Consider the following 113205-nt stretch of genomic DNA (forward strand, 5'->3'; position numbering starts at 1 on the left):
GCCAGACCGCAAGGTGTTTTAACAAATCAAAAGGGGTTTTAATAACTGGCTCAAAGCTGAAAGCTTTCCGGAACCCCCAGCCTAGCTGGGGGTTTTCTGTGCACAAAAAAAGCGCGTCGATCAGGACGCGCTTTTTAGTATTTACTTCATATTACTTCAGGTATTCACCCGTACGCAGAGCTTCAATACGTTTATCCAGCGGCGGGTGAGTCATGAACAACTCACTGAGCGATTTCGACTTACCGTTAATACAGAAAGCCATCATGCTGGTTGCTTCTTGCGGTTCATAGCTGGTTTTCAGGCGCTGCAATGCAGCAATCATTTTCTCGCGACCAACCAGTTTTGCTGAACCCGCATCGGCGTGGAATTCACGATGACGCGAGAACCACATGGTGATAATGCTCGCCAGAATACCAAACACCAGTTCCAGAACCGTTGCAACCGCAAAGTAGATCAGCGGGTTGCCGTTGCTCTCTTCACCTTCATCACTATTTCCGCCCATAAAACCCGCGGCAAGCTGCGCCAGAATACGGGAAATAAAGATAACGAAGGTGTTCACCACGCCCTGAATCAGCGTCATGGTGACCATATCACCATTGGCGATGTGGCTGATTTCGTGAGCAATTACCGCCTCGGCTTCATCCGGGCTCATGTTCTGCAGCAAACCGGTGCTGACAGCAACCAGAGAGGCATCACGGCGCGCACCGGTTGCAAAAGCGTTGATGTCCGGCGCATGGTAGATAGCCACTTGCGGCATAGCGATCCCCGCCTGACGAGCCTGGGTTGCTACAGTATTGACCAGCCAACGTTCCCTTTCGTTACGCGGTTGCTCGATCACTTCCCCGCCAACAGATCGTAATGCCATCCATTTGGACATCAGAAGCGAAACGAAGGAACCACCAAAACCGAACAGCAAGGCCATGATCATCAGCCCCTGAACGCTGCTCGACTGTATCCCTGTCAGGCTCAGTACCAGCCCGAAAACGACCATTACGGCCAGGTTCGTTAGCAGGAAGAGCGCGATTCGCATCATAATTTTCTTTTTACCTCAGTTTAACAAAACGCAATATGCGATACCCACATCGTATGGGTTACGCGACTATTTTCAAGTCTGGATAGTGCGTAAGTCACCAGAAAGACACAACTTTACATTTTGTAGCATCTGATTTACGGCATCTTGCCGCTGTTAAAAAATCAGGCACAATTTCTTGTGCCTGATTGATATTACTTGACGGGAGCGGGTTGTTCCGCGGGTCTGGCTTTTTCAAGCTTCGCCAGATCGAGTGCGATATTCACCGTCTCATCCAGATAAGGATCCGGCTCCTGGTAATCTTTCGGTAGATCATCCAGTTTCTTCAACTCCGGTTTACCTTCGCGTTTAAAGCGTTCGTTCAAACGCGCCAGACGCGTCGCATCATCTTCATTATTCTCTTTCTCACGCACAGCGTAATTCAGAGAAACGATATTGCGCTTGTCCTTCATGGCGTTGAAGCGCGCGATATCCTTCATGATGTTCTGGAACTCAGGATCTTTCGCGATACGCGCATTATGTTCCTTCAGCAGCTCCGGTCCAAAGGCCGTTAAATCGCCTGATTTCACATAGGTCGCGGCATCGATGCTATCCCACGGCAGCGCGTTATCTTCGAATTTCTCACCGGTTTCCGTTTCTTCATTACCCGTCGGCATGATGATGTCTGGCGTTACGCCTTTACGTTGCGTACTGCCGCCGTTAACGCGATAGAATTTCTGGATCGTGTACTGCACAGAACCCAGCGCTGGCCATTCAGGACGTAACATCTGATCGTAAATACGGTTCAATGAACGGTATTGCTGAACGGTGCCTTTACCAAACGTCGGTTCACCCACAACCAGCGCACGACCGTAATCCTGCATTGCCGCGGCAAAGATTTCTGAAGCCGAAGCACTGAAACGGTCAACCAGTACCACCAGCGGGCCTTTATAGAAGACCTGTCCGTCGGTATCGCTGTCTTCACGAACTTTACCGTTGTTATCACGGACCTGAACAATCGGGCCGGATGGAATAAACAGACCGGAGAGCGATACCGCTTCGGTCAGCGCCCCACCACCATTGCTACGCAGGTCGATGATGACGCTGCTGACATTCTGTTTTTCCAGTTTCTGCAGTTGCACTTTGACATCGTCTGTCAAACCCACATAGAAGCCCGGAATATCCAGCACGCCGACTTTCTCTTTACCGACGGTCTTCACCGACATTTTAACCGCGCGGTCTTCGAGGCGAATACGTTCACGGGTCAACGTTACAGTACGGGTCTTGGTCCCTTTACCAGCAGGTAAAATTTCCAGACGAACTTTACTGCCCTTCGGCCCTTTAATTAAGGCAACCACATCATCAAGACGCCAGCCAATCACGTCAACCATCGGCTTGCCTGTTTGACCAACACCGACAATTTTGTCACCAACGCTGATAGCTTTACTCTTCGCTGCCGGGCCTCCTGCCACCATCGAATTGATAACGGTGTAGTCATCATCCATTTGCAGCACTGCGCCAATACCTTCCAGCGACAAACTCATTTCAGTGTTGAACTGTTCGGTATTACGCGGGGAAAGATAGTTGGTATGCGGGTCGATTTCACGCGCAAACGCCGTCATTGCCAGCGAGAAAACATCTTCGCTGTTGGTTTGCGCCAGACGACGAATGGCAAATTTGTAGCGGCGAGTCAGGGTTTCACGAATTTCTTTATCCGTTTTTCCTGCCAGCTTCAGGCTTAACTCGTCGAATTTGACTTTACTGTCCCACAGCGCGTTCAACTCAGCCTCGTTTTTCGGCCAGGGCGCTTTGCTGCGGTCAAGGTTATAAGTGTCGTTGCCGGTGAAATCCATCGGCTTTTCCAGTACCGACAAAGCGTACTGGTAACGTTCAAAACGACGCTTTTGCGCCAGATTGTAGAGATCGTAGAAAACGTCGAGTTTGCCTGAACGCAGTTCATCGCCTAACTCGGTTTTCTTTTTCGCGAACTGTTCAACATCGCTTGCCAACAGCACGTTGTGGCTGTAATCGAGCAGATTCAGGTAGCGGTCAAAGATTTTGGCCGAAAATGTCTGATCGAGGTCGAACTGGCGATAATGAGAACGGGTGAAGCGCGACGTTACGCGCTCACTTACCGTCGCATGCTGCGTCTCTTCCTTTAATACCGGAATTTGATCAGCACGCGTGATATCTTCTACAGCGAAGGTCTGGCCTGCTATTGCAAGCAGGCCAGCTAACGCGGTAAGCCTAAAAAACATGTTCATGCCTGGCCCGGCCTCCGTTTCAGAACACCAGGTGTTCTGCGCGCACAATCAAAGACATACCCGAATTCAGCTGGACGCGGACGCCGTCTTTGGTGATTTCTAATACGGTGGCATCCATCGCGTTTTGACCCGCTTTCACCTTCAGGGCTTGTCCGACAGTCAGAGCTGAAATGTCAGAAACCGGGGTGTGCTGTTCTTCGCGAGGTGCTTTTACTGTTTTTGGCGCTTTCTCTACCGGCTTTTGCGCACGAGGTTTACGTTCAGCGCCTTCTTTGCGGCGTGGCGTGGTCGGACGTGGCTTGCGTTCGCGGCGCGGTGCGTCTTCTTTCTCACCAGCAGCTGCGGCAGCTTCGCGTTTTTTCGCTTGCTGTTCAGCACGCTGTGCCTGAACACGCGCTTTCGCTTCTTCAAGCTGCTTGCGAGCATGCTCTACATGTTGCTCGTCCAGCTCACCGCATGGGTTGCCGTCAAGATCGACACGCGTTGCGCCGGGTTTAACACCGTAAAGATAACGCCAGCTCGAAGTGTAGAGACGTAAAGCGGATCGCAATTGCGTTTTGCTCAGGTTCATTTCCCCGGCAACACGATCGACCAAATCCTGAAAAATACCGATTTTCAGCGGACGCGCTTCACCTTCCGCACTGAAACAGTGGGGAAAACGTTCGGCCAGAAACGCGATTACTTCTTTACTGCTATTCAACTTAGGTTGATTTTCCATGAAATTTCCTGATTACAACGGACGTAGCCAACAAGCGCAGGCATGAACAGGCGTCATTATAATGACGCTATCAGTAAATGCTACGTTATCCGTTGATTATCCTGCGACGCTCGCAAAGAATTTTTTGTAATCCGTCGTTGCAAGCACTTTTTCAAGCTGTGCCACAAGCTGACGTAAGCCTTGCTCGTCCTCGTCTGTAAAGCGACCGAAGACGGTACTATCGATGTCGAGAACACCAATAATCTGATTTTTCACCACCAGCGGCAGAACAATTTCAGAATTACTCGCCGCATCACAGGCAATATGCCCGTCAAACACATGAACATCCTCGATACGCTGCACTTGATTGCGGGCAACCGCAGTGCCGCACACGCCGCGCCCGACGGGTATCCGGACACAGGCAATTTTGCCCTGAAATGGTCCGAGTACCAGTGTATCGTCCTCAAGCAAATAAAAACCTGCCCAGTTTACGTCAGTGAGACGCTCATATAACAACGCACTGGTGTTCGCAAGCGTTGCCAGAAAACTGGTTTCTCCTGCCATCAGCGCGTTAAAGTCGCGATTTAAATCCGCGTAAAATTCTATTTTGTTCATTATGTAATCACTTGGTTGTCTTACCAGGAACTGCCAGCCTATTAAAATAAGCATTAAATGCGTTAATGCTCAAGATCATTCCAATCATGGGTTAAGATTAATGTTAATTCTTATTACATTTGGCACGTCATGGCTCTTAACACACCACAAATTACGCCGACAAAAAAGATAACAGTGAGGGCTATCGGTGAGGAACTGCCGCGTGGTGATTACCAACGTTGCCCGCAATGTGACATGCTGTTTAGCCTGCCCGAGATAAATTCTCATCAAAGTGCCTATTGTCCGCGCTGTCAGGCAAAAATTCGTGACGGGCGCGACTGGTCGCTAACGCGCCTGGCGGCAATGGCCTTCACCATGCTGTTGCTGATGCCGTTTGCCTGGGGCGAACCGCTGTTGCATATCTGGCTGTTAGGCATTCGTATTGACGCCAACGTCATGCAAGGCATCTGGCAAATGACCAAACAGGGCGATGCGATAACGGGATCAATGGTCTTTTTTTGCGTTATTGGTGCCCCCCTCATTCTGGTGACCTCCATAGCTTATTTATGGTTTGGTAACCGACTGGGAATGAATCTACGCCCGGTACTGCTGATGCTTGAGCGACTTAAAGAGTGGGTAATGCTGGATATCTACCTGGTCGGCATTGGCGTTGCTTCTATAAAGGTACAAGATTATGCCCATATCCAGGCGGGTGTCGGCTTGTTCTCTTTTGTGGCGTTGGTGATTTTAACGACGGTGACGTTGTCACATCTCAATGTCGAAGAACTGTGGGAGCGATTTTATCCACAGCGCCCCACTACGCGTAGAGACGAGAAACTCCGTGTCTGTCTTGGGTGCCATTTTACCGGCTATCCTGATCAGCGTGGTCGCTGCCCGCGTTGCCATATCCCGCTACGCCTGCGTCGCCGTCATAGTCTGCAAAAATGCTGGGCGGCGCTGTTAGCGTCAATCGTTTTGTTGTTACCTGCCAACCTGTTGCCTATTTCTATCATTTATCTGAATGGTGGCCGGCAGGAAGATACGATTCTTTCCGGGATTATGTCGCTGGCAAGTAGCAACATTGCCGTTGCGGGAATCGTGTTTATCGCCAGTATTCTGGTACCGTTTACTAAAGTGATCGTCATGTTCACTTTACTGTTGAGTATTCATTTTAAATGCCAGCAAGGTTTACGCACACGCATTCTGTTACTGCGGATGGTGACCTGGATTGGTCGCTGGTCGATGCTCGACCTGTTTGTCATATCTTTAACCATGTCGCTGATTAATCGCGATCAGATCCTCGCTTTTACTATGGGACCGGCTGCGTTTTATTTCGGCGCAGCGGTAATTTTGACTATTCTTGCTGTGGAATGGCTGGACAGCCGCTTACTTTGGGATGCACATGAGTCAGGAAACGCCCGCTTCGACGACTGAAGCGCAGATTAAAAATAAACGCCGTATCTCACCTTTCTGGCTGCTGCCGTTCATCGCGCTAATGATTGCCGGTTGGCTGATTTGGGATAGTTATCAGGACCGGGGTAATACCGTCACCATCGACTTTATGTCGGCGGATGGTATTGTCCCGGGCCGCACCCCTGTTCGTTATCAGGGCGTTGAAGTCGGAACTGTGCAGGATATCAGCCTGAGCGACGATCTTCGTAAGATTGAAGTCAAGGTCAGCATCAAGTCTGATATGAAAGATGCGCTGCGCGAAGAGACACAGTTCTGGCTGGTGACGCCAAAGGCCTCACTGGCAGGTGTCTCCGGGCTGGATGCCCTCGTCGGTGGTAACTATATCGGCATGATGCCAGGTAAAGGTAAAGAGCAGGATCACTTTGTCGCACTCGATACCCAACCGAAGTATCGGCTGGATAATGGCGATCTGATGATCCACCTGCAAGCCCCCGATCTCGGTTCACTGAACAGCGGTTCATTGGTCTATTTCCGTAAGATCCCGGTGGGTAAAGTCTACGACTATGCCATCAATCCCAATAAGCAAGGCGTGGTGATTGATGTCCTGATCGAGCGGCGTTTTACCGACCTGGTGAAAAAAGGTAGCCGTTTCTGGAACGTTTCCGGCGTTGATGCCAACGTCAGTATCAGTGGCGCGAAGGTGAAACTGGAAAGTCTGGCGGCACTGGTTAACGGTGCGATTGCCTTCGATTCACCTGAAGAGTCGAAACCTGCCGAGGCGGAAGATACCTTTGGTCTGTATGAAGATCTCGCCCACAGCCAGCGTGGCGTAATAATAAAACTGGAACTGCCGAGTGGGGCCGGATTAACCGCCGACTCGACGCCGTTAATGTATCAGGGGCTGGAAGTCGGACAGCTGACTAAACTGGATTTAAATCCTGGTGGTAAAGTCACCGGAGAAATGACCGTTGATCCCAGCGTCGTTACGCTGTTACGGGAAAATACCCGCATCGAATTACGTAATCCGAAATTATCCCTTAGCGATGCCAATCTCAGCGCCCTGCTGACCGGAAAAACCTTTGAGTTGGTGCCCGGCGATGGTGAGCCACGCAAAGAGTTCGTTGTTGTGCCAGGCGAAAAAGCCCTGCTACAAGAGCCGGATGTTCTGACACTGACCCTGACAGCACCAGAAAGTTACGGTATTGATGCTGGTCAGCCGCTCATTCTCCACGGTGTGCAAGTAGGCCAGGTTATTGATCGTAAACTCACCAGCAAAGGCGTTACCTTTACCGTCGCCATCGAGCCTCAGCATCGCGAACTGGTAAAAGGCGATAGCAAATTTGTCGTCAACAGCCGTGTCGACGTGAAGGTGGGGCTGGATGGCGTTGAGTTTCTCGGTGCCAGCGCCTCAGAATGGATTAACGGCGGGATACGTATTCTGCCGGGCGATAAAGGCGAGATGAAAGCCAGCTATCCACTGTATGCCAATCTGGAAAAAGCGCTGGAGAACAGCCTTAGCGATTTACCCACCACAACCGTAAGTTTGAGTGCAGAGACGCTGCCGGATGTGCAGGCAGGATCGGTAGTGCTGTACCGTAAATTTGAAGTTGGTGAAGTTATTACTGTGCGTCCGCGAGCTAACGCGTTTGATATCGATCTGCATATTAAGCCGGAGTATCGCAACCTTCTGACCAGCAACAGCGTGTTCTGGGCAGAAGGTGGGGCGAAAGTTCAGCTAAATGGTAGTGGTCTGACCGTACAGGCATCCCCGCTCTCCAGAGCATTAAAGGGGGCTATTAGCTTCGATAACCTCAGCGGTGCCAGCGCCAGTCAGCGTAAAGGCGACAAGCGTATTCTGTATGCTTCCGAAACAGCGGCCCGTGCGGTTGGCGGGCAAATTACGCTTCACGCTTTCGATGCCGGAAAACTGGCGGTCGGGATGCCAATTCGCTATCTCGGTATTGATATCGGGCAAATCCAGACGCTGGATCTGATTACCGCGCGCAATGAAGTACAGGCAAAGGCGGTACTTTACCCGGAATATGTCCAGACCTTTGCACGCGGTGGTACACGCTTCTCAGTGGTCACACCGCAAATTTCGGCAGCTGGCGTTGAGCATCTTGATACTATCCTCCAGCCGTATATCAACGTCGAACCAGGCCGGGGCAATCCTCGGCGCGACTTTGAATTACAAGAGGCTACCATAACTGATTCGCGTTACCTGGATGGCTTAAGCATTATTGTTGAAGCGCCGGAAGCCGGTTCGTTAGGCATCGGTACGCCTGTGCTGTTCCGTGGTCTGGAAGTCGGTACGGTTACCGGAATGACGCTGGGGACATTGTCAGATCGCGTGATGATTGCGATGCGCATCAGTAAACGCTATCAACACCTGGTGCGTAACAATTCCGTCTTCTGGTTGGCATCGGGTTACAGTCTGGACTTTGGTCTGACGGGCGGCGTAGTGAAAACCGGCACCTTTAACCAGTTTATCCGTGGCGGCATCGCCTTCGCCACGCCTCCAGGTACGCCACTGGCACCGAAAGCCCAGGAAGGCAAGCACTTCCTGTTGCAGGAAAGTGAACCGAAAGAGTGGCGTGAATGGGGTACTGCGCTTCCCAAATAATGCCCACTGCTCCGGCGTGCCTGCGCCGGAGCGTTTATGCTAAACTGCGCGCCTGTTTTTTTGCCAGTGGTATATGCTCGTGGCCCAACACACCGTTTATTTCCCGGACGCCTTTCTGACGCAAATGCGCGAAGCGATGCCTTCGACGCTCTCTTTTGATGATTTTCTTGCCGCCTGTCAGCGCCCGTTGCGCCGCAGCATTCGCGTTAATACGCTGAAAATCTCCGTTGCTGATTTCCTGCAATTAACCGCTCCTTATGGCTGGACGCTTACGCCAATTCCGTGGTGTGAAGAAGGTTTCTGGATTGAACGCGACAATGAAGATGCATTGCCATTGGGTAGTACCGCCGAGCATTTAAGTGGCCTGTTTTATATTCAGGAAGCCAGTTCAATGTTGCCTGTTGCCGCCTTGTTTGCTGACGGTAATGCACCACAGCGGGTGATGGATGTCGCTGCCGCGCCTGGCTCCAAAACGACGCAAATTGCCGCGCGGATGAATAACGAAGGGGCAATCCTTGCCAATGAGTTTTCCGCCAGTCGGGTAAAAGTGTTACATGCCAATATCAGCCGCTGTGGCATCAGTAATGTTGCGCTCACACATTTTGATGGCCGCGTGTTTGGTGCGGCAGTGCCAGAAATGTTTGATGCCATTTTGCTGGACGCTCCCTGCTCCGGCGAAGGCGTGGTGCGTAAAGATCCCGATGCGCTAAAAAACTGGTCACCAGAAAGCAATCAGGAAATCGCAGCTACCCAACGGGAACTGATCGACAGCGCCTTTCATGCATTACGCCCTGGCGGTACGCTGGTTTACTCGACCTGTACCTTAAACCAGGAAGAAAACGAAGCCGTTTGCCGGTGGCTGAAAGAGACTTACCCCGACGCAGTAGAGTTTTTACCGCTTGGCGATCTCTTCCCTGGTGCAAACAAGGCGCTGACCGAGGAAGGCTTTTTGCATGTTTTCCCACAAATTTACGACTGCGAAGGCTTCTTCGTTGCTCGTCTGCGTAAAACTCAGGCGATTCCCGCCTTACCCGCCCCAAAATACAAAGTGGGCAATTTTCCGTTTAGCCCGGTGAAAGATCGCGAAGCCGGACAAATTCGTCAGGCGGCTGCAGGTGTTGGCTTAAACTGGGATGAAAACCTGCGACTCTGGCAGCGCGACAAAGAAGTGTGGTTGTTTCCGGTAGACATTGAAGCCCTGATCGGTAAAGTCCGATTTTCTCGCCTGGGGATTAAACTTGCCGAAACGCACAACAAAGGTTATCGCTGGCAGCATGAAGCGGTTATTGCCCTTGCCTCCCCCGACAATGTGAACGCTTTTGAACTGACACCGCAGGAAGCGGAAGAGTGGTATCGCGGGCGCGATGTTTACCCGCAAGCCGCGCCAGTAGCGGATGATGTATTGGTTACTTTCCAGCATCAGCCGATTGGTTTAGCCAAACGAATTGGTTCGCGACTGAAAAACAGCTACCCGCGTGAACTGGTGCGAGACGGGAAACTTTTTACCGGTAACGCCTGACAGCGCACAAAAAAAGCGCACTTTTTGACTGGCACATTCGGCTGCCTCAACTAGGCTGAAAAATGGTGCGATCGGACTGGTCGTACCACAATCGGCAGCTAAATGGAGAGCACGAAGATGAAAACCAGTGTGCGCATAGGCGCTTTTGAAATCGACGACGGCGAATTACACGGCGAATCGCCGGGTGATCGAACGTTAACCATTCCTTGTAAATCAGACCCCGATTTATGTATGCAACTGGATGCCTGGGATGCTGAAACCAGTATCCCTGCCCTGCTAAATGGCGAACACTCTGTCCTTTACCGTACCCGTTACGATCAACAATCTGATGCCTGGATTATGCGTCTTGCCTGATCCAAAAAGAACCCGTCGGCATGGCGGGTTATTTGTCCTGGTTATTCCCCCGTTGTAAAATCTCTCCTAAACTTAACGGTACGGCACCACACTTCGGGGATGAAATGTTCGCGCTGGTACTTTTTGTTTGCTACCTGGATGGCGGTTGTGAAGATATTGTTGTGGATATCTACAACACGGAACAGCAGTGTCTCTATTCTATGAGCGATCAACGGATCCGTCATGGCGGTTGTTTTCCGATTGAGGATTTTATAGATGGTTTCTGGCGACCTGCACAGGAGTACGGTGATTTTTAATTATTGCAATTGCACAAGAGTCAGTTCTCCCCCAAAGACAGCACCGGTATCAATATAATGCAGGTTGCCAATATCCACGCGATGGCGCAAAGGTGTATGACCAAACCAGAAATGATCAGCACCTGCAATTCCCTGCCCTTTTTGGTGTTCACCTAATCGCGAGCGGCTCCACAAGATCTGATGCAAATCGACGTCCTTTTGCCATTCATAAACATCATCTGGATAATCGGCATGAGCAATAACATGTTTGCCGGTGCGACTGTGTACTTCAAGAATAAAGGGCAAATGCTGACATTTTTCCAGCGCCGTTTTCGCTTGTTTCTGGTGATTATCTGCCAGCGCAATAAACCAGTCGCCGCCATTCATCAACCATAAAGACATCTGCCGGGATGCCAGCGCATCCATCGCCATCTGTTCATGATTGCCTCTTACCGCACGAACCCAATGTTGTTCCAGTAACTGCAGGCAACGTAAACTTTGCGGCCCACGATCGATAACGTCTCCCACTGAGATAAGTAAATCTCGCCACGGATCAAAACGACAATGCCATAATTTGCGGCGCAACTGCTCAAGACAACCGTGTATATCGCCTGAAAGCCAGATATGTCGCCATTGATGACCCGCAATTCTCTGATAAACGGGCGCAGGCTGTTTCATCAATATTTTCCTCCCGCGCTAAAGATCACATAATCTTAACAAGAATGTTAAAAAACGCTGGACTCAGACAGTAGAGTGTGTGTTATGGTTGACTATAAAGTCAGCGAAGGGAATGCTTCTGGCTTTTAACAGATAAAAAGAGACCGAACACGATTCCTGTATTCGGTCCAGGGAAATGGCTCTTGGGAGAGAGCCGTGCGCTAAAAGTTGGCATTAATGCAGGCTTAGTTGCCTTGCTCTTTAAGAATAGATGACGACGCCAGGTTTTCCAGTTTGCGTGCAAAATGGTCAATAAAAAGCGTGGTGGTCATCAGCTTAAATGTTAAAAACCGCCCGTTCTGGTGAAAGAACTGAGGCGGTTTTTTATTGGAAATCAAAAGGCTATTTTAGGTAATTAACAGAGTTTTTCAGCTCGCTCTATAAACGGTGCCAGACTCATTTTTTCGCCGGGATTGTTAGGATCATCAATCTGAATCACCGAAATGGGTTGGGCTTTAGTCTTCCCACTGGCAACTTCCTTTTGTGCGATATCGTTTAAAGGATACTGCACGAGGGTACTTGGGTTGATGACATACAAAGCATTACCCGGTCGGCAAGTCAGCATCACCTCTTCGCGATTAAACGCCCATTTGTCTTTACCCACTTCAAAACGGCTGACGGTAATCACCTGCGGTGCCGCCAGCGCCGCTGCAGAACTGGTGAGTAACAGAAACGCCAGAATACTTTTTTTCATCATTTTCGTAATCCATCAAAAAGGTTCGAGAGTCGCAAGCAGGCTGATGATCACCAGCACTACCGCACCTATCGCCCATTCGAGTTTAGTCATCCACACAAACCAGGGAGCCGCACGATCTTCATCCTGCCTCATGCGCGGTACAAGAACATAACGATTAGCCAGCGCGATGACCACCATAATCATCACCAGGATGGCTTTGAGCATTAAGAGTTGGCCCCAGTAAGTCGTAAGCGTGGGGGGAAATCCGGTAATCAACAATGCATTAAGCACGCCGCTTGCCAGTACGCCGATCACCGCAAAATGCCCGCACCAGGAAAAACGCATCAGCGCCTGAATAGCCTGGTGTCGCCAACGGCCTTTGATGAGTTGCATACACCAGAGCACCGGCAGTAATCCCCCAAACCACGCCGCCGCACAGATCAGGTGAATTGCGTGATTAGTCTGATGGATTTTCGCCGTTACCCCTTCATTCAGCGTCGCATGCCCGACTCCCGCCAGCAGAATAAATTGCGCGGTAGTGAGCATAAATAGCAAACGTGGCATATTCTGCGGTTGCATAAGGGCAACGATCAACGTTACGAGGGCGAGAACAATTTGCCATAACCAGATGCCACCAAACTGCGTTTGCAAAACAGCCAGCCAAATGTTTGGCGAAAATACATCTGACCATCCCGTTCCCATCAACCCGCCCTGAACGGCGAGCATTGCAGTGGCACTGATCAAACTCCAGACGGCAGCGTGCTGTTGTAAACGCAGAAAACGCTTCGTCAGCAAGCGACGAATCGTTAAGGGGGCCAGCCAGGCACCGTACATTGCGAAGCCAAAAACCAGCATCAACGAGGTGAAATGGATAAATCGCAGCGCGATCCAGGTAAACGCCAGCATGATTTATTTCACGCTAAAGGTGTAGTGTCCTTTCGTTTTATGCCCGTCCACCGAAACAACATGCCAGTCAACGGTGTAGGTTCCGGGTTTCAGCGAATCGGCCAGTGGAACAATCAGTTGCTTTTGGTCCTGCTCATTTCGCTTCGCCGGTAATGTTTTAATATTTTCGTTTTTTGGCCCCGTGATTTTTGCACCACTGAATCCTGTTTCAACGCCTTCCGAGAAGTTTAAAGTGATTGCCTGCGGGGCAGCTGTCACTTGCGCATTTGCTGCAGGATACTGATGCGTTAAATGCGCATGTGCCCAGACGGAAGGTGTCACCAACGAAGTGGTCAGGATTGCCAGCGCGTAGCGAAGGGAGCGTGCAGTTGAAGCCATATTATCTATTCCTTTTTGTAATAACTTTTTTACAGAGCATAACCTTGTCTAATGTCTGAGTCGAGGATCATCAATTCCGGCTTGCCATCCAGGCTCACTCTTAGTAACTTTTGCCCGCGAATGATGAGGAGATTAAGAATGCTGAAGAATCTGGCTAAACTGGATCAAACAGAAATGGATAAAGTGAATGTCGATTTGGCGGCGGCCGGGGTGGCATTTAAAGAACGCTACAATATGCCGGTGATCGCTGAAGCGGTTGAACGTGAACAGCCTGAACATTTGCGCAACTGGTTTCGCGAGCGGCTTATCGCCCACCGTTTGGCTTCGGTCAATCTGTCACGTTTACCTTACGAGCCCAAACTTAAATAAAACTTATACAGAGTTACACTTTCTTACATAACGCCTGCTAAATTATGAGTATTTTCTAAACCGCACCCATAATTTGCAGTCATTTTGAAAAGGAAGTCATTATGTCGTTCTGGAAAGTTGCAGCAGCGCAATATGAGCCTCGTAAAACCTCACTGACCGAACAGGTAGCTCATCATCTGGAGTTTGTGAGTGCCGCCGCCAGGCAACAATGTCAGCTATTAGTTTTTCCATCGCTTTCTTTACTGGGGTGTGATTATTCGCGACGTGCCCTTCCTGCCCCACCCGATCTCTCGCTGTTAGACCCGCTTTGTTATGCTGCAACGACCTGGCGAATGACCATCATTGCCGGCCTTCCCGTTGAATATAACGATCGCTTTATTCGTGGAATTGCGGTGTTCGCACCGTGGCGAAAAACACCAGGGATCTACCATCAGAGTCATGGTGCATGTCTGGGCCGTCGTTCCAGAACCATCACGGTGGTCGATGAACAACCGGAAGGTATGGATATGGACCCGACCTGTTCACTGTTTACGACAGGGCAATGTCTGGGGGAACCCGACCTACTGGCATCTACCCGCCGCTTACAATTTTTTTCACATCAGTACTCAATTGCCGTGCTGATGGCAAATGCCCGTGGTAACAGTGCACTATGGGATGAACATGGTCGTCTCATCGTTCGCGCCGATCGTGGTTCATTATTGTTAGTCGGTCAGCGTTCATCACAGGGTTGGCAAGGCGATATCATTCCATTACGCTAGGCTTTTTCGGCCTGGAGCATGCCATGTTGCGCATTATCGATACAGAAACCTGCGGTTTGCAGGGAGGGATCGTTGAGATTGCCTCTGTTGATGTCATTGACGGAAAAATCGTCAACCCCATGAGCCACCTGGTGCGCCCCGATCGTCCTATTAGTCCACAAGCGATGGCGATTCATCGCATCACCGAAGCCATGGTCGCCGATAAACCGTGGATTGAAGATGTGATCCCACACTATTACGGTAGTGAATGGTATGTCGCGCACAACGCCAGCTTTGACCGCCGCGTACTGCCTGAGATGCCCGGTGAGTGGATTTGCACTATGAAACTGGCCCGTCGTTTGTGGCCAGGGATCAAGTACAGCAATATGGCGTTATATAAAACACGGAAGCTCAATGTACAGACGCCGCCGGGCCTGCATCATCACCGCGCGTTGTATGACTGTTATATCACCGCTGCGTTGCTTATCGATATTATGAACACCTCCGGCTGGACGGCAGAACAGATGGCCGATATCACCGGACGTCCGTCGTTGATGACGACCTTCACCTTTGGCAAATACCGTGGCAAAGCGGTTTCCGACGTTGCCGAACGCGATCCGGGCTATCTGCGCTGGTTGTTTAATAACCTGGACAGCATGAGCCCGGAGCTGCGTTTAACACTGAAACATTATCTGGAAAATACTTAATCCTCAGGCGTAGCGGGTAATGTTCCCTGCGCCAGCGCGACCAGAAAAGCATATTCCATCGCTACGCCTTCGTACGATTTAAAGCGACCAGATTTACCGCCATGACCTGAGTCCATGTCGGTACAGAGCAATAAAAGATGGTCATCGGTTTTCAGCTCGCGCAATTTAGCGACCCATTTTGCCGGTTCCCAATATTGCACCTGAGAATCGTGCAAACCGGTCGTTACCAGTAAATGCGGATAAGCCTGTGCGGTGACGTTGTCATATGGGCTGTAGCTTTTCATGTACTCGTAATATTGCGGATCCTGCGGATTCCCCCACTCTTCAAACTCACCAGTGGTAAGAGGAATTGATTCATCAAGCATTGTTGTTACAACATCAACAAACGGTACCTGGGCGATAACGCCGTGGAATAATTCCGGGCGTTGATTAATTGCAACGCCCATCAACATGCCCCCCGCACTTCCGCCCATCGCATAACAGAGCGAAGGAGAGCCATAGCCCAGTTTTAACAATGCATCGCAGGCATCAAGATAATCATTAAACGTATTTTTCTTCTTCAGAAATTTACCGTCTTCGTACCATTGTTGCCCCAGCTCACCACCGCCGCGAACATGGACAATGGCGTAGACAAAGCCACGATCTAACAAACTCAAGCGGCTAAAACTGAAATCGGCATCAATACTTGCGCCGTAAGAACCGTAGCCATACACCAGTAGCGGGTTGTGTCCTTTGCGAAAATGTTTGCGATGATAGACCAGCGAAACCGGAACTTCGACGCCATCACGGGCGACTATCCACAGGTGTTCACTGCGGTAATTCGCCGCATCAAAACCAGGAACTTCCGTTTGTTTTAATACACGACGCTCACCGGTATCCATATCCAGTTCAAACAAAGTATCTGGTGTGGTCATGGAAGAATAACCATAACGCAATCGCGCGGTTTCAGGTTCTGGATTGTAGGCAATCCAGGTCACATAGGCCGGATCATCAAAGGCAATGCCAATGACTTCCCGGGTCTTGCGGTTGATTTGGCGCAAACTGGTTAACCCGCGCTGACGCTCTTCAACCACCAGCCAGTCGGTAAACAGCGTAAACCCTTCCAGCATAATGTTATCACGTGGCGGAATTAACTCTTCCCACTGTTGCTCATCACGCATACGGGTACGGTATAAGCCAAAGTTTTTACCGTGGCGGTTGGAACGCAGATAAAACCGATGCTGGTAGTGATCAAGGCTGTATTCGTGATCTTTGCGGCGAGGCAGAAAAACAAACGGCTCGGCATCGGCCATTTCCGCGTCCAGCAGGCGAACTTCACTGGTGGTGGCGCTGGCCAGATGAATGACCACATAATGCTTCGAGGTCGTTTTATGCAGGCTGACGTAATAGGTATCGTCTTTTTCTTCGTAAATCAGTTTATCTTGCGATGCTGGCGTACCGATGGCGTGACGCCAGACCTGATAAGGCAGCAGCGTCACTGGATGCTTGCGAACATAGTAGAAAGTCCAGGAGTCATTTGCCCAGACAAAGCTGGGTTCAACGTTATCCAGCAGTTCCGGGTACCAGTTACCTGTTTCCAGATTACGAAAACGAATGCCATACTGCCGTCGGGAAAGAAAATCTTCTGCCAGTGCCATAATGGTGTTATCTGGCGTAATCGCCATTCCGCCCATCGAATAAAACTCACTATGAGCCGCGCGCTTGTTGGCATCGAGCAATGTTTCCCACTCGTCCCACTCTTCACTGAACGCCGATTGACGCTGGTAGATAGCATATTCACAGCCTGGTTCATAAATATGCCGATAGCGGTAGCCATTTTTGATGTAGGGCGCAGAAACTTCTCGTTGCGGAATGCGGTCGATGATTTCCTTTAAGATGCGATCCTGCAAGGCTTGTTGCGAGGCCATCACCCGATGACCGTAACTATTTTCTTGTTGCAGATAGTCCAGGACTTTCGGCTGAGAACGCGTATCGTCCCGCAGCCAGTAGTAATTATCGATGCGCGTATCGCCATGAAGCGTCATGGCGTGGGGAATGCGGGCGGCTTTTGGTAGCATGTTATTGTTCTTTCTGGTTGAAACATCTTATAAGGGTGGCAAAACTCACCGGGGATGCAAGCGAAACAGGGTAGTCATTGCTTAGATGATGACAGGTAATGGCGCGGATATCGAATGTTATGCAGACAGAGAAAATCAGCCTGCTCAAATGGCTGTGCGGTTCTGGATAACCCGAAATAATCAGCTTCAGGCTATCCAGAGAGCGGAATTACTCCGCCAAAGTACGTTTTTGCTGTTCGAGATCGCGTTCAATGCCTTCACGAACATCCTGGGGGATTTTCAGCGCATCACCCAGTGCATTCAGGTAACTGCGTTCCATAAAATGGTCAATATCAATAGCCGCGCAGCTCAGGAAATAGATTTCCAGCGCCTCTTCTTCATTGCGGACCCCGGTAGCCAGGCGTTGTGGATCCAGCGGTTGTTCGATTGCCTGCTCAATGAGTACACGCCCCTTCTCTTCCACACCGGCTTCTCGCAATTGCTGGTCGATTGCCGCACGTTCTTTGGCATCAATATGGCCATCACTTTTAGCGGCAAAGACCAGCGCAAGGATCAAACGTTCCGTACGCTCATCCAGCGGCGTACTTTGCGCGCCAAACTGCGGTTCGTCCTGATGCGCCGCGCGAATTTTATCTTTGTATTTATTCCACAGCACCGTACCCGCGACCGCTCCGCCGCCAACCAGTAACGCGTTGGTGCCATATTTCGTAAGAAGTTTCCGTGCTGATTTATTTGCGACCAGCAGCCCAGCCAGTCCGCCTAATGCGCCAGGCACTAAAAGTTTGCCCAATCCCTGATCCGCAGACGAGGAGGTAGAAGAACGGCTTTGCCCAAGCAGGGATTGCAGTTGATTTAACCAGTTAGCCATATTTGCTCCTCAATAACCATTTTTAGTGCCTGTAGCATAGCGGATGAGGATGTCAGAAAATGTATATTGAGACAAAAGATGCGCAAATAAGCGGGGCGGTAGACCGTTATTCAAAGAAATTCGCGCCAGGTAAGGTGTTTACTGTATATCAGGTGATAAGGGTATTTTAGGTGAAAGTAGTTTGACGTTTTGAGTGGCACTGTTTGACGCTGATTGCCCGATGCGACGCTGTTGCGTCTTCTCAGGCCTACGATTGTGGTGCGTTGTGGGGCGGACAAGGCATTCGCGCCGCATCCGCCGACGGTCAATCGAATTATCAGAGGCCATTAACGCCGCTGATATTCCGCCATTCCCGCTTTGCAGTCCACGCTGACCTGGTAATGAATATCGGCACTTTTACCACGTACGGTTAGCGGTACTGACCATTTATCATCTTTACCCTGAATGTCCTGCAAACTGACCCATGCCACAGGATCGGCCTGACCGACAATTTTTTGATCATCTGCCCAGCGCGCCACGCGATTTTGTTGATAATCACGTTTTACGCTCGCGGCAATTCCGGCAGCATCCAGACCTTCACACTTTGGGAAAGTGACCGACTTGCTGGTTTCATTATTGGCAGCGAAAACTGATGCGCAGGCAGAAACCAACAACAGCCCTAAAAACGCCCCTCTTTTTTTCATGTTTTTCTCCATAGCACAATGATTCAGGAGAAAGCATGGTACAAATTGTCAGGAGCGCAAGTTGCTTCAGGCCGCGTGTGAGGCATCTTCCTCTTCGGATTCAGCACCGACGACCTGTGGGGACGGTAATTTGCCGGTTTTCAGAATGGTGCTCAGCACATCTTTTTGTTCTGCCAGCCATAGCGAAAGGGCTTCACGTTGCTCGTCTTCCATTTGCACTGGAGAATTTGTCAGCCAGGTGTCAAGCAGATCCGCCGTATCAAGCATTTTGTCATAAGCATCGGCTTCCTTTTTGCTGGTAAACGACATTTTCTCTTCGCCCTCACGAATGACTACGTATTTAACTTCAACCGCCATTTGCAGCCTCTCATAATAACTGTGATTTTATACAGTATATTTCTTCTCGATTGGGAAATCAACATCAACAATAAAGACACGCGCAAACGTTTTCGTTTATACTGCGCGCGGAATAAATCAGGGGATATTCGTTATGACGTTATTAGGCACTGCGCTGCGTCCGGCAGCAACTCGCGTGATGTTATTAGGCTCCGGTGAACTGGGTAAAGAAGTGGCAATCGAGTGTCAGCGTCTCGGCGTAGAGGTGATTGCCGTCGATCGCTATGCCGACGCACCAGCCATGCATGTCGCGCATCGCTCCCATGTCATTAATATGCTTGATGGTGATGCATTACGCCGTGTGGTTGAACTGGAAAAACCACATTATATCGTGCCGGAGATCGAAGCTATTGCCACCGATATGCTGATCCAACTTGAAGAGGAAGGACTGAATGTTGTCCCCTGCGCTCGCGCAACGAAATTAACGATGAATCGCGAGGGTATCCGTCGCCTGGCAGCAGAAGAGCTGCAGCTGCCCACTTCCACTTATCGTTTTGCCGATAACGAAAACCTTTTCCGCGAGGCGGTTGCTGAAATCGGCTATCCCTGCATTGTTAAACCGGTGATGAGTTCCTCCGGCAAGGGGCAGACGTTTATTCGTTCTGCAGAGCAACTTGCTCATGCATGGGAGTACGCTCAGCAAGGCGGTCGCGCCGGAGCGGGCCGCGTAATTGTTGAAGGCGTCGTTAAGTTTGACTTCGAAATTACCCTGCTAACCGTCAGCGCGGTGGATGGCGTCCATTTCTGTGCACCGGTAGGTCATCGCCAGGAAGATGGCGACTATCGTGAATCCTGGCAACCACAGCAAATGAGCCAGCTGGCTTTGGAACGTGCGCAAGAGATTGCCCGTAAAGTGGTGCTGGCACTGGGCGGTTATGGGCTGTTTGGTGTCGAGCTGTTTGTCTGTGGTGATGAGGTGATTTTCAGTGAGGTCTCCCCTCGCCCACATGATACCGGGATGGTGACGTTAATTTCTCAGGATCTCTCGGAGTTTGCCCTGCATGTGCGAGCCTTTCTCGGACTTCCGGTTGGCGGGATCCGTCAGTATGGTCCTGCAGCTTCTGCCGTTATCCTGCCACAACTGACCAGTCAGAATGTCACGTTTGATAATGTGCAGAATGCCGTAGGCGCAGGCATACAGATTCGTTTATTTGGTAAGCCGGAAATTGATGGCAGCCGTCGTCTGGGTGTTGCGCTGGCGACCGCTGAGAGTGTTGATGAAGCGATTGAGCGCGCAAAGCACGCCGCCGGACAGGTAAAAGTACAGGGTTAAACCCGGCAAAAAAACGCTACAAAAATGCCCGATCCTCGATCGGGCATTTTGACTTTTACAGCTTAGCGCCTTCTACAGCTTCACGCGCCAGCTTAGTAATGCGGTCGTAATCGCCCGCTTCCAGCGCATCTGCCGGAACCAGCCAGGAACCACCGATGCACAGCACGCTTTTCAGCGCCAGGTAGTCACGGTAGTTAGCCGGAGAAATACCACCTGTCGGGCAGAAACGGACCTGGGAGAACGGACCCGCGATCGCCTGCAGGGCTTTCACACCGCCGTTAGCTTCAGCCGGGAAGAATTTGAACTCTTTCAAACCGTAGTCCATACCCAGCATCAGTTCGGAAACAGTGCTGATCCCCGGAATCAGAGGAATAGTCCCTTCGGTAGCAGCTTTCAGCAGCGGCTCGGTCAGACCCGGGCTAATTGCAAACTGTGCACCCGCTTCAGTGACTTCTGCCAGCTGCTGTGGATTCAGCACCGTACCGGCACCCACAATCGCTTCAGGCACTTCTTTGGCGATAGCACGGATAGCGTCAACTGCGCACTCGGTACGCAGAGTCACTTCCAGAACGCGCACCCCACCAGCAACCAACGCTTTTGCCATCGGCACCGCGTGTTCCAGTTTTTTTACCACGATAACCGGTACAACCGGGCCGGTGGTCAGGATTGATTCTGCACTTGTTTTCCAGTTTTTCATCAGAGTTTTCTCTCGCCTGATTACAAATTTGTCGTCTTAAAAAGTGATACAGGTTGCGCCCTGTTCGGCACCGGACAGTTTTTCACGCAAGGCGCTGAATAATTCACGTCCTGTTCCCACGCGTGACGCGCTCAGGTCAGGAATGTGTGGTTCGCGAGCAGCCAGTTCCGCTTCGTCTACCAGCAGCGTCAGTTCGCCTGTCTGTCCATTCACTCGAATGATGTCCCCGTCGCGCACTTTTGCCAGCAGCCCGCCATCGTAGGCCTCTGGTGTTACGTGGATAGCTGACGGCACTTTACCTGAAGCGCCGGAGAGTCGTCCATCGGTAACTAACGCAATTTTGAAACACCGGTCCAATAATACACCAAGTGGCGGCATGAGTTTATGTAATTCTGGCATTCCGTTCGCTTTTGGCCCCTGATGACGGACAACAACGACACAATCGCGGTCCAGTAAACCCGCTTCAAAGGCCGGCATAACGTCATGCTGGCTTTCAAAAACAACCGCTGGCGCTTCAATCACCTGGTTCTCTACCGGCACGGCAGAGGTTTTCATAACCGCTCGGCCCAGGTTACCGCTTAACACTTTTGTCCCACCATGATGAGAGAAAGGTTGTTCGAAGGACGCGATCACATTGTTGTCGAGTGATTTTTCCGCCCCTTCCCGCCAGTCCAGTTCGCCATTATTCAGCCATGGTTCAAGGGTATAACGAGACAGACCAAAGCCTGCCACCGTATTGACATCTTCATGCAGCAGGCCTGCTTTGAGCAGTTCACGCACCAGAACCGGTACGCCACCTGCCGCCTGGAAGTGGTTAATATCGGCCGGACCGTTCGGGTAGAGACGTGCCATCAGCGGTACAACATCAGAAAGGTCAGAGAAGTCATCCCAGTTAATCTGAATACCGGCTGCGCGCGCCATCGCCACCAGGTGCATGGTGTGGTTAGTGGAACCACCGGTCGCCAGCAGTGCAACGATACCGTTCACCACCACTTTCTCATCGATCATCTTACCGATCGGCATCCATTCATTACCATTACCGGTCATGCGCGTAACCTGGCGCGCAGCTGCAGCGGTCAAAGCATCGCGCAGCGGAGAATCCGGATGAACAAAAGAAGAGCCTGGCAACTGCATCCCCATAAACTCCACCACCATCTGGTTGGTATTGGCAGTACCGTAGAAAGTACATGTTCCCGGCGCATGATAAGACGCGGCTTCTGACTCCAGTAGTGCCATGCGGTCCACTTTACCTTCGGCATAAAGCTGGCGAATACGCACTTTTTCTTTATTTGGTAAACCGCTTGCCATCGGTCCAGACGGCACAAACACCGCAGGCAAATGACCAAACGACAGGGCTGCCATGGTCAGACCCGGGACAATCTTGTCGCACACACCGAGGAACAGCGCACCATCAAACATGTTATGGGACAGCCCCACCGCCGCAGACATCGCAATCACTTCGCGGCTTAACAGCGACAATTCCATTCCATCCTGCCCCTGGGTGACACCATCACACATCGCCGGAACACCGCCCGCAACCTGACCAACCGCATTCGCTTCATGCAGGGCTTTACGAATGATTTCTGGATAGTGTTCATAAGGCTGGTGAGCGGAGAGCATGTCGTTATAGGAGGTGATGATGGCGATATTGTTACGCAACATGCTTTTCAAAGAGGCTTTGTCTTCTGGCTGGCAGGCAGCGAAACCGTGTGCCAGGTTACCGCATGCCAACTGCGAACGATGAACGGTCGAAGTTTTCGCTTGTTCTATCCGGGCGAGATAAGCAGAGCGAGTCTCGCGCGAACGTTCAATGATTCGATTTGTTACGCGTAACAATTGTGGATTCATAAAGGCTCCTGAAATTGAGTTGTCAGAGCAGGATGATTCACAACACGTTTCATTCAGAGGATTCATGACTGAAACGCCTGTAACCGTAGCTCATAGGGCAAAAACGTTTCAGTCAGTGTAATAAAAAAAGCCTCGTGGGTGAATCCGCACGAGGCCTGAAAGTGTAAAAATTGTTCTACAATCTGTGCAAGATCATGTTACCGGTAAAATAACCATAAAGGATGAGCGCAGATATTACTCAAACTCATTCCAGGAACGACCATCACGGGTAATCATCGCCACTGAGGCAACGGGTCCCCAGGTTCCGGCCTGATACGGTTTCGGCGCATCATTGTCCATCGCCCACGCCTCAGTAATGGAGTCTACCCATTTCCAGGCTTCTTCCACTTCATCGCGACGTACGAACAGTGCCTGAATACCACGCATGGTTTCCAGCAGCAGACGTTCATAGGCGTCTGCCAGATGCGTTTGATTAAAGGTTTCTGAATAGCTCAGATCCAGCTTGGTGATTTGCAGGTTATGTTTATGGTCAAGGCCAGGAACTTTATTTAGTACCTGGATATCCACGCCTTCATCAGGTTGCAGACGGATAGTCAGTTTATTCTGCGGCAGATCCTGCCACGACTCTTTAAACAGATTCAGTTCAGGTGTTTTGAAATAGACCACGACTTCAGAACATTTGGTCGGCAGACGTTTACCAGTACGCAGGTAGAATGGCACACCGGCCCAGCGCCAGTTATCAATGTCGACGCGGATCGCCACGAAGGTTTCTGTATTGCTGCTCTTGTTCGCGCCCTCTTCTTCCAGATATCCCGGCACTTTTTTGCCCTGGGCGAAGCCCGCAGTATATTGCCCGCGTACGGTTTTTTCGCGCACGTTGGAGCGGTCAATGCGGCGCAGAGACTTCAGTACTTTCACTTTTTCATCGCGGATGCTGTCTGCACTCAGGTCAGACGGCGGAGACATCGCAATCATGCAAAGAATTTGCAGCAGGTGGTTCTGGATCATGTCGCGCATCTGACCGGCTTTATCAAAATAGCCCCAGCGCCCTTCGATCCCCACTTCTTCTGCCACGGTAATCTCAACATGATCAATGGTGCGATTGTCCCAGTTATTCACAAACAGGGAGTTAGCAAAACGCAGCGCCAACAGGTTCAGCACCGTTTCTTTACCAAGATAGTGGTCGATACGGTAAACCTGGCACTCCTCGAAGTATTCGCCAACCTGATCGTTGATTTCCTGCGAGGTCGCCAGCGACGTCCCCAGCGGTTTCTCCATGACTACGCGTGCCGGTTTAGCATTCAGTTTTGCCTCACCAAGCCCTTTGCAAATTGCGCCAAAAGTGCTGGGCGGCATGGCAAAGTAGTTAATGGTGATACGATTTTTTTGATCCAGCATCGCGCCGAGACGGCTGAATGCAGCAGTGTCATTGACATCGAGATTACAAAAATCCAGACGTGCACTCAGGGTGTCCCATAAACCTTCATCAATGGTTTCTTTCATGAAAGTTTCGAGCGCCTCGCGGACAACTTTGGTATAAGCCGCTTTATCCCAGTCAGCACGCCCTACGCCGATAATCCGGGTGTCCGGGTTGAGCTGACCGGCTTTTTCCAGTTGATACAGGGAAGGCAGCAATTTACGACGCGCAAGGTCGCCTTTCGCGCCGAAAATGACCAGGTCACAGGCCTGGGCTGTTTGCGTTACCGCCATGTCATTCTCCTTAAGTTAACTATCCCGGTACTTAAGCCAGGGTATACTTGTAATTTTCTTACGGTGCACTGTACTGCTTTTACGAGCTTGCGAAAACTGTAAACGCTTATCCACCCGTGCGATTACGGTAAAAGCGCGCAAAGTGCGGCAAAACTGATAAAAAAATCATCGTTTTCCATTGGGTAAAAATCTGACACTGATCATGTTATGAAAAAAAATAACAACTTTTTTATCTGCTTTTGTCATTAACACAGCACACAGGCGTAATATCTGACAAAACTGCATTTCGATTTCTTTCAGAGCGGAAATCGTCATTACCCGTGAGTCTCTTTACATCATGAATATGCTGGAAAAAATCCAGTCTCAGCTGGAACATTTGAGCAAATCTGAGCGCAAAGTTGCCGAGGTCATTCTGGCTTCGCCCGATAACGCGATCCATTCGAGTATTGCTGCTCTGGCGCTGGAAGCCAATGTTAGCGAACCGACGGTGAATCGTTTCTGTCGCAGCATGGACACTCGCGGTTTTCCTGATTTTAAACTTCATCTGGCACAAAGTCTGGCGAATGGCACTCCCTATGTTAATCGCAACGTCAATGAAGATGACAGCGTTGAATCATACACGGGGAAAATATTTGAGTCCGCAATGGCAACGCTCGATCATGTCCGTCATTCACTGGATAAATCTGCCATCAACCGCGCCGTCGATTTGCTCACTCAGGCAAAAAAAATCGCCTTTTTCGGATTAGGCTCTTCAGCCGCCGTTGCCCACGATGCGATGAATAAGTTCTTTCGTTTTAATGTTCCGGTGGTGTACTCCGATGATATCGTGCTGCAACGCATGAGTTGTATGAATTGTAGCGACGGAGACGTGGTGGTGCTGATTTCTCACACGGGAAGAACAAAAAATCTGGTCGAGCTGGCGCAGCTGGCACGCGAAAACGACGCCATGGTGATTGCCCTCACCTCTGCGGGTACCCCGCTCGCCCGGGAAGCAACGCTGGCAATTACCCTCGACGTACCGGAAGATACTGACATTTATATGCCCATGGTTTCTCGACTTGCGCAGCTGACCGTGATAGATGTGCTGGCGACAGGATTTACTTTGCGACGCGGTGCAAAATTCAGAGATAACTTGAAGCGGGTCAAGGAAGCGCTGAAGGAATCGCGTTTTGATAAGCCGTTACTTAATTTAAGTGACGATCGCTAAAAACGACTGTCACTGTCCTAATCTTATACGACATCCGAATGAGATTAATTTATCGCCATCGCGGCGTTATTTCATTCGGATTTCATGTTCAAGCAACACCTGGTTGTTTCAGTCAACGGAGTATTACATGTCCAGAAGGCTTCGCAGAACAAAAATCGTTACCACGTTAGGCCCAGCAACAGATCGCGATAATAATCTTGAAAAAGTTATCGCAGCGGGTGCCAACGTTGTACGTATGAACTTTTCTCACGGCTCGCCTGAAGATCACAAAATGCGCGCGGATAAAGTTCGTGAAATTGCCGCAAAACTGGGGCGTCATGTGGCTATTCTGGGTGACCTCCAGGGGCCCAAAATTCGTGTATCCACCTTTAAAGAAGGCAAAGTTTTCCTCAATATTGGGGATAAATTCCTGCTCGACGCCAACCTGGGTAAAGGTGAAGGCGACAAAGAAAAAGTCGGTATCGACTACAAAGGCCTGCCTGCTGACGTCGTGCCTGGTGACATCCTGCTGCTGGACGATGGTCGCGTTCAGTTAAAAGTACTGGAAGTTCAGGGCATGAAAGTGTTCACCGAAGTGACCGTCGGTGGTCCCCTCTCCAACAATAAAGGTATCAACAAACTTGGCGGCGGTTTGTCGGCTGAAGCGCTGACCGAAAAAGACAAAGCAGACATTAAGACTGCAGCGTTAATTGGCGTAGATTACCTGGCTGTCTCCTTCCCACGCTGCGGCGAAGATCTGAACTATGCCCGTCGGCTGGCACGCGATGCAGGATGTGATGCGAAAATTGTTGCCAAGGTTGAACGTGCGGAAGCCGTTTGCAGCCAGGATGCAATGGATGACATCATCCTCGCCTCTGACGTGGTAATGGTTGCTCGCGGCGACCTCGGTGTGGAAATTGGCGATCCGGAACTGGTCGGCATTCAGAAAGCGTTGATCCGTCGTGCGCGTCAGCTTAACCGCGCAGTAATCACGGCGACCCAGATGATGGAGTCAATGATTACTAACCCGATGCCGACGCGTGCAGAAGTCATGGACGTAGCAAACGCCGTTCTGGATGGTACTGACGCTGTGATGCTTTCTGCAGAAACTGCTGCTGGTCAGTATCCGTCAGAAACCGTTGCAGCCATGGCACGCGTTTGCCTGGGGGCGGAAAAAATCCCGAGCATCAACGTTTCTAAACACCGTCTGGACGTTCAGTTCGACAATGTGGAAGAAGCCATTGCCATGTCAGCAATGTACGCGGCTAACCACCTGAAAGGCGTTACGGCGATCATCACCATGACCGAATCGGGTCGTACCGCGCTGATGACCTCCCGTATCAGCTCTGGTCTGCCAATTTTCGCCATGTCACGCCATGAACGTACGCTGAACCTGACTGCTCTCTATCGCGGCGTTACGCCGGTGCACTTTGATAGCGCTAATGACGGCGTAGCGGCTGCCAGCGAAGCGGTTAATCTGCTGCGCGATAAAGGTTACTTGATGTCTGGTGACCTGGTGATTGTCACCCAGGGCGACGTGATGAGTACCGTGGGTTCTACTAATACCACGCGTATTTTAACGGTAGAGTAAGTACGTTGCCGGATGCGGCGAAAACGCCTCATCCGGCCTACAGTTCAATGATAATTCAACAGATTTCGAATCTTCTGAAGCAAACTTGAACTTATCATCAGTCGAAGGCCTCTCCTCGCGAGAGGCATTTTTTATTTGATGGGATAAAGATCTTTGCGCTTATACGGTTGGATTTCGCCCGGTTTGCGAGTTTTCAGCAATTTTAATATCCAGGTGTATTGTTCTGGTCGCGGACCAACAAAAATCTCGACTTCTTCATTCATCCGCCGCGCAATCGTATGATCATCCGCCTCTAACAGATCATCCATCGGTGGGCGCACCTGAATCGTCAGACGATGCGTCTTGCCATCATAAATCGGAAATAGCGGTACAACGCGCGCACGGCACACTTTCATCAAACGACCAATCGCGGGCAACGTCGCTTTATAGGTGGCAAAGAAATCAACAAATTCGCTGTGTTCTGGGCCATGATCCTGATCGGGTAAATAATATCCCCAGTAACCCTGACGTACCGACTGGATGAATGGTTTAATACCATCATTTCTCGCATGCAGACGACCACCAAAGCGACGGCGCACCGTGTTCCAGACATAATCAAAAACCGGGTTGCCCTGATTATGGAACATCGCTGCCATTTTCTGCCCTTGCGAGGCCATCAGCATGGCAGGAATATCGACGGCCCAACCGTGCGGCACCAGAAAAATCACTTTCTCGTTATTACGCCGCATCTCTTCGATGATCTCCAGCCCTTGCCAGTCAACGCGCGGCTGAATTTTCTCCGGCCCGCGTATTGCCAACTCAGCCATCATTGCCATCGCTTGCGGCGCAGTGGCAAACATCTCATCAACAATCGCTTCGCGTTCAGCTTCACTACGTTCTGGAAAGCAGAGCGACAGATTGATTAACGCACGACGGCGTGAGCTTTTTCCCAGTCGTCCGGCAAAACGTCCCAGCCGTGCCAGAATGGGATCACGGAACTTTGGCGGCGTTAAAGCGATACCCGCCATCGCTGCTACGCCCAGCCATGCTCCCCAGTAGCGCGGGTGGCGAAAGGATTTATCAAACTCAGGAATGTATTCGCTATTATTTTTTTTCGTTTCCATGCTTTTCCAGTTTCGGATAAGGCAAAAATCAATCTGGTGATAGTGTAGCGGCGCAACTTGCCCCGCACCAAATAAAAAAGCCGGTACTGACTGCGTACCGGCTGCGAATGGATGTTAATTAATCAAACCGTAGCTGCGGCACAATCTCTTTGGCCTGCGCCAGGAATTCGCGACGATCGGAGCCGGTCAGCCCTTCGGTACGCGGCAGTTTTGCCGTCAGCGGGTTTACGGCCTGCTGGTTTATCCATACTTCATAGTGCAGATGCGGCCCGGTTGAACGACCGGTATTACCGGAAAGCGCGATACGGTCGCCACGTTTCACCTTCTGTCCCGGTTTCACCAGAATCTTGCGCAAGTGCATATAACGCGTGGTGTAGCTGCGACCATGACGAATAGCCACATAATAACCTGCTGCGCCACTGCGTTTGGCAACCACCACTTCACCGTCACCCACTGAAAGCACTGGCGTACCCTGCGGCATGGCGAAATCAACACCTCTGTGTGGCGCAACGCGGCCGGTCACCGGATTAGTACGACGCGGGTTAAAGTTAGACGAGATACGGAACTGTTTCGCCGTCGGGAATCGCAAGAATCCTTTCGCCAGACCAGTACCGTTACGATCGTAGAATTTGCCATCCTCAGCGCGGATTGCGTAATAATCTTTACCTTCTGAACGCAAACGTACGCCCAGCAGCTGGCTTTGCTCACGTTTACCATCAAGCATTTCTCGAGACATTAACACCGCAAATTCATCGCCTTTTTTCAGTTTGCGGAAATCCATTTGCCACTGCATGGCTTTAATCACTGCGCTCACTTCGGCGCTGGTTAAACCGGCGTTTCTGGCGCTGGCAACAAAGCTCCCCCCGACGGTACCTTTCAGCAGATTGTTGACCCACTCTCCTTGCTGCATTTCGCTGGTCATTTTAAAACCGTTAGCGGCAGTACGGTCATAGGTTCGGGTTTCACGACGAGACACTTCCCAGGTGAGGCGCTGCAGTTCGCCGTCCGCGGTTAATGTCCAGGAGAGTTGTTGACCGATTTTCAGGTTACGCAATTCTTTGTCGGCCGCAGCCAGTTGGGTGATATCACCCATATCAATACCATACTGATTGAGAATGCTGCTTAGCGTATCGCCAGTGGAAACAACATATTCATGCACGCCCGCTTCACCGGCGATTTTGTCATCCAGTTCGTCCTGGGGAATGGCTTCATCTTCTTGTGCAGCTTGATCAATCGGCTCACTGGCTTCAGGTAAGAGCGAACGAATTTCGTTCTGTTCCAGCTCAATGGTTTTGACAATTGGCGTGGCATCGCGGTGATAAACATAGGGCCGCCAGACAGCGACGGCCAGAGTAAGAACGGTGAGCGACCCCAACATAACGCGGTGTGGTCGCGGTAAATTATTAAACGCCAGGGCGACAGAGCGGGCTATCTGTTGCACGTAATCACTTCCTCATTAATCTCCTTTCAGGCAGCTCGCATACTGGTTGGCTAATTGACTCAGGAATTCTGAATAGCTTGTTTTACCCAGTTTGATATTCGTCCCCAGGGGATCCAACGTTCCCATACGAACGGATGTCCCTCGTGCGACGCTCTCAACGACCGCTGGCCTGAACTGTGGCTCAGCAAAAACGCAGGTTGCTTTTTGCTCAACCAACTGTGTTCTTATTTCATGTAAACGCTGCGCGCCAGGTTGAATCTCAGGGTTAACGGTAAAATGACCAAGCGGTGTCAGTCCGAACTGTTTTTCGAAATAGCCGTAAGCATCGTGAAAAACGAAATAACCTTTCCCCTTGAGCGGCGCGAGCTCGTTACCAACCTGCGTTTCGGTTGAGGCTAATTGTGCCTCAAAATCCTTCAGGTTGGCGTCAAGTTTGGCTCGACTTTGCGGCATAAGTTCCACTAATTTTCCATGGATTGCAACCGCTGTAGCCCGCGCTATCTCTGGGGAAAGCCAAAGATGCATGTTGAAATCGCCGTGATGGTGATCTTCGTCACTTTTTTCCGCGTGATCGTGATCATCATCATCGTCGTGAATACTTTTCATCAGCAGCGGTTTCACATTCTCTAGCTGCGCAATCGTTACCTGTTTCGCTTCTGGTAATTTACTTACCGGTTTTTGCATAAACGCTTCCATCTCCGGGCCAACCCAAACGACTAAGTCCGCGTTCTGTAAGCGTTTTACATCCGATGGACGCAGTGAATAATCATGTTCTGAAGCGCCGTCAGGCAGTAAAACCTGCGTTTCTGTTACCCCATCAGCAATGGCAGAAGCGATGAACCCAACGGGTTTAAGCGAAGCGACAACGGCGGCATCTGCGGCCTGTGTTGCACCGCCCCAGAGAGCGGCGGATAATGCTGCGAAAAGAAGCGTTTTTTTATGTAACATAATGCGACCAATCATCGTAATGAATATGAGAAGTGTGATATTATAACATTTCATGACTACTGCAAGACTAAAATTAACATGACAAGTCTGGTTTCCCTGGAAAATGTCTCGGTTTCTTTTGGCCAACGCCGCGTCCTCTCTGATGTGTCGCTGGAACTTAAACCTGGAAAAATTTTGACTTTACTTGGGCCAAACGGCGCAGGTAAGTCGACACTGGTACGGGTAGTGCTCGGACTGGTAACACCCGATGAAGGGGTTATCAAGCGCAACGGAAAACTGCGCATCGGCTATGTACCGCAGAAGCTGTATCTCGACACCACGTTGCCACTGACCGTAAACCGTTTTTTACGCTTACGCCCTGGCACACATAAAGAAGATATTTTGCCTGCACTGAAACGTGTCCAGGCCGGGCATCTGATTAACGCACCGATGCAAAAGCTCTCGGGTGGCGAAACGCAGCGTGTACTGTTAGCGCGAGCATTGTTAAATCGACCGCAATTATTAGTGCTGGATGAACCCACTCAGGGCGTGGATGTGAATGGTCAGGTGGCGTTATATGACCTTATTGACCAACTGCGTCGTGAACTGGATTGTGGCGTTTTAATGGTATCTCACGATCTGCATCTGGTAATGGCAAAAACCGATGAAGTGCTTTGCCTGAATCACCACATTTGTTGTTCCGGCACACCGGAAGTTGTTTCCCTGCATCCGGAGTTTATTTCTATGTTTGGTCCTCGTGGTGCTGAACAACTGGGTATCTATCGCCATCATCATAATCATCGTCACGATTTACAGGGACGAATTGTTTTGCGTCGGGGAAATGATCGCTCATGATTGAATTATTATTTCCCGGTTGGTTAGCCGGGATCATGCTCGCCTGTGCCGCGGGTCCGCTGGGTTCGTTTGTAGTCTGGCGTCGTATGTCTTATTTCGGTGATACGCTGGCTCATGCCTCATTACTTGGCGTCGCGTTTGGTTTGTTGCTGGACGTGAATCCATTCTATGCGGTGATTGCAGTTACGCTGCTGCTGGCGGGCGGTCTGGTATGGCTGGAGAAGCGTCCACAGCTGGCGATCGACACGTTATTAGGGATTATGGCGCACAGTGCCCTGTCGCTGGGCCTGGTGGTCGTTAGTCTGATGTCTAATATTCGTGTTGATTTGATGGCTTACCTGTTCGGTGATTTACTGGCAGTGACGCCAGAAGATCTCATCTCTATTGCGATTGGCGTGGTCATCGTGGTGGCTATTTTGTTCTGGCAATGGCGCAATTTGCTGTCGATGACGATTAGCCCGGATCTGGCGTTTGTTGATGGTGTGAAATTACAGCGCGTGAAATTGTTGTTGATGCTGGTGACGGCATTGACGATTGGTGTAGCGATGAAATTCGTCGGCGCGTTGATTATTACTTCACTGCTGATTATTCCTGCTGCTACTGCACGTCGCTTTGCCCGCACGCCGGAACAGATGGCTGGTGTCGCTGTTTTGGTGGGGATGCTGGCAGTGACTGGCGGTTTAACCTTTTCCGCATTTTACGATACACCTGCAGGCCCGTCGGTGGTGCTATGCGCGGCACTGTTATTTATTCTCAGTATGATGAAAAAACAGGCCAGCTAATCTTTCGCTGAACATATTTGTCGGATGCGGCGCGAGCGCCTTATCCGACCTACGGTTCGCTATCTCTGGTAGGCCTGATAAGACGAACAGCGTCGCATCAGGCACACTGCCAGTGTCGGATGCGGCGCGAGCGACCAATCCGACTTACGGCATTTCTGGCGGCGTTATGCCAAAGTGATTCCACGCCCGCGTCGTCGCCATACGCCCACGCGGTGTACGCTGCAAAAAGCCTTGCTGAATCAAATAAGGTTCCAGTACATCCTCAATGGTTTCACGTTCTTCGCCAATGGCTGCCGCCAGGTTATCCAGACCTACCGGCCCACCAAAGAACTTATCGATTACCGCCAGCAACAATTTGCGGTCCATATAATCGAAACCTTCAGCATCGACATTCAACATATCCAGCGCCTGAGCAGCGATATCTGCCGAGATGGTGCCATCGTGCTTCACTTCAGCGAAATCACGCACTCGACGCAGCAGACGGTTGGCAATACGTGGCGTACCGCGCGCACGACGAGCAACTTCCAGCGCGCCGTCATCACTCATCTCAAGCCCCATAAAGCGTGCGCTGCGACTGACGATATATTGCAGATCCGGCACCTGATAAAACTCCAGACGTTGCACAATACCAAAACGATCGCGCAACGGTGATGTCAGCGAACCTGCGCGCGTGGTTGCACCAATCAGGGTAAACGGCGGCAAATCAATTTTAATGGAGCGTGCCGCCGGACCTTCACCAATCATGATATCCAGTTGGTAATCTTCCATTGCCGGATACAACACCTCTTCCACCACTGGTGAAAGACGGTGGATCTCATCAATAAACAGTACATCGTGTGGTTCAAGGTTAGTGAGCATTGCTGCCAGATCGCCCGCCTTTTCCAGCACCGGACCAGAAGTCGTGCGTAAATTAACGCCCATTTCATTGGCGACAATATTGGCAAGCGTAGTTTTACCCAACCCCGGAGGACCAAAAATCAATAGATGATCGAGGGCATCGCCGCGCAGTTTCGCTGCTTTGATGAAAATCTCCATCTGCGAACGAACCTGCGGCTGACCAACATACTCTTCCAGTAATTTAGGGCGAATGGCGCGATCTGCCACATCTTCCGGCAAAGTGGTACCGGCAGAAATCAGACGGTCTGCTTCAATCATCCTTTACCTCATAACGCGGCGCGTAGGGCTTCGCGAATTAATGTTTCACTGCTGGCGTCAGGGCGAGCGATTTTGCTCACCATACGGCTTGCTTCTTGTGGTTTATAGCCCAGCGCCACCAGCGCAGCAACCGCTTCCTGTTCAGCATCGTCGGTCGCCGGGCTGGCAGGTGACGTGAGTACCAGGTCGGCGGCTGGCGTAAAGAGATCGCCATGCAAACCTTTAAATCGGTCTTTCATTTCGACAATCAAGCGTTCGGCGGTTTTTTTGCCAATACCCGGCAGTTTCACCAGTGCCCCCACTTCTTCACGCTCAACGGCATTAACGAACTGCTGCGCTGACATTCCGGAGAGGATCGCCAGCGCCAACTTCGGGCCGACGCCGTTGGTTTTGATCAACTCTTTGAACAACGTGCGCTCTTGTTTATTGTTAAAACCGTACAGCAGTTGCGCGTCTTCACGCACCACAAAGTGGGTGAAAACGATCGCTTCCTGACCCGCTTCAGGGAGTTCATAAAAACAGGTCATCGGCATATGCACTTCATAGCCTACGCCGCCCACTTCAATTAACACCAGCGGGGGTTGTTTTTCAATGATGATGCCTCTGAGTCTGCCTATCACATGACGCTCCTGCGTAATGAATCAAAGATAATGCTGTATGATAAAAAAATGCTGGATAGATATCCAGCGAAGGATGAAGAAAACTTGCGAGGTGTCCCGATGATCTGAAAAATGGCGCAGTATAATTTATTCTACAGATTATATTGGAAGCAAATATTTAAATATTACATATTCAGCGAAGAAATGTGTAATAAAAATACACATCGCGACCCCTGAAAAAATAAATTTTTTATGCTATTACGTATATTCATATCTATTTCAATGGAATGACAACGTGAATATTAATTATCCTGCTGAATATGAAATTGGTGATATCGTCTTTACATGTATAGGTGCTACCTTATTTGGTCAAATATCAGCTGCATCAAATTGCTGGAGTAATCACGTCGGGATCATTATCGGTCATAACGGTGAAGACTTCCTGGTTGCAGAAAGCCGGGTTCCCCTTTCAACCATCACCACGCTATCTCGTTTTATTAAACGTTCGTCTAATCAACGCTATGCTATAAAGCGATTAGACGCTGGGCTGACAGAACAACAAAAACAACGAATTGTTGAACAGGTTCCCTCCCGGCTACGCAAACTTTACCACACCGGTTTTAAATACGAATCTTCGCGCCAGTTCTGTTCAAAATTTGTTTTTGATATTTATAAAGAAGCGCTATGTATTCCGGTGGGTGAAATAGAGACGTTTGGAGAATTGTTAAATAGCAATCCGAATGCAAAACTCACTTTCTGGAAATTCTGGTTCTTAGGTTCTATTCCGTGGGAGCGTAAAACCGTCACGCCAGCCAGTTTGTGGCATCATCCGGGTTTGGTGTTGATTCATGCGGAGGGAGTGGAAACGCCTCAGCCGGAACTGACCGAGGCGGTATAACTTAACGCAGTCGCCCTCTCGCCAGGTTCAGCCGCGATTCGCTCATCTGCATCGCATTCTGACTGACGTGACAATGGGTAATCGCGATAGCTAATGCATCGGCAGCATCCGCCTGTGGATTAGCGGGCAGTTTCAGCAAGGTGCGGACCATATGCTGCACCTGGCTTTTTTCGGCACTACCAATACCTACCACCGTTTGCTTTACCTGACGTGCCGCATATTCAAATACCGGCAATTCCTGATTCACCGCTGCCACAATCGCCACGCCGCGCGCCTGACCCAGTTTCAGGGCTGAGTCAGCGTTCTTCGCCATAAAGACTTGTTCAATGGCGAAATAATCAGGCTGGAACTGGGTGATGATTTCCGTCACGCCCGCATAGATGAGCTTCAGACGAGACGGTAAATCATCCACTTTGGTGCGTATGCATCCGCTACCCAGGTAGGACAGTTGCCTGCCTACCTGGCGGATGACGCCATAGCCGGTCACGCGCGAACCCGGGTCAATGCCGAGAATAATAGCCATCACGCGTCTCCGTTTTGCTGTTTAGCAGGCCTCATCAGAGAGTCGCTGCAACCTCATCAGAGATTTCACCGTTATGGTAAACTTCCTGCACGTCGTCGCAATCTTCCAGCATATCGATCAGACGCATCAGTTTCGGTGCGGTTTCTGCATCCATATCAGCTTTGGTGGACGGGATCATGGAAACTTCCGCGCTGTCTGCTTTCAGACCTGCCGCTTCCAGAGCGTCGCGTACTTTGCCCATTTCTTCCCATGCAGTGTAGACATCAATAGCGCCGTCATCATAGGTCACAACGTCTTCAGCACCGGCTTCCAAGGCTGCTTCCATGATGGTGTCTTCATCGCCTTTCTCGAAGGAGATCACGCCTTTTTTGCTGAACAGATAGGCTACTGAACCATCAGTACCGAGGTTACCGCCACATTTACTGAATGCATGACGCACTTCAGCAACGGTACGGTTGCGGTTGTCAGACAGACATTCAATCATGATTGCAGTGCCGCCAGGACCGTAACCTTCGTAGATGATGGTTTCCATGTTTGCATCATCATCACCGCCCACACCTCGTGCAATTGCGCGGTTCAGAGTGTCACGGGTCATGTTGTTAGACAGTGCTTTATCAATTGCTGCACGCAAACGCGGGTTAGCGTCCGGATCACCACCGCCCAGCTTAGCCGCGGTTACCAGCTCACGAATGATTTTAGTGAAGATTTTACCGCGCTTAGCATCCTGCGCAGCTTTACGATGTCTGGTGTTGGCCCATTTACTATGACCTGCCATAAAAATATCTCCAGATAGCCCTGCCTGTTCAGGCAGCGTTAATTACAAACTGTTCAATCGCCTGCCGGTTGCTCCAGGACTTAGTGAGCGCCGCCGCAGCAGGCGCATCAAGCCACTTGTAGGCCAGATGTTCAGTGAAGACGACCTGGCGTTCGTGCGGGAGCGCAAGACAGAACCATGATTCCGTATTACGCGTCACGCCCGGCGCATAGCGATGACGTAAATGTGAAAAAATTTCAAATTCTACCGTGCGCTGACAGTCAATTAAGGTCAGTTGTTCAGCGACAACATCGATGGTGACCTCTTCCTTTACTTCGCGCATGGCAGCTTGCGGCGCGGTTTCACCCTCTTCCACGCTGCCGGTTACCGACTGCCAGAAATCGGGATCGTCACGCCGCTGCAACATCAGCACCCGTTTCGTATCTTGTGCATAGATGACCACTAAGATCGAAACGGGACGCTTATACACTTTATCCTTCACGCTGCCTCTTCGTTGACTGCCTTCGCTCATCCCATTCACATAGTTATCTATGCTCATGGGAGTTCACTCAGTTGCCGCCTCGATGCAACGCGAATGATTTCGTGTATTTGAGTCATATCAGTTATTCTCTGCCTTCTTCACAACCTGAATGCTCAGCTCAGCCAGTGCAGTCGGGTTAGCAAAGCTCGGTGCTTCAGTCATCAGACATGCTGCCGCCGTGGTTTTCGGGAAGGCGATAACGTCACGGATATTGTCGGTGCCGGTCAGCAGCATGGTCAGACGGTCAAGACCGAATGCCAGACCTGCGTGCGGCGGAGTACCGTATTTCAGGGCGTCGAGCAGGAAGCCGAATTTCTCGCGCTGTTCCTCTTCGTTGATACCCAGAATACCAAACACCGTCTGCTGCATATCACCATTATGGATACGCACAGAACCACCGCCCACTTCGTAACCATTGATGACCATATCGTAAGCGTTCGCCACCGCATTTTCTGGTGCAGCTTTCAGTTCTGCAGCAGTCATGTCTTTCGGTGAGGTGAACGGATGGTGCATTGCCGTCAGGCCGCCTTCACCGTCGTCTTCAAACATCGGGAAGTCGATAACCCACAGCGGTGCCCATTTGCTTTCGTCGGTCAGACCAAGGTCTTTACCCACTTTCAGGCGCAGTGCGCCCATCGCGTCGGCAACAATTTTCTTGTTGTCGGCACCGAAGAAAATCATATCGCCATCTTGCGCGGCAGTACGATCCAGGATGGCTTCGATGATTTCTGCATTAAGGAACTTCGCTACCGGGCTGTTGATACCTTCCAGACCTTTCGCGCGTTCGTTAACTTTGATGTAAGCCAGACCTTTCGCGCCGTAGATTTTAACGAAGTTACCGTATTCGTCGATCTGCTTACGGGTCAACGATGCGCCGCCCGGAACACGCAGAGCGGCAACACGGCCTTTCGGATCGTTCGCCGGACCTGCAAATACTGCAAACTCAACAGATTTCAGCAGATCGGCAACGTCGGTCAGTTCCATCGGGTTACGCAGATCCGGTTTATCAGAACCATAACGGCGTTCTGCTTCTGCAAAGGTCATTACCGGGAAATCGCCCAGATCCACGCCCTTCACTTCCAGCCACAGATGACGCACCAGCGCTTCCATCACTTCACGCACTTGCGGCGCGGTCATGAAAGAAGTTTCCACATCGATCTGAGTAAATTCAGGCTGACGGTCAGCACGCAGGTCTTCGTCACGGAAGCATTTAACGATCTGATAGTAGCGGTCAAAGCCGGACATCATCAGTAGCTGTTTGAACAACTGCGGGGATTGCGGCAGCGCGTAGAATTTACCTTTGTGCACACGAGAAGGCACCAGGTAGTCACGCGCGCCTTCCGGCGTGGCTTTGGTCAGCATCGGAGTTTCGATGTCGAGGAAGCCGTGGTCATCCATAAAACGGCGCACCAGGCTGGTGATTTTAGCGCGGGTTTTCAGGCGCTGAGCCATTTCCGGGCGACGCAGGTCGAGGTAGCGGTATTTCAGACGCGCTTCTTCGGTGTTGACGTGGTTAGAGTCAAGCGGCAGAACATCTGCACGATTGATGATAGTCAGCGAGGACGCCAGTACTTCGATTTCGCCAGTCGCCATATCGCGGTTAATATTTTTTTCGTCACGCGCACGTACGGTGCCCGTGACCTGAATGCAGAACTCATTACGCAGTTCAGAGGCCAGCTTTAACGCGTCCGCACGATCCGGATCGAAAAATACCTGCACGATACCTTCGCGGTCGCGCATATCGATGAAGATCAGGCTACCAAGATCACGACGACGGTTGACCCAACCACACAGAGTCACCTGCTGCCCCACGTGGGACAAACGGAGCTGTCCACAATATTCTGTACGCATGAGATATCCCTTAACTTAGCTGCCGGCGGATGCCCCCTGCTGCGCAGGTGACCAAGTCGCAGCGTTAGCTGTATGTCACAACTGAATGAAAAAAGGCGGCTATTATACTGGAAATTCTGCCGCACCGTAAGAGCCTGGCCCGCGCTGGAACGCCTCGTTACCACTTTATATCGGGCCTGAAATCAGACTCTACGCCAGTTTGCTATAAAGGTGTTGCCCGAACTCATAAAAATTAACAAAATTTGTCGTTCCGCCATCGGCTAATCGCATTAAGGTGAGAGGCACGATTTTGTTTTGTCAGGAGTCATCATGCTTGAACTTAATGCTAAAACCACCGCGCTGGTGGTGATTGATTTACAAGAAGGCATCTTACCTTTTGCCGGAGGTCCACATACTGCCGATGAGGTGGTTAATCGCGCCGGGAAGCTGGCGGCGAAATTTCGCGCCAGCGGTCAGCCCGTGTTTCTGGTGCGCGTTGGCTGGTCTGCCGATTACGCCGAAGCATTAAAACAGCCGGTTGATGCCCCCTCCCCCGCAAAAGTGTTGCCCGAAAACTGGTGGCAACATCCTGCTGCATTAGGTGCAACCGACAGCGATATCGAAATCATCAAACGTCAATGGGGTGCGTTTTACGGTACGGATCTGGAGTTGCAATTACGCCGCCGGGGTATCGATACAATAGTGTTATGTGGGATCTCGACCAATATCGGTGTTGAATCCACCGCCCGCAATGCCTGGGAACTCGGTTTTAATCTGGTGATTGCCGAAGATGCCTGTAGCGCCGCCAGCGCCGAGCAGCACAATAACAGCATTAATCATATCTACCCGCGCATCGCCCGTGTGCGCAGTGTGGAAGAGATCCTCCACGCGTTATGATTTACATCGGTCTGCCGCAATGGTCGCATCCTAAATGGGTGCGGTTGGGGATCACCAACCTTGAAGAGTATGCCCGCCACTTTAACTGCGTGGAGGGTAACACCACGCTTTATGCCCTGCCGAAACCCGAGGTTGTCCTGCGCTGGCGTGAGCAGACCACAGATGACTTCCGCTTCTGTTTTAAGTTTCCGGCGACCATTTCGCATCAGGCAGCATTACGGCATTGCGATGATTTAGTGACTGAATTTTTGACCCGCATGTCACCGTTGGCTCCGCGCATTGGACAATACTGGCTGCAACTGCCTGCCACATTCGGCCCACGAGAGCTGCCTGCGCTTTGGCATTTTCTCGATTCTCTTCCCGGTGAATTTAATTATGGGGTGGAAGTCCGCCATCCACAGTTTTTCGCCAAAGGGGAAGAGGAACAAACGCTTAATCGCGGTTTACATCAGCGCGGCGTTAATCGGGTGATTTTAGACAGCCGCCCGGTTCATGCAGCACGTCCACACAGTGAAGCTATTCGCGACGCTCAACGAAAAAAACCTAAAGTTCCGGTACATGCTGTACTGACGGCGAAAAATCCACTGATCCGTTTTATCGGTAGTGATGATATGACGCAAAACCGGGAGTTATTTCAGGTCTGGTTACAAAAATTAGCACAGTGGCATCAGACCACTACGCCTTATCTTTTTTTACATACGCCAGATATTGCCCAGGCCCCGGAACTGGTACATACCCTGTGGGAAGACTTACGTAAAACGCTTCCAGAGATCGGAGCAGTTCCGGCTATTCCACAGCAATCTTCTCTTTTCTGAATTTGCCACCTATCATAGACAGGTGCCATCGGCCATTTTAAAGGGAGTTTGTATGGTAAGCGCGCTGTATGCCGTTTTAAGTGCGTTGTTATTAATGAAGTTCTCTTTTGATGTCGTTCGCCTGCGAATGCAGTACCGCGTTGCCTATGGCGACGGCGGTTTTAGCGAACTGCAAAGCGCTATTCGCATTCATGGTAACGCGGTGGAATATATTCCTATCGCGATTGTGTTGATGCTGTTTATGGAAATGAATGGCGCAGAAACCTGGATGGTGCATATTTGCGGCATCGTTTTGCTTGCTGGTCGTCTGATGCATTATTACGGTTTTCATCACCGTCTGTTCCGCTGGCGACGTTCTGGCATGAGCGCGACCTGGTGTGCGCTGTTGCTGATGGTGCTGGCGAATCTTTGGTATATGCCCTGGGAGTTGGTTTTCTCCCTGCGTTAGCGCACAATACGCCACTTTCTTTTTCCCGGATTTTTACGTTATGTCTCACCGCGACACGCTATTTTCTGCCCCTATCGCCAGACTGGGCGACTGGACCTTTGATGAACGGGTAGCTGAAGTCTTCCCGGATATGATCCAGCGTTCCGTTCCCGGCTATTCCAATATTATTTCCATGATTGGTATGTTAGCCGAGCGCTTCGTTCAACCTGGTACGCAGGTTTACGATCTGGGTTGTTCTCTGGGCGCGGCGACGCTCTCGGTGCGTCGCAACATTCATCATGATAATTGCAAAATTATTGCCATCGATAACTCCCCGGCGATGATTGAACGCTGCCGTCGTCATATTGACGCCTATAAAGCTCCTACGCCAGTAGACGTTATTGAAGGTGATATTCGCGATATCGCCATTGAAAACGCATCGATGGTGGTGCTGAATTTTACCCTGCAATTCCTGGAACCTTCCGAGCGCCAGGCGTTACTGGATAAAATTTATCAAGGGCTGAACCCGGGCGGCGCGCTGGTGCTTTCGGAAAAATTCAGTTTCGAAGATGCCAAAGTTGGTGAACTGTTGTTCAACATGCACCACGACTTTAAACGTGCCAACGGTTACAGCGAACTGGAGATCAGCCAGAAGCGCAGCATGCTGGAAAACGTGATGCTGACCGATTCCGTGGAAACCCATAAAGCACGCCTGCATAAAGCTGGTTTTGAACATAGTGAGCTGTGGTTCCAGTGCTTTAACTTTGGTTCACTGGTGGCATTAAAAGCAGAGGACGCTGCATGATCGACTTTGGTAACTTTTATTCTCTGATTGCCAAAAATCATCTTTCACACTGGCTGGAAACGCTGCCCGCGCAGATTGCTAACTGGCAGCGCGAGCAGCAGCACGGGCTGTTTAAGCAGTGGTCCAACGCGGTGGAATTTCTGCCTGAAATTAAACCGTATCGTCTGGATTTATTGCATAGCGTAACCGCCGAAAGCGAAGAGCCACTGAGCGCCGGGCAAATTAAACGCATTGAAACGCTGATGCGCAACCTGATGCCGTGGCGCAAAGGGCCGTTCTCACTGTATGGCGTCAACATCGATACCGAATGGCGTTCCGACTGGAAATGGGATCGCGTTCTGCCCCATCTTTCTGATTTAACCGGGCGCACCATTCTTGATGTCGGCTGTGGCAGCGGTTATCACATGTGGCGCATGATTGGCGCAGGCGCGCACCTCGCGGTGGGAATCGACCCTACGCAACTGTTTCTGTGCCAGTTTGAAGCGGTGCGTAAACTACTGGGTAACGATCAGCGCGCACATTTGTTACCGTTAGGTATTGAACAGCTTCCGGCATTGAAAGCCTTTGATACCGTCTTTTCGATGGGCGTGCTTTATCATCGTCGTTCACCGCTGGAGCATCTCTGGCAGTTAAAAGACCAACTGGTGAATGAAGGTGAACTGGTGCTGGAAACGCTGGTTATTGATGGTGATGAGAACACGGTGCTGGTGCCGGGCGATCGTTACGCGCAAATGCGTAATGTCTATTTCATCCCTTCCGCGCTGGCGCTGAAAAACTGGCTGAAGAAGTGTGGTTTTGTAGATATCCGCATTGCGGATGTGAGCGTTACCACCACAGAAGAGCAGCGACGCACCGAATGGATGGTCACCGAGTCTCTGGCCGATTTTCTCGACCCGCATGATCCGGGTAAAACGGTGGAAGGTTATCCTGCGCCTAAACGCGCGGTGCTGATTGCGCGCAAGCCGTAAAGGTCTGGTATTACTGCCGGATGCGGCGTGAACGCCTTATCCGGCCTACAAAACCTTGCTAATTCAATATATTGCAGGGACTATGTAGGCCTTATAAGCATAGCGCATCAGGCAGTTTTACGTTTGCATAACCTCAGCGCCCGTTTCCGGGCGCTTTTCACGTCTTATGCCTGAACAGCTGGCTGATCAAACGCCGTTAACTTCGGTGCATTGCCCGTATATTTTTCGATATACACCAGCGCAGAGTTACCGGCACAGGCATTTGCCAGCTGAGAGCTGGGGATATCCGCCGTTAACACGTTCGCACTGCCGTTTTTACACAAGCCATTTTCCAGATCTGGCCATGCACCTTCATGCACGCATACCACGCCTTTTTTGATCCCGTCAGTCACCACCGCGCCTGTCAGAATCTGACCACGTTTGTTCCAGACACGCACCAGATCGCCATTCGCAATACCAAAGCGAGCAGCATCTTCGGTGTGAATAGTGATCGGTTCACGATCGGCAACCGCATATTTTTTACGCAGTTCCGCATAGTTAAGCTGACTGTGTAAACGGTGTGCCGGATGTGCGGTCAGAAGCTGCAACTGCTTCTCGTCGGCGGAACCTTTCCACTCATCAGGCGCAAGCCAGGTTGGGTGTGCCGGGCAATCCTTATAGCCAAATTTTTCCAGCGTTTTGGAGTAAATCTCAATTTTGCCGCTTGGCGTACCCAGCGCATTTTTCACCGGATCGGCGCGGAAATCACCATAACGAACGTATTGTTCGTTCTTCTCACTGCGGCGCATTTCGATCAGTTTATTTTGCTGCCAGAAAGCATTAAACATCGGCATAGTCACGCGTTGCGCACGGGCACCTTTCTGAGCGGCATCATAGAAAAATTTCAGCCACGCCATTTCATCTTTACCTTCGGTATAGATCTCTTTTCCGCCAGGTTTGAGTAATTCAGCAAGATCGGCAAACACGTCAAAATCGTTGCGCGCTTCAAATTGCGGAGCGACAGCCTGCTTCATCGGCACAATATGCTGGTTGCTGTAATCACCGGTCATCGTCAGGTCATTGCGCTCAAACGATGTGGTGATCGGTAATACGATATCTGCATGTTTAGCAGCTGCGGTCCAGTAGCATTCAGAAACGACGATCATCTCCGGTTTCTGCCATGCTTTAATCAGACGATTAGTATCCTGGTGATGGGTAAAGTTACCGCCACCCGCCCACCAGATCATTTTGATATTCGGATACGTTTGTTCTTTACCGTTATGCTGATATTTGCCGCCAGGATTTTCCAGCGCATCGACGATACGGGCAACAGGAATCGCCGTCATTCCGCCATCATCAGCGGCCTCGCTGGCCTGTCCGGCAATCGCCGCAGACATTTCCGGCAGCACGCCGCCAACACGCGTCGGGTTGCCACCGTTGGAGTAATGATAAGAGAATCCAAAACCGCCGCCCGGTGTACCAATTTGCCCTAACATCGCCGCCAGCGTCACCAGCATCCAGTGTTTCTGTTCACCGTATTGCTGGCGTTGGATCCCCCAGCCTGCCATCAGCATCGTGCGATTCGCCGCCATCAGTTCTGCAAGTTTGACAATCTGCGCTTCCGGTACGCCAGTAATTTCCGCCGCCCAGGCCGCGCTCTTCGGCGTATTATCGCTCTTACCTGTCAGATACTCTTCAAACTGCGGATACCCGGTAGTGTATTTTTCAAGGAACACTTTATCGTGTTTGCCTTGTGTCATCAGGGTATGCGCAATCCCTAACATCAGTGCCACGTCGGTGCCCATATTCGGTGCGATCCAGGTGGCATTATCGCCAAAGAATTCGATGGTTTCGGAGCAGATAGGATCAATGGCAATCACTGGTTTGCCAGATTTTTTCAGCTGATGGAAGTATTCCAGCCCTTGCTCATCGGTACTGCTCCAGGCAATTTTGAGCGTGTTCAGCGGGTTCATCCCCCACAGCACCACAACCTGGCTGTTTTCCAGAATCAGCGGCCAGGAGGTCTGCTGTTCATACACCTCTACAGAACCGACCACATGCGGCATGATCACCTGTGCCGCTCCGGTTGAATAATCGCCGCTATGCCCGGAATAACCGCCCGCCAGGTTCATATAACGTTGCAGTAAGGTTTGCGCTTTATGCAACACGCCAGAAGAACGCCAGCCGTAAGATCCGGCAAAAATGGCCGATGGTCCGTTAGCTTTACGAATACGATCGTGTTGCTCATGAATCAGTTTTAATGCTTGTTCCCAGCTCACCTGTACATAGGTATCTTCGCCACGACCTTTCGCCGGTTGCAGTGGATTATCGAGATAGCTTTTTCTCACCATCGGATGCTGAATACGCGCCGTGGTGTGTACCTGATCCGCCGCCGTAGACTGTAAGGAGTTCGGTATGGTTTTCGCCAGCGCGCCTGTCGAAGAAACAATCTTGCCGTCCTTCACTTCTACGTTCATCGCTCCCCAACGGCCCGCGGTGAGAATTTTGCCGCCCTTCTCTTCTGCCCATGCAGGTAACGGTGCAGCCGATGTCACCACCAGCGCCCCTGCCGCAATACCGCTATGTTTAATAAATTCACGTCTTGTTAATGTCATAACTTCCTCCCTGATCAACGAGGATCACTGTTTCTCGGTAATATCTTTGGCGTTGTACTGGAAGTACCGCGTCAAAATGTCCAGTTCGTTTTCGCTCATGCTGGTTCGCGCACCCATTCCTTTGGCAATGGACGGCCATGCATTGACGGTGTAATGGTCGGAGGCAATAGGGGCATGGCAACCAGCGCAATAGGTATCGTCAAGTTTTTCAGCGTATTGCCATAGAGGTTTACGGTCCGCTAATGCGGGATCGGTAAGCACACCCTGTAAAGACGCCTGACGCCATTGATTGCCGTATTCGTCAGCCTGCCATTCCCCGTTTACCGTCAGCGCCTTGATACCTTCTTCACTTAATGTGGCTAGCGCCAGCCGTTGACCTGCCGCCAGGTAGAGCGTGTTTTCACTGCCCTGCATTTGATAACCCTGCAACAGAACGATCGGCTGTTTGCCACTGGCATCAACGACGGTGAGATCGGTACCAGGATTCACGGTAGCCAGTTCGCCTATGCGAGAAGTTTTGAAAGGATAAATATGTGCGCCATTAGTAACTGAAGTAGCGGCCTGACTTTCCAGCTCATGCGCCGCGTTGTCATCCATTTTTATTTCTGGCGGAAAATGGGCAATGCCTTTATGGCAATCGATACAGGTTTCGCCGTCCTTTTGCGCTTTATTATGCATTTTCTGCGCAGATTCACTTTGCGAGGCAATATCCATGGCATCAAAAGAATGGCAACTACGGCAGGTTGCAGAGTCAGTTGCTTTTAATTCTTTCCATACTGTTTCGGCCATTTCCTGGCGATGAGCTTCGAACTTATCATCACTGTCTATTTTGCCGCTAACAAATTCATGATAAATATCTTTAGATGCTTTTAATTTAGCAAATAAATAATCCATCCCTGACTTTGGAATATGGCAATCGGCACATTCCGCACGTATCCCTTTCTGGTTTGAAAAGTGGACAGTTCCCTGATATTCCTCAAAAGGTTTACTCATCGAGTGGCAGGAAAGGCAAAATGCGGTATCCGACGTTTTATGTAAGGCTTTTTGCGCCAGTAATAACCCGCCGCCACCAACCACAACCGCTATCAGCAAAAACAATAACCCAATGCGTTTTTTCCCTCGCATAGATTCCTCTAATTAAATTCCAGGACACCGATACCATTGTATAAATAAATACACAACGAATTGACTGCTTGCTTAATTCGGCACAACACTGCCTGAAACAATCGATAAAGAATATGATTTATTACAATGTAATCATTAATTGCTAAGGAATAACCCAGTTGTTATTTAGAATATATATTTGTCAGTTTTGGCAATTTAAATCACATAATGAATGTGAATATATAAAATATTTTTAGCACAACGCTATGCGCACTGTCACCCGCTCAACAGATCACGGCAATCGTTCGTTTTTTATACTGCTCAGGGATAAAAAAAGGCCCCTGTTGAAATTGCAGGGGCCTGGTACGAGCAAGCATCATATTGGGCGACATGATGCAACGGTAAAAATCATTTGGCCTGATGGCGTTCAATGATTCCTTTCATTTCAGCAACCGCCGCCCCGTCTACGACATAACGCGAATACTCGTCCGCGTGTGCATCTGATGACATGGACAATCCTTGATTACGATAACGCATCGGTGAGGCTTGCCACGCTCCCGCGGAGCTATGGACTTCCAGCACTCCGGCATCGAGGAAGTGGTGCAGGTTTTCCGCACGGACTCCTGCTCCGGCCATAATGATTGGAGCATCACGATGGGCAATAAGTTCCATAATTTTTGATAAACCTTGCAGTGCGTCTGATTTTTGCCCTGATGTCAGTACCCGGGCAATGCCCAATTCCGCAAGATTATTGAGTGTATTTAAAGGGTTAGCGCACATATCGAAGGCGCGATGAAAAGTCACTGCCAGCGGACCGGCAGCAGCCATTATTTTTTCCATTCGTGGCATATCGACATTCCCGTCAACATCGAGAACGCCCGTCACCAGTCCAGGAAAACCTAATTCGCGGACTGTGCGCACATCCTCAAGAATGGCGGCAAATTCACCGTCGCTGTAGCAAAAATCACCACCGCGTGGGCGAATAATAGGATGCACAGGGATCGTCACCCGCTGGCGTACGGATTTCAGTACCCCCAACGACGGCGTTAAGCCCCCCTCTTTTGGGGCTGCGCATAATTCAACTCTGTCTGCGCCGTTTTGCTGCGCCGTTAGCGCGCATTCCATGCTGTAACAGCAAATTTCCAGTAATGCCATTTTTGCTCCTTAATTACGCCGACTGCTCGCTGGCAACGATCTCTTCAATGGACCACGGATGAAATTTAATGGTCGTTTTGCCATCGGTGACCGCCAGCGTCGGATTCGGTAATCGCTCATGCTCACCTTTTGGCGAACTGGTTTTAACTGAGATCCCCGGCAGGCTGAGTCCTTCATCAGAAAGCAATGCCAGCGCACGGGCATTCAGCGTTTCTGGATCGCCCGGCAGAACGATTTCAATATGTTCCCAACCTTCGTGCGGGTAACGTTTTTCCCCGGGCCACGGTAGCTCCACAATGGAAAACTGCCAGTGAGCAACCTGTACCGGTTCATGCAATTTAAACAGACAAATCGGCCTGCCATTGATCATATTTTCTGACAAAAGCTCGCCGCACTGTTCAAACCCGCGACGCCAGCGCTCAGCAGTGGCGTTTTGATGGCAACGCAAAGAAATGTGATCGGCAGTCAGCGGAGTGATATCCAACCCCAGACGGCGGGAAAGTTCATCTAATGCGTGGGTAAATCGCGGTAAATCCGATGCAATATCCTGCAACTCGTTGATAGATTGCCAGTTCGCCATAATCACTCTTCGTCGTTCAATAAAAGCGTTAATTTACCCTGTTGCCCTGCGCCAACCAACCGCTGATTGCACGCCGCTTCTGATGCAATAGTGAAAACGGCAATACGCCACGCGCACGTTGCTGACGAAAACAGCCATTTGCAGTATACTCCCGCCCTAATTTCTTTAACTGGTGCGGGCAAATTTTGCTCGCTTCATCAATGTAAGGTATTCCGGTGAATATTCAGGCTCTTCTCTCAGAAAAAGTCCGTCAGGCCATGATTGCGGCAGGCGCGCCTGCGGATTGCGAACCGCAGGTTCGTCAGTCAGCAAAAGTTCAGTTCGGCGACTATCAGGCTAACGGCATGATGGCAGTTGCTAAAAAACTGGGTATGGCACCGCGACAATTAGCAGAGCAGGTGCTGACTCATCTGGATCTTAACGGTATCGCCAGCAAAGTTGAGATCGCGGGTCCTGGCTTTATCAACATTTTCCTTGATCCGGCATTCCTGGCTGAACATGTTCAGCAGGCGCTGGCGTCCGATCGTCTCGGTGTTGCTACGCCAGAAAAACAGACCATTGTGGTTGACTACTCTGCGCCAAACGTGGCGAAAGAGATGCACGTTGGTCACCTGCGCTCTACCATTATTGGTGACGCAGCAGTTCGTACTCTGGAGTTCCTCGGTCACAAAGTGATTCGCGCAAACCACGTCGGCGACTGGGGCACTCAGTTCGGTATGCTGATTGCATGGCTGGAAAAGCAGCAGCAGGAAAACGCTGGTGAAATGGAGCTGGCTGACCTTGAAGGTTTCTACCGCGATGCGAAAAAGCATTACGACGAAGATGAAGAGTTTGCCGAGCGTGCACGTAACTACGTGGTAAAACTGCAAAGCGGTGACGAATATTTCCGCGAGATGTGGCGCAAACTGGTCGACATCACCATGACGCAGAACCAGATCACCTACGATCGTCTCAACGTGACGCTGACCCGTGATGACGTGATGGGTGAAAGCCTCTACAACCCAATGCTGCCGGGTATCGTGGCGGACCTGAAAGCCAAAGGTCTGGCAGTAGAAAGCGAAGGCGCGACCGTCGTATTCCTTGATGAGTTCAAAAACAAGGAAGGCGAACCGATGGGCGTGATCATTCAGAAGAAAGATGGTGGCTATCTCTACACCACCACTGATATCGCCTGTGCGAAATATCGTTATGAAACACTGCATGCCGATCGCGTGCTGTATTACATCGACTCCCGTCAGCATCAACACCTGATGCAGGCGTGGGCTATCGTCCGCAAAGCAGGCTATGTACCGGAATCCGTACCGCTGGAACACCACATGTTCGGCATGATGCTGGGTAAAGACGGCAAACCGTTCAAAACCCGTGCTGGCGGTACGGTGAAACTGGCCGATCTGCTGGATGAAGCACTGGAACGCGCACGCCGTCTGGTGGCAGAGAAAAACCCGGACATGCCAGCTGACGAGCTGGAAAAACTGGCTAACGCGGTTGGTATTGGTGCGGTGAAATATGCGGATCTCTCCAAAAACCGCACTACCGACTACATCTTCGACTGGGACAACATGCTGGCGTTTGAGGGTAATACCGCGCCATACATGCAGTATGCTTACACGCGTGTATTGTCCGTGTTCCGTAAAGCAGAAATTGACGAAGAGCAACTGGCTGCAGCTCCGGTTATCATCCGTGAAGATCGTGAAGCGCAACTGGCTGCTCGCCTGCTGCAGTTTGAAGAAACCCTCACCGTGGTTGCCCGTGAAGGCACGCCGCATGTGATGTGTGCTTACCTGTACGATCTGGCCGGTCTGTTCTCTGGTTTCTACGAGCACTGCCCGATCCTCAGCGCAGAAAACGAAGAAGTGCGTAACAGCCGTCTGAAACTGGCACAACTGACGGCGAAGACGCTGAAACTGGGTCTGGATACGCTGGGTATTGAGACAGTAGAGCGTATGTAATCGCGTTATACGGCAAAAGCCGATGTCATGGCAGACATCGGCTTTTTTATCATTAACGATAATTCACAATCACTTCATTACGTTGTACTTTCAGCGGCGGAATTAACCGCCCACCGCCAGGCACTTCCCAGATAAATCGCAACGGTTCTGCTGCCGCTATACCGGAAAAGGCCACGGTGGTTCCACTCTGCCCTTCTAATTCGACACAACGAGATTGTGAACACAAGCGAACCCGCAGTCCTGCAGGTGTCGGGCCGATAAGCTGATAACGCCACGCCACCAGCGTCATCAATCCTGCAGCAGGTTGTCGAGTAGAAAGAGGCGCTGACGACATCGACTCACCACGGTGATTCAGCGTAACGCCCACACTGCTCGCCTGCCACATCCCCTCCCCGGCGGCTTGCACCAGCAGCGGAAACAATAATATTGCTAATAAAGTTCTCATCATTTACCACCAATTGTCGCCGTCATGCGGATATGTCGGTTATCAGATAGTTCCAGATTCGACAGCACCACTAACTGCGGCAGGCTGCGGCGCAGGAAGCGAGACAATAATGGTCGCAGCGCGTGGTTCACCAACAATACCGGCGGCGCACCCAACATCTCCTGACGGGATAGCGCTTCCTGAGTTTGCGCCAGTAAACGATCCGCCAGCCCTGGCTCCAGTCCCCCCCCGCCCTGCAACGCCTGTAGCAACAAACGTTCCAGCGGTGTATCGAGGCCAATAACATGGACTTCATCTTTGCCAGGAAACCACTGCTGAGTAATCGCCCGTCCCAACGCTACGCGCACGACGGCGGTTAATTCATGCGGATCGCTTTGGATGGGCGCATGTTCCGCCAGCGTTTCGAGAATGGTGCGCATATCGCGAATCGGCACTTTTTCATCGAGCAGATTTTGCAGCACTTTATGCAGTGTGGTAAGCGTGACGACGCCAGGAACGAGATCTTCCGTCAGCTTTGGCATCTCCTGGGCGACGCGATCCAGCAGCTGTTGTGCCTCCTGACGACCAAACAGCTCTGCGGCATGCTGGCTAATGAGGTGGTTAAGATGGGTTGCCACCACCGTGCTGGCCTCAACCACGGTGTACCCCTGAATCTGCGCCTGTTCTTTAAGCGCACTTTCAATCCAGATAGCATTCAGGCCAAATGCCGGATCGACGGTCGCCTCACCAGGTAACGTCCCGGCAGCGGTACCAGGGTTAATCGCCAACCAACGCCCCGGATAAGCATCACCACTGCCTATCTCCACGCCTTTCATCAAAATGCGATAGCGGGCAGGTTGCAGATCCATATTGTCGCGAATGTGCACCACCGGCGGCAGAAACCCCATCTCCTGGGCAAATTTCTTGCGAATACTGCGTATACGGCCCAGCAACTCACCATCCTGCTGGAAATCGACCATCGGGATCAGGCGATAACCCACTTCCATTCCCAGAGAATCTTCCAGTTGCACATCGTTCCACGTCGCTTCGACAACGGTATTATTCTCTGCCATTTTTACCGGTTTTGGTTCGGCAGGCGCTTTTTGTTCACGTCCGCGGATCCACCAGGCCAGTCCCAGCAATCCGGCAGTGAACAGCAAAAATACCAGGTTCGGCATTCCAGGCACCAGGCCGAGTAAACCGAGCACGGCGGCGCTTAACAACATAACGCTTGGGTTACTGAAAAGCTGATTCACCATCTGCTCGCCAACATCCTGATCGGTGCTGACACGCGTAACGATGACCCCCGCGGCGGTAGAAATCACCAACGCCGGAATTTGTGCCACCAGACCGTCGCCAATAGTCAATAGCGTATAACTTTCCGCCGCGTGTCCCATGCTCATACCATGTTGCAGCACGCCGACCAGCAACCCACCGACAACGTTTATGACCATGATGAGGATCCCGGCGATGGCATCGCCGCGAACAAACTTACTTGCCCCGTCCATCGAGCCGTAAAAATCGGCTTCCTGAGTCACTTCGGAGCGGCGTTTTTTCGCTTCATCTTCACCAATCAATCCGGCGTTAAGGTCGGCGTCAATCGCCATCTGCTTCCCCGGCATACCATCGAGAACAAAGCGCGCGCCTACTTCCGCAATACGCCCGGCACCTTTGGTAATGACCATAAAGTTGATGATCACGAGAATGACGAACACCACGATACCGATAGCGAAATTGCCACCAACGAGGAAGTGACCGAACGCTTCGACCACCTTTCCAGCCGCCGCCGCGCCGGTATGCCCTTCCATCAAAATGATACGGGTTGAAGCCACATTAAGTGCCAGACGCAACAACGTGGTAAACAACAGAATCGTCGGAAACGCAGCAAACTCAAGCGTGCGTTGGGTAAACATCGCCACCAGCAACACCATGATCGACAAGGCAATATTGAAGGTAAACAGCAGGTCGAGTATGAATGCGGGCAGTGGCAGTACCATCATCGACAAGATCAACAGGATCAAAATCGGTCCGGCAAGGATCTGCCAGTGTGTCGATTTCAGGTTTGCGGGCAGGCGCAGCATCGCGGCCAGATTACTCATGGGTCGGTTTCTCGTTAATAAAATCCAGGGCTTCCGGCACCGGAAGATGAGTAGGTTGTACAGGGCGCTGTCCACCAGCCAGACGCCAGCGTTTCAGTTGCCAGACCCAGGCCAGCACTTCCGCCACCGCGGCGTACAGTTGACCCGGGATTTGTTGACCGATCTCCGCATGTCGATACAGCGCACGCGCCAGCGGCGGCGCTTCAAGCGTCGGGACGTTATTTTCAGCGCCAATTTCACGAATGCGCAGCGCGACCAGCCCTGCACCTTTAGCGACCACTTTCGGTGCGCTCATTTTGTTTTCGTCATACTGCAAAGCCACTGAGTAGTGAGTTGGGTTATTGACGATAACGTCCGCTTTCGGCACATCGGCCATCATCCGCCGCCGCGCCGCAGCTCGCTGCATCTGACGGATTCGCCCTTTGACATGAGGGTCGCCTTCGCTTTGTTTGAACTCATCACGAATATCCTGCCGTGACATACGCAGCTTTTTCAGGTGGCTGAAGATTTGGAAAAAGACGTCAAATCCCACCATCGGAATGACACCAAGCACCACCAGCAATGCGCACAGCCCTACCAGATCCATCGCATTACCCATGGCGGTAATGGGGGACTCCGCCATTAAGCGCATCATTTGCGGCCAGTGGTGCCAGAGATAAAACCCCGTCACACTGCCGACCAGGATGGATTTCAAAATCGCTTTAAGCAACTCCGCACCGGTTTGTGCCGAAAACATCCGTTTAATGCCCGGTAGCGGGTTGAGTTTGGAAAACTTCGGCTGCAAGGATTTGCCGCTAAATACCAGCCCTCCCAGCATGACCGGAGAAATGAGCGCCACCAGCACCACGCCGCTAATCAGCGGCAGCAGCGCCAGCATGGCTTCTCTGATCAGCAGAATAATTTGCCCGAGGAGCAGATTCGGGTCATTGATAATACTGTGATCAAAATGCAGCCCAGCGGAGAGCATGCCCGACAATCGACGGGTCAGCGACACACCGCCAAACCAGATAACACTAACGCCTACCAGCAAAATCAGCAGTGAAGTCAGTTCACGGGAACGCGGGATTTGCCCCTCTTCCCGCGCTTTTTCTAGTCGGTGAGGTGTGGGGGCTTCTGTTTTGTCGTCGCTCTCGTCAGACACATCGCCAATCCTGGAAAGAGTATTAAGCGTAAATGATGCCAGAGCGCAAAGCGTTCAATGGTTTGAGTAAGGGGCAAAACAGGCGGGATTTAGGGCTTTTACTGCCACACATCAAGCATAGTATGCGTTTGTCGGATGCGGCGTCATCGCGTTATACGACCGCCTGATATGACGTAGTCACGCCACATCAGGCAATACAAATCAAAATCCAAGACTATCCAACAAATCGTCCACCTGATCCTGACTGGCTACCACACCGGCTTTGCTGGTATCGACCTGAGGTCCATTAAGCAAACTCTGGTTTTCACGTTTTGGACGCGACTCCTGTTCGGGGATGTTTTCCAACAGCACCATCAGCAACTGACGTTCGATCTCCTGAATGACATCCATCATCCGCTTAATGACCTGTCCGGTGAGATCCTGAAAATCCTGCGCCATCATGATTTCCAGCAGCTGCGCGTTAGTAAAGCTGGTATGCGCGGGGACATCTGCCAGAAATTGCCGCGTATCTGTTACCAGTTCTCGGGCGTCGGCAAGGTCAATCGGATCGGCAAACCAGTCATCCCAACGTTGGGTTAACGCTTTTGCTGATTTCTCCATTTGATCCTGATGCGGTTGTGACGCCTCAACACTGTTCAGCGCCCGCTCCGCAGCCTGGGCGGTCATCTGCACAACATAGTACAAACGATCGCGCGCATCGGGGATGGCTTCCGCCGCTTCGGCAATGGCCTGATCCAGCCCCAGCTCCCGCAAACTGTCGCGCAGCATACGCGTCAGGCTGCCGATACGCGCAATGATATCGCCAGCTGAATGCTCGTCAGCAGGTTTGATTGATGGTTGCATCATAGTCGCATCCTCACATGCCCAGTTTCTCAAAGATTTTGTTGAGTTTTTCCTCCAGCGTCGCGGCGGTAAATGGCTTCACCACATAGCCACTGGCCCCCGCTTGCGCCGCAGCAATGATGTTCTCTTTCTTCGCTTCTGCAGTCACCATTAACACTGGCATTGCCGACATCGCGCCATCTGCACGAATCGTTTTCAGCAACTCCAGGCCATCCATATTGGGCATGTTCCAGTCGGAGATAACAAATCCATAACCGCCTGCCTGCAACTTATTGAGAGCGTCGACGCCATCTTCCGCTTCCTCAACATTATTGAATCCCAGTTCTTTCAGCAGGTTACGCACTATGCGTCGCATGGTGGAAAAGTCATCCACAACCAAAAATTTAAGTTCTTTATCCGCCATTTCACACTCCTGATTTAAATACGTATCGCCTGTCCGGCACTAATTTTTGCCAACATTTGCTGGCTTACCTGGCTAAGATCGACCACTTCGCAGACACCACCCATATTGATGGCCTCGCGCGGCATGCCGAACACCACGCAACTTGCTTCGTTTTGCGCAAGGGTCCATGCCCCCGCCTGACGCATCGCCAACATTCCCGCCGCACCGTCGTTGCCCATACCGGTCAGGATCACCCCAACCGCATTACGCCCCGCCTGTTTGGCGACAGAATGGAACAACACATCTACCGAAGGCCGATGACGGTTAACCGCCGGGCCATCGTGAATTTTGATTTGGTAATTTGCGCCACTACGCGCCAGCTCCATATGCCGATCGCCCGGCGCAATATAGGCATGCCCCGGTAAGACACGTTCTCCGTCTTCGGCTTCTTTAACCCCGATCTGGCAAAGCTTATTAAGTCTGTCGGCAAAAGAGCGGGTGAAACCGGGCGGCATATGCTGGGTAATTAACAGTGCCGGGCTGGAAAGCGGCAACGGTTGCAGTACGTGACGAATTGCCTCAGTTCCACCCGTTGAAGCACCAATCGCAATCAGTTTTTCAGAACTCAACAACGGCCCCGCTTTCAGCGTTGTCGGTGCCGACAATGGTTTATGTGCCGTAAGGCTCGCCTTTGCTGCTGTACGCACCTTTTCAGCAATCATTTCGCTATACGCCAGCATTCCTTCGCGAATACCCAACTGCGGTTTGGTGACAAAATCTATCGCCCCCAGCTCCAGCGCGCGCAGCGTGACTTCTGACCCTTTGCCGGTCAGGGAAGAAACCATCACTACGGGCATTGGACGCAAACGCATTAATTTTTCGAGGAAATCCAGTCCGTCCATCCGCGGCATTTCAACATCCAGCGTCAATACATCGGGATTGAATTTCTTAATCAAATCACGCGCAACCAGCGGATCAGGGGCGGTCGCCACCATTTCCATGTCGCTATGGCTGTTGATGATTTCTGTCATGATTTGGCGCATCAGTGCCGAATCATCGACAGATAACACCCTGATTTTGCTCATCGTTAATCCTTACTTAGCGCATACACCGTCTGACCACGCAGCGTGAAGCGGCGCTCAAGGTGGCTAAAGTTTTCAGAGTGACCCGCAAACAGCAATCCGTCGGGTTTAAGGAGCGGAACAAAGCGGCGCAAAATCTCCTGCTGGGTAGTTTGATCGAAGTAGATCATGACGTTACGACAGAAGATCGCATCAAACGGCCCCGGCACGGTGTACTGTTTCGCCAGTAAATTCAGCGGGGCAAAATCAACATAGTTCGCCAGCTCCTGACGCACGCGTACCAGCCCTTCATGCGGTCCCGTCCCTCGCATGAAGTACCGCTGCAGTTGCTGCGGCGTCAGGTTTTTCAACTCTTCATGGCGATAAATACCGCTTCTGGCTTTTTCCAGCACTTCGGTGTCGATATCACTGGCAAACACTTTCCAGCGTCCGGGCACGGTGCCCAATGTGTCAGCCAGCGTCATCGCAATGCTGTACGGCTCTTCGCCGGTCGAAGCCGCCGCGCTCCATACGCGATACTCGCCAGAACGACGCCGGGCGTGATCCGCGAGCAGAGGAAAATGATGCGCCTCACGGAAAAAAGCCGTCAGATTCGTGGTCAGCGAATTGATAAACGCCTGCCACTCACCGCTGTGCTGATTAGATTCCAGCAAGTTCAGGTAATGGCCGAAATCCGTCAGTCCCAGCGAACGCAAACGACGAACCAGTCGGTTGTAAACCATGTCGCGTTTATGGTCAGCCAGAACGATCCCGGCTCGTTGATAGATCAATTGACTTATCCGCCGAAAATGCGCGTCGGAAAGCGCCAGGCGCTCGGTCATCTGTAACAATAAAGACGTTTGCCCACAGGGCAGAGATGAAGTCATAGCGCCTTCTCAATCACTTCAGGATACCACTGGCGCAATATGTAACTGCGCCGACTCATGTCGTGCTACTTCATGTTCTTCAAGGGTAAATACCGCCACACGCGACGAAAGATGGTCAGCCTGGTTCGCCAGTTGTTCCGTTGCCGCCGCCGCTTCTTCTACCAGCGAGGCGTTCTGCTGAGTCACCTGATCCATCTGGCTGACAGCCTGTGCAACCTGCTCAATCCCCCGCCATTGTTCTTCCGACGCCGAAGCAATTTCTCCCATAATGTCGTTCACGCGGGTCACCGAACTGACAATATCGGTCATGGTCGCGGCGGCGTTATTCACCAGTTTCGAACCCTGCTGGACACGATTGACTGACTCTTCGATCAGCCCTTTGATCTCTTTTGCTGCCTGGGCGCTACGGCTGGCAAGATTGCGCACTTCACCTGCCACTACCGCAAAACCACGCCCCTGCTCTCCGGCGCGAGCCGCTTCCACTGCCGCATTCAGGGCCAGAATATTGGTCTGGAAAGCAATGCCGTCGATAACGCTGATAATGTCGCCAATTTTTTGCGAGCTGGTGGCGATCTCCTGCATGGTGTGAGTCATGGTACTGACCTGAACACCGCCCGCCTGCGCCGTTGTCGCGGCATTTTTTGCCAGTTCCGACGCCTGTCGTGCGTTATCGGCGTTTTGCCCTACCGTGGCGGTTAATTGCTCCATACTGGCGGCCGTTTGTGCCAGCGATGCCGCCTGCTGTTCGGTACGACTTGAGAGATCGTTATTGCCTGCGACAATCTCCGCGATACCAATGTGCATCTCCTGGCTTCCCTTACGCACATCACTTACCGTCCCACGCAAAGCCTGCTGCATGGTCTTCAGACTGGCAAAAATGGCGGTGATCTCATTGCGACCATACACTGCAATCGGACGCGCCAGATTACCCGCAGCAATGCTGTCAAAATGGCTACCGATGATGGCCAGTGGTTGAACAATCATCTTGCGCGTCCACCACAGCGCACTGCTGATGTAGAGCGCTGCAACAATAATCATGCTGATAAACACCAGCGCCGAAATGTGATAGTTACGCTGGCTTTGCGCACTGGCAGCTTCCAGCACATGGTTGATCTCCAGCTGCCAGGCCTCAAAGTTAACGTCAAACGCATTCTGTGATTCCTGCACCGGCGCAGTGAGGAAATCCGAAAGTTGATTACTTTCAAGCCAGGTCGCCTGATGTTCGAGATCGTTGTGCCAGCGGGCAAAACTTTTCTCCGTCTCTTTTTGCAACGCCCTGACGTGCTCGTTGCCCGCAGTCATCGCCATAAAACTTTTAAACAGCGTGGTGGATTGCGTCAGACTGGCGCGCGCCGTCGTCATCAACGTTTTAATGTCATCCGCCGGATAGCTAAGCGCCGTCAGAGTGCCCGCTTTGTTCAGCGCGGTACTGGCCTGTAACATTACCGCCCGAGTTTGCGCTAATGCCGCACGTTGCTGATTGCTCTGCTCGACCTGATTCAGTCGTTGCAAATCGTCGCGAAATGCCCAAAAAGACATGCCGTTACTGCCAATCTGCAAGATCCCGCAGAGAATCAAAATTAAAAACAGCGTGGTCGAAATTCGAATACGATTAAACATCAACGCTCCCCATCAGGCGGCAATGACCGCGTTAGTAAAAACTCGTCAAAATGTTTCCCAGTTTGGATCTTGTTCAGTAATTCGCAGTCGTGGCTGTGCCGGTGGTTGCTCACTGGCAGGACGGGATGGTGTTTGCGGTTTATTGGTGAGTGGGCTGGCTGCCAGACGGAACGCGGAAACCGCTTGCGTTAAACGACTCGCCTGTTCTTCCAGCGCAGCTGCGGCGGCAGCTGATTCCTGCACCAGCGATGCGTTCTGTTGCGTGACGCGATCCATTTCCGAAACCGCCAATGCGACTTGATCGATGCCACGGCTCTGTTCATCCGATGCCGATGCAATCTCGCCCATAATGTCAGTCACGCGGGTGACAGCATTGACGATATTGTTCATTGTTTCCCCGGCGCTTTCGACCAGCACCGAACCGGTATCAACGCGCGAGACGGAGTCTTCAATGAGGGCTTTGATCTCTTTTGCCGCCTGGGCGCTGCGACTGGCAAGATTACGCACTTCGCCCGCCACCACGGCAAAACCACGGCCCTGTTCACCCGCTCGCGCGGCTTCAACAGCGGCATTCAGCGCGAGTATATTAGTCTGGAAGGCAATACCATCGATAACGCTGATAATGTCGGCAATTTTCTTCGAACTATCGGCGATCTCATGCATCGTTTTCACTACGCCATCCACCACTTTGCCGCCGTGCTGGGCGGTGTCGGAGGCACTTTGCGCCAGTTGCGAGGCCTGGCGGGCGTTATCGGCGTTTTGCTTCACTGTCGCGGTGAGCTGCTCCATGCTGGCGGCAGTTTCTTCCAGCGCGGATGCCTGCTGTTCCGTACGGGAGGAAAGATCGGTGTTGCCCGCCGCAATTTCACGGGTACCGGCATAGATGGCATCTGAACCTTCACGCACATGAGTGACGGTGTCAGTCAAAGAGCGTTGCATATGTGAAACGCTCTGCGCCAGGTCGCCCATTTCACTGCGCCCGTCAATGGTCAGGGTATTCGCCAGGTTACCACCGGCGATTTCGCGAATGTGAGCAATAATTTTTGCCAGCGGTGTAAGCAACATACGGCGAATGCCGTACCACGCCACCAGCAGAATCAATACCACCACCAGCGCGATAACCGCCAGTTGCCACTGGGCAAATCGGTAATCATCTGCGTTGTCAGTGACGATATCGCGATACAGTTTTTCACTGCTGAGGGCGTACTGAGCAAACGCTTCGCCCATTGCATTTTGCATTCCCTGGGTTGGCTGAGCGAAATAAGCTCCAGTATTGCCATAATCAAGATAATCAATCAGTTCAGTTAACGCTGTGTGATAGTTTTTATATTTTTCATCAATATTACGACTGGTAGCGACCATTTCAGGTAACGGTGCCATGCTTTTGAATTTTTTATAATGAGTCGCTGCCTGGGCCAATGTTTTCCTGGCGCTATCGAGCAATTCAACTTTGGCATTACTTTGCTGATTGGATGAATCCATCATCATCCGCACCGCTGAACGACTCAGGTTAATGCGCGTTTGCAGCATTAAATCCCATGTTGACGTCAGCTCGCCCTGCTGTTCCCGTAATTGATTGGAAACCACAAAGCTCTTCTGGCTATGGTGAAGGGAAGAAAAAAACAGACTGCCGGAAATAAGCTGTAACAGTGCGAATACCCCCAGCACCATTACCAACAGCGTGACTACGCGGATACGGTTAATCATAAGGCACCTTCCTGAAAACAAGTTGATCTCGTTATCGGCAAGGAAGGGGGAAACTTTATTGCTGATGCCACCCGCCGCGAAACTGAAATAAAAAACCCGATGCGCAGATCATCGGGTTCATTGCAATTGAGGAAATCGGGAGAATTACGCCACTTCTGACGCCGCGCTATCTAATAGCGCCATCTCTTCGCTGTTCAGCAGTTTTTCGATGTTCACCAGAATCAACATACGGTCGCCCAGTGCACCCAGTCCAGTGAGATATTCTGTTGAAAGCGTCACGGCAAATTCCGGTGCCGGACGAATTTGCTCCGCCGTCAATGAAAGCACGTCTGAGACGCCGTCAACCACGATGCCGACCACCCGCTGTCCGAGATTCAGGACGATAACTACCGTGTTGTCGTTATAGTCCACATCCACCTGGCTGAACTTAATTCGTAAGTCCACAATCGGCACAATAACACCGCGCAGATTCGTGACGCCTTTGATAAACGCTGGCGTGTTCGCAATCCGTGTTACCTGATCGTAGCCACGGATCTCCTGCACTTTCAGAATATCAATACCGTACTCTTCATCACCAAGGGTAAATACCAGAAATTCCTGGCCTGACGGCTCGCTGGCCAGCTTTGTTACATTCGTCATACCGGTCATATTGTTACCTTTTTACTCATTCAGGCGGCGGTGTTCGCCATACGTTGTTCGCGGTTTATCGCCTGCAAGGCGGAGACATCAACAATCAGTGCCACGCTGCCGTCGCCAAGAATGGTCGCAGCAGAAATGCCGGGGACTTTGCGATAGTTACTTTCAAGGTTTTTAACCACAACCTGGTGTTGACCAATTAATTGATCCACCAGCAAGGCGTAGCGGCGACCGCCACTTTGTAAGATCACCACAATTCCCTGGGTAGCTTCGGTTTTCGCGCCCGCGACGTTGAACACTTTCCACAGTTCGACGATGGGCAGATATTCACCCCGCACTTCCAGCACCCGCTCGCCGCCAGCCAGTGGATGCAGATCGGCTTCACGGGGTTGCAGTGATTCCATGACAGCATTCAGCGGCAGAATGAAAACTTCATCCGCAACGCGTACGGACATGCCGTCGAGGATGGCCAGCGTCAGCGGCAGTAAAATGCGGATCGTCGTGCCAGTACCCTGCTTCGACTGGATTTCGACATGACCGCCCATCTCCTGGATATTACGTTTAACGACGTCCATGCCGACGCCGCGCCCGGAGACGTCGGTGACCTGCTCCGCCGTGGAGAAGCCAGGGGCAAATATCAGCATCGCGACTTCGTCGTCGCTCATGTTTTCGCTGACGGTCAGACCTTGCGAGGCCGCTTTTGCCAGAATTCGCTCACGGTTTAGCCCCGCACCATCGTCGGTCACTTCAATGCAAATGTTGCCGCCCTGATGTTCGGCAGACAGAATTAAATTTCCGACGCTGTTTTTACCTGCGGCGAGCCGTTTTTCTGGCAGTTCAATACCGTGATCGAGGCTATTGCGTACCAGGTGGGTCAGCGGGTCGATAATGCGTTCTATCAGGCTCTTGTCGAGTTCAGTGGAACTGCCCACCAGCGTCAGTTCTACCTGCTTGCCGAGTTTTCCCGCAAGATCACGCACCAGCCGGGGATAGCGACTAAAGACATACTCCATCGGCATCATGCGAATCGACATCACTGATTCCTGCAAATCACGGGCGTTACGTTGTAACTGCCCCATGCTGGTAATCAAATCACCATGATTAACCGGGTCCAGTTCACTAGAACGCTGGGCAAGCATTGACTGGGTGATGACCAGCTCGCCGACGAGGTTAATTAATTGATCAACCTTTTCTACCGCTACACGGATGCTGGTGGATTCACTGCTGCGCGTCGTTTTTTCCCGCTCCACGCGGCCGGTTGGCGCTTGTTCGGCTGCCAGTTTAAGCACTGGTGGGGGGGATATTTTGGGCGAGACTTCTACTGTTTCAAAGGTAATCTGATCGGCTTCAATCACAAAACAGAGTACCGCTGTGATGTCATCTTCGGCGATGTCGCCCGGTAATATTGCCGAGAGAGAATCCGCCCCTTTCACCACATCAGTTAACGTTGTCAGATGCCCCAGCTCTTCTTCCAGCAGGTCGACTTCCCCGGCCTTCAGGCGCGAAAGGATAATTCGTCGCGGCGACTGATCGCGGCTCTGCTCATCTTGCGGTTCACTTTTGGCAACCACACTTAATCGGGTCACTGCAGATGGCGTTTCGCCTTTCGCTTCTAATGCCAGTTGACGCAAGGCCTGGCAGATATAATCGAAGCTGGCGGCATCCGGCTCTTGCGACTGTTTATAAGCGTCGAGCTGTTCTTGCATGATGTCCTTCGTTTCCAAAAACAGATTGATAATGTCGGTGTTGAGTTGCATCTCACCTCGTCTGGCTTCGTCGAGCAGGTTTTCCATCAGATGCGTGGTTTCCTGCAAAACGCTGAAGCCAAAGGTTCCTGCCCCTCCTTTGATCGAGTGGGCAGCCCGAAAGATGGCATTCAATTGTTCGGCATCTGGCGCTTCCGGCTGCAAAACCAGCAGATGCTGCTCCATGTCAGCCAACAGTTCGTCCGCTTCATCAAAAAATGTCTGATAAAAATCGCTTATATCCATGCTCACGCTGTCACCTCGGTTCGGCTGATGGCATTGTGGGAACACTGACCTGTGGTGCAACCTCAGGTTCTTCCAGGGCGCTTACTGGCTCATTCTGGCTTTCGGCGTTTTCATGCAAAATGGCCTGTTCGGCTTGTTTGTTCAGTACCAGCAGGCTGATGCGACGGTTGACGGCATCATCAGGTCCGCGATCGCTTAAGCGCATCGTTGCCGCCATGCCGACGACACGTAACACTTTGCCGCCATTCAACCCGCCAACCATCAGTTCGCGGCGGGATGCATTGGCACGATCGGCAGAAAGCTCCCAGTTGCTGTAACCTTTCTCACCGCTGGCGTAGGGAAAATCATCGGTATGACCCGAGAGGCTAATTCGGTTGGGGATACCGTTCAGTACGGGCGCGATGGCGCGCAGAATGTCGCGCATATAGGGTTCGACGTCGGCACTGCCAGTTCTAAACATCGGGCGATTCTGGCTATCGATGATCTGAATACGTAGACCTTCCTGGACCAGATCGATTTTGAGATGTGGACGTAACGCCCGCAGTTTCGGATCGGATTCAATCAACTGGTCGAGATCGCCACGCAATTTCCGCAATCGACTTTGCTCCATGCGTTTTTTCAGCTCTTCGATGTTCGGCTGCTTATTCACTTCCCCCTGACTTTGGGTGTAATCATCACCCCCACCGGGAATTGGGCTTTCACTATTAGAAATGCGATCGCCGCCCGTAACCGCTGTCGCCAGCGGAGTCCGGAAGTACTCCGCAATCTGAATCAGCTCTTTTGGACTGGAGATAGAGATCAGCCACATCACCAGAAAAAAGGCCATCATTGCGGTCATAAAGTCGGCATAAGCAATCTTCCACGATCCATGTGCTGCTCCGTGGCTTTTGGCTTTGCGTCGTTTGACGACAATAATCGGATGCGCTTGATTCTTCATGCTTCCTCGGTTGTCGTCTGTTGTTGCGGATTTTTCACCGCACGCACATGCTCTTCCAGTTCAATAAACGACGGACGTTCGCTGGAATAGAGCGTTTTGCGACCAAACTCAACGGCGATAGGCGGTGCGTAACCGTTCAGATTAGATAGCAGTGTGACTTTGACGCACTGCATCATTTTGCTGGTTTCGGCGCTTTTCTGACGTAAAACACTCGCTAATGGGGAAATAAATCCGTAAGCCAATAAAATACCGAGGAAAGTCCCCACCATCGCATGTGCGATAAGCGCCCCCAGCTCGGCGGCAGGACGATCGGCTGAACCTAACGCGTGAACGACCCCCATTACAGCCGCAACAATACCAAACGCCGGAAGTGAGTCACCGACCAGCGCCAGACTGTTCGCCGGGACTTCTGCCTCGCTTTCGTGCGTCTCAATCTCTTCATCCATCAGAGCTTCGATTTCGAAGGTGTTCATGTGACCGCTGATAATCAGGCGCAGATAATCGACGATAAATTCAAGCATGACGCTATCCGCAAGGATGCGTGGGTAGCTGGCGAAGATCTCGCTCTCACGGGGATTTTCAATATCACGTTCCAGCGAAAACATCCCCATCTGCCGCGATTTCGCCATCAACCGATAAAGCAGAGCCAGCAGATCCATATACATTGCTTTGGTGTATTTGGAGCGACGAAACAGCAACGGCAGCGCCTTCAGCGTGCCTTTAATCGCTTTGCCATTATTGCCGACGATAAACGACCCAATCCCTGCACCGGCAATAATCACCAGTTCAGCGGGTTGATAGAGTGCTCCAAGGCTTCCACCGGTCATCAAATAACCGCCGAAAACTGTACCGAGAACAACCAGGTAACCTAATAAGATAAGCACGACATCATCCTTCCACTGTTGACCATGACAGGATGTTCAGTCGTCAGGCGTTAACACGCGATAGGGGCAAAAAAAAGCAGCGGTACGTCGTTACCGCTGCTGGAATGTTTCGCCACACCGTATCAGTTAAACAGCCTGTACTCTCTGTTCATCCAGCAGTTGTGGGATAATATCGGCAGGATTCTGGGAAAGTTTACGTCTTTTTACTGCCCGGGATGGCGGCTGACATAAGCTGCAGGCAAAGCTGCCAACAGGCTGGTGAGCGTGGGTAATAAAATTGCCGCCGCAGCAGTTGCAGCTGGAAAGTTGCAGTAATCCACTTTCAACAAACCGCACCAATGTCCAGGCACGGGTTAATGCCAGCAGCGGTCCCTCTTCTGCTTGCGGGCACTGTTCAAGGTATAAACGGTAGGCTTTGATCACTGCATCGACGCCATTACACAAACCGGTTTTCAGTAAAAACTGCCATGCGTTACAGAACATCGAAGCATGAACGTTTTGTTCCCAGGTCATAAACCAGTCGGTTGAGAATGGCAGCATGCCTTTCGGCGGTGGGCTTCCGCGCAGTTCTTTATAGAGTTTTATCAGGCGTCCGCGACTTAACTGTGTTTCGCTTTCCAGCATCTGCAAACGAGCGCCCAGGGTGATCAATTCCATTGCCAGCTGAATATCCCGCGCTTCCTGAACAATGCTTTTTTCACTCATGATCAGGCCCTTTTCTTGCGCAGCGCTTCTTCAGGCTGATTAACATCATTCAGCAAGCGTGTTGAGAGCATGATGCCGGTATGAATTTGCTGGAGATCGTCAACGCGGGAATCTTGCGTCAACTGAGTAATCGTCTGGTGACTGTCAAAACGGAAGTGACAAACCAGTTGATTGGTTTCTGCCAGCTTAACCATTTGCGGAAGAGTCAGTGCCGCTAACGTTGTCGCCATTTCTTCATTTATGCCGAGACGAAACATAGCGGACGCTTTGTCCTGAACAATCAGACGCTGTGCAAGTAGTAAATATGACAAGTTGATGTCATAAATGTGTTTCAGCAACTCGGAGGTATGCATTATTCCCACCCAGAATAACCAACTTTATTTTTATGCGGTCTCACCGCACCCCGTGATGTCGCCGGGAAGCCCCGGTAAAAAATAATTAGCATTAGAATAGTTGCGATAAGCTGCAATAGGCAGAGCCCCTTTGTGGGATTTAATAAGTCCTTACAAATAGAAGGGGTTCTTTACACTTATCTAAGATTTTTCCTAAATCGACGCAACTTTACTCGTCACTACACGCACATACAACGGAGGGGGGCTGCGATTTTCAATAATGTGTGATGCAGATCACACAAAACGCTCAATTACTTAACATAAATGTATAAGTCATACTTTTGTTTTGGGTGTATTTCAATCTGTTAAAAAGTTTTTCGCGACGCTAGCAAGCAAAAATGAAACAGGAATAATAGAAATGGGATGTTGCGCACAGTTAAAATAACTCACCGTAAATAATCATCTGCTATAAATAATTGCTTTAATGCAATACCAGATAAGCTATTTTTAAACAGACACTTACCGCACAACAAACTAATTAAATACAAAGAAAGGCAACAATCAACTTAATGTTAATAAAATGTTTTACATATATTAACCACTTGTTTAATATGGAGAATCAGTACATTATTTTCTTATAATTACAGTTGAAATCATATGATCACCGAGAGTGATTGATTAATTGTATTTACTAATAATCACGCTAATATTTACCTGTTTGACTGAGTTGGGATTGCGTCGTTTCTCCATTAGGAGTAAAGCTTTAATGTCACCTGAAGTTCACAGAATAAGGAACAGGTTATGAGCTATAGCAATATTCTTGTCGCTGTTGCGGTTACACCGGAAAGTCAGCAACTGCTGGCAAAAGCGGTATCTATCGCCAGGCCAGTAAAGGGACACATCAGTTTAATTACTCTCGCTTCCGACCCGGAAATGTACAATCAATTAGCTGCGCCGATGCTTGAAGATTTACGCAGCGTGATGCAGGAAGAAACGCAAAGCTTTCTTGATAAGTTAATTCAGGATGCGGGGTATCCCGTTGACAAGACGTTTATTGCCTACGGTGAGTTAAGCGAACATATTCTGGAAGTTTGTCGCAAATATCATTTCGATTTGGTGATTTGCGGTAATCACAATCACAGTTTCTTTTCGCGAGCATCCTGCTCGGCGAAAAGAGTGATTGCCTCAAGTGAGGTCGATGTGCTGTTAGTTCCACTTACGGGAGATTAACCGCTCCTACGCAAGCTTAGGAAAGGTAGCAACTTTATCGCGCTGCTGGCTTTCCGCGCTTCGCGGAACTATCTGCTTTAGGTCGCTAATGAAGCACTCCTGCCAGTGGTTAATATCGTTTTTCACGATAACGTCCAGCATTTCTGCATGACGGGAAATACGTTCCGCCAGCGACATAGTCAATGCACGATCCAGCGCAGCTGCAACTTCGTCACGATCGTAGGGATTAACAATTAACGCCGACGTTAACTCGTTTGCTGCTCCCGCAAATTGCGAAAGAACAAGTACGCCCGGGTTGGCTGGGTCCTGAGCGGCAACATACTCTTTTGCCACCAGGTTCATCCCGTCACGCAGTGGCGTCACTAAGCCCACGTCAGAGTAGCGGAATATTTTCATCAGTAATTTACGGTCAAAATGCTGATTCAAATAATAAAGCGGCGTCCAGCCTAATTGCCCGTATTTACCATTAATTCGTCCAGCTTCATTTTCGAGCTGATGACGAATATCCTGATAGGCTTGCACATCACCACGCGACGTTGGTGCAATCTGGGTATAACGAATTTTACCATGATGCTGCGGATATTTTTCCAGCAACGCTTCATAGGCGAGAAAACGCTCCGGCAAACCTTTGGAATAATCCAGCCGTTCGACAGAAAAGATATTTTGTACGTTTTTCAGTTCCGCTTTAAGTTGCGCCAGTTTTGGCGGCAGTGGTCCGGCAGCCTGTTTCGCTATTTCTTTCGGTTCAATGCCGATCGGGTAAACTTCCGTTCGAAACGCTTTGCCGCAGGCCGTATGGCTTTTTGCGCTACGTGTCGTGACGCGGGTCAGGTTAGAAAGGCAATCCAGGAACGCCAGACGATCGTTCTCCGTCTGGAAACCCAGCAAATCATAATCACAAAGCTGTTCAAGCAAGGTGTCATATGTCGGCAGCGCGTTGAAGATTTCCGGCGTCGGGAAAGGAATATGCAGAAAGAAACCAATGCGATTATTCACTCCCCGTTTGCGTAATTCATGCGCAAAGGGCAACAGGTGATAATCGTGGATCCAGATAATGTCATCGTCTTGCAACAGCGGCAGTAATTTATCTGCCAGCAACGCATTTACGCGTAGATAGCCATCCCAGGCAGGACGCTGAAATTGCACCAGATCGAGCCGATAATGAAAAGCGGGCCAGAGAACGGCATTGGAGAATTTGTTGTAGTATTCGTCAAGGTCCTGTTCGCTGAGGTTAAAAGAGGCCCACGTAATGTTACCCTTTTTCACCTTTTTTAGCGGCTGATCCTCATTCCCTGTTTCACCGCTCCAGCCAAACCACAGTCCACCTGCGGCTTTCAGTGCCCCCAGTATGCCAACGGCAAGGCCACCGGCACTGGCGGCGTGCTCGTCTGGTGGTGCAATCCGGTTAGATACTACGACTAAACGACTCATAGTCATCACTCCTGTTATTTTCTCTTTTTTGTTGTAATGCGGTGGTTATCATTTCAAGCCAGCTCCAGACATCCGGCACGCCCGCCAGTCGCCATGATGCCTGAGTTGCGCCTGTGCCAATTTTTACTGACATTCCGCCCAGCCGGTTAACGACTGCGAAGCCAGATTCATCGGTTAAATCATCGCCCAGAAATACAGGCGTTCGCCCGATAAAGGGAGCTTCCTGCATAAAGGCAGCAATCGCCTCACCTTTACTGGTGCCTCGCGGTTTGATCTCGACAACACACTTTCCCTGCTGTAACGCCATTTGTGGCCAGATCTGAGTAATACGTTGCGCTAATGTCATTAATGCGTCTTCATGCTGCGGAGCCTGACGATAATGCAGCGCAAAGGCCATCCCTTTCGTCTCCAGCTCCGCACCGGGAAACTGGGCGATAGCCGTATGCAGTTGCACGCTAATATCACGCGCAATCGCATCCGGCAGATGAACGATATGCGTTTTACCATTGATGTCACGGCGCTCCGCCCCATGCACGCCCGCTAACGGGAAGCGATAAGGTTTTGCCAGTGCGTCAAGCTCCACCATTGAGCGCCCTGAAATCAATGCCAATGCACCATCACTTGCGGTTGCCAGTAGCTGAAGTCCTTGCAGAATAGTGTCAGGCACGACGACCTGATCGGGATGCGGTTTGATTTCCGCCAGCGTTCCATCGAGATCAAAAAACCAGGCATATTTCGCGGATAGTTCAGGGGTTTCGGTTAACGGTTCTGTCACCCGGTTCTCCTCCTTCTCTTTTCTTATTGTGTTGCGCAGAACGCGCTTTACAGACATGTAAGTATAGACAGTGTGACGGGGGTCGCCATTTGCAACGAAGAACAGCCAACCGTTGTGGCGGCTGGCTGTGGTGGGAAAAAACGCTAAATTGTTGTGGAAAAAAGCATCAGACAGTGCGTTTCGCTTTTTGCTTGTAACGGTCGAAAATCACCGCTGCCAGCAGGATTAAGCCGCGAACTACGTACTGTGCGAAAGGAGAAATATTAAGCAGGTTCATGGCGTTTTCCACGGTGCCTAAAATTAAGATACCCGCCACCACATATGAGATTTTTCCGATGCCGCCTTTCAGAGAAACGCCACCTAAAACGCAGGCGGAGATCACAATCAGCTCATAGCCAATCGACGTCATTGGCTGCCCACTGGTCATACGTGAAGCCAGAATAATTCCGGCTATCGCTGATACCAGGCCAGAGAGAACAAAGATAATAATTTTGGTGCGAACAACCGGTACACCCGCCAGACGCGCGGCCTCTTCGTTCCCGCCAATCGCCAGGGTATTACGCCCAAAGGTGGTTTTATTCAGCAGCAAGCCAAAGATGATCAGACACGCGACGGTGAGCCAGATTGGCGCAGGCAGACCGAACCAGTTGGCGTAACCAAGGGCAAAGAAGCTTTCATCTTCGATACCGACCGCTTTACCGTCTGAAATGATGTACGCCAGACCTCGAACAATCTGCATCGTTGCCAGTGTCGTGATCAGGGCATTTATTTTCAGTTTGGCAATAACAAAGCCATTGATCAGGCCACAGAGAACGCCCAGCAACAAACCCGCTGCCACGCCAATCCACAGGCTTTCAGTCAGGTTAATAACCACCGCCGTGGTGACACCCGCACAGGCAATTACGGAGGCGACAGAAAGGTCAAAGTCACCGGAAGCAAGGCAGAACAACATGCCACAAGCCACCATCCCCGACATGGAAATTGCCAGACCCAACCCTTTCATATTAATAAAGGTGGCAAAGTTCGGGACAAAAATGGCACAGGCGATAAAAAGGACCGCAAACACCACCAGCATGCCGTACTGATCCCAGATACGCCCTAAGCTGAATGACGACTTAGGTGCGCCAGAACCCGATGTAGAAACAGAAGACATCATACTCTCCTTACTCAGGCAACTGCCTGGCTGACTTTAGGCATCGCAAGGCTCAGTGCCTGACGCTCATCTGCCTGCTCGTGTAACAATTCACCGGCGATTTCGCCTTCCCGCATCACCACAATCCGGTCGGCAACGCCGAGGACTTCAGGTAAGTCGCTGGAGGCAAACAGCACCGCCACACCCTGCGCCGCCAGCGCATAAATTACGTTATATATTTCGTGCTTAGCACCAACATCAATGCCGCGCGTAGGTTCATCCAGCAAAATGACCTTCATCTCTTCCGATAACCAGCGGCCCAGAATGGCTTTTTGCTGATTTCCGCCTGAGAGATTCATGATCAGTTGATCAGCGCCCGGCGTTTTGATGTTGAGCGAACGAATGTGGTGATCGGCATTGTTTTCTTCCCAACCGTTGTTGATTACACAACCGCCGAGCACATGTGTACGTCTGGCACTGATGTTGATATTGTCGCGAACGGAGTGCACGGGAATAATGCCTTCCGCTTTGCGATCTTCCGGGCAGAGCATCATGCCTGCGGCAATGGCGTGGCTCGGTTTACGAATATCGATCGGCTGTTGGTCGATATAAACCTGACCGGCGGTGATTTGCGTCCCGCCAAACATGCCTTTCATTAATTCGCTACGCCCTGCCCCGACCAGACCAAACAGACCGACAATTTCACCACTGCGAACCGCCAGACTTATTGGCGTACGTACGCCTGGTGCTTTCACAGCATCAAGACGCAGCCGCTCCTCGCCATAACTACGCGGTTGCCAGCCGTAGATATCGCCGATGTCGCGCCCGACCATCGCCTGCACCAGGGCGTCGTGGTCAACCTGCTGCATATCGGTAAAGGTTTTGACATAACGTCCATCTTTAAAGACAGTGATGGCATCGCTGAGGGCAAATATTTCTTCCATACGGTGAGAAACGTATAAGATCACCCGCCCCTCTTTTCGCAGTTCACGAATAACGCGGAAAAGATTGTCGATTTCACGGGCAGAGAGGGAGCTGGTTGGCTCATCAAAGGCGATAATTTTGGCATTACGCGCCAGGGCTTTGGCAATTTCAACCATCTGCCACTGACCAATGGAGAGATATTTCAGCGGCGTGTCCGGGTCAATATCCATACCAAGATGTTTAAGTTGTAAACCCGCCTCATAATTCAGCAATGAGCGATTGACAATGCCGCCTTTATGCGGCAGCTGGCCGAGATAGATGTTTTCCGCGACGGTCATTTCCGGCACGAGATGCAGCTCCTGGTAAATAATCGCCACCCCCGCGTTAAGTGCTGCGGTCGTGTCGGAAAAGGACATTTCCTGCCCATTAATCACTACAGAACCCGTGGTTGGCGCATAGTTTCCGCTGAGGATTTTTAAGAGAGTTGATTTTCCTGCGCCATTTTCACCCATCAACGCATGAACCTGACCGGCATAGCAGTCAAAACTAATATCCGTCAGCGCCTTAACGCCGGGAAACGTTTTACCGATGCCGCGAAATGAGAGATACGGGGTAGACTGTTGCATAACGTCTCCGTGAATCACTGGTCGTTCACACCCCCTCTGCATCATGCAGAGGGGAATCTTTCCGGCAAATTACTTACCGCCTAAACCTTTTTTCTCCAGTTCTTCTTTAAAGTTGTCACGCGTGATCAGCACCACGTCGGTAACTTCGGTAAATTTTGGCGGTTCAACGTCTTTTGCTACCCAGTTGTAAAGCATTTCGCTGGACTTATAACCATGTACGTCCGGGCTTGGCAGCAGGGAACCGTAGAAGCCGGTTGCCTGTGCCTTAGACAGTTCGCTCACCGCATCCACACCGTTAATACCGATACCGATGATATCGGCCGCTTTAAAGCCCTGACCTTCCGTCGCGCGTACGCCGCCCAGCACGGTGCTGTCGTTCATACCGACGATCAGCCAATGTTTAACTTCCGGATGTTGAACCAGCATTGAGTTGGCAGCGTCAAATGCCCCCGGGATGTCGTTAGATTTGGTAGGTACCTGATAAATTTGTTTTTCCGGGAATCCTGCAGCTTTCAGTGCGTCCATAGAACCCGTTGTACGGCGGCGGGCGGTATCCAGTTCGTTGGCGGTAATCGCCATCACCGCGCTTTCTTTGACATCCCAGCCACGTTTCTGCATCTCTTTATACAGTTCCTGGCCCTGACGTTCGCCAATTTTGGTCGCAGCCATCATCACCAGCGGAACGGTATCCATTGGCTTACCTTTGGCGTTAACAAACTGGTCATCCACGGCAATGACTTTCATATCGTAGCCACGCGCTTTCGCCACGATGGCAGAGCCGAGTTTCGGGTCCGGAGTACAAATAACGAAACCTTTCGCGCCACTGGCAGCCAGGCTGTCGATAGCGTTCAATGTTTTTTCGCCATCCGGCACGGCAATCTTAATAACTTCAAACCCTAAATCTTTCCCGGCTTTATCGGCAAACTTCCATTCGGTCTGGAACCACGGCTCTTCCGGTTGCTTCACCAGGAAACCGAGCTTCAGGTTCTCCGCCATAGCGGATTGTGACATAACGGCTGCCAGACCAATGGCTGCCAGGGCTTTAGTAAATTTGTGCATGGTTCTCTCCAGCTTTAGTGTCGTTTTGTGTAGGGCAAAAACGAATGACATTCGTTAAATTAATCGGAAAACAAAGCATTACCTTTTAACTAAAAGATAAGTGACTGTGTTGACATAGTTTTAGCGAGAAATTAATTCTCCATAGGAGAGCAATATCACATCGCAGAATTACAGTGAGAACGTGCATAAATTTAGCGGGAAAAGACATAAGGAAAAGCGAATTTGTCAGACAAATTATCGAGTGCACAGCAGAATAATCCATAAGATTAGCCTGGAAGTCCTTGTTGTCTTTGGTACCCATGCGGGATGTCTTCTTTTTAACCAGTCAATAGGCCGCATTACCTGGCGTTGAGTTTTTGCAATGGTGTAATAACCACAACTCAAAGATGTGGAAAATGTGCGTCATTCATTTCGCCATTAATTATCACTGTGCTCATTAATTAACAGAACACGTATAATGAGAGCCATCTCGCAAAAATGAAAAAACGTTTTATAAAACCATCACTTCATCATGAATTCAAATTAATCGATTAATATCAACAAGATACAAAAAGCACTATCATTAAAATTCATTGCAGTTACATTGATTTCATCAATGAAATGTAAAAATATATAAACTTGATGATTTAAGCATTTTCTTATACCCGTTCAGACGTTATTCTTATTTCAGATCATCGTCAGAATTGACTCCACGATCACATTTCGGACCGGCAGAAAGGAATTATTCTGCAAACAGTAATTATGGTGTTTTGATTTATCTTGCACCTCTCCACTTCTGGATATAAGGATATTAGGTATGGCAACCGCTGGAATGCTTCTCAAACTCAACTCTCAAATGAACCGCGAGTTTTACGCATCCAATCTCTACCTTCACCTGAGTAACTGGTGTTCTGAACAGAGTCTGAACGGCACCGCCACTTTCCTTCGCGCCCAGGCACAGAGTAATGTGACCCAAATGATGCGCATGTTTAACTTTATGAAGAGTGTCGGCGCTACCCCCATCGTTAAAGCCATTGATGTTCCCGGTGAAAAACTGAACTCTCTGGAAGAACTGTTCCAAAAAACGATGGAAGAATACGAGCAACGTTCTAGTACGTTGGCACAGTTAGCCGATGAAGCGAAAGAACTGAATGATGATTCAACCGTCAATTTCCTGCGCGATCTGGAAAAAGAACAGCAGCATGATGGCCTGTTGCTGCAAACCATTCTTGATGAAGTGCGCAGTGCGAAACTTGCGGGTATGTGCCCTGTGCAGACCGACCAACATGTTCTGAATGTCGTGTCGCATCAGCTACATTGATCATCATCGGCGCTAATGCATTGCGCCGATGAAGTTTTTGAGAAACCGCTGCCTCATTTTTTTGAAGCAGCGGTTTTTTAATGGGATTCGCCCTGTGGGGTAAACTTGAGTTCAATCAACGCGATGGCTTTTTGGATTGCCCGCATGGTGACCGGGTCTGCGGCGGCGGGATGGTTAGTAAAGTCGATATTCTTTAGCTGGCTGGACATTTTTTCGCGAACTTCAACGGGTGCGATCACATCGAGAACATCCAGAATTTGTTTGATAACCAACTGGCAAGCAACCACATCAGAAACCAGTTCCTGATCGGCATTCAGCGGCTGGGACATCGTAAACTCCTGATAGCATTTTGAAAGCCGTTATAGTAGCGGCTTCACATCTTCAGCGATAGTCACATCCACCGTCATCAGGACACAAAAAAACCTGCCGGAGCAGGTTTTTTGTTATCGGAACATATTGCCTGGCGGTACGTCTTTGAACGTCTTGCAATAGTTATTGAACATACTTTTCAGGATTTTGCGCAGTTTCATCGCGGCACTCCGACCATTTGTTATACATGTGTTATTGTCTTTGCGCTTATAATATGACAACCATCACAAAAATCAATCTTTATGTGATGTAAATCACATAAATACCCCTTTAATGTTATAAAAATGATAATCAAAAAGCAGCTACCCCATTTCTGACACCTACAGATGGCGAGAAATAGCGCCTGCCAGGCGTCTTTTCCGGCCATTGTCGCAGCGCTGTAACGCGTAAAATAGTGCTTTCTTTTACTCTTCTGGCTGGACCATGAGACTTCTGATTCTGACTCTTTCATTAATAACGCTGGCGGGGTGTACGGTTACTCGCCAGGCCCATGTGAGCGAAGTTGACGCGGCAACAGGTATTGTACGGTTGGTTTATGACCAGGCTTTTTTGCAGCATGCCTATACCGATCGTTATGTCAGTCGCGGGATCGCCGATCGCGCATGCCAGCAGGAAGGCTATACCCACGCTATCCCCTTTGGTCAGCCAGTAGGCAACTGTAGCCTCTTTGCGGGTTCCTTATGTTTGAATACGGAATTCACTTTGTCATATCAGTGCCATCATTCCGCCTTCCCTGTCTTTCTCTAAATGTTTTAATCAGCGAGGGGGATCTTCGCTGATTAAATAAATAGCGGTAATGCGTTTTATTCCCATTCGTATTTTTAATAAATGAAGTTTATATTTTACCTTTTGCAAATAATAAAATAACAAATTATAGTGACGCCACAGCAACAAATATAACCTTTGTGGAGCACTATCATGCTGAAACCAGAAATGATTGAAAAACTTAATGAGCAGATGAACCTGGAACTGTACTCTTCACTGCTTTATCAGCAAATGAGCGCCTGGTGCAGCTATCATACCTTCGAAGGTGCTGCCGCGTTCCTGCGCCGTCACGCCCAGGAAGAGATGACGCATATGCAGCGTCTGTTTGATTATCTGACTGATACCGGCAACTTACCGCGTATTAATACCGTTGAATCTCCGTTTGCTGAATATTCCTCACTTGATGAATTATTCCAGGAAACCTATAAACACGAACAATTAATCACGCAAAAAATTAACGAACTGGCTCATGCTGCAATGACCAATCAGGACTACCCAACATTTAATTTCCTGCAATGGTATGTTTCTGAGCAGCATGAAGAAGAGAAACTGTTCAAATCGATTATTGATAAATTAAGTCTGGCAGGCAAAAGCGGCGAAGGTTTGTATTTTATCGACAAAGAACTCTCTACCCTCGACACACAAAACTAATGTTCTCCGGCGGCAGGTTTACTGCCGCCGTTTCAAATCAGTGACGGCAAATCTTACTCTGATCGGTCGAAAAACCTTCTTCCGAAGGTATAAATTTGCCTTTTGCTGCCAGAAACGCTACCAGCTCTCCCGCTGTCATCCCTTCTGCCGAGCAGGTGTGAAAACGTGCCTGTTCACCAAAACGCGCTTTAATTGCTGCTTCCAGACTGGCATGCGTATATTGCTCGCCTGATTCAATCATCATATTTAACACTTCATGACCGTGAATAGAGTCCATCGTTCCTCCTCAAAAAAAGCCTAGCGTAGCGATTGCCGCTTATGAAGACTTTGCGCCAGCGCAGAACTGAACGCTTTTTATTGTACATTTATATTTACACCATATGTAACGCCGGTTTGACGAATCAGCCGTTATGCCTTAACCTGCGCCGCAGATATCACTCATAAAGATCGTCAGGACAGAAGAAAGCGTGAAAAACAGAACTCTGGGAAGTGTTTTTATCGTGGCGGGAACCACAATTGGCGCAGGCATGCTGGCAATGCCGCTGGCTGCGGCAGGTGTTGGTTTTAGCGTCACGTTAATCTTGTTGATTGGGCTTTGGGCGTTGATGTGCTACACGGCGCTATTACTACTGGAGGTGTACCAGCATGTCCCGGCAGATACCGGTCTGGGCACGCTGGCAAAACGCTATCTGGGACGCTACGGTCAGTGGCTGACGGGCTTCAGTATGATGTTCTTAATGTATGCTCTGACTGCGGCATACATCAGCGGTGCCGGTGAATTGTTGGCCTCCAGCATCAGCGACTGGACAGGTATTTCAATGTCGGCAACCGCTGGCGTGCTGTTGTTCACTTTTGTTGCCGGTGGCGTGGTTTGTGTCGGGACATCGCTGGTCGATTTATTTAACCGTTTTCTGTTCAGCGCCAAAATTATTTTTCTGGTGGTGATGCTGGTATTGCTGCTACCGCATATTCACAAAGTGAATCTTTTAACCCTGCCGTTGCAACAGGGACTGGCACTGTCTGCAATCCCGGTGATTTTTACGTCGTTTGGTTTTCACGGTAGCGTGCCGAGTATTGTCAGCTATATGGATGGCAACATTCGTAAGCTACGCTGGGTGTTTATAATCGGTAGTGCGATCCCCCTGGTGGCATATATTTTCTGGCAGCTGGCGACCCTTGGCAGCATTGATTCAACAACCTTTATGGGATTGCTGGCTAATCATGCCGGATTAAACGGGCTGTTACAGGCGTTACGCGAAATGGTGGCCTCTCCGCATGTTGAGCTGGCAGTGCATTTATTTGCTGATTTAGCCCTCGCCACGTCCTTCCTCGGCGTAGCGTTAGGCTTATTTGATTATCTGGCAGATTTGTTTCAGCGTTCAAATACCGTTGGTGGAAGATTGCAAACTGGTGCAATTACCTTTCTGCCGCCGTTGGCGTTTGCACTGTTTTATCCACGAGGATTTGTGATGGCGCTGGGTTACGCCGGTGTGGCGCTGGCGGTACTGGCATTGATTATCCCTTCGCTGTTGACCTGGCAAAGCAGAAAGCACAATCCTCAGGCGGGTTACCGGGTCAAAGGTGGTCGTCCGGCGCTGGTGGTGGTGTTTCTCTGTGGTATTGCTGTGATTGGCGTGCAATTTTTGATTGCGGCAGGGTTGTTACCAGAAGTGGGGTGATTAGATCTTATTGGGTGCCAGAATTAACGCTGACACCCAATTTGACCTCTTAATGCAGGCAGCACTGCTTAAATTTCTTACCACTGCCGCACGGGCAAGGATCGTTACGACCCGGTTTCTCTTCTGCTTTGATCGGTTGCTGAACAGCTTTTTCCTGCGGATGCGCCATCCAGTATGCATGTAAATCAAGCGCCGCCAGTCGAATGGCATCTACGCTCTCTTCAAACGCTTCTGGCGACATCTTCTCAACCCGCTCGAAGTTTTCCTCAGTACCGTGCAGCGCAATCGCCCCCAGCGCTGGTTTTAACGAATCGGGCAACGTTGACCAGTCAGAAAGTGCCACGCCCCGCATATAGCCAAAGCACCACTCCTCAACAATCGTCAGCTCGCTGCCATCGACTTCTCGCAAGCCGAATAACGGCTCAAACTGCTCCGGGAATTCGTTCAGACGCTCTGCGGTATCGGCCATATGTTGAAAAGCCAGGTTCATAAAGCGCGTCATCTCTTTCTCTGACGCCCAGCGCGGCACATAGTCAGCCCCACCCCACACGGCAACCAGCCACTGTGCCGGTTCAATCTCTTGCGGAGAACTCAACACCGCCGTCAATAAACCGTCCAGCTCCGCCACATCAAGAATGGCGTGGTCAGTGTTGTATTTGGTCAGAATATCGTCCAGCCATTCCAACTCACTTTCGTTTAACGGTCCCGTTTTCATACGCTTTTCCTTGTGGATCTCAACTCGCCAGCACCTATCTTACATGCCGGTCCGTATCAGAGATACTTTTTGAGTGGCTTTGCCGGTGATTAAAAATTAAGGAGGGTGTAACGACAAGTTGCAGGCACAAAAAAACCACCCGAAGGTGGTTTCACGACACTGCTTATTGCTTTGATTTTATTCTTATCTTTCCCATGGTACCCGGAGCGGGACTTGAACCCGCACAGCGCGAACGCCGAGGGATTTTAAATCCCTTGTGTCTACCGATTCCACCATCCGGGCTCGGGAAGAAAGTGGAGGCGCGTTCCGGAGTCGAACCGGACTAGACGGATTTGCAATCCGCTACATAACCGCTTTGTTAACGCGCCAAATTCTTCAGGCCTTTCAGCCAGACATCCGCTTGACGCCGATGTCTTTTAAACTGGAGCGGGAAACGAGACTCGAACTCGCGACCCCGACCTTGGCAAGGTCGTGCTCTACCAACTGAGCTATTCCCGCATTCATCAAGCAATCAGTTAATCACTTGATTTTATTATCGTCTGGCAATCAGTGCCGCCGTTCGATGCGTTGCATTCTACTTACCTGGCGCGATGAGTCAACGATATTTTTCACCACTTTTGATCGTTTGCTGAAAATTGCGCCGAAACGATCACTGATCAAGCAAATCTGCACGCGCAGCGCTCAAATATTGCAACATTGACCACAGAGTCAGTACCGCAGCCACAAAGAAAAGTGCAATACCGGCGTACTCAACCCAAATGTTCGGACGCCACAGCAGCCAGGCCAGCGCCACCATCTGGGCAGTGGTTTTCACTTTCCCAATCCAGGAGACAGCCACGCTACTGCGTTTACCCAACTCCGCCATCCATTCGCGTAACGCAGAAATAATAATTTCACGGGCGATCATCGTTGCTGCCGGTAAGGTCACCCACCAGCTGTGATAATGCTCGGTTACCAGCACCATGGCGATAGCCACGAGAACTTTATCTGCTACAGGGTCAAGGAAAGCACCAAACCGGGTACTCTGGTTCCAGCGGCGTGCCAGAAAACCATCGAACCAGTCAGTCACCGCCGCGACGCAGAAAATGAGCGCGGCGGCAAACGGCGACCAGGTGACAGGCAGATAAAAGACCAATACAAAGAATGGGATAAGGATGACACGGAACAGTGTAAGCAACGTAGGGATATTAAATTGCATAATGACGGGTAACTATCTGTTGTCAGTAAGATTACCCCTATGTTGCTACAGAGACATCAATGTTTCAACGACCAGAAGATCTTTTCTGCCAGACCTTGCGAAATACCCGGCACTTTTGCAATTTCCTCGACGCTGGCGTTACGTAAACCTTGCAAACCGCCCATATATTTCAACAACATTTGCCGACGTTTTGGCCCGACGCCTTCAATGGTTTCCAGGGAACTGGTATTTTTGACCTTCGCCCGTTTTTTACGGTGCCCGCCAATCGCGTGATCGTGTGATTCATCGCGAATATGCTGGATAACATGCAGTGCGGGAGAATCTGGCGGCAAACTGAATCCCTCACCTTCCGGCTCAAAGAACAGCGTTTCCAGCCCAGCCTTACGATCTGCTCCTTTGGCAACGCCTAGTAGCAGCGGATGATTTTTATCCCATGAGACATCCAGTTCGGCGAAAACATTTTTCGCCTGCGCAAGTTGGCCTTTGCCGCCGTCGATAAGGATCACATCCGGGATCTTACTCTCGTCGATGGCTTTACCATAACGCCGACGCAGCACCTGATTCATCGCCGCATAATCATCGCCCGGCGTGATGCCAGTAATGTTATAGCGTCGATACTCCGCACGCAGCGGGCCGTTAGCATCAAACACCACACAGGAAGCGACGGTTTGTTCCCCCATGGTATGGCTGATGTCAAAGCATTCCATCCGCTTCACTTCCGGCAATTTCAACACGCTGGCAAGCGCGGTCAGTCGCTGGTGAACGGTAGATTGCTGCGAAAGTTTGCTGGTTAATGCCGTCGCCGCATTGGTGCGCGCGAGTTTCAGATAACGCGCCCGATCGCCGCGAGGTTTGGTTTGAACATTAATCTTGCGTCCCGCCAGTTCTGAAAGGGAATCGGCGAGCAGCGTTTTATCGCTAAGATTAAAATCGAGCAGGATCTCACCCGGTAAGGTGCGCATCTGGCTGCCTTGTAAATAGAACTGACCTACGAAGGTTTCCACCACCTCGCTCAGTTCCGTACCGCCAGGCACTTTCGGGAAATAGCTGCGGCTGCCGAGCACTTTACCCTGACGAATGAACAATACGTGGACACAAGCCATGCCCGCATCGAACGCCACACCAATAACGTCGAGGTCGTCGCCGGTATTGGACACAAACTGTTTTTCGGTGACGCGTCGCACCGCCTGAATTTGGTCGCGAATACGTGCCGCTTCTTCAAACTCCAGATTCTGGCTGGCAGTTTCCATACGACTAATGAGTTGCGTAAGCACCTGATCATCTTTGCCAGACAAAAACAGGCGCACATACTCGACCTGCTGAGCGTATTCTTCTTCACTCACCAGTCCTTCAACGCACGGTCCCAGACAGCGCCCTATCTGATATTGCAGACACGGACGCGAGCGATTGCGATAAACACTATTTTCGCACTGGCGAATGGGGAATATCTTTTGCAGTAGCGCCAGTGTTTCACGTACGGCATAGCCATTCGGGAACGGGCCGAAATATTCACCTTTAGCATGCTTCGCACCACGATGCATCGCCAGACGCGGATGGGTATCGCCACTCAGGAAGATAAAGGGATAAGATTTATCATCGCGTAGCAAAACGTTGTAACGCGGCTGATAGAGTTTGATGTAGTTGTGTTCCAGCAACAGCGCTTCGGTTTCTGTATGAGTAACCGTTACATCAATTTGCTGGATCTGGGCGACCAGCGCTTCGGTTTTGCGCGAAGCGAGGTTGCTACGGAAATAGCTGGAAAGCCGTTTTTTCAGGTCTTTCGCTTTGCCGACATAGATAACCGTACCACCAGCATCGTACATGCGATAAACGCCTGGCTGGCTGGTTACGGTTTTTAAAAACGCTTTTGCGTCAAACTGATCACTCACTGACTTGATAATGTCTCCGCATTACACAGACCATGGCGAATTGCCAGGTGAGTCAGCTCAACATCGCCATGAATGTTTAGTTTACTGAACATACGATAGCGGTAGCTGTTCACCGTTTTCGGACTGAGATTGAGCTGTTCTGAGATCTCATTGACCTTCTGGCCCTTGGTGATCATCAGCATAATCTGCAATTCACGTTCAGACAAACTGGCAAATGGGCTTTCTGTTTTTTCTGGTTCGATCTGGCTTAACGCCATTTGTTGAGCGATGTCAGAAGCAATGTAACGCTGCCCTGAATAGACAGAACGAATCGCACTCACGACTTCCTGCGGAGCCGCGCCTTTGCTGAGGTAGCCCGCAGCACCGGCCTGCATGACTTTCGCTGGTAAAGGGTTTTCTGTATGGACGGTAAGCATGATGATTTTGACATCAGCTGTGGAACGCGCGATTTTACGCGTCGCCTCAAGACCGCCAATGCCCGGCATACTCATGTCCATTAGCACCACGTCAACGGCATTTGTCCGGCACCACTTAACGGCGTCTTCACCGCACGATGCCTCACCGACGACTTTTATACCCTTTATATCTTCCAGAATGCGTCGTATCCCTGCGCGCACCAGTTCGTGGTCATCAACAAGTAGAACGTTGATCAAAGGAATATCTCCAGAAATAGGGATAACGCTACTGATAGTTAGTCATTCGTATATTAGCGGTTTTTATTGCAACTTTGAAACGTTAAAAATGGTGGGTATTCGATTTTTCTCTCGTTTTTGTCAATTCGATTGTCCACAGTTATGGTCACGCCCGTCACCAACGGCTTACCGGATCGTTTCACAGTAAGCCCTGCGACGAAATGTGACAAAAATTACCTTTATTCAGCAAAAATGAAAATCAGCCCGCTGAATATGTAACATTAATTAACCCGAACAATACGGGCAAAAAACATTCATGATAAAAATATTTATTGGTCATTATATTAACGCATTTAATAGCACCGTTGACGATACGCTCAAAAAACAACCACTGCTATTTTTAGCAAAGCTTATGGTATACTCCGCCGCCTTAACATTTTTCACCGCAAATTTTCATTGCAACATGACGAGGAAAATAAATGAGTACGCCTGATTTTTCTACTGCCGAGAATAATCAAGAACTGGCAAATGAAGTCTCCTGCCTGAAAGCGATGCTGACGCTGATGCTGCAGGCGATGGGACAAGCTGACGCGGGCCGCGTGATGTTAAAGATGGAAAAACAGCTTGCGCTGATCGAAGACGAAACCCAGGCTGCAGTATTTTCCAAAACGGTTAAGCAAATTAAACAAGCCTACCGTCAGTAATATAAAACCGGCTGATAGCGTGCCTTTCAGCCGGTTTTTGCATCTGGCACGCAGAAAGAAAAGAGATCAAATTAAGCCAGTAGCGGCCGCGTAACAGGCAACCTGGGTCTTATTCGGTGCATTGATTTTTTTCTGCATGTTTTTCTGATGGAAATTGACCGTATTCTCAGAGATTGACAAAATCATCGCTATCTCTGCTGATGTCTTCCCTTCCGCCGTCCATTTCAAAATTTCTTTTTCGCGCTTGCTGAAATTCATCTCTGGCGTCATCACTATTTCATCATTTAAACGCATCAGAGCCATCAGACTTTCGCGCACCAGTAACTGCATTTTTAATTGCAGTTCATCACTAAGAATGGGTATTTCGCGCGCGCTGCTACGGGAAAAGGACAAAAAGCCCAGCGCCCGGTTTGGCAGCATTAAATACTGAGTGACACCGCGGCGTAAACCATGTGCGCGCGCGGCTTCCCATAACGGCTGTGCTTCGCTGAATAAGTCATCATTCCACATTAAATGGCCCTGACTAAAGTTTTCAGGGTTCAGCACCGGATCAATTGCGAGAAAGTTTTTTGCCTGATAATAACTAACCCACGCCTCAGGGTAATTGGTGTAGAAAGCCACTTTAGGTCGCGTGAATGGTACCGGGTGGCGAACACATAACGAATAGTAATCGTACTCTAGCTGCTGAGCCTGAAGCTCTATTTCATGGTAGACCTCTTCTGCGGCCTCCATCCTCTGAAAACGCAACAGCATCGTGCGACGCCAGCTGAAAAAATCCGTATCCTGCATAGTAAACCGCAACGCCCCTGAGAGTGAGTATCATTTATAATGATAATTCAAACTATCACATAAATAAGATTTATATATAATTTATATTATTCAGGCAATGAATTACTTTTGCAAGCCATCGCATTCTCTTATGTTATTAATGAGTTATGCTGATTTGTTAAGCTGTTTTATCACGCTTGAAATGGCGTCCCGCCCCGACAGGTGAATCGTCGGGGCTGATTTTTTCTTATTATTGCAGCAGAAACTTCTCGAGGAACTGGCGGGTGCGAGGCTGCTGGGGATCGGCAAATAACGCTTTTGCTGCCCCCTGCTCGACTATCCGCCCCTGGTCCATAAAAATCGCCCGGTCCGCAACATCCCGGGCAAAGCTCATTTCGTGCGTCACAATCACCATCGTGCGCTTTTCCTGCGCCAGCTGACGGATGGTGTTCAGGACTTCGCCCACCAGCTCTGGATCCAGCGCCGACGTTGGCTCGTCAAACAAAATCACCTCAGGACGCATTGCCAGCGCACGTGCAATCGCAACACGTTGCTGTTGACCGCCAGACAAACGACGTGGATAGCTGGTTTCTTTACCGGCCAGCCCAACTTTCGCCAACAGCTCGCGAGCGCGCGCCGTGGCCTCTTCTTTCGGTTCGCCTTTGACGATCACCGGCCCTTCAATAATGTTTTCCAGCACCGTACGATGCGGAAACAAATTAAAGTTCTGGAAGACAAACCCGACGTGCTGACGCAACTGGCGAATCAGCGATTTTTGCTGACTTAATGAACGTGCAGTATCAATAGTGATATCGCCAACGGTGATAGTTCCCGCTTCCGGTTGTTCCAGCAGATTTATGCTGCGTAGCAACGTGGTTTTGCCGGAACCACTCGGACCGATAATTGCCACCACTTCGCCAGGCTTTACCTCAAGGTCGATACCGTGCAGCACCGTCTGACCGTGAAATTTTTTCACCAGGTTCTTAACTTCAATGGCACTCATTTTGGTTCTCTCTCCTGGCGATTAAGTTGATTCTCAAAATGGTTCTGCAACGTCGATAATACTGTCGCCATGATCCAGTAGATGAGCGAAGCCGCCAGGTACATGGTGAACACCTCCAGCGTGCGCGAGGTAATCAACTGCGCCTGACGGAACAGCTCCGGCACCTGAATTGTCGCGGCCAGCGACGTATCTTTTACCAGGCTGATAAAGCTGTTCGACAGCGGCGGCAACGCCACCCGCGCCGCCTGTGGCAAAATCGCGCGACGCATAGTCTGCCATGGCGTCATACCAATACTGGCAGCTGCTTCCCACTGACCTTTATCAATAGAAGAAATGGCGGCGCGCAGCGTTTCGGCAGCATAGGCGGCAGTGTTGAGCGACAGACCAATCATTGCTGACGGAATGGGATCTAATTCGATACCAAACTGCGGCAGGCCGTAATAGATCATAAACAGTTGTGCGATGAGCGGTGTACCACGAAAAATAGAGATATAAAAACGCGCCAGCCAGCGCACGGGCCAGATTGGCGACAGGCGCATCAGCGCGAGAATAAACCCGAGCAGTAAGCCAAAAAACATGCCGCCGATACTGAGTTGCAGCGTATACCCAGCCCCTTTCAGCAGGAACGGCAAGGAATCAATAACCAGTTGTATACTTTCTTGCATGAGCGTTCCCGGAGCTAAACGTGGGGATGATAGGCGAACAGCGCAGGCGCACCGCCGGTATGAATAAACAGAATCGGCCCTTCATCTTTGAAACGTTTCTGACTGATACCGTCAATCAGACCCGCCATCGCTTTTCCGGTATACACAGGATCAAGCAGAATGCCTTCCAGCCGCGCCAGCAATTTCACTGCTTCCATGCCTTCGTCGTTCGGCACGCCGTAGCCAGGTGCAAAATAGTCATCCCAGAGTAAAATTTCCGCTGATGCGGTCAGCTCCAGTTCTTTCGCAATCGCCTGTTGTAGGTTAACCACTTTCGGCAATTGATCGGCAACGGAACGCGACACGGTCACGCCAATCAGTTCGCTTTCAGGCATCAGGTGTTCCAGCCCAACAGCCAGTCCGGCGTGAGTTCCGGCACTGCCCGATGCGACCACCACCGACGAAATATTAACCGCCCCTTCACACTGTTGCGCGATTTCCAGCGCACTCTCCACATAACCCAGCGCGCCCAGAGCATTAGAACCGCCAACCGGAATGACATACGGGCGAAAGCCTTGTGCTTCGACTCGCGTCGCCAGCTCTTCCAGTTGGGCATTGGGATCGGTCAGTGCGTCGCACATTTCAATCTGGGTATTGAACAGATCCAGCAACAAGCGATTGCCGTTGGTTAAATAGTTTTCTGCGGTTGTGCCAATAGGATTTTCCAGCAGCGCCACGCAGTGCAGACCGAGTTTGGCAGCGACTGCGGCAGTCTGGCGCACATGGTTAGACTGGATCGCCCCGGCAGTAATCAGCGTATCGGCACCTTCGCGCAGAGCATCTGCCGCGAGAAATTCTAGCTTACGTAATTTATTGCCGCCCATTGCCATGGGGGTGACGTCATCCCGTTTGATGAAAATTTCCCGTCCTAGATAATCAGAAAAGCGCGGCAGATATTCGAGCGGCGTTGGCGCGCCGATAAACTCCAACCGTGGAAAACGGGTTAAATTATGCAGTGGCATAACAGCCTCCGATGTGTGTTGTTGTGATTTTCTTATTATGCACGCTGAAAACGCGTAAATAAAAAAGGCGCTGGTGAAAGCGCCCTTTTTTGTCATTATGCTGATTATTTGGTCACATCAGCACCAAACCATTTTTCGGAAAGGGCTTGCAGAGTGCCATCTTTTTGCATTTCCGCAATTGCATCGTTCACTGCTTTCAGCAGGTCTTCATTTCCTTTACGCAGCGCCACGCCAGACTCCTGACGGGAGAATGCTTCACCGGTTACTGCCAGCGTATCGTTGGTTTTCTTCACCAGATCCAGCGCCGCCAGACGGTCAACGAGGATCGCATCGATACGGCCTACGCGCAGATCCTGATATTTGGTCGGGTCATCATCATAGGTACGCACATCGACGCCCTGAACATTCTGCCGCAGCCACTCTTCATAGTTGGTGCCCAGACCGACACCCACTTTTTTGCCTTTCAGATCAGCAGCCGTTTTAATGGTGCCTTCGTTACCTTTTTTCACCAGCGCCTGAATACCAGAAATGGTGTACGGGGTAGAGAAATCGTATTTTTTCTTGCGCTCATCAGAAATGGTGACCTGATTAATCACCACATCAATGCGTTTAGAGTCCAGCGACGCCAGCATACCGTCCCATTTGGTCGGTTTTAGTGACGCCTCAACGCCAAGATGTTTTGCCAGCTGTTGGGCAAATTCCACTTCAAAACCGGTTAATTTGCCGTCATCCCCCTGAAAACTGAACGGCGGATAAGTGCCTTCCAGCCCTACCAGCAGCGTGCCGCGCTCTTTAACTTTATTAAGCAGACCTTCATCTGCAAAACTTTTAACGCTCATGCCCGCAACCAGCGCTACGGCCATCACACTCATCAATGCCTGACGTCCCAGATGTGCTAATTTCATATTTACCCCGAATGTTGTTATGTCTGTTTGCAGTGTAGAGCCATTGTTTGTAAACACAAAAACAACTCCGCTACATCTTATTCTTATTTAATATATATCAGAAGCAGGCAGGCTGGAGGATTTCTGCACAAGTCCGGTACACGTTTGACGCTGATAGTGTTGATACTTCCGTAATGCGATGCGGTAATTGTTGGTGCTGGTGGTGGGCAGCCACGGGGCGAGGATTTCATCAAGGAAACCGTCCTGCAGCGGATCGAGGGAAATATTTTGCTCGTGTAGATGATTCCCCAAACGGCGCAAACGAACGACATATTCACGCACCGTACCTGGGCTCATTTCAGTTTGCTCAAAAAGAAATTGCTTAAAGCCGATAATATCGAAAAAATCACTCTGCGTTTTGCAATGTAAATCACCGCAAAATCGGCACAATGCCGCCCATGATTTTTGTTCCGTTTGCCAGCCATTTTCATCAAGCAGCGCGTCCAGGCGGGAAATCTCGATTTTATTCACTATTTTGCCGTCGCGAACGAGGGTAATGCGATCGAGTAATTTACGGCAATGCGCGCAATGAGTCTGGCTGTGTTTAAAGTCTTTAAGATAGCGGCTTAATGGCCGTCTTTTCAGGTGCTGCACCATCATTAAGAACTCCTGGTAGTCAAAGTTAAAGTGCGGCATTTACTGACGTTATAACTTACCCAGTTTAGTGCGTAACCGTTTAATAGCCTGGCTGTGTAACTGACTGACCCGCGATTCCCCGACCTCCAGCACCGCGCCAATCTCTTTGAGATTCAGCTCTTCCTGGTAATAGAGGGTTAATACCAGTTTTTCGCGCTCCGGCAACGTTTCGATGGCTTCCATCACCCGCTGACGCAGATTACTGTCCAGCAGTTGTTGTAGCGGGTTTTCTCGCTGATGATCATCAGTAACCAGTTCGATGCTATCGCCGTGCTCTTCGCGCCACTCATCGTAGGAGAAGAGCTGGCTGTTATTGGTGTCGAGCAACATTTGGCGATAATCGGCAATATCGATCCCTAAACGTTCCGCTACCTCAGTTTCCGTGGCGTTGCGGCCAAGTTCCTGCTCCAGTTGCCCTATTGCCTGTGCCACTTCACGCGCGTTGCGTCGCACGCTGCGCGGCACCCAGTCACGGCTGCGAAGTTCATCCAGCATAGCGCCACGGATACGCTGCACTGCGTAAGTTGTAAATGCCGTTCCTTGTAGGGCGTCATAGCGTTCGACGGCATTAAGTAACCCAATGCCGCCCGCCTGTAGCAGATCGTCAAGTTCCACGCTCGCGGGCAGTCGAACCTGCAGGCGCAATGCTTCGTGACGCACCAGCGGGACATAACGCTGCCACAGCGAGTGTTTATCCATTACACCTTCAGCGGTATAGAGTGAATTCACGATAAACAGCCCTGCGTTATATGAGTTATCGGCATGATTATCCGTTTCTGCAGGGTTTTTAATCGGACGATTAGTGGGTGAAATGAGGGGTTATTTGGGGGTTACCGGTAAATTGCGGGCAGAAAAAACCCCGCCGGTAGCGGGGTCAGGCAGGTTAAGGCCATTAGCCTTGTAACAGAGACAGAACTTGCTGCGGTACCTGGTTGGCTTTAGACAGCACGGAGTTGCCCGCCTGCTGGATAATCTGCGCTTTCGACATGTTGGACACTTCGGTCGCATAGTCGGCGTCCTGAATACGGGACTGCGCTTCAGACAGGTTGGTGGTGGTGTTGTTCAGGTTGGTGACCGCAGAATCCAGACGGTTTTGAACGGCACCGAGGGAGGAGCGGAATTTGTCGACTTTAGCGATTGCGGCATCCAGTGCTTTTAACGGATCGGCTGTAGCGGCTCCCGCCACTTCCGCTGCACCAACAGTTACCGCCGCCGCCGTACCGGTAATGACTACAGTGGCTTCCATGTATTTACCGGTTGCAGAATCAACGACCGCATATTTAGTACTGTTAGACGCGGTGTCAGTGTAAGACAGTAAATTGACTTGTTTACCCCCAGCATCCTTGACATCCGCAGCAGCAATTGCTGTACCATCAGCAGCCGTCAGTTTCGCCGCGCTGAAATCCGCCATGCCGGACACGGTAAATCCTTTCAGATTCAAAGTGGTACTGTCGATTTGTTGCAAGCCAATGCTGATCGTCTGGTTATCATTGGCACCAATCTGAATCTTCATCGAATCGTTTTTCGACAGCACGTTCACACCGTTGAACTGGGTCTGACCAGATACACGGTCAATTTCATCAAGACGGGATTTGATTTCGTCCTGAATAGAAGACAGGTCGGAATCAGAGTTCGTGCCGGTAGAGGCCTGAACGGTCAGTTCACGAATACGCTGCAAGTTGTTGTTAATCTCTGACAGCGCGCCTTCAGCCGTCTGCGCCAGAGAAATACCGTCGTTGGCGTTACGTGCGGCCTGAGTCAGACCTTTGATGTTAGAAGTAAAGCGGTTAGCAATCGCCTGGCCCGCGGCGTCATCTTTAGCGCTGTTAATACGCAGACCAGAAGAGAGGCGCTCGATAGAAGTCGACAGCGCAGACTGGTTTTTGTTGATGTTGTTCTGAGTGATCAGCGAGAGGCTGTTGGTATTAATGACTTGTGCCATAATTCATTTTCCTGTTTTCAAGTCTACGGTTTAAGTATTGGGCTTCCACCCTTCGGCTTCGTCGCCGTCAACCCTGTTATCGTCTGGTCACTCACAACCTTTAGAATTTTTTTCTAGCGGTCGAAATACTCCCCTTCCTCGTTGCTGTTCGTGCCATTAAGGCAAAAAATAAATCGTAAACTTTACCCCGCTTACGCCGATAACCCCGGTATTCGTTCTATACACGTCGCATGATTAAGGAAACTATATGGCTAGTATTTCAACGCTTGGGGTTGGGTCGGGGCTGGACTTAAGCAGCATCCTTGACAGTCTGGAGGCGGCAGAAAAATCTACCCTGACGCCGATATCAAAACAGCAAAGCTCTTACACCGCGAAACTGAGCGCCTACGGGACGCTGAAAAGTGCACTAGAGAGTTTCCAGACAGCCAACACAGCACTGAATAAAGCCGATTTATTTACCGCCACCTCAACCACCAGCAGTTCATCGGCTTTCAGCGCCACCACCACGGGCAGCGCGATTGCTGGGAAATACACCATTAGCGTTAGCCAACTGGCGCAGGCACAGACGCTGACAACAAAAAATAGTCAAAAAGACAGTAAAGCCGCCATCGCCACCAGCGATAGCGTACTGACCATCCAACAAGGCGGCGGTAAAGATCCGGTCACGATTGATATCAGCGCGGGTAACTCGTCACTTTCCGGCATTCGCGATGCCATTAACAACGCCAAAGCTGGTGTCAGCGCCAGTATCATCAATGTGGGAAACGGCGAATATCGTCTGTCCATCACCGCTAACGATACGGGCAGCAATAACGCTATGAAACTTAGCGTCAGCGGCGACAGCGCCCTGGAAAGTTTTATGGGTTACAACGGAACGCCGGGTGATAGCAGCAATGGCATGATTGAAAGCGTCACCGCGCAAAACGCCAAACTGACAGTCAATAACGTTGAGATTGAAAACAGCAGTAACACTATCAGCGACTCACTGGAAGATATCACCCTCAACCTGAATGACGTCACCACCGGTAATCAGACACTGACCATCAGTAAAGACACATCCAAAGCTGAAAATGCGGTTAAAGCGTGGGTGGATGCCTATAACACATTGCAGGATACATTCAGCAGCTTAACCAAATACACCGCTGTCGATGCCGGAGCTGAAAGTCAGGACTCCAGTAATGGCGCATTACTCGGTGACTCCACACTGCGTACCATCCAGACTCAGCTTAAAACCTTGCTCGCCAATACTCACAGCAGTTCAAACTATAAAACGCTGGCACAGATTGGCATTACCAGCGATGCCAGTACCGGCAAGCTGGAAATCGCGACCGACAAACTGCAAACGGCGCTAAAAAATGATGCCGCTGGTATCGGTGAAATGTTTATAGGTGACGGCAAAAGTACTGGGGTAACCACCGGCATTAGTAACAACCTGACCAGTTGGCTCTCTTCCACCGGGATAATCCAGGCAGCAAAAGATGGCGTCAGCAAAACGCTGAATAATTTGACCGACCAGTACAACGCAGCCAGTGAACGTATCGATACCTTAATGACGCGCTATAAAGCCCAGTTCACCCAATTAGATGTGTTAATGAACTCGCTGAACTCCACTAGTAGCTATCTGACACAGCAGTTCGACACCTCAAATAGCAACTCGAAATAATCTTCAGGAGAGACTATGTACGCGGCAAAAGGCACCCAGGCCTATGCACAAATTGGCGTCGAAAGCGCCGTAATGAGCGCCAGCCAGCAACAGCTGGTCACCATGCTATTTGATGGAGTGCTGAGCGCACTGGTTAGAGCGCGCCTGTTTATGCAGGACAACAATCAGCAAGGCAAAGGCGTCTCTTTGTCAAAAGCGATCAACATCATTGAGAACGGGCTGCGGGTGAGTCTTGATGAAGAGAGCAAAGACGAACTAACCCAAAACTTGATTGCTCTTTATAGCTATATGGTCAGGCGCTTGCTGCAAGCCAATTTACGCAACGATGTCTCCGCAGTCGAAGAAGTGGAAGCATTAATGCGCAATATTGCCGATGCCTGGAAAGAGTCTTTACTCTCCCCTTCTTTGATTCAGGACCCAGACTGATGAACAATGCACCGCATTTGTATTTCGCCTGGCAACAACTCGTCGAAAAAAGTCAGCTCATGTTACGCCTGGCGACAGAAGAACAATGGGACGAACTCATCGCCAGCGAAATGGCGTATGTGAATGCGGTGCAGGAGATCGCACACCTGACTGAAGAGGTTGCCCCGTCCACCACGATGCAGGAGCAGCTCCGCCCGATGCTGCGCCTGATTCTCGACAACGAAAGCAAGGTAAAGCAGTTATTACAGATTCGGATGGATGAACTGGCGAAACTGGTCGGTCAGTCATCGGTGCAAAAATCGGTGTTAAGTGCCTATGGCGATCAGGGTGGCTTTGTGCTGGCTCCGCAGGATAACCTCTTTTGAATCTTAAAGAGCCAATGGCTCGCGAATAATCTGATTACGGCTACGCTTCTAATGTTCCCCTTGAATGGAGTCGAAGAATGCGTAATCCCACGCTGTTACAATGTTTTCACTGGTATTACCCGGAAGGCGGTAAGCTCTGGCCTGAACTGGCCGAGCGCGCCGACGGTTTTAATGATATTGGTATCAATATGGTCTGGTTGCCGCCCGCCTATAAAGGCGCATCGGGCGGGTACTCGGTCGGCTACGACTCCTATGATTTATTTGATTTAGGCGAGTTTGATCAGAAAGGCAGCATCCCTACTAAATATGGCGATAAAGCACAACTGCTGGCCGCCATTGACGCCCTGAAACGTAATGACATTGCGGTGCTGCTGGACGTGGTAGTCAACCACAAAATGGGCGCGGATGAAAAAGAAGCTATTCGCGTGCAACGTGTAAATGCTGATGACCGTACGCAAATTGACGAAGAAATCATTGAGTGCGAAGGCTGGACGCGTTACACCTTCCCCGCGCGTGCCGGGCAATACTCGCAGTTTATCTGGGATTTCAAATGTTTTAGCGGTATCGACCATATCGAAAACCCTGATGAAGATGGCATTTTTAAAATTGTTAACGACTATACCGGAGAAGGCTGGAACGATCAGGTTGATGATGAACTCGGTAATTTCGATTATCTGATGGGTGAGAATATCGATTTTCGCAATCATGCCGTGACGGAAGAGATTAAATACTGGGCGCGCTGGGTGATGGAACAAACGCAATGCGACGGCTTTCGTCTTGATGCGGTCAAACATATTCCGGCATGGTTTTATAAAGAGTGGATCGAACACGTACAGGAAGTTGCGCCAAAGCCGCTGTTTATTGTGGCTGAATACTGGTCGCATGAAGTCGATAAACTGCAAACGTATATTGATCAGGTGGAAGGCAAAACCATGCTGTTTGATGCGCCGCTGCAGATGAAATTCCATGAAGCATCGCGCATGGGTCGCGACTACGACATGACGCAGATCTTCACTGGGACGCTGGTGGAAGCCGATCCTTTTCACGCCGTAACCCTCGTTGCCAACCACGACACCCAACCGTTGCAAGCCCTCGAAGCACCGGTCGAACCGTGGTTTAAACCGCTGGCGTATGCCTTAATTTTGTTGCGGGAAAATGGCGTTCCTTCGGTGTTCTATCCGGACCTCTACGGTGCACATTACGAAGATGTCGGTGGTGACGGGCAAACCTATCCGATAGATATGCCAATAATCGAACAGCTTGATGAGTTAATTCTCGCCCGTCAGCGTTTCGCCCACGGTGTACAGACGTTATTTTTCGACCATCCGAACTGCATTGCCTTTAGCCGCAGTGGCACCGACGAATATCCCGGCTGCGTGGTGGTCATGTCGAACGGGGATGATGGCGAAAAAACCATTCATCTGGGAGAGAATTACGGCAATAAAACCTGGCGTGATTTTCTGGGGAACCGGCAAGAGAGCGTAGTGACCGACGAAAACGGCGAAGCGACCTTCTTTTGCAACGGCGGCAGCGTCAGCGTGTGGGTTATCGAAGAGGTGATTTAAATTCATCCCCGGCGGCAAGCCGGGGAGATTTCATTACGGCAGTGGCGTCGGTAACGGCGCTTTATCCAGCGCGGCGGCACACTCTGCCGTCGGGCGATCCACACGCTCCATCGTCATACCATCGTACTCAATGGTGTTACCGTCACGCTCAACCTCGTACAGCTCACGTTTTACGGTAACGTTAGTGAGATCATCAGACATCAATGTCAATTTACCCGGCACGGCAATCACCCGCTGCCACTGACGGCAATCGAGGGTATCGCCCTCTTTAGTGACAATCAGGCTGCCTATCGCTTCCGGACTGACCAGCGCACGTTGCGGCCCTTTGGTCTGCCAGTAGCCCGCCAGCCAGTCCGGCGCGGGGGTTTTCACGACATTGTTATAGTTTTCGACTTCGGCACAGCCCGCCAGCAACATGAGCGCACCTGCAATTGCGAGTTTTTTCATCATTCGTCCTGCATGAGAAGAAAAGAGGATTGTGGCATTAAAGCCCTGATGTCGCCAGCCTTTCCAGGTTCAGAGAGAAATTTGATCTAACCATTATTTTTGTGAATTATTACCCCGAAAATAAATTTGCATGGTGTATGATTCGCGACTCTTGTTTCAAACCTTCTGAGTTCAGAGGCTACATTCATGTCATGGCAGCAATTCAAACACGCCTGGTTGATTAAATTCTGGGCGCCCATCCCCGCGGTCATCGCGGCGGGTATTCTCTCCACTTACTATTTTGGCATCACTGGCACCTTTTGGGCTGTCACAGGTGAATTTACCCGTTGGGGCGGTCAGCTCCTGCAGTTGTTCGGCGTCCATGCTGAAGAGTGGGGTTATTTTAAAATTATCCATCTGGAAGGATCGCCATTAACCCGCATCGACGGAATGATGATCCTCGGTATGTTTGGCGGCTGTTTTGCCGCAGCGCTGTGGGCCAACAATGTCAAACTGCGCATGCCGCGCAGCCGTATCCGCATTATGCAGGCCATCATTGGCGGTATTATCGCCGGTTTTGGCGCACGTCTGGCAATGGGCTGTAACCTGGCGGCGTTCTTTACCGGAATTCCACAGTTCTCGCTGCACGCCTGGTTCTTTGCCATCGCCACTGCCATTGGTTCATGGTTTGGCGCGCGCTTTACCCTTCTGCCCATCTTCCGTATTCCCGTGAAAATGCAGAAAGTTTCTGCTGCCTCACCGTTGACGCAAAAACCGGATCAGGCGCGGCGTCGTTTTCGTCTCGGGATGCTGGTCTTTTTCGGCCTGCTGGGCTGGGCGCTGCTGACGGCGATGAACCAGCCCAAACTGGGGCTGGCAATGCTGTTTGGCGTCGGCTTTGGTTTACTGATTGAACGTGCGCAAATCTGCTTTACTTCGGCGTTCCGCGATATGTGGATCACCGGACGTACCCATATGGCGAAAGCAATCATTATCGGTATGGCGGTAAGTGCCATCGGGATCTTCAGTTACGTACAGTTAGGCGTTGAACCCAAAATCATGTGGGCGGGACCAAACGCGGTAATTGGTGGTTTACTGTTTGGTTTTGGCATCGTGCTGGCAGGCGGCTGCGAAACCGGCTGGATGTACCGCGCGGTAGAAGGCCAGGTGCACTACTGGTGGGTCGGTCTGGGCAACGTGATCGGCTCAACGATTCTGGCGTACTACTGGGATGATTTCGCTCCGGCGCTGGCCACCGACTGGGACAAAATCAACCTGCTGAAAACCTTTGGCCCGATGGGCGGCCTGCTGGTGACATATTTGCTGTTGTTTGCTGCTCTAATGTTGATTATTGGCTGGGAAAAACGCTTCTTCCGCCGTGCGGCACCGCAGACTGCTAAGGAGATCGCATGAAAAATATCGTTCCTGATTACCGTCTTGATATGGTGGGTGAACCCTGCCCTTATCCGGCAGTCGCAACCCTTGAGGCGATGCCGCAGTTAAAAAAAGGGGAGATCCTGGAAGTGGTGAGCGACTGTCCGCAGTCGATCAATAATATTCCACTGGATGCGCGTAATCACGGCTATACGGTGCTGGATATTCAGCAAGACGGGCCGACCATTCGTTATTTAATTCAGAAGTAATCCCTCATTCCCGCTGTGGCCCACAGCGGGAATATCGTTGCCTCTCTATCACATAGATTTAACCCGCCCCCTCTCCTATTCTTTTCAGTGTGACCTCAGGAGGTTTCTATGTGTGGACGCTTTGCCCAATCCCAAACGCGTGAAGATTACCTTGCGCTTCTCGCGGAAGATATTGAACGCGATATTCCCTACGATCCCGAACCTATTGGCAGATACAACGTCGCGCCGGGAACCAAAGTCCTTCTGCTCAGTGAACGTGATGAACACCTTCATCTGGATCCGGTTTTCTGGGGATATGCTCCCGGATGGTGGGATAAACCGCCGCTGATTAACGCCCGCGTAGAAACTGCCGCAACCAGTCACATGTTTAAACCGCTCTGGCAACATGGTCGGGCAATCTGTTTTGCCGATGGCTGGTTTGAGTGGAAAAAAGAAGGCGACAAAAAGCAGCCTTATTTTATCTATCGTGCTGATGGACAAGCTGTTTTTATAGCCGCGATAGGTAGCACACCGTTTGAGCGTGGTGACGAAGCTGGAAGAAGTTTTTGTAAGCCCGCTCAGGGTCTTTCAGTGACTGTTGCAATGGCTGTGAGGGCGAATCTTTAAGCCATTGCGTTTCAGTGGCATTTTTCCACTCAACCAACCAGGAAGCCATTTTCCCGTAAGGGATGTATTTATTACCGGCCTCATGATTCTCATTCTGAAGCGCCAGAGCACGATTGAAAACGAAACGACATGCGCCTGCGAAGCGCCTCATTTCACGCTCCTGTTGACCACCTGGTCTTAACCGGAATTTGAATGCCTGTAGTCGTTTCATGGGCCAAATCATACTTTGGCCTATGAAAAAAGAAACCGATATCCGACGCGGAAGGCATTGTGTTTTCCTGAAGCATGTTCACCTAGTCTTCGTTACTAAGAACCTATCCCAAAAGGAATTGTCAGATAATACAATATGATAATTTCTGAGGGCGAAGTGTGGCGGGCAACAAGTGGCAGATCAGTGATGGACTCTGGGAGAAAATGGCTCCACTCATCCCGGAGCATAAAACTCAACACCCGCTGGGTACGCACCGCAAGCGGGTTGATAATCGCGCTGCAATGAACGCCATTTTCTTCGTACTCAGGACGGGCTGCCAATGGAATGCGCTGAATGCCACCGGTATATGCTCGTCAAGCTCTGCTCATCGCCGATTTCAGGAGTGGCGAGATGCCGGAGTATTTGAACGCTTCTGGTAAAATGGGTTGCTTGCTTGCGAACAGTTGGACTCTATTGACTGGTCGTGGCTGTCGATGGATGGTTGTATAACCAAATCACCGCTGGCAGGCTCAAAAAAACAGGCAAGAACCCTACAGACCGGGGGAAACAGGGCGTAAAGCGCAGTCTGATGACTGACGGGAACGGGCTACCGCTTGCACTGGTTGTTGCCGGAGCAAATACGCACGACATAAAGTTGGTTACGGATACGCTCGATGCCCTCCAGACGGGCAGACCGGGCAAGAGGCTCCGGTTGTGCATGGACAAAGGGTATGAAGCGGAATGGCTGGAATCGTATCTGAAAAGTCGTCGCTATGAACCTCATATCCAGTCACGAAAGGATGAGTCAGAGGCCATCAAATACACGGATTTTAAGGCTCACCGCTGGGTTGTAGAGAGAACACACAGTTGGATGAATCGCTACCGCCGTGTCCTGACTCGTTGGGAGAAGAAGGTCGAGAATTATGAGGCGATGCTGCATTTTGCCTGTGGTGTCATTGTCTGGAACAAAACCCTATTGGGATAGGCTCTAAATACCGACGTCAGATTTTTGACCATGACGCGACAGAAAAACTACGCACTTACTTTTCAAATGTATGTGCTGATTTTGAAGCTGAACGGGTTGAAATGGATGGCGGACCAGATCACGTCCATTTGTTAATTAACTATCCTCCCAAACTGGCGATATCCAGTCTGGTAAACAGCCTCAAAGGCGTATCGAGTAGGTTACTGCGACGAGATCGACCAGATATTGCAGTCAGGTATTACGACAAAGGCGTTTTGTGGAGTCCTGGCTATTTTGTCAGTAGCTGCATCTTAACGTATCAACTAGATTTAATAACAACGATATCCGCACCTAACCGGATATCTAATGTCATAAGCATCCCTTTAATTATCCCCTCAACCTCTTGTAACTTTCCCACTCTTGAGCTCCACATAGTCCAAACGCCGGATGCAAAAAAATCACACGTGCATTTCTGAAATTGTGATGGAGGAAGATAGTATCAATTATATGTGCTTAGAAACGTCCCCGATTAGCGCAGAAGTCACCGGATTGTTCAGACTCCAATAGGTTGAGTATGCCGTATTTATTTTCCAAAATAAAAATCGATGCTGTTGCTCCTTCATAAAATACTTTTACTCTCTGGACGCTTTTCTTAGCTCTCTTGGTGTTATCTTAAAACGATTATGGAACCTTTCAGTAAAACGAGAAGGACACTTGTAACCATTTTCCCTGGCAATCTCGCTGATGGGTTTTACTGTCGTTTGTATAGCAGACAACGCATTATTTAACCTCACGTCGTCCAATATACTTTGAAAACTTACTCCCTCGCTTGCCAGACGGCGATGCAATGTGGAAACAGAAATGTAGAGATATCTCGCTACCTTGTTTGCTGTCCATTTTGTTCCAGGTTCGGATAGCATTAGGTTATAACAACGACTTATTAATGATTGTTTACTATCTGATAAAAGTAAACAATTAACATGATGTGCTCCTAATGAAAGTAGAACGCCCATTGCTAAGTGTTCCTGAATTTGCGTTGAGAAGCCTCGGGAAATAGATGTTTTTAGTTGCTCCCAACAATATATTAACTCGGGGTTCTGAGGTAAGCAGAAACCTGTCGTGTTACGAATTTGATCAGTTATCGCATAAAATTTTTGAAACTTTTCAATTAGATCAATGGGATAATAAAGCATTTCTGCAAGATAAAGACCTGCTTCTGGATAATTCGCAATATAAAATTCATATCCACAGGGAAATAATATTATCTGATTATTATCAACAGTTAGACTATGCGTCTCCCAATTGATAACTTTTTTTCCCTGACGGATACGACATAAAGCTGGCATAAGAGGCTTAACCCTGTGAATCTCATGATGTTTATGCATCCGTATTTCTTCAATCTTTAGGTTAGTCTTATCTTTTGCCAGCATACTCTTACCCTACTTTATCTCATAAACTGGTGTTATCTCAGCGGTTGCAATTTTATTGGCATTAAGCATATAACCAACTAACGCTCCGCTGGAATTAGAATCCACAGGAATTTTATCAGTTTTTAGAGCCCATACTTTAAACTGGTAATGATGGGGTTTATCTCCTTTGGGAGGACATGCTCCACCAAATCCTGCATAACCAAAATCATTTCGGCCTTGAACAGCACCAGTCGGAAGTTTTGTACCATCACGTCTTCCTGCATCAGCGGGCAAATATGTTACAGTTGCTGGAATATTAGCAACAGTCCAGTGCCACCATCCACTGCCTGTAGGAGCATCTGGATCATACACAGTTACGGCAAAGCTTTTGGTGCCTTCAGGAGCACCAGACCAGGTTAATGAGGGCGATGTATTACCACCTTCACACCCAAATCCAGAAAATACATGAGACGTTGTAAGTTGCTCTCCTGTTTTTATTTCATTACTAGTGACCTGAAATGCTGCGGCCTGCGCAGAAAATGTTATGAATGCCAATACACTTGAAACGATAAGTTTTTTCATAAAAACCTCATTGTTGTGACCTATCGTTATTTTATTTGATGTGCCTTGATCTCATTATGCATAAAGGCGCAATGATCGCGCAAATGCAATCATAATTATAAAGGTGCCCCGAACATTAGCCATAATATGCACAAATCAGATTCCTGTTATCTCAAGGATAATTATTTTTTAATGCGGTGCACTTCGTGACAACAAGTTAATGACTAACACACCGGCACAAATCAACATCATGCCTATGATAGCTGGCAGGTCCAGTCGTTGACCAAAAAATCCCCAGGAAAGCAAACTAATCAGAACGATACCGACGCCTGACCAGATAGCATAAGCAATCCCTGTAGGTATATAAGCCAGCGTCTGAGCTAATAACCAGAATGATGCACAATAGCAAATAATTGTGCCAACAGAGGGCCATAACCGTGTAAACCCCTCTGAAAACTTCATTAAGGTTGTACCAATGACCTCTGCAAGTATTGCGCCACCAAGATAAATATAAGGGTTCATAGCATATTCTTTCCTGTTCATACTGGAGAGAATTGTACTACAGTTTGAACACAACTCACCGTTTTCATCCTGGTGTATGTGTATCCAGGGGGCTCTGGCGTGGCAAGAGATAAAGGCAGGAACAATAATGATCAGAAGGAACCCCAGGCTAACGAATGAGTTCACTCTTCCTGGGAGCAAAGCGAAGACAAAACATGTTATCGCGTTTACGGATCGTGGATGGCAGAAAACTTTCAGGATCAGGTATCCATTTTAAACCAGAAATTGAGTGAGTTTGCCCCATCCATGCCCCACGCTGTGGGATCGGATATAATAAACAAGCATAGTCAACAGGTTACAAAACCTACACCTGCATGGACATCACTTCCTGATACGCCGCCACCAGCTTATTACGCACCTGAATCCCCATTTGCATAGAAACTGAGGCTTTTTGCATATCGGTCATCACATCGTTTAGCGCCACGCCGGGCTCACCGAGGGTGAATTTTTCTGCCTGCGTGCGGGCGGCTGTTTGTGTATCGCTTATGCGATCGAGCGCGGCGTGCAGCTGCCCGGCAAAACTAATTGTCGGTTGCGGCAGTGATTCCTGCGCACGCGCACTCATCGCCGTGGTCTGTAACTGGCTGATAACCCCTTCAATCCCCTGTATCGCTGACATTTTCATCTCCCGGATAATTTCTGGTAGCAAAGCCTACCAGTAAGTCAATAAGACAAAGGCGCTAAATAGCAACAAAAAAACGGGTTTATTGGCGGATAGAAAAAAACGAAAGCACAAATAATGGGAGCGTCAATTTTTCGAGTTTGCTGACCCGGGAGTGAGTCTTGTTCCACTTTGCCAATAACGCCGTCCATAATCAGCCACGAGGTGCGCGATGAATGCGACTGCAGCCCAGACAAAATCTCTTGAGTGGCTTAATCGCCTGCGTGCGAATCCGAAAATTCCATTGATTGTTACCGGTTCCGCGGCAGTGGCGGTCATGGTCGCACTGATCCTGTGGGCGAAAACCCCCGACTACCGTACATTATTCAGCAATCTTTCCGATCAGGATGGTGGCGCAATTGTCAGCCAACTGACGCAAATGAATATTCCTTACCGCTTCAGCGAAGCCAGCGGCGCTATTGAGGTTCCGGCAGATAAAGTTCACGAACTGCGCCTGCGCCTGGCGCAACAAGGTTTGCCCAAAGGCGGCGCGGTCGGTTTCGAACTGCTCGATCAGGAAAAGTTTGGTATCAGCCAGTTCAGCGAACAGGTGAATTATCAGCGGGCGCTGGAAGGCGAGCTTTCTCGTACCATCGAAACTATAGGCCCGGTAAAAGGGGCGCGCGTACATCTGGCAATGCCGAAACCGTCTTTATTCGTCCGTGAACAAAAATCCCCTTCTGCATCGGTGACGGTAAATCTGTTACCCGGCCGCGCACTCGATAAAGGGCAAATTAGCGCTATTGTACATCTGGTTTCCAGCGCGGTTGCTGGTCTGCCGCCAGGAAACGTCACGCTGGTGGATCAGGGCGGGCATCTGTTAACCCAGTCCAATACCAGCGGGCGCGATCTTAATGACGCTCAGTTGAAATATGCCAGCGATGTCGAAGGCCGTATTCAGCGGCGTATTGAAGCGATCCTGTCGCCTATTGTTGGTAACGGTAATATTCACGCCCAGGTCACGGCGCAACTGGACTTCGCCAGTAAAGAACAAACGGAAGAACAGTATCGCCCTAACGGTGATGAATCTCATGCGGCGCTTCGTTCACGCCAGCTTAATGAGAGCGAGCAAAGCGGTTCCGGTTATCCGGGCGGCGTACCGGGGGCGTTGTCGAATCAACCGGCACCTGCGAATAACGCACCAATCAGCACGCCTCCGGCAAATCAAAATAACCGCCAGCAGCAGGCGAGCACCACCAGCAATAGTGGGCCGCGTAGCACACAGCGGAATGAAACCAGTAACTACGAAGTCGATCGCACCATTCGTCATACCAAAATGAACGTGGGCGATGTGCAACGTCTGTCAGTCGCGGTTGTGGTGAATTACAAAACCTTGCCAGACGGTAAACCATTGCCTCTCAGCAACGAACAGATGAAGCAAATTGAAGCTCTGACCCGCGAGGCGATGGGCTTTTCTGAAAAACGCGGTGATTCGCTCAATGTTGTTAACTCGCCGTTCAATAGCAGTGACGAAAGCGGCGGAGAACTGCCGTTCTGGCAACAGCAAGCGTTTATCGATCAGTTGCTGGCTGCCGGTCGCTGGTTGCTGGTACTGCTGGTGGCGTGGCTGCTGTGGCGGAAAGCGGTACGCCCGCAGTTAACACGTCGCGCCGAGGCGATGAAAGCTGTACAGCAACAGGCGCAGGCCCGTGAGGAAGTGGAAGATGCGGTGGAAGTCCGCCTGAGCAAAGACGAACAACTCCAACAACGACGCGCTAACCAACGTCTGGGGGCAGAAGTCATGAGCCAGCGTATCCGTGAAATATCTGATAACGATCCGCGCGTGGTGGCGCTGGTCATTCGCCAGTGGATAAATAACGATCATGAGTAACCTGACAGGCACCGATAAAAGCGTCATCCTGCTGATGACCATTGGCGAAGACCGGGCGGCAGAGGTGTTCAAGCACCTCTCCCAGCGCGAAGTGCAAACCCTGAGCGCTGCAATGGCGAACGTCACGCAGATCTCCAACAAGCAGCTAACCGATGTGCTGGCGGAGTTTGAGCAAGAAGCTGAACAGTTTGCCGCACTGAATATCAACGCCAACGATTATCTGCGTTCGGTATTGGTCAAAGCTCTGGGTGAGGAACGTGCCGCCAGCCTGCTGGAAGATATTCTCGAAACTCGCGATACCGCCAGCGGTATTGAAACGCTCAACTTTATGGAGCCGCAGAGTGCCGCCGATCTGATTCGCGATGAGCATCCGCAAATTATCGCCACCATTCTGGTGCATCTGAAGCGCGCCCAGGCCGCCGATATTCTGGCGTTGTTCGATGAACGTCTGCGCCACGACGTGATGTTGCGTATCGCCACCTTTGGCGGCGTGCAGCCAGCCGCGCTGGCGGAACTGACCGAAGTACTGAATGGCTTGCTCGACGGTCAGAATCTCAAGCGCAGCAAAATGGGCGGCGTGAGAACGGCAGCCGAAATTATCAACCTGATGAAAACTCAGCAGGAAGAAGCCGTTATTACCGCCGTGCGCGAATTCGACGGCGAGCTGGCGCAAAAAATTATCGACGAGATGTTCCTGTTCGAAAATCTGGTGGATGTCGACGATCGCAGCATTCAGCGTCTGTTGCAGGAAGTGGATTCCGAATCGCTGTTGATCGCGCTGAAAGGGGCCGAGCAGCCACTGCGCGAGAAATTCCTGCGCAATATGTCGCAGCGTGCCGCCGATATTCTGCGCGACGATCTCGCCAACCGTGGTCCGGTGCGTCTGTCGCAGGTGGAAAACGAACAGAAAGCGATTCTGCTGATTGTGCGCCGCCTTGCCGAAACTGGCGAGATGGTAATTGGCAGCGGCGAGGATACCTATGTCTGATAATCTGCCGTGGAAAACCTGGACGCCGGACGATCTCGCGCCACCACAGGCAGAGTTTGTGCCCATGGTCGAGCCGGAAGAAACCATCATTGAAGAGGCCGAACCCAGCCTTGAGCAGCAACTGGCGCAACTGCAAATGCAGGCCCATGAGCAAGGTTATCAGGCGGGGATTGCCGAAGGTCGCCAGCAAGGTCATGAGCAGGGCTATCAGGAAGGACTGGCCCGGGGGCTGGAGCAAGGTCTGGCAGAGGCGAAGTCTCAACAAGCGCCAATTCATGCCCGGATGCAGCAACTGGTCAGCGAATTTCAAACTACCCTTGATGCGCTTGATAGTGTGATTGCTTCGCGCCTGATGCAGATGGCGCTGGAGGCGGCACGTCAGGTGATCGGTCAGACGCCAACAGTGGATAACTCGGCACTGATCAAACAGATCCAACAGTTGTTGCAGCAAGAACCGTTATTCAGCGGTAAACCACAGCTGCGCGTGCACCCGGATGATCTGCAACGTGTGGATGATATGCTCGGCGCAACCTTAAGTTTGCATGGCTGGCGCTTGCGGGGCGATCCCACACTCCATCCTGGCGGCTGTAAAGTCTCCGCCGATGAAGGCGATCTCGACGCCAGTGTCGCCACTCGCTGGCAAGAACTCTGCCGTCTGGCAGCACCAGGAGTGGTGTAATGACCACGCGCCTGACTCGCTGGCTAACCACGCTGGATAACTTTGAAGCCAAAATGGCGCAGTTGCCTGCGGTACGTCGCTATGGGCGATTAACCCGCGCTACCGGGCTGGTGCTGGAAGCCACCGGATTACAATTGCCGCTCGGCGCAACCTGTGTCATTGAACGCCAGAACGGCAGCGAAACGCACGAAGTAGAAAGCGAAGTCGTTGGCTTTAACGGTCAACGGCTGTTTTTAATGCCGCTGGAGGAAGTGGAAGGTGTCCTGCCCGGCGCGCGGGTTTATGCCAAAAACATTTCGGCTGAAGGACTGCAAAGCGGCAAGCAGTTGCCGCTCGGTCCGGCGTTATTAGGTCGCGTTCTGGACGGCAGCGGTAAGCCGCTCGATGGCCTGCCCTCCCCCGATACGACGGAAACCGGTGCGCTGATTACCCCGCCATTTAACCCGTTGCAACGTACACCGATTGAACATGTGCTGGACACCGGCGTGCGCCCAATCAATGCCCTGCTTACCGTTGGGCGCGGGCAGCGTATGGGGCTGTTTGCCGGGTCCGGCGTTGGTAAAAGTGTGCTGCTGGGGATGATGGCACGTTACACCCGCGCCGATGTCATTGTCGTGGGTTTGATTGGTGAACGTGGGCGCGAAGTAAAAGATTTTATTGAGAATATCCTCGGTGCCGAAGGGCGTGCACGCTCCGTGGTGATTGCCGCTCCGGCGGATGTCTCTCCGCTTCTGCGAATGCAAGGTGCCGCCTATGCCACGCGCATTGCCGAAGATTTTCGCGATCGTGGTCAGCATGTGTTGCTGATTATGGACTCCCTCACCCGCTACGCGATGGCCCAGCGTGAAATTGCGCTGGCGATTGGCGAACCACCCGCCACCAAAGGTTATCCCCCGTCGGTGTTTGCCAAATTACCTGCACTGGTCGAGCGTGCCGGAAATGGCATTAGCGGCGGCGGATCGATTACCGCGTTTTATACCGTGCTCACCGAGGGCGATGACCAGCAGGACCCCATTGCCGACTCCGCGCGGGCAATCCTCGACGGTCACATTGTGCTGTCTCGCCGACTGGCGGAAGCCGGGCACTATCCGGCTATCGATATTGAAGCGTCGATCAGCCGCGCAATGACGGCGTTGATCAGCGAGCAACATTACGCGCGAGTGCGCACCTTCAAACAGCTGTTGTCGAGTTTTCAGCGTAACCGAGATCTGGTTAGCGTCGGCGCGTATGCCAAAGGCAGCGATCCGATGCTCGATAAAGCCATCGCCCTGTGGCCGCAGCTGGAGGGCTATTTGCAACAAGGCATTTTTGAACGCGCGGACTGGGAAGCGTCTCTCCAGGGGCTGGAGCGTATTTTCCCGACAGTGTCATAACCCAGGAGATAACGGCAGATGGCAGAACATGGTGCGCTGGCGACCCTGAAAGATCTGGCAGAAAAAGAGGTAGAGGATGCCGCGCGCCTGCTGGGTGAAATGCGTCGCGGATGTCAGCAGGCGGAAGAACAGCTCAAAATGCTGATCGATTATCAGAATGAATATCGCAATAACCTCAATAGCGATATGAGTGCCGGGATGACCAGCAACCGCTGGATCAACTATCAGCAGTTTATCCAGACGTTGGAAAAAGCCATTACTCAGCATCGCCAGCAACTTAATCAGTGGACGCAGAAAGTTGACATTGCCCTGAACAGCTGGCGAGAAAAGAAACAACGTTTGCAGGCCTGGCAGACACTGCAGGAACGGCAATCCACGGCGGCACTGCTTGCAGAAAACCGCCTCGATCAGAAAAAGATGGATGAGTTCGCCCAGCGCGCCGCCATGAGGAAACCTGAATGATTCGCTTAGCGCCCTTGATTACCGCCGACGTTGACACCACCACATTGCCTGGCGGCAAAGCCAGCGATGCTGCACAAGATTTTCTCGCGTTGTTGAGCGAAGCATTAGCAGGCGAGACAACTACCGACAAAGCGGCCCCCCAGTTGCTGGTGGCAACAGATAAGCCCACGACAAAAGGCGAGCCGCTGGTCAGCGAGATTCTTGCCGATGCGCAACAAGCGGATTTACTGATCCCTGTGGATGAAACACCGCCTGTCATCAACGACGAACAATCCACATCAACACCATTAACCACCGCTCAAACGATGACGTTGGCTGCGGTGGCTGGCAACAATACGGCAAAAGACGAAAAAGCGGATGATCTGAATGAAGACGTCACCGCAAGCCTGAGCGCCCTTTTTGCGATGTTGCCGGGTTTTGACAATACGCCCAAAGTGACTGATGTGCCGTCAACCGTGTTACCGGCAGAGAAACCAACGCTCTTCACAAAACTGACTTCTGCGCAACTCACAACAGCACAGCCTGATGATGCCCCCGGCACGCCAGCTCAGCCATTAACACCGCTGGTAGCAGAAGCCCAGAGTAAAGCGGAAGTCATCAGCACACCTTCACCGGTGACCGCTGCCGCCAGCCCGCTAATCACTCCACACCAGACACAGCCACTGCCCACCGTCGCCGCGCCTGTGTTGAGTGCACCGCTGGGTTCTCACGAATGGCAACAATCATTAAGCCAGCATATTTCGCTGTTCACCCGCCAGGGGCAACAAAGTGCAGAGTTGCGTCTGCACCCGCAGGATTTAGGTGAAGTGCAAATCTCCCTCAAAGTGGATGATAACCAGGCGCAAATCCAGATGGTTTCACCGCATCAACACGTACGCGCCGCCCTGGAAGCAGCGCTTCCGGTACTGCGAACGCAGCTGGCCGAAAGTGGCATTCAGTTAGGGCAAAGCAACATCAGTGGCGAAAGCTTTAGTGGTCAGCAGCAGGCCGCTTCCCAGCAACAGCAAAGCCAACGCACAGCAAACCATGAACCTCTGGCGGGGGAAGACGACGATACGCTTCCGGTTCCCGTCTCTTTACAAGTACGTGTAACAGGCAACAGCGGCGTTGATATTTTCGCCTAACGTCAGAGGTAGCACCGTAATCCGCGTCTTTTCCCCGCTTTGTTGCGCTCAAGACGCAGGATAATTAGCCGATAAGCAGTAGCGACACAGGAAGACCGCAACACATGACTGATTACGCGATAAGCAAGAAAAGCAAGCGATCGCTTTGGATCCCGATTCTGGTATTCATTACCCTCGCGGCCTGTGCCAGCGCAGGTTACAGCTACTGGCATTCGCATCAGGTTGCCGCTGACGACAAAGCGCAGCAACGCGTCGTGCCCTCCCCGGTCTTCTATGCGCTGGATACCTTTACGGTCAATCTGGGCGATGCAGATCGCGTACTTTATATCGGCATAACCCTGCGCCTGAAAGATGAAGCTACCCGCTCGCGGCTGAGTGAGTATTTGCCGGAAGTCCGTAGCCGTTTGCTGTTACTGTTTTCGCGTCAGGATGCTGCCGTACTGGCGACAGAAGAAGGCAAGAAAAACCTGATTGCCGAGATTAAAACCACGCTTTCCACCCCGCTTGTTGCCGGGCAACCGAAACAGGATGTCACCGACGTGCTGTATACCGCTTTTATTCTGCGATAACGACATGGGCGATAGTATTCTTTCTCAAGCTGAAATTGATGCGCTGTTGAATGGTGACAGCGAAGTCAAAGACGAACCGACAGCCAGTGTTAGCGGCGAAAGTGACATTCGTCCGTACGATCCGAATACCCAACGACGGGTTGTGCGCGAACGTTTGCAGGCGCTGGAAATCATTAATGAGCGCTTTGCCCGCCATTTTCGTATGGGGCTGTTCAACCTGCTGCGTCGTAGCCCGGATATAACCGTCGGGGCCATCCGCATTCAGCCGTACCATGAATTTGCCCGCAACCTGCCGGTGCCGACCAACCTGAACCTTATCCATCTGAAACCGCTGCGCGGCACAGGGCTGGTGGTGTTTTCACCGAGTCTGGTGTTTATCGCCGTGGATAACCTGTTTGGCGGCGATGGACGCTTCCCGACCAAAGTGGAAGGTCGCGAGTTTACCCATACCGAACAGCGCGTCATCAACCGCATGTTAAAGCTGGCGCTTGAAGGCTATAGCGACGCCTGGAAGGCGATTAATCCGCTGGAAGTTGAGTACGTGCGTTCGGAAATGCAGGTGAAATTTACCAATATCACCACCTCGCCGAACGACATTGTGGTTAACACGCCGTTCCATGTGGAGATTGGCAACCTGACCGGCGAATTTAATATCTGCCTGCCATTCAGCATGATCGAGCCGCTACGGGAATTGTTGGTTAACCCGCCGCTGGAAAACTCGCGTAATGAAGATCAGAACTGGCGCGATAACCTGGTGCGCCAGGTGCAGCATTCACAGCTGGAGTTGGTCGCCAACTTTGCCGATATCTCGCTACGCCTGTCGCAGATTTTAAAACTGAAACCCGGCGACGTCCTGCCGATAGAAAAACCCGACCGCATCATCGCCCATGTTGACGGCGTCCCGGTGCTGACCAGTCAGTACGGCACTCTCAACGGTCAGTATGCGTTACGGATAGAACATTTGATTAACCCGATTTTAAATTCTCTGAACGAGGAACAGCCCAAATGAGTGACATGAATAATCCGGCCGATGACAACAACGGCGCAATGGACGATCTGTGGGCTGAAGCGTTGAGCGAACAAAAATCAACCAGCAGCAAAAGCGCTGCCGACGCGGTGTTCCAGCAATTTGGCGGTGGTGATGTCAGCGGAACGTTGCAGGATATCGACCTGATTATGGATATTCCGGTCAAGCTGACCGTCGAACTGGGCCGTACGCGGATGACCATCAAAGAGCTGTTGCGTCTGACGCAAGGGTCCGTCGTGGCGCTGGACGGTCTGGCGGGCGAACCACTGGATATTCTGATCAACGGTTATTTAATCGCCCAGGGCGAAGTGGTGGTCGTTGCCGATAAATATGGCGTGCGGATCACCGATATCATTACTCCGTCTGAGCGAATGCGTCGCCTGAGCCGTTAGTGATGAATAACCACGCTACTGTGCAATCTTCCGCGCCGGTTTCTGCTGCGCCACTGCTGCAGGTGAGCGGCGCACTCATCACCATTATTGCCCTGATCCTCGCTGCTGCCTGGCTGATAAAACGGCTGGGATTTGCCCCTAAACGCACTGGCGTTAACGGTCTGAAAATTAGCGCCAGTGCTTCGCTGGGCGCGCGTGAACGGGTTGTGGTGGTCGATGTGGAAGATGCACGGCTGGTGCTCGGCGTTACCGCAGGGCAAATCAATCTGCTGCATAAACTTCCCCCTTCAGCACCAACAGAAGAGATACCGCAGACCGATTTTCAGTCGGTCATGAAAAATTTGCTTAAGCGTAGCGGGAGATCCTGATGCGTCGTTTATTGTCTGTCGCACCTGTCCTTCTCTGGCTGATTACGCCCCTCGCCTTCGCGCAACTGCCGGGTATCACCAGCCAGCCGCTGCCTGGCGGTGGACAAAGCTGGTCGCTCCCGGTGCAGACGCTGGTGTTCATCACCTCGTTGACGTTTATTCCGGCAATTTTACTGATGATGACCAGTTTCACCCGCATCATCATTGTTTTTGGTTTATTGCGTAACGCGCTGGGAACACCCTCCGCGCCACCTAACCAGGTATTGCTGGGGCTGGCACTGTTTTTGACCTTTTTTATTATGTCACCGGTGATCGACAAAATTTATGTCGATGCGTACCAGCCATTTAGCGAAGAGAAAATCTCAATGCAGGAGGCGCTGGAAAAAGGGGCGCAGCCGCTGCGTGAGTTTATGCTGCGTCAGACCCGCGAGGCGGATTTAGGGTTGTTTGCCAGACTGGCGAATACCGGCCCGTTGCAGGGACCTGAAGCCGTGCCGATGCGCATTTTGCTCCCGGCCTACGTGACCAGCGAGTTGAAAACCGCATTTCAGATAGGCTTCACGATTTTCATTCCTTTTTTGATTATCGACCTGGTGATTGCCAGCGTGTTGATGGCATTGGGGATGATGATGGTTCCCCCAGCCACCATTGCTCTGCCCTTTAAACTGATGCTGTTTGTACTGGTGGATGGTTGGCAATTGCTGGTCGGTTCGCTGGCGCAGAGCTTTTACAGCTAGAGAGGCAAAATGACACCTGAATCGGTCATGATGATGGGGACTGAAGCGATGAAAGTCGCGCTGGCACTGGCTGCCCCGCTGTTGCTGGTGGCGCTGGTCACGGGTCTTATCATCAGTATTTTGCAGGCCGCCACCCAGATTAACGAAATGACGCTGTCGTTTATTCCGAAAATCATCGCCGTATTTATCGCCATTATTATTGCCGGACCGTGGATGCTCAATCTGTTGCTGGATTACGTCCGCACCTTGTTCACTAACCTGCCGTATATCATCGGGTAGGCCGTACAATGATGCAGGTGACAAGCGATCAATGGCTTTCCTGGTTAAGCCTGTACTTCTGGCCGTTACTGCGCGTGCTGGCGCTCATTTCTACCGCACCAATTCTGAGCGAACGCAGCGTGCCGAAACGGGTAAAACTGGGGCTGGCAATGATGATCACGTTCGCCATTGCCCCATCATTACCTGCCAACGATGTTCCTGTTTTTTCGTTCTTTGCTCTGTGGCTGGCCGTGCAGCAGATCCTGATCGGCATTGCGCTTGGTTTTACCATGCAATTTGCCTTTGCCGCTGTGCGAACCGCTGGCGAAATTATCGGTCTGCAAATGGGGCTGTCATTTGCGACGTTTGTCGATCCGGCCAGCCATCTCAATATGCCCGTTTTAGCGCGTATCATGGATATGCTGGCGTTACTGCTGTTCCTGACATTTAACGGTCATTTATGGTTGATTTCACTGCTGGTCGATACCTTTCACACCCTGCCTATTGGTGGCGAACCGTTGAACAGCAATGCGTTTCTGGCACTCACCAAAGCAGGGAGTTTGATTTTCCTTAACGGGCTGATGCTGGCGTTACCGCTCATTACTCTGCTGCTGACCCTGAATCTGGCATTAGGTTTACTGAATCGTATGGCCCCGCAATTATCCATTTTTGTTATTGGATTTCCATTAACTCTGACTGTCGGTATCTCTTTAATGGCGGCATTAATGCCGTTAATTGCGCCTTTTTGCGAACATTTATTCAGTGAAATTTTTAATTTGCTGGCTGATATTATTAGTGAATTGCCATTAATATAATTCCGTAACGTTTATCATGTTATCCTAAGGATTATCCGAAAAATAATACCTACGAACATCTTCCAAGATACTCCTGCAGCGAAATATTTGTTTTAAGCTCACTCACATATCGCAACATTTACTTTACTTTAAGACAATTCCAGGCAAATTATACAACACTTTACGGGATAGTAAGTCCGCCTGAAAAATCGCGAGAGTGGCGCATTAGGTGACCCATGTTGTTCCGTTTAGTCATGATGAAATATTCAGGTAAGGGGAATTATCGTTACGCATTGAGTGAGGGTATGCCATGTCAACGATTATTATGGATTTATGTAGTTACACCCGACTAGGTTTAACCGGGTATCTGTTGAGTAGAGGGGTTAAAAAAAGAGAAATCAACGACATTGAAACCGTTGATGACCTTGCCATAGCTTGTGATTCACAGCGCCCTTCAGTGGTGTTTATTAATGAGGACTGTTTCATCCATGATGCTTCTAACAGTCAGCACATCAAGCACATCATTAATCAACATCCCAATACGTTATTTATCGTTTTTATGGCAATTGCCAATGTTCATTTTGATGAATATCTATTGGTCAGAAAAAATTTATTGATAAGTTCTAAATCGATTAAACCGGAATCTCTCGACGATATCCTTGGCGATATTCTGAAAAAAGAGACAACGATAACCTCGTTTTTAAATATGCCGACGTTATCATTGAGCCGAACCGAATCGAGTATGTTGCGAATGTGGATGGCAGGTCAGGGAACCATTCAAATCTCTGACCAAATGAATATCAAAGCCAAGACCGTTTCATCGCATAAAGGTAATATTAAACGTAAGATCAAAACGCATAATAAACAGGTTATCTACCATGTCGTCCGACTGACGGATAATGTGACTAATGGTATTTTTGTCAACATGCGCTAACACATTCTGACTGGTGGTTTCCCACCAGTCAGGCTGAATAAGATTACTCTGCTTTCTCCACAAAGATACCGTCCTGATGCCCTGCTTCATTAAAAAACCAGATGCCGAGCGGGTAGTCTTCCAGCGAAACCAGGTACATTGTGCCTTCACTAAACTCCTCAACTGCCAGTACCACGCCAGGACGACGCGGACCGCCATCCGTTTTGACTGTTACCCGATCATTCACCTTCATCGTTTTCCTCCTGTGCCTTTGTGCCAGTGTAGAACAATTTCGTTTTTCTGGCAGCGCCAGGCGCGCGCGAGTGCTGATTTTCTCGACGGTCTATACTTAAGTGATGCCAGGCGGACTTAACGACTGGCGGCAACAACAGAGTAACGGTTGCGAGGAAAGATGATGAAAACCGCAAAAGAGTACAGCGATACCGCAAAACGTGAGGTCAGCGTCGATGTCGATGCCCTGCTGGCGGCGATCAATGAAATTAGCGAAAGCGAAGTTCATCGCAGCCAGAACGATTCTGAACACGTTAGCGTCGATGGACGTGAATATCATACATGGCGTGAATTGGCGGATGCCTTCGAACTGGATATTCATGACTTCAGCGTCTCTGAGGTGAATCGTTGAATGCACAATAAAAAAATCCCGACCCTGAGGGGGTCGGGATGAAACTTGCTTAAGCAAGAAGCACTTAAAAA

The 113205-nt window shown here is 50.6% G+C and carries 119 protein-coding genes, 3 tRNA genes and 5 pseudogenes; 53 read left to right on the forward strand and 74 right to left on the reverse strand.

Translation table 11 applies throughout. From position 1 onward, the window contains the following. Positions 1-151: 151 nt before the first annotated feature. The 4 genes from htpX to msrC all read right to left on the reverse strand — a co-directional run bounded on the left by htpX (position 152) and on the right by msrC (position 4585). Positions 152-1033, reverse strand: a complete 882-nt coding sequence (htpX, locus tag ACJHWT_RS13945; protein ID WP_024207718.1) for a protease HtpX — start codon at positions 1031-1033, stop codon at positions 152-154. Between the two features lie 191 nt (positions 1034-1224). Beyond that, entirely contained in the window at positions 1225-3273 is a 2049-nt protein-coding gene (gene prc / locus ACJHWT_RS13950) for a carboxy terminal-processing peptidase (protein ID WP_001055809.1), read from the reverse strand. 19 nt (positions 3274-3292) lie between these two features. Further along, positions 3293-3991, reverse strand: coding sequence for an RNA chaperone ProQ (gene proQ / locus ACJHWT_RS13955; RefSeq protein ID WP_000431370.1), 699 nt, complete (start codon positions 3989-3991; stop codon positions 3293-3295). Positions 3992-4087: 96 nt separating this feature from the next. Next, complete coding sequence (gene msrC, locus ACJHWT_RS13960) at positions 4088-4585, reverse strand: L-methionine (R)-S-oxide reductase (RefSeq protein ID WP_001033106.1); 498 nt, start codon at positions 4583-4585, stop codon at positions 4088-4090. A 129-nt stretch (positions 4586-4714) separates the two neighbouring features. Here msrC and yebS point away from each other — a divergent pair, with 129 nt between their 5' ends. From yebS to ACJHWT_RS13985, 5 genes are all read left to right on the forward strand, one after another. Continuing rightward, a complete protein-coding gene (gene yebS / locus ACJHWT_RS13965; RefSeq protein ID WP_001317883.1) occupies positions 4715-5998 on the forward strand; it encodes a membrane integrity lipid transport subunit YebS in 1284 nt (427 codons plus the stop codon). Continuing rightward, the gene (yebT, locus tag ACJHWT_RS13970) at positions 5967-8600 is read left to right on the forward strand and encodes a lipid-binding membrane homeostasis protein YebT (RefSeq protein WP_001306757.1); all 2634 of its coding nucleotides are present in this window, start codon (positions 5967-5969) and stop codon (positions 8598-8600) included. Before yebS ends, yebT begins: the two co-directional genes overlap by 32 nt. Positions 8601-8679: 79 nt before the next feature. After that, positions 8680-10119 (forward strand): 16S rRNA (cytosine(1407)-C(5))-methyltransferase RsmF, encoded by a 1440-nt coding sequence (rsmF, locus tag ACJHWT_RS13975; RefSeq protein WP_001317885.1) that lies wholly within the window; start codon positions 8680-8682, stop codon positions 10117-10119. A 117-nt stretch (positions 10120-10236) separates the two neighbouring features. Then, positions 10237-10473, forward strand: coding sequence for a YebV family protein (locus tag ACJHWT_RS13980; RefSeq protein WP_001295499.1), 237 nt, complete (start codon positions 10237-10239; stop codon positions 10471-10473). A gap of 104 nt (positions 10474-10577) precedes the next feature. Beyond that, entirely contained in the window at positions 10578-10769 is a 192-nt protein-coding gene (locus ACJHWT_RS13985; protein WP_001317886.1) for a YebW family protein, read from the forward strand. Here ACJHWT_RS13985 and pphA read toward each other — a convergent pair whose 3' ends face one another. From pphA to yobA, 4 genes are all read right to left on the reverse strand, one after another. Continuing rightward, complete coding sequence (gene pphA / locus ACJHWT_RS13990; protein ID WP_000812744.1) at positions 10770-11426, reverse strand: protein-serine/threonine phosphatase; 657 nt, start codon at positions 11424-11426, stop codon at positions 10770-10772. A 394-nt stretch (positions 11427-11820) separates the two neighbouring features. Next, the gene (locus ACJHWT_RS13995) at positions 11821-12162 is read right to left on the reverse strand and encodes a YebY family protein (protein ID WP_000976472.1); all 342 of its coding nucleotides are present in this window, start codon (positions 12160-12162) and stop codon (positions 11821-11823) included. Positions 12163-12174: 12 nt separating this feature from the next. Then, positions 12175-13047 carry a copper homeostasis membrane protein CopD gene (gene copD / locus ACJHWT_RS14000; protein ID WP_000879316.1) on the reverse strand — a complete coding sequence of 291 codons (873 nt, stop codon included), beginning with the start codon at positions 13045-13047 and terminating at the stop codon, positions 12175-12177. A gap of 3 nt (positions 13048-13050) precedes the next feature. Continuing rightward, on the reverse strand, positions 13051-13425 hold the full coding sequence (gene yobA / locus ACJHWT_RS14005; protein ID WP_000168747.1) for a CopC domain-containing protein YobA: 375 nt from the start codon (positions 13423-13425) through the stop codon (positions 13051-13053). Between the two features lie 138 nt (positions 13426-13563). On the opposite strand from yobA, the gene holE reads away from it, so the two are divergent. The 3 genes from holE to exoX all read left to right on the forward strand — a co-directional run bounded on the left by holE (position 13564) and on the right by exoX (position 15238). Continuing rightward, complete coding sequence (gene holE, locus ACJHWT_RS14010; protein WP_000916759.1) at positions 13564-13794, forward strand: DNA polymerase III subunit theta; 231 nt, start codon at positions 13564-13566, stop codon at positions 13792-13794. Positions 13795-13895: 101 nt separating this feature from the next. Continuing rightward, the gene (yobB, locus tag ACJHWT_RS14015; RefSeq protein WP_000011673.1) at positions 13896-14552 is read left to right on the forward strand and encodes a carbon-nitrogen hydrolase family protein YobB; all 657 of its coding nucleotides are present in this window, start codon (positions 13896-13898) and stop codon (positions 14550-14552) included. Between the two features lie 23 nt (positions 14553-14575). After that, positions 14576-15238, forward strand: a complete 663-nt coding sequence (gene exoX / locus ACJHWT_RS14020) for an exodeoxyribonuclease X (protein ID WP_000944256.1) — start codon at positions 14576-14578, stop codon at positions 15236-15238. On the opposite strand, the gene ptrB is transcribed toward exoX, so the two are convergent. From ptrB to yebG, 4 genes are all read right to left on the reverse strand, one after another. Further along, positions 15235-17295, reverse strand: coding sequence for an oligopeptidase B (gene ptrB, locus ACJHWT_RS14025; RefSeq protein WP_000936978.1), 2061 nt, complete (start codon positions 17293-17295; stop codon positions 15235-15237). The genes exoX and ptrB overlap by 4 nt on opposite strands. A gap of 208 nt (positions 17296-17503) precedes the next feature. Beyond that, positions 17504-18163 carry a tellurite resistance TerB family protein gene (locus tag ACJHWT_RS14030; protein WP_000024728.1) on the reverse strand — a complete coding sequence of 220 codons (660 nt, stop codon included), beginning with the start codon at positions 18161-18163 and terminating at the stop codon, positions 17504-17506. A 326-nt stretch (positions 18164-18489) separates the two neighbouring features. After that, positions 18490-18846 carry a protein YebF gene (gene yebF, locus ACJHWT_RS14035; protein ID WP_001295500.1) on the reverse strand — a complete coding sequence of 119 codons (357 nt, stop codon included), beginning with the start codon at positions 18844-18846 and terminating at the stop codon, positions 18490-18492. Positions 18847-18912: 66 nt separating this feature from the next. Then, positions 18913-19203: a DNA damage-inducible protein YebG gene (yebG, locus tag ACJHWT_RS14040; protein ID WP_000257738.1), complete on the reverse strand. Its 291-nt coding sequence runs from the start codon at positions 19201-19203 to the stop codon at positions 18913-18915. A 133-nt stretch (positions 19204-19336) separates the two neighbouring features. Between yebG and purT the strand changes: the two genes are divergently transcribed. After that, complete coding sequence (gene purT / locus ACJHWT_RS14045; protein WP_000173459.1) at positions 19337-20515, forward strand: formate-dependent phosphoribosylglycinamide formyltransferase; 1179 nt, start codon at positions 19337-19339, stop codon at positions 20513-20515. Between the two features lie 55 nt (positions 20516-20570). Here the strand turns inward: purT and kdgA are convergent, their stop codons facing one another. The 3 genes from kdgA to zwf all read right to left on the reverse strand — a co-directional run bounded on the left by kdgA (position 20571) and on the right by zwf (position 24770). Then, positions 20571-21212, reverse strand: a complete 642-nt coding sequence (kdgA, locus tag ACJHWT_RS14050) for a bifunctional 4-hydroxy-2-oxoglutarate aldolase/2-dehydro-3-deoxy-phosphogluconate aldolase (protein ID WP_000800512.1) — start codon at positions 21210-21212, stop codon at positions 20571-20573. A gap of 36 nt (positions 21213-21248) precedes the next feature. Next, on the reverse strand, positions 21249-23060 hold the full coding sequence (gene edd, locus ACJHWT_RS14055; protein WP_001069461.1) for a phosphogluconate dehydratase: 1812 nt from the start codon (positions 23058-23060) through the stop codon (positions 21249-21251). 234 nt (positions 23061-23294) lie between these two features. Further along, complete coding sequence (zwf, locus tag ACJHWT_RS14060; protein ID WP_000301727.1) at positions 23295-24770, reverse strand: glucose-6-phosphate dehydrogenase; 1476 nt, start codon at positions 24768-24770, stop codon at positions 23295-23297. Positions 24771-25107: 337 nt separating this feature from the next. Between zwf and hexR the strand changes: the two genes are divergently transcribed. Together hexR and pyk are read left to right on the forward strand one after the other, a co-directional pair. After that, complete coding sequence (gene hexR / locus ACJHWT_RS14065) at positions 25108-25977, forward strand: DNA-binding transcriptional regulator HexR (RefSeq protein ID WP_001056693.1); 870 nt, start codon at positions 25108-25110, stop codon at positions 25975-25977. 127 nt (positions 25978-26104) lie between these two features. Further along, positions 26105-27547: a pyruvate kinase gene (gene pyk, locus ACJHWT_RS14070; protein ID WP_000091148.1), complete on the forward strand. Its 1443-nt coding sequence runs from the start codon at positions 26105-26107 to the stop codon at positions 27545-27547. A gap of 131 nt (positions 27548-27678) precedes the next feature. Here pyk and lpxM read toward each other — a convergent pair whose 3' ends face one another. The 3 genes from lpxM to znuA form a co-directional block, all read right to left on the reverse strand. After that, entirely contained in the window at positions 27679-28650 is a 972-nt protein-coding gene (gene lpxM / locus ACJHWT_RS14075; protein WP_000448381.1) for a lauroyl-Kdo(2)-lipid IV(A) myristoyltransferase, read from the reverse strand. Between the two features lie 118 nt (positions 28651-28768). Next, the gene (gene mepM / locus ACJHWT_RS14080) at positions 28769-30091 is read right to left on the reverse strand and encodes a murein DD-endopeptidase MepM (protein ID WP_001184045.1); all 1323 of its coding nucleotides are present in this window, start codon (positions 30089-30091) and stop codon (positions 28769-28771) included. 15 nt (positions 30092-30106) lie between these two features. Further along, positions 30107-31039 carry a zinc ABC transporter substrate-binding protein ZnuA gene (znuA, locus tag ACJHWT_RS14085; protein ID WP_024186182.1) on the reverse strand — a complete coding sequence of 311 codons (933 nt, stop codon included), beginning with the start codon at positions 31037-31039 and terminating at the stop codon, positions 30107-30109. Between the two features lie 78 nt (positions 31040-31117). Between znuA and znuC the strand changes: the two genes are divergently transcribed. Beyond that, the gene (gene znuC / locus ACJHWT_RS14090) at positions 31118-31873 is read left to right on the forward strand and encodes a zinc ABC transporter ATP-binding protein ZnuC (protein ID WP_000202996.1); all 756 of its coding nucleotides are present in this window, start codon (positions 31118-31120) and stop codon (positions 31871-31873) included. Beyond that, on the forward strand, positions 31870-32655 hold the full coding sequence (gene znuB / locus ACJHWT_RS14095; RefSeq protein ID WP_000571474.1) for a zinc ABC transporter permease subunit ZnuB: 786 nt from the start codon (positions 31870-31872) through the stop codon (positions 32653-32655). Before znuC ends, znuB begins: the two co-directional genes overlap by 4 nt. A gap of 144 nt (positions 32656-32799) precedes the next feature. On the opposite strand, the gene ruvB is transcribed toward znuB, so the two are convergent. The 3 genes from ruvB to yobI form a co-directional block, all read right to left on the reverse strand. Beyond that, positions 32800-33810, reverse strand: coding sequence for a Holliday junction branch migration DNA helicase RuvB (gene ruvB / locus ACJHWT_RS14100; protein WP_000568519.1), 1011 nt, complete (start codon positions 33808-33810; stop codon positions 32800-32802). An 8-nt stretch (positions 33811-33818) separates the two neighbouring features. Beyond that, on the reverse strand, positions 33819-34430 hold the full coding sequence (gene ruvA / locus ACJHWT_RS14105; RefSeq protein WP_000580323.1) for a Holliday junction branch migration protein RuvA: 612 nt from the start codon (positions 34428-34430) through the stop codon (positions 33819-33821). A 138-nt stretch (positions 34431-34568) separates the two neighbouring features. Beyond that, positions 34569-34634: a stress response small protein YobI gene (yobI, locus tag ACJHWT_RS14110; protein ID WP_072123646.1), complete on the reverse strand. Its 66-nt coding sequence runs from the start codon at positions 34632-34634 to the stop codon at positions 34569-34571. A gap of 70 nt (positions 34635-34704) precedes the next feature. Here yobI and ACJHWT_RS14115 point away from each other — a divergent pair, with 70 nt between their 5' ends. Then, entirely contained in the window at positions 34705-35307 is a 603-nt protein-coding gene (locus ACJHWT_RS14115; RefSeq protein ID WP_001024940.1) for a YebB family permuted papain-like enzyme, read from the forward strand. Position 35308: 1 nt separating this feature from the next. On the opposite strand, the gene ruvC is transcribed toward ACJHWT_RS14115, so the two are convergent. From ruvC to aspS, 4 genes are all read right to left on the reverse strand, one after another. Next, on the reverse strand, positions 35309-35830 hold the full coding sequence (ruvC, locus tag ACJHWT_RS14120; RefSeq protein ID WP_001295503.1) for a crossover junction endodeoxyribonuclease RuvC: 522 nt from the start codon (positions 35828-35830) through the stop codon (positions 35309-35311). A 34-nt stretch (positions 35831-35864) separates the two neighbouring features. Then, a complete protein-coding gene (locus ACJHWT_RS14125; protein ID WP_000907234.1) occupies positions 35865-36605 on the reverse strand; it encodes a YebC/PmpR family DNA-binding transcriptional regulator in 741 nt (246 codons plus the stop codon). Positions 36606-36633: 28 nt separating this feature from the next. Continuing rightward, complete coding sequence (gene nudB, locus ACJHWT_RS14130; protein WP_001308712.1) at positions 36634-37086, reverse strand: dihydroneopterin triphosphate diphosphatase; 453 nt, start codon at positions 37084-37086, stop codon at positions 36634-36636. A gap of 117 nt (positions 37087-37203) precedes the next feature. After that, positions 37204-38976, reverse strand: a complete 1773-nt coding sequence (gene aspS, locus ACJHWT_RS14135; RefSeq protein ID WP_001258662.1) for an aspartate--tRNA ligase — start codon at positions 38974-38976, stop codon at positions 37204-37206. A 309-nt stretch (positions 38977-39285) separates the two neighbouring features. Between aspS and ACJHWT_RS14140 the strand changes: the two genes are divergently transcribed. The 5 genes from ACJHWT_RS14140 to cmoB are packed head-to-tail and all read left to right on the forward strand — an operon-like array spanning position 39286 to position 42867. After that, the gene (locus ACJHWT_RS14140) at positions 39286-39852 is read left to right on the forward strand and encodes a hydrolase (RefSeq protein WP_000891620.1); all 567 of its coding nucleotides are present in this window, start codon (positions 39286-39288) and stop codon (positions 39850-39852) included. Beyond that, the gene (locus ACJHWT_RS14145) at positions 39849-40667 is read left to right on the forward strand and encodes a DUF72 domain-containing protein (protein WP_000639254.1); all 819 of its coding nucleotides are present in this window, start codon (positions 39849-39851) and stop codon (positions 40665-40667) included. The genes ACJHWT_RS14140 and ACJHWT_RS14145 overlap by 4 nt, the downstream gene beginning before the upstream one ends. A gap of 52 nt (positions 40668-40719) precedes the next feature. Next, the gene (locus ACJHWT_RS14150) at positions 40720-41115 is read left to right on the forward strand and encodes an MAPEG family protein (RefSeq protein ID WP_000252980.1); all 396 of its coding nucleotides are present in this window, start codon (positions 40720-40722) and stop codon (positions 41113-41115) included. Positions 41116-41155: 40 nt separating this feature from the next. Then, on the forward strand, positions 41156-41899 hold the full coding sequence (cmoA, locus tag ACJHWT_RS14155; RefSeq protein WP_000019588.1) for a carboxy-S-adenosyl-L-methionine synthase CmoA: 744 nt from the start codon (positions 41156-41158) through the stop codon (positions 41897-41899). Further along, a complete protein-coding gene (cmoB, locus tag ACJHWT_RS14160; protein WP_000564725.1) occupies positions 41896-42867 on the forward strand; it encodes a tRNA 5-methoxyuridine(34)/uridine 5-oxyacetic acid(34) synthase CmoB in 972 nt (323 codons plus the stop codon). Before cmoA ends, cmoB begins: the two co-directional genes overlap by 4 nt. Positions 42868-43031: 164 nt before the next feature. On the opposite strand, the gene torZ is transcribed toward cmoB, so the two are convergent. From torZ to ACJHWT_RS14180, 4 genes are all read right to left on the reverse strand, one after another. Then, positions 43032-45461 (reverse strand): trimethylamine N-oxide reductase TorZ, encoded by a 2430-nt coding sequence (gene torZ / locus ACJHWT_RS14165; protein WP_000176777.1) that lies wholly within the window; start codon positions 45459-45461, stop codon positions 43032-43034. Between the two features lie 24 nt (positions 45462-45485). After that, the gene (locus ACJHWT_RS14170) at positions 45486-46586 is read right to left on the reverse strand and encodes a NapC/NirT family cytochrome c (RefSeq protein ID WP_001214283.1); all 1101 of its coding nucleotides are present in this window, start codon (positions 46584-46586) and stop codon (positions 45486-45488) included. Positions 46587-46973: 387 nt separating this feature from the next. Next, positions 46974-47720, reverse strand: a complete 747-nt coding sequence (gene cutC / locus ACJHWT_RS14175; protein WP_001185727.1) for a copper homeostasis protein CutC — start codon at positions 47718-47720, stop codon at positions 46974-46976. Between the two features lie 13 nt (positions 47721-47733). Beyond that, complete coding sequence (locus tag ACJHWT_RS14180) at positions 47734-48300, reverse strand: VOC family protein (protein ID WP_021525644.1); 567 nt, start codon at positions 48298-48300, stop codon at positions 47734-47736. 215 nt (positions 48301-48515) lie between these two features. Between ACJHWT_RS14180 and argS the strand changes: the two genes are divergently transcribed. Continuing rightward, positions 48516-50249, forward strand: a complete 1734-nt coding sequence (gene argS, locus ACJHWT_RS14185) for an arginine--tRNA ligase (RefSeq protein ID WP_001025322.1) — start codon at positions 48516-48518, stop codon at positions 50247-50249. A 52-nt stretch (positions 50250-50301) separates the two neighbouring features. Here argS and flhe read toward each other — a convergent pair whose 3' ends face one another. The 15 genes from flhe to flhD form a co-directional block, all read right to left on the reverse strand. Further along, positions 50302-50694, reverse strand: coding sequence for a flagellar protein FlhE (gene flhe, locus ACJHWT_RS14190; protein WP_001259589.1), 393 nt, complete (start codon positions 50692-50694; stop codon positions 50302-50304). Next, positions 50694-52772 (reverse strand): flagellar biosynthesis protein FlhA, encoded by a 2079-nt coding sequence (flhA, locus tag ACJHWT_RS14195; protein WP_000066945.1) that lies wholly within the window; start codon positions 52770-52772, stop codon positions 50694-50696. The genes flhe and flhA overlap by 1 nt, the downstream gene beginning before the upstream one ends. Next, positions 52765-53913 (reverse strand): flagellar biosynthesis protein FlhB, encoded by a 1149-nt coding sequence (gene flhB, locus ACJHWT_RS14200; protein WP_410232332.1) that lies wholly within the window; start codon positions 53911-53913, stop codon positions 52765-52767. Before flhB ends, flhA begins: the two co-directional genes overlap by 8 nt. Positions 53914-54114: 201 nt before the next feature. Beyond that, positions 54115-54759, reverse strand: a complete 645-nt coding sequence (gene cheZ / locus ACJHWT_RS14205) for a protein phosphatase CheZ (protein ID WP_000983609.1) — start codon at positions 54757-54759, stop codon at positions 54115-54117. A gap of 10 nt (positions 54760-54769) precedes the next feature. After that, on the reverse strand, positions 54770-55159 hold the full coding sequence (gene cheY / locus ACJHWT_RS14210) for a chemotaxis response regulator CheY (protein ID WP_000763870.1): 390 nt from the start codon (positions 55157-55159) through the stop codon (positions 54770-54772). A gap of 14 nt (positions 55160-55173) precedes the next feature. Beyond that, on the reverse strand, positions 55174-56223 hold the full coding sequence (cheB, locus tag ACJHWT_RS14215) for a protein-glutamate methylesterase/protein glutamine deamidase (protein WP_000036387.1): 1050 nt from the start codon (positions 56221-56223) through the stop codon (positions 55174-55176). 2 nt (positions 56224-56225) lie between these two features. Next, positions 56226-57086, reverse strand: coding sequence for a protein-glutamate O-methyltransferase CheR (cheR, locus tag ACJHWT_RS14220; RefSeq protein WP_000204344.1), 861 nt, complete (start codon positions 57084-57086; stop codon positions 56226-56228). Positions 57087-57104: 18 nt separating this feature from the next. Further along, positions 57105-58706, reverse strand: coding sequence for a methyl-accepting chemotaxis protein IV (gene tap / locus ACJHWT_RS14225; protein WP_000483200.1), 1602 nt, complete (start codon positions 58704-58706; stop codon positions 57105-57107). A gap of 45 nt (positions 58707-58751) precedes the next feature. Continuing rightward, a complete protein-coding gene (tar, locus tag ACJHWT_RS14230) occupies positions 58752-60413 on the reverse strand; it encodes a methyl-accepting chemotaxis protein II (RefSeq protein ID WP_001317891.1) in 1662 nt (553 codons plus the stop codon). Positions 60414-60557: 144 nt separating this feature from the next. Beyond that, complete coding sequence (gene cheW / locus ACJHWT_RS14235) at positions 60558-61061, reverse strand: chemotaxis protein CheW (RefSeq protein WP_000147302.1); 504 nt, start codon at positions 61059-61061, stop codon at positions 60558-60560. 20 nt (positions 61062-61081) lie between these two features. Beyond that, positions 61082-63046, reverse strand: coding sequence for a chemotaxis protein CheA (gene cheA, locus ACJHWT_RS14240; protein ID WP_001563510.1), 1965 nt, complete (start codon positions 63044-63046; stop codon positions 61082-61084). 4 nt (positions 63047-63050) lie between these two features. Beyond that, entirely contained in the window at positions 63051-63977 is a 927-nt protein-coding gene (gene motB / locus ACJHWT_RS14245; RefSeq protein ID WP_000795635.1) for a flagellar motor protein MotB, read from the reverse strand. Then, a complete protein-coding gene (gene motA / locus ACJHWT_RS14250) occupies positions 63974-64861 on the reverse strand; it encodes a flagellar motor stator protein MotA (RefSeq protein WP_000906342.1) in 888 nt (295 codons plus the stop codon). Before motA ends, motB begins: the two co-directional genes overlap by 4 nt. A 126-nt stretch (positions 64862-64987) precedes the next feature. Beyond that, positions 64988-65566 (reverse strand): flagellar transcriptional regulator FlhC, encoded by a 579-nt coding sequence (gene flhC, locus ACJHWT_RS14255; RefSeq protein ID WP_001291603.1) that lies wholly within the window; start codon positions 65564-65566, stop codon positions 64988-64990. 2 nt (positions 65567-65568) lie between these two features. Then, positions 65569-65919, reverse strand: coding sequence for a flagellar transcriptional regulator FlhD (gene flhD / locus ACJHWT_RS14260; RefSeq protein WP_001295647.1), 351 nt, complete (start codon positions 65917-65919; stop codon positions 65569-65571). Positions 65920-66699: 780 nt separating this feature from the next. Between flhD and uspC the strand changes: the two genes are divergently transcribed. Then, positions 66700-67128, forward strand: coding sequence for a universal stress protein UspC (uspC, locus tag ACJHWT_RS14265; protein WP_000122432.1), 429 nt, complete (start codon positions 66700-66702; stop codon positions 67126-67128). 6 nt (positions 67129-67134) lie between these two features. On the opposite strand, the gene otsA is transcribed toward uspC, so the two are convergent. The 5 genes from otsA to araF all read right to left on the reverse strand — a co-directional run bounded on the left by otsA (position 67135) and on the right by araF (position 73075). After that, entirely contained in the window at positions 67135-68559 is a 1425-nt protein-coding gene (gene otsA, locus ACJHWT_RS14270; protein WP_001296148.1) for an alpha,alpha-trehalose-phosphate synthase, read from the reverse strand. Then, on the reverse strand, positions 68534-69334 hold the full coding sequence (gene otsB / locus ACJHWT_RS14275; protein WP_001317892.1) for a trehalose-phosphatase: 801 nt from the start codon (positions 69332-69334) through the stop codon (positions 68534-68536). The genes otsA and otsB overlap by 26 nt, the downstream gene beginning before the upstream one ends. Before the next feature lie 166 nt (positions 69335-69500). Beyond that, positions 69501-70487, reverse strand: coding sequence for an arabinose ABC transporter permease AraH (gene araH, locus ACJHWT_RS14280; protein WP_001317893.1), 987 nt, complete (start codon positions 70485-70487; stop codon positions 69501-69503). A gap of 14 nt (positions 70488-70501) precedes the next feature. Then, a complete protein-coding gene (araG, locus tag ACJHWT_RS14285; RefSeq protein ID WP_001187821.1) occupies positions 70502-72016 on the reverse strand; it encodes an arabinose ABC transporter ATP-binding protein AraG in 1515 nt (504 codons plus the stop codon). A 69-nt stretch (positions 72017-72085) separates the two neighbouring features. Next, complete coding sequence (gene araF, locus ACJHWT_RS14290; protein WP_000548675.1) at positions 72086-73075, reverse strand: arabinose ABC transporter substrate-binding protein AraF; 990 nt, start codon at positions 73073-73075, stop codon at positions 72086-72088. Positions 73076-73871: 796 nt separating this feature from the next. Between araF and ACJHWT_RS14295 the strand changes: the two genes are divergently transcribed. Continuing rightward, entirely contained in the window at positions 73872-74375 is a 504-nt protein-coding gene (locus ACJHWT_RS14295; protein ID WP_000179469.1) for a non-heme ferritin-like protein, read from the forward strand. A 77-nt stretch (positions 74376-74452) separates the two neighbouring features. On the opposite strand, the gene yecJ is transcribed toward ACJHWT_RS14295, so the two are convergent. Continuing rightward, on the reverse strand, positions 74453-74704 hold the full coding sequence (yecJ, locus tag ACJHWT_RS14300; protein ID WP_000082127.1) for a DUF2766 family protein YecJ: 252 nt from the start codon (positions 74702-74704) through the stop codon (positions 74453-74455). Positions 74705-74818: 114 nt separating this feature from the next. Then, positions 74819-74905 carry a stress response protein AzuC gene (gene azuC / locus ACJHWT_RS14305; RefSeq protein WP_010723106.1) on the reverse strand — a complete coding sequence of 29 codons (87 nt, stop codon included), beginning with the start codon at positions 74903-74905 and terminating at the stop codon, positions 74819-74821. A 262-nt stretch (positions 74906-75167) separates the two neighbouring features. On the opposite strand from azuC, the gene ACJHWT_RS14310 reads away from it, so the two are divergent. After that, positions 75168-75491 (forward strand): YecR-like lipofamily protein, encoded by a 324-nt coding sequence (locus ACJHWT_RS14310; protein ID WP_001237876.1) that lies wholly within the window; start codon positions 75168-75170, stop codon positions 75489-75491. Between the two features lie 171 nt (positions 75492-75662). After that, positions 75663-76160: a non-heme ferritin gene (gene ftnA / locus ACJHWT_RS14315; protein WP_000917208.1), complete on the forward strand. Its 498-nt coding sequence runs from the start codon at positions 75663-75665 to the stop codon at positions 76158-76160. Positions 76161-76197: 37 nt separating this feature from the next. On the opposite strand, the gene ACJHWT_RS14320 is transcribed toward ftnA, so the two are convergent. Then, positions 76198-76437 carry a YecH family metal-binding protein gene (locus tag ACJHWT_RS14320; protein WP_000377224.1) on the reverse strand — a complete coding sequence of 80 codons (240 nt, stop codon included), beginning with the start codon at positions 76435-76437 and terminating at the stop codon, positions 76198-76200. Between the two features lie 190 nt (positions 76438-76627). On the opposite strand from ACJHWT_RS14320, the gene tyrP reads away from it, so the two are divergent. After that, a complete protein-coding gene (gene tyrP / locus ACJHWT_RS14325; RefSeq protein ID WP_000797555.1) occupies positions 76628-77839 on the forward strand; it encodes a tyrosine transporter TyrP in 1212 nt (403 codons plus the stop codon). Between the two features lie 49 nt (positions 77840-77888). On the opposite strand, the gene yecA is transcribed toward tyrP, so the two are convergent. The 7 genes from yecA to uvrY form a co-directional block, all read right to left on the reverse strand. Next, entirely contained in the window at positions 77889-78554 is a 666-nt protein-coding gene (gene yecA / locus ACJHWT_RS14330; protein WP_000847885.1) for a UPF0149 family protein YecA, read from the reverse strand. Positions 78555-78749: 195 nt separating this feature from the next. Continuing rightward, a tRNA-Leu gene (locus tag ACJHWT_RS14335) sits at positions 78750-78836 on the reverse strand. Positions 78837-78848: 12 nt separating this feature from the next. After that, positions 78849-78922 (reverse strand) — tRNA-Cys (locus ACJHWT_RS14340). A gap of 54 nt (positions 78923-78976) precedes the next feature. Further along, positions 78977-79052 (reverse strand) — tRNA-Gly (locus ACJHWT_RS14345). A gap of 151 nt (positions 79053-79203) precedes the next feature. Then, positions 79204-79752 (reverse strand): CDP-diacylglycerol--glycerol-3-phosphate 3-phosphatidyltransferase, encoded by a 549-nt coding sequence (gene pgsA / locus ACJHWT_RS14350; protein ID WP_001160187.1) that lies wholly within the window; start codon positions 79750-79752, stop codon positions 79204-79206. 56 nt (positions 79753-79808) lie between these two features. Continuing rightward, the gene (gene uvrC / locus ACJHWT_RS14355; RefSeq protein ID WP_001283427.1) at positions 79809-81641 is read right to left on the reverse strand and encodes an excinuclease ABC subunit UvrC; all 1833 of its coding nucleotides are present in this window, start codon (positions 81639-81641) and stop codon (positions 79809-79811) included. Beyond that, positions 81638-82294, reverse strand: a complete 657-nt coding sequence (gene uvrY, locus ACJHWT_RS14360; RefSeq protein WP_000611335.1) for a UvrY/SirA/GacA family response regulator transcription factor — start codon at positions 82292-82294, stop codon at positions 81638-81640. Before uvrY ends, uvrC begins: the two co-directional genes overlap by 4 nt. 141 nt (positions 82295-82435) lie before the next feature. Here uvrY and ACJHWT_RS14365 point away from each other — a divergent pair, with 141 nt between their 5' ends. The 3 genes from ACJHWT_RS14365 to yecF are packed head-to-tail and all read left to right on the forward strand — an operon-like array spanning position 82436 to position 82977. Next, entirely contained in the window at positions 82436-82552 is a 117-nt protein-coding gene (locus ACJHWT_RS14365; RefSeq protein ID WP_001302039.1) for a hypothetical protein, read from the forward strand. A gap of 37 nt (positions 82553-82589) precedes the next feature. After that, a complete protein-coding gene (gene yecU / locus ACJHWT_RS14370) occupies positions 82590-82766 on the forward strand; it encodes a protein YecU (RefSeq protein WP_000590344.1) in 177 nt (58 codons plus the stop codon). Continuing rightward, a complete protein-coding gene (gene yecF, locus ACJHWT_RS14375; protein WP_000106474.1) occupies positions 82753-82977 on the forward strand; it encodes a DUF2594 family protein YecF in 225 nt (74 codons plus the stop codon). The genes yecU and yecF overlap by 14 nt, the downstream gene beginning before the upstream one ends. 66 nt (positions 82978-83043) lie before the next feature. Here yecF and sdiA read toward each other — a convergent pair whose 3' ends face one another. The 8 genes from sdiA to ACJHWT_RS14415 form a co-directional block, all read right to left on the reverse strand. Then, a complete protein-coding gene (sdiA, locus tag ACJHWT_RS14380; RefSeq protein ID WP_001154273.1) occupies positions 83044-83766 on the reverse strand; it encodes a transcriptional regulator SdiA in 723 nt (240 codons plus the stop codon). 229 nt (positions 83767-83995) lie between these two features. Beyond that, on the reverse strand, positions 83996-84748 hold the full coding sequence (tcyN, locus tag ACJHWT_RS14385; protein ID WP_001272994.1) for an L-cystine ABC transporter ATP-binding protein TcyN: 753 nt from the start codon (positions 84746-84748) through the stop codon (positions 83996-83998). After that, positions 84745-85413: a cystine ABC transporter permease gene (gene tcyL, locus ACJHWT_RS14390; protein ID WP_001158220.1), complete on the reverse strand. Its 669-nt coding sequence runs from the start codon at positions 85411-85413 to the stop codon at positions 84745-84747. Before tcyL ends, tcyN begins: the two co-directional genes overlap by 4 nt. A gap of 14 nt (positions 85414-85427) precedes the next feature. Further along, complete coding sequence (dcyD, locus tag ACJHWT_RS14395) at positions 85428-86414, reverse strand: D-cysteine desulfhydrase (protein WP_001128215.1); 987 nt, start codon at positions 86412-86414, stop codon at positions 85428-85430. 104 nt (positions 86415-86518) lie between these two features. After that, the gene (tcyJ, locus tag ACJHWT_RS14400; protein ID WP_001317901.1) at positions 86519-87319 is read right to left on the reverse strand and encodes a cystine ABC transporter substrate-binding protein; all 801 of its coding nucleotides are present in this window, start codon (positions 87317-87319) and stop codon (positions 86519-86521) included. A gap of 87 nt (positions 87320-87406) precedes the next feature. Beyond that, complete coding sequence (gene fliZ / locus ACJHWT_RS14405; RefSeq protein WP_001317902.1) at positions 87407-87958, reverse strand: flagella biosynthesis regulatory protein FliZ; 552 nt, start codon at positions 87956-87958, stop codon at positions 87407-87409. A gap of 45 nt (positions 87959-88003) precedes the next feature. Then, positions 88004-88723: an RNA polymerase sigma factor FliA gene (gene fliA / locus ACJHWT_RS14410; RefSeq protein ID WP_001087467.1), complete on the reverse strand. Its 720-nt coding sequence runs from the start codon at positions 88721-88723 to the stop codon at positions 88004-88006. Positions 88724-88886: 163 nt separating this feature from the next. Next, entirely contained in the window at positions 88887-89936 is a 1050-nt protein-coding gene (locus tag ACJHWT_RS14415) for a flagellin FliC (RefSeq protein ID WP_000079759.1), read from the reverse strand. Between the two features lie 247 nt (positions 89937-90183). Here ACJHWT_RS14415 and fliD point away from each other — a divergent pair, with 247 nt between their 5' ends. The 4 genes from fliD to amyA all read left to right on the forward strand — a co-directional run bounded on the left by fliD (position 90184) and on the right by amyA (position 93955). Next, positions 90184-91599, forward strand: coding sequence for a flagellar filament capping protein FliD (gene fliD / locus ACJHWT_RS14420; protein ID WP_000146830.1), 1416 nt, complete (start codon positions 90184-90186; stop codon positions 91597-91599). A gap of 15 nt (positions 91600-91614) precedes the next feature. Next, the gene (gene fliS, locus ACJHWT_RS14425) at positions 91615-92025 is read left to right on the forward strand and encodes a flagellar export chaperone FliS (protein ID WP_000270662.1); all 411 of its coding nucleotides are present in this window, start codon (positions 91615-91617) and stop codon (positions 92023-92025) included. After that, complete coding sequence (gene fliT, locus ACJHWT_RS14430; protein WP_001057840.1) at positions 92025-92390, forward strand: flagella biosynthesis regulatory protein FliT; 366 nt, start codon at positions 92025-92027, stop codon at positions 92388-92390. Before fliS ends, fliT begins: the two co-directional genes overlap by 1 nt. Before the next feature lie 77 nt (positions 92391-92467). After that, complete coding sequence (gene amyA / locus ACJHWT_RS14435) at positions 92468-93955, forward strand: alpha-amylase (protein WP_001245699.1); 1488 nt, start codon at positions 92468-92470, stop codon at positions 93953-93955. A gap of 33 nt (positions 93956-93988) precedes the next feature. Here amyA and yedD read toward each other — a convergent pair whose 3' ends face one another. Then, positions 93989-94402 carry a lipoprotein YedD gene (gene yedD / locus ACJHWT_RS14440; RefSeq protein WP_001295642.1) on the reverse strand — a complete coding sequence of 138 codons (414 nt, stop codon included), beginning with the start codon at positions 94400-94402 and terminating at the stop codon, positions 93989-93991. Between the two features lie 186 nt (positions 94403-94588). Between yedD and yedE the strand changes: the two genes are divergently transcribed. The 3 genes and pseudogenes from yedE to ACJHWT_RS14455 form a co-directional block, all read left to right on the forward strand. Next, a complete protein-coding gene (gene yedE / locus ACJHWT_RS14445) occupies positions 94589-95794 on the forward strand; it encodes a selenium metabolism membrane protein YedE/FdhT (RefSeq protein WP_000118890.1) in 1206 nt (401 codons plus the stop codon). Then, the gene (yedF, locus tag ACJHWT_RS14450; RefSeq protein ID WP_000790504.1) at positions 95791-96024 is read left to right on the forward strand and encodes a sulfurtransferase-like selenium metabolism protein YedF; all 234 of its coding nucleotides are present in this window, start codon (positions 95791-95793) and stop codon (positions 96022-96024) included. Before yedE ends, yedF begins: the two co-directional genes overlap by 4 nt. A gap of 108 nt (positions 96025-96132) precedes the next feature. Beyond that, positions 96133-96558: pseudogene (locus ACJHWT_RS14455) on the forward strand (SOS response-associated peptidase family protein); the annotation flags it as partial. Here ACJHWT_RS14455 and ACJHWT_RS14460 read toward each other — a convergent pair. Continuing rightward, a pseudogene (locus tag ACJHWT_RS14460) lies at positions 96551-96841 on the reverse strand (helix-turn-helix domain-containing protein); the annotation flags it as partial. The pseudogenes ACJHWT_RS14455 and ACJHWT_RS14460 sit on opposite strands and share 8 nt — an antisense overlap. Before the next feature lie 7 nt (positions 96842-96848). Here ACJHWT_RS14460 and ACJHWT_RS14465 point away from each other — a divergent pair. The 3 pseudogenes from ACJHWT_RS14465 to tnpA all read left to right on the forward strand — a co-directional run. Then, positions 96849-96941 (forward strand): annotated as a pseudogene (locus tag ACJHWT_RS14465) (transposase); the annotation flags it as partial. Positions 96942-96999: 58 nt separating this feature from the next. Then, positions 97000-97805, forward strand: a pseudogene (locus ACJHWT_RS14470) (IS5 family transposase). A 2-nt stretch (positions 97806-97807) separates the two neighbouring features. Further along, positions 97808-98260, forward strand: a pseudogene (tnpA, locus tag ACJHWT_RS14475) (IS200/IS605 family transposase); the annotation flags it as partial. Between the two features lie 156 nt (positions 98261-98416). Here the strand turns inward: tnpA and ACJHWT_RS14480 are convergent. The 4 genes from ACJHWT_RS14480 to fliE form a co-directional block, all read right to left on the reverse strand. Continuing rightward, positions 98417-99214 (reverse strand): helix-turn-helix transcriptional regulator, encoded by a 798-nt coding sequence (locus ACJHWT_RS14480; RefSeq protein WP_000879825.1) that lies wholly within the window; start codon positions 99212-99214, stop codon positions 98417-98419. Positions 99215-99223: 9 nt separating this feature from the next. Next, positions 99224-99775 (reverse strand): Raf kinase inhibitor-like protein YbcL, encoded by a 552-nt coding sequence (ybcL, locus tag ACJHWT_RS14485; RefSeq protein ID WP_001310919.1) that lies wholly within the window; start codon positions 99773-99775, stop codon positions 99224-99226. 168 nt (positions 99776-99943) lie between these two features. Beyond that, positions 99944-100276: a multidrug efflux SMR transporter EmrE gene (gene emrE, locus ACJHWT_RS14490; protein WP_001070440.1), complete on the reverse strand. Its 333-nt coding sequence runs from the start codon at positions 100274-100276 to the stop codon at positions 99944-99946. Positions 100277-100619: 343 nt separating this feature from the next. Next, a complete protein-coding gene (gene fliE / locus ACJHWT_RS14495; RefSeq protein ID WP_001301376.1) occupies positions 100620-100934 on the reverse strand; it encodes a flagellar hook-basal body complex protein FliE in 315 nt (104 codons plus the stop codon). Positions 100935-101148: 214 nt separating this feature from the next. Here fliE and fliF point away from each other — a divergent pair, with 214 nt between their 5' ends. The 14 genes from fliF to rcsA all read left to right on the forward strand — a co-directional run bounded on the left by fliF (position 101149) and on the right by rcsA (position 112512). Further along, complete coding sequence (gene fliF / locus ACJHWT_RS14500; protein WP_000994475.1) at positions 101149-102807, forward strand: flagellar basal-body MS-ring/collar protein FliF; 1659 nt, start codon at positions 101149-101151, stop codon at positions 102805-102807. Continuing rightward, entirely contained in the window at positions 102800-103795 is a 996-nt protein-coding gene (fliG, locus tag ACJHWT_RS14505; RefSeq protein ID WP_000067950.1) for a flagellar motor switch protein FliG, read from the forward strand. Before fliF ends, fliG begins: the two co-directional genes overlap by 8 nt. After that, positions 103788-104474, forward strand: coding sequence for a flagellar assembly protein FliH (fliH, locus tag ACJHWT_RS14510; RefSeq protein WP_001282706.1), 687 nt, complete (start codon positions 103788-103790; stop codon positions 104472-104474). Before fliG ends, fliH begins: the two co-directional genes overlap by 8 nt. Then, complete coding sequence (fliI, locus tag ACJHWT_RS14515; protein WP_000213294.1) at positions 104474-105847, forward strand: flagellar protein export ATPase FliI; 1374 nt, start codon at positions 104474-104476, stop codon at positions 105845-105847. The genes fliH and fliI overlap by 1 nt, the downstream gene beginning before the upstream one ends. Positions 105848-105865: 18 nt before the next feature. Next, positions 105866-106309, forward strand: coding sequence for a flagellar export protein FliJ (gene fliJ / locus ACJHWT_RS14520; protein ID WP_000807584.1), 444 nt, complete (start codon positions 105866-105868; stop codon positions 106307-106309). Further along, positions 106306-107433 carry a flagellar hook-length control protein FliK gene (locus tag ACJHWT_RS14525; protein WP_000620097.1) on the forward strand — a complete coding sequence of 376 codons (1128 nt, stop codon included), beginning with the start codon at positions 106306-106308 and terminating at the stop codon, positions 107431-107433. Before fliJ ends, ACJHWT_RS14525 begins: the two co-directional genes overlap by 4 nt. Positions 107434-107537: 104 nt before the next feature. After that, positions 107538-108002, forward strand: a complete 465-nt coding sequence (gene fliL / locus ACJHWT_RS14530; RefSeq protein WP_000133106.1) for a flagellar basal body-associated protein FliL — start codon at positions 107538-107540, stop codon at positions 108000-108002. A 4-nt stretch (positions 108003-108006) separates the two neighbouring features. Further along, a complete protein-coding gene (gene fliM / locus ACJHWT_RS14535; RefSeq protein ID WP_001295641.1) occupies positions 108007-109011 on the forward strand; it encodes a flagellar motor switch protein FliM in 1005 nt (334 codons plus the stop codon). Next, the gene (gene fliN, locus ACJHWT_RS14540; protein ID WP_001282098.1) at positions 109008-109421 is read left to right on the forward strand and encodes a flagellar motor switch protein FliN; all 414 of its coding nucleotides are present in this window, start codon (positions 109008-109010) and stop codon (positions 109419-109421) included. Before fliM ends, fliN begins: the two co-directional genes overlap by 4 nt. A 2-nt stretch (positions 109422-109423) precedes the next feature. Continuing rightward, a complete protein-coding gene (gene fliO / locus ACJHWT_RS14545) occupies positions 109424-109789 on the forward strand; it encodes a flagellar biosynthetic protein FliO (protein WP_001059114.1) in 366 nt (121 codons plus the stop codon). Further along, the gene (fliP, locus tag ACJHWT_RS14550) at positions 109789-110526 is read left to right on the forward strand and encodes a flagellar type III secretion system pore protein FliP (protein ID WP_001253441.1); all 738 of its coding nucleotides are present in this window, start codon (positions 109789-109791) and stop codon (positions 110524-110526) included. The genes fliO and fliP overlap by 1 nt, the downstream gene beginning before the upstream one ends. Before the next feature lie 9 nt (positions 110527-110535). Beyond that, positions 110536-110805 (forward strand): flagellar biosynthesis protein FliQ, encoded by a 270-nt coding sequence (fliQ, locus tag ACJHWT_RS14555; RefSeq protein WP_000187358.1) that lies wholly within the window; start codon positions 110536-110538, stop codon positions 110803-110805. Positions 110806-110813: 8 nt separating this feature from the next. Next, positions 110814-111599, forward strand: a complete 786-nt coding sequence (gene fliR / locus ACJHWT_RS14560; protein ID WP_000983976.1) for a flagellar biosynthetic protein FliR — start codon at positions 110814-110816, stop codon at positions 111597-111599. 289 nt (positions 111600-111888) lie between these two features. Beyond that, positions 111889-112512 (forward strand): transcriptional regulator RcsA, encoded by a 624-nt coding sequence (gene rcsA / locus ACJHWT_RS14565; RefSeq protein ID WP_000103987.1) that lies wholly within the window; start codon positions 111889-111891, stop codon positions 112510-112512. Positions 112513-112555: 43 nt separating this feature from the next. On the opposite strand, the gene dsrB is transcribed toward rcsA, so the two are convergent. Continuing rightward, on the reverse strand, positions 112556-112744 hold the full coding sequence (dsrB, locus tag ACJHWT_RS14570; protein ID WP_000867217.1) for a protein DsrB: 189 nt from the start codon (positions 112742-112744) through the stop codon (positions 112556-112558). Between the two features lie 162 nt (positions 112745-112906). Between dsrB and yodD the strand changes: the two genes are divergently transcribed. Then, positions 112907-113134, forward strand: coding sequence for a peroxide/acid resistance protein YodD (gene yodD, locus ACJHWT_RS14575; protein ID WP_000844800.1), 228 nt, complete (start codon positions 112907-112909; stop codon positions 113132-113134). The last annotated feature ends 71 nt before the right edge of the window (positions 113135-113205 follow it).

It is taken from the genome of Escherichia sp. WS338, assembly GCF_046486405.1.
Taxonomy (GTDB): domain Bacteria; phylum Pseudomonadota; class Gammaproteobacteria; order Enterobacterales; family Enterobacteriaceae; genus Escherichia; species Escherichia coli.

What these genes read in the sequence shown, in the direction of transcription:
- htpX (WP_024207718.1), bottom strand. Translation starts at nt 1,033, where the DNA reads ATGATGCGAATCGCGCTCTTCCTGCTAACGAACCTGGCCGTAATGGTC.
- prc (WP_001055809.1), bottom strand. Translation starts at nt 3,273, where the DNA reads ATGAACATGTTTTTTAGGCTTACCGCGTTAGCTGGCCTGCTTGCAATA.
- proQ (WP_000431370.1), bottom strand. Translation starts at nt 3,991, where the DNA reads ATGGAAAATCAACCTAAGTTGAATAGCAGTAAAGAAGTAATCGCGTTT.
- msrC (WP_001033106.1), bottom strand. Translation starts at nt 4,585, where the DNA reads ATGAACAAAATAGAATTTTACGCGGATTTAAATCGCGACTTTAACGCG.
- yebS (WP_001317883.1), top strand. Translation starts at nt 4,715, where the DNA reads ATGGCTCTTAACACACCACAAATTACGCCGACAAAAAAGATAACAGTG.
- yebT (WP_001306757.1), top strand. Translation starts at nt 5,967, where the DNA reads ATGAGTCAGGAAACGCCCGCTTCGACGACTGAAGCGCAGATTAAAAAT.
- ACJHWT_RS13980 (WP_001295499.1), top strand. Translation starts at nt 10,237, where the DNA reads ATGAAAACCAGTGTGCGCATAGGCGCTTTTGAAATCGACGACGGCGAA.
- ACJHWT_RS13985 (WP_001317886.1), top strand. Translation starts at nt 10,578, where the DNA reads ATGTTCGCGCTGGTACTTTTTGTTTGCTACCTGGATGGCGGTTGTGAA.
- pphA (WP_000812744.1), bottom strand. Translation starts at nt 11,426, where the DNA reads ATGAAACAGCCTGCGCCCGTTTATCAGAGAATTGCGGGTCATCAATGG.
- ACJHWT_RS13995 (WP_000976472.1), bottom strand. Translation starts at nt 12,162, where the DNA reads ATGATGAAAAAAAGTATTCTGGCGTTTCTGTTACTCACCAGTTCTGCA.
- copD (WP_000879316.1), bottom strand. Translation starts at nt 13,047, where the DNA reads ATGCTGGCGTTTACCTGGATCGCGCTGCGATTTATCCATTTCACCTCG.
- yobA (WP_000168747.1), bottom strand. Translation starts at nt 13,425, where the DNA reads ATGGCTTCAACTGCACGCTCCCTTCGCTACGCGCTGGCAATCCTGACC.
- holE (WP_000916759.1), top strand. Translation starts at nt 13,564, where the DNA reads ATGCTGAAGAATCTGGCTAAACTGGATCAAACAGAAATGGATAAAGTG.
- yobB (WP_000011673.1), top strand. Translation starts at nt 13,896, where the DNA reads ATGTCGTTCTGGAAAGTTGCAGCAGCGCAATATGAGCCTCGTAAAACC.
- exoX (WP_000944256.1), top strand. Translation starts at nt 14,576, where the DNA reads ATGTTGCGCATTATCGATACAGAAACCTGCGGTTTGCAGGGAGGGATC.
- ptrB (WP_000936978.1), bottom strand. Translation starts at nt 17,295, where the DNA reads ATGCTACCAAAAGCCGCCCGCATTCCCCACGCCATGACGCTTCATGGC.
- ACJHWT_RS14030 (WP_000024728.1), bottom strand. Translation starts at nt 18,163, where the DNA reads ATGGCTAACTGGTTAAATCAACTGCAATCCCTGCTTGGGCAAAGCCGT.
- yebF (WP_001295500.1), bottom strand. Translation starts at nt 18,846, where the DNA reads ATGAAAAAAAGAGGGGCGTTTTTAGGGCTGTTGTTGGTTTCTGCCTGC.
- yebG (WP_000257738.1), bottom strand. Translation starts at nt 19,203, where the DNA reads ATGGCGGTTGAAGTTAAATACGTAGTCATTCGTGAGGGCGAAGAGAAA.
- purT (WP_000173459.1), top strand. Translation starts at nt 19,337, where the DNA reads ATGACGTTATTAGGCACTGCGCTGCGTCCGGCAGCAACTCGCGTGATG.
- kdgA (WP_000800512.1), bottom strand. Translation starts at nt 21,212, where the DNA reads ATGAAAAACTGGAAAACAAGTGCAGAATCAATCCTGACCACCGGCCCG.
- edd (WP_001069461.1), bottom strand. Translation starts at nt 23,060, where the DNA reads ATGAATCCACAATTGTTACGCGTAACAAATCGAATCATTGAACGTTCG.
- zwf (WP_000301727.1), bottom strand. Translation starts at nt 24,770, where the DNA reads ATGGCGGTAACGCAAACAGCCCAGGCCTGTGACCTGGTCATTTTCGGC.
- hexR (WP_001056693.1), top strand. Translation starts at nt 25,108, where the DNA reads ATGAATATGCTGGAAAAAATCCAGTCTCAGCTGGAACATTTGAGCAAA.
- pyk (WP_000091148.1), top strand. Translation starts at nt 26,105, where the DNA reads ATGTCCAGAAGGCTTCGCAGAACAAAAATCGTTACCACGTTAGGCCCA.
- lpxM (WP_000448381.1), bottom strand. Translation starts at nt 28,650, where the DNA reads ATGGAAACGAAAAAAAATAATAGCGAATACATTCCTGAGTTTGATAAA.
- znuA (WP_024186182.1), bottom strand. Translation starts at nt 31,039, where the DNA reads ATGTTACATAAAAAAACGCTTCTTTTCGCAGCATTATCCGCCGCTCTC.
- znuC (WP_000202996.1), top strand. Translation starts at nt 31,118, where the DNA reads ATGACAAGTCTGGTTTCCCTGGAAAATGTCTCGGTTTCTTTTGGCCAA.
- znuB (WP_000571474.1), top strand. Translation starts at nt 31,870, where the DNA reads ATGATTGAATTATTATTTCCCGGTTGGTTAGCCGGGATCATGCTCGCC.
- ruvB (WP_000568519.1), bottom strand. Translation starts at nt 33,810, where the DNA reads ATGATTGAAGCAGACCGTCTGATTTCTGCCGGTACCACTTTGCCGGAA.
- ruvC (WP_001295503.1), bottom strand. Translation starts at nt 35,830, where the DNA reads ATGGCTATTATTCTCGGCATTGACCCGGGTTCGCGCGTGACCGGCTAT.
- ACJHWT_RS14125 (WP_000907234.1), bottom strand. Translation starts at nt 36,605, where the DNA reads ATGGCAGGTCATAGTAAATGGGCCAACACCAGACATCGTAAAGCTGCG.
- aspS (WP_001258662.1), bottom strand. Translation starts at nt 38,976, where the DNA reads ATGCGTACAGAATATTGTGGACAGCTCCGTTTGTCCCACGTGGGGCAG.
- ACJHWT_RS14140 (WP_000891620.1), top strand. Translation starts at nt 39,286, where the DNA reads ATGCTTGAACTTAATGCTAAAACCACCGCGCTGGTGGTGATTGATTTA.
- ACJHWT_RS14145 (WP_000639254.1), top strand. Translation starts at nt 39,849, where the DNA reads ATGATTTACATCGGTCTGCCGCAATGGTCGCATCCTAAATGGGTGCGG.
- ACJHWT_RS14150 (WP_000252980.1), top strand. Translation starts at nt 40,720, where the DNA reads ATGGTAAGCGCGCTGTATGCCGTTTTAAGTGCGTTGTTATTAATGAAG.
- cmoA (WP_000019588.1), top strand. Translation starts at nt 41,156, where the DNA reads ATGTCTCACCGCGACACGCTATTTTCTGCCCCTATCGCCAGACTGGGC.
- cmoB (WP_000564725.1), top strand. Translation starts at nt 41,896, where the DNA reads ATGATCGACTTTGGTAACTTTTATTCTCTGATTGCCAAAAATCATCTT.
- torZ (WP_000176777.1), bottom strand. Translation starts at nt 45,461, where the DNA reads ATGACATTAACAAGACGTGAATTTATTAAACATAGCGGTATTGCGGCA.
- ACJHWT_RS14170 (WP_001214283.1), bottom strand. Translation starts at nt 46,586, where the DNA reads ATGCGAGGGAAAAAACGCATTGGGTTATTGTTTTTGCTGATAGCGGTT.
- cutC (WP_001185727.1), bottom strand. Translation starts at nt 47,720, where the DNA reads ATGGCATTACTGGAAATTTGCTGTTACAGCATGGAATGCGCGCTAACG.
- ACJHWT_RS14180 (WP_021525644.1), bottom strand. Translation starts at nt 48,300, where the DNA reads ATGGCGAACTGGCAATCTATCAACGAGTTGCAGGATATTGCATCGGAT.
- flhe (WP_001259589.1), bottom strand. Translation starts at nt 50,694, where the DNA reads ATGAGAACTTTATTAGCAATATTATTGTTTCCGCTGCTGGTGCAAGCC.
- flhA (WP_000066945.1), bottom strand. Translation starts at nt 52,772, where the DNA reads ATGAGTAATCTGGCCGCGATGCTGCGCCTGCCCGCAAACCTGAAATCG.
- cheZ (WP_000983609.1), bottom strand. Translation starts at nt 54,759, where the DNA reads ATGATGCAACCATCAATCAAACCTGCTGACGAGCATTCAGCTGGCGAT.
- cheY (WP_000763870.1), bottom strand. Translation starts at nt 55,159, where the DNA reads ATGGCGGATAAAGAACTTAAATTTTTGGTTGTGGATGACTTTTCCACC.
- cheB (WP_000036387.1), bottom strand. Translation starts at nt 56,223, where the DNA reads ATGAGCAAAATCAGGGTGTTATCTGTCGATGATTCGGCACTGATGCGC.
- cheR (WP_000204344.1), bottom strand. Translation starts at nt 57,086, where the DNA reads ATGACTTCATCTCTGCCCTGTGGGCAAACGTCTTTATTGTTACAGATG.
- tap (WP_000483200.1), bottom strand. Translation starts at nt 58,706, where the DNA reads ATGTTTAATCGTATTCGAATTTCGACCACGCTGTTTTTAATTTTGATT.
- tar (WP_001317891.1), bottom strand. Translation starts at nt 60,413, where the DNA reads ATGATTAACCGTATCCGCGTAGTCACGCTGTTGGTAATGGTGCTGGGG.
- cheW (WP_000147302.1), bottom strand. Translation starts at nt 61,061, where the DNA reads ATGACCGGTATGACGAATGTAACAAAGCTGGCCAGCGAGCCGTCAGGC.
- motB (WP_000795635.1), bottom strand. Translation starts at nt 63,977, where the DNA reads ATGAAGAATCAAGCGCATCCGATTATTGTCGTCAAACGACGCAAAGCC.
- flhC (WP_001291603.1), bottom strand. Translation starts at nt 65,566, where the DNA reads ATGAGTGAAAAAAGCATTGTTCAGGAAGCGCGGGATATTCAGCTGGCA.
- flhD (WP_001295647.1), bottom strand. Translation starts at nt 65,919, where the DNA reads ATGCATACCTCCGAGTTGCTGAAACACATTTATGACATCAACTTGTCA.
- uspC (WP_000122432.1), top strand. Translation starts at nt 66,700, where the DNA reads ATGAGCTATAGCAATATTCTTGTCGCTGTTGCGGTTACACCGGAAAGT.
- otsA (WP_001296148.1), bottom strand. Translation starts at nt 68,559, where the DNA reads ATGAGTCGTTTAGTCGTAGTATCTAACCGGATTGCACCACCAGACGAG.
- araH (WP_001317893.1), bottom strand. Translation starts at nt 70,487, where the DNA reads ATGTCTTCTGTTTCTACATCGGGTTCTGGCGCACCTAAGTCGTCATTC.
- araG (WP_001187821.1), bottom strand. Translation starts at nt 72,016, where the DNA reads ATGCAACAGTCTACCCCGTATCTCTCATTTCGCGGCATCGGTAAAACG.
- araF (WP_000548675.1), bottom strand. Translation starts at nt 73,075, where the DNA reads ATGCACAAATTTACTAAAGCCCTGGCAGCCATTGGTCTGGCAGCCGTT.
- ACJHWT_RS14295 (WP_000179469.1), top strand. Translation starts at nt 73,872, where the DNA reads ATGGCAACCGCTGGAATGCTTCTCAAACTCAACTCTCAAATGAACCGC.
- yecJ (WP_000082127.1), bottom strand. Translation starts at nt 74,704, where the DNA reads ATGTCCCAGCCGCTGAATGCCGATCAGGAACTGGTTTCTGATGTGGTT.
- azuC (WP_010723106.1), bottom strand. Translation starts at nt 74,905, where the DNA reads ATGAAACTGCGCAAAATCCTGAAAAGTATGTTCAATAACTATTGCAAG.
- ACJHWT_RS14310 (WP_001237876.1), top strand. Translation starts at nt 75,168, where the DNA reads ATGAGACTTCTGATTCTGACTCTTTCATTAATAACGCTGGCGGGGTGT.
- ftnA (WP_000917208.1), top strand. Translation starts at nt 75,663, where the DNA reads ATGCTGAAACCAGAAATGATTGAAAAACTTAATGAGCAGATGAACCTG.
- ACJHWT_RS14320 (WP_000377224.1), bottom strand. Translation starts at nt 76,437, where the DNA reads ATGGACTCTATTCACGGTCATGAAGTGTTAAATATGATGATTGAATCA.
- yecA (WP_000847885.1), bottom strand. Translation starts at nt 78,554, where the DNA reads ATGAAAACGGGACCGTTAAACGAAAGTGAGTTGGAATGGCTGGACGAT.
- pgsA (WP_001160187.1), bottom strand. Translation starts at nt 79,752, where the DNA reads ATGCAATTTAATATCCCTACGTTGCTTACACTGTTCCGTGTCATCCTT.
- ACJHWT_RS14365 (WP_001302039.1), top strand. Translation starts at nt 82,436, where the DNA reads ATGGTCACGCCCGTCACCAACGGCTTACCGGATCGTTTCACAGTAAGC.
- yecU (WP_000590344.1), top strand. Translation starts at nt 82,590, where the DNA reads ATGATAAAAATATTTATTGGTCATTATATTAACGCATTTAATAGCACC.
- yecF (WP_000106474.1), top strand. Translation starts at nt 82,753, where the DNA reads ATGAGTACGCCTGATTTTTCTACTGCCGAGAATAATCAAGAACTGGCA.
- sdiA (WP_001154273.1), bottom strand. Translation starts at nt 83,766, where the DNA reads ATGCAGGATACGGATTTTTTCAGCTGGCGTCGCACGATGCTGTTGCGT.
- tcyN (WP_001272994.1), bottom strand. Translation starts at nt 84,748, where the DNA reads ATGAGTGCCATTGAAGTTAAGAACCTGGTGAAAAAATTTCACGGTCAG.
- tcyL (WP_001158220.1), bottom strand. Translation starts at nt 85,413, where the DNA reads ATGCAAGAAAGTATACAACTGGTTATTGATTCCTTGCCGTTCCTGCTG.
- dcyD (WP_001128215.1), bottom strand. Translation starts at nt 86,414, where the DNA reads ATGCCACTGCATAATTTAACCCGTTTTCCACGGTTGGAGTTTATCGGC.
- tcyJ (WP_001317901.1), bottom strand. Translation starts at nt 87,319, where the DNA reads ATGAAATTAGCACATCTGGGACGTCAGGCATTGATGAGTGTGATGGCC.
- fliZ (WP_001317902.1), bottom strand. Translation starts at nt 87,958, where the DNA reads ATGATGGTGCAGCACCTGAAAAGACGGCCATTAAGCCGCTATCTTAAA.
- ACJHWT_RS14415 (WP_000079759.1), bottom strand. Translation starts at nt 89,936, where the DNA reads ATGGCACAAGTCATTAATACCAACAGCCTCTCGCTGATCACTCAGAAC.
- fliD (WP_000146830.1), top strand. Translation starts at nt 90,184, where the DNA reads ATGGCTAGTATTTCAACGCTTGGGGTTGGGTCGGGGCTGGACTTAAGC.
- fliS (WP_000270662.1), top strand. Translation starts at nt 91,615, where the DNA reads ATGTACGCGGCAAAAGGCACCCAGGCCTATGCACAAATTGGCGTCGAA.
- fliT (WP_001057840.1), top strand. Translation starts at nt 92,025, where the DNA reads ATGAACAATGCACCGCATTTGTATTTCGCCTGGCAACAACTCGTCGAA.
- amyA (WP_001245699.1), top strand. Translation starts at nt 92,468, where the DNA reads ATGCGTAATCCCACGCTGTTACAATGTTTTCACTGGTATTACCCGGAA.
- yedD (WP_001295642.1), bottom strand. Translation starts at nt 94,402, where the DNA reads ATGAAAAAACTCGCAATTGCAGGTGCGCTCATGTTGCTGGCGGGCTGT.
- yedE (WP_000118890.1), top strand. Translation starts at nt 94,589, where the DNA reads ATGTCATGGCAGCAATTCAAACACGCCTGGTTGATTAAATTCTGGGCG.
- yedF (WP_000790504.1), top strand. Translation starts at nt 95,791, where the DNA reads ATGAAAAATATCGTTCCTGATTACCGTCTTGATATGGTGGGTGAACCC.
- ACJHWT_RS14480 (WP_000879825.1), bottom strand. Translation starts at nt 99,214, where the DNA reads ATGCTGGCAAAAGATAAGACTAACCTAAAGATTGAAGAAATACGGATG.
- ybcL (WP_001310919.1), bottom strand. Translation starts at nt 99,775, where the DNA reads ATGAAAAAACTTATCGTTTCAAGTGTATTGGCATTCATAACATTTTCT.
- emrE (WP_001070440.1), bottom strand. Translation starts at nt 100,276, where the DNA reads ATGAACCCTTATATTTATCTTGGTGGCGCAATACTTGCAGAGGTCATT.
- fliE (WP_001301376.1), bottom strand. Translation starts at nt 100,934, where the DNA reads ATGTCAGCGATACAGGGGATTGAAGGGGTTATCAGCCAGTTACAGACC.
- fliF (WP_000994475.1), top strand. Translation starts at nt 101,149, where the DNA reads ATGAATGCGACTGCAGCCCAGACAAAATCTCTTGAGTGGCTTAATCGC.
- fliG (WP_000067950.1), top strand. Translation starts at nt 102,800, where the DNA reads ATGAGTAACCTGACAGGCACCGATAAAAGCGTCATCCTGCTGATGACC.
- fliH (WP_001282706.1), top strand. Translation starts at nt 103,788, where the DNA reads ATGTCTGATAATCTGCCGTGGAAAACCTGGACGCCGGACGATCTCGCG.
- fliI (WP_000213294.1), top strand. Translation starts at nt 104,474, where the DNA reads ATGACCACGCGCCTGACTCGCTGGCTAACCACGCTGGATAACTTTGAA.
- fliJ (WP_000807584.1), top strand. Translation starts at nt 105,866, where the DNA reads ATGGCAGAACATGGTGCGCTGGCGACCCTGAAAGATCTGGCAGAAAAA.
- ACJHWT_RS14525 (WP_000620097.1), top strand. Translation starts at nt 106,306, where the DNA reads ATGATTCGCTTAGCGCCCTTGATTACCGCCGACGTTGACACCACCACA.
- fliL (WP_000133106.1), top strand. Translation starts at nt 107,538, where the DNA reads ATGACTGATTACGCGATAAGCAAGAAAAGCAAGCGATCGCTTTGGATC.
- fliM (WP_001295641.1), top strand. Translation starts at nt 108,007, where the DNA reads ATGGGCGATAGTATTCTTTCTCAAGCTGAAATTGATGCGCTGTTGAAT.
- fliN (WP_001282098.1), top strand. Translation starts at nt 109,008, where the DNA reads ATGAGTGACATGAATAATCCGGCCGATGACAACAACGGCGCAATGGAC.
- fliO (WP_001059114.1), top strand. Translation starts at nt 109,424, where the DNA reads ATGAATAACCACGCTACTGTGCAATCTTCCGCGCCGGTTTCTGCTGCG.
- fliP (WP_001253441.1), top strand. Translation starts at nt 109,789, where the DNA reads ATGCGTCGTTTATTGTCTGTCGCACCTGTCCTTCTCTGGCTGATTACG.
- fliQ (WP_000187358.1), top strand. Translation starts at nt 110,536, where the DNA reads ATGACACCTGAATCGGTCATGATGATGGGGACTGAAGCGATGAAAGTC.
- fliR (WP_000983976.1), top strand. Translation starts at nt 110,814, where the DNA reads ATGATGCAGGTGACAAGCGATCAATGGCTTTCCTGGTTAAGCCTGTAC.
- rcsA (WP_000103987.1), top strand. Translation starts at nt 111,889, where the DNA reads ATGTCAACGATTATTATGGATTTATGTAGTTACACCCGACTAGGTTTA.
- dsrB (WP_000867217.1), bottom strand. Translation starts at nt 112,744, where the DNA reads ATGAAGGTGAATGATCGGGTAACAGTCAAAACGGATGGCGGTCCGCGT.
- yodD (WP_000844800.1), top strand. Translation starts at nt 112,907, where the DNA reads ATGAAAACCGCAAAAGAGTACAGCGATACCGCAAAACGTGAGGTCAGC.